This window comes from Xanthomonas sp. NCPPB 3218, assembly GCF_056725185.1.
This window is the reverse complement of the sequence record NZ_CM161516.1, coordinates 2,454,478-2,569,820: the sequence shown is the minus strand read 5'-3', so window position 1 is coordinate 2,569,820 and position 115,343 is coordinate 2,454,478. Positions and strand designations below refer to the sequence as shown.

Annotated in this window: 27 protein-coding genes (2 of these 27 only partly in view); 3 read left to right on the top strand and 24 right to left on the bottom strand. The window is 67.9% G+C overall.

Annotated elements, in window-relative coordinates:
- The 16 genes from AC1PLS_RS10850 to fabD all read right to left on the bottom strand — a co-directional run.
- Positions 1 to 10,675: the 5' portion of an amino acid adenylation domain-containing protein gene (locus AC1PLS_RS10850; protein ID WP_481103663.1), read on the bottom strand. It extends 5,621 nt beyond the left edge of the window; the window shows 10,675 of its 16,296 coding nt (coding positions 1–10,675); it begins with the start codon at positions 10,673 to 10,675; the stop codon falls past the left edge of the window.
- Positions 10,665 to 29,402 (bottom strand): amino acid adenylation domain-containing protein, encoded by an 18,738-nt coding sequence (locus AC1PLS_RS10845; protein WP_481103662.1) that lies wholly within the window; start codon positions 29,400 to 29,402, stop codon positions 10,665 to 10,667. The genes AC1PLS_RS10850 and AC1PLS_RS10845 overlap by 11 nt, the downstream gene beginning before the upstream one ends.
- Complete coding sequence (locus AC1PLS_RS10840) at positions 29,399 to 52,669, bottom strand: SDR family NAD(P)-dependent oxidoreductase (protein WP_481104468.1); 23,271 nt, start codon at positions 52,667 to 52,669, stop codon at positions 29,399 to 29,401. The genes AC1PLS_RS10845 and AC1PLS_RS10840 overlap by 4 nt, the downstream gene beginning before the upstream one ends.
- Before the next feature lie 85 nt (positions 52,670 to 52,754).
- The gene (locus tag AC1PLS_RS10835; RefSeq protein ID WP_481104467.1) at positions 52,755 to 53,951 is read right to left on the bottom strand and encodes an ABC transporter permease; all 1,197 of its coding nucleotides are present in this window, start codon (positions 53,949 to 53,951) and stop codon (positions 52,755 to 52,757) included.
- Between the two features lie 33 nt (positions 53,952 to 53,984).
- Positions 53,985 to 55,136 carry an ABC transporter permease gene (locus tag AC1PLS_RS10830; protein WP_184435046.1) on the bottom strand — a complete coding sequence of 384 codons (1,152 nt, stop codon included), beginning with the start codon at positions 55,134 to 55,136 and terminating at the stop codon, positions 53,985 to 53,987.
- Positions 55,133 to 55,840: an ABC transporter ATP-binding protein gene (locus AC1PLS_RS10825; protein ID WP_184435048.1), complete on the bottom strand. Its 708-nt coding sequence runs from the start codon at positions 55,838 to 55,840 to the stop codon at positions 55,133 to 55,135. The genes AC1PLS_RS10830 and AC1PLS_RS10825 overlap by 4 nt, the downstream gene beginning before the upstream one ends.
- Positions 55,841 to 55,882: 42 nt before the next feature.
- Complete coding sequence (locus AC1PLS_RS10820) at positions 55,883 to 56,629, bottom strand: polyketide synthase (RefSeq protein WP_184435087.1); 747 nt, start codon at positions 56,627 to 56,629, stop codon at positions 55,883 to 55,885.
- Between the two features lie 10 nt (positions 56,630 to 56,639).
- Positions 56,640 to 57,440 (bottom strand): ABC transporter permease, encoded by an 801-nt coding sequence (locus AC1PLS_RS10815; protein WP_184435050.1) that lies wholly within the window; start codon positions 57,438 to 57,440, stop codon positions 56,640 to 56,642.
- Positions 57,437 to 58,339 carry an ABC transporter ATP-binding protein gene (locus tag AC1PLS_RS10810; RefSeq protein WP_184435052.1) on the bottom strand — a complete coding sequence of 301 codons (903 nt, stop codon included), beginning with the start codon at positions 58,337 to 58,339 and terminating at the stop codon, positions 57,437 to 57,439. Before AC1PLS_RS10810 ends, AC1PLS_RS10815 begins: the two co-directional genes overlap by 4 nt.
- A gap of 52 nt (positions 58,340 to 58,391) precedes the next feature.
- Entirely contained in the window at positions 58,392 to 63,788 is a 5,397-nt protein-coding gene (locus AC1PLS_RS10805) for a non-ribosomal peptide synthetase (protein ID WP_184435054.1), read from the bottom strand.
- A 28-nt stretch (positions 63,789 to 63,816) separates the two neighbouring features.
- Positions 63,817 to 64,581 carry an enoyl-CoA hydratase/isomerase gene (locus tag AC1PLS_RS10800; protein ID WP_184435057.1) on the bottom strand — a complete coding sequence of 255 codons (765 nt, stop codon included), beginning with the start codon at positions 64,579 to 64,581 and terminating at the stop codon, positions 63,817 to 63,819.
- Positions 64,578 to 65,837: a hydroxymethylglutaryl-CoA synthase family protein gene (locus tag AC1PLS_RS10795; RefSeq protein ID WP_184435060.1), complete on the bottom strand. Its 1,260-nt coding sequence runs from the start codon at positions 65,835 to 65,837 to the stop codon at positions 64,578 to 64,580. The genes AC1PLS_RS10800 and AC1PLS_RS10795 overlap by 4 nt, the downstream gene beginning before the upstream one ends.
- 53 nt (positions 65,838 to 65,890) lie before the next feature.
- Entirely contained in the window at positions 65,891 to 66,139 is a 249-nt protein-coding gene (locus AC1PLS_RS10790; protein ID WP_184435061.1) for an acyl carrier protein, read from the bottom strand.
- 7 nt (positions 66,140 to 66,146) lie between these two features.
- Positions 66,147 to 67,568, bottom strand: a complete 1,422-nt coding sequence (locus AC1PLS_RS10785) for a PfaD family polyunsaturated fatty acid/polyketide biosynthesis protein (RefSeq protein WP_184435063.1) — start codon at positions 67,566 to 67,568, stop codon at positions 66,147 to 66,149.
- Positions 67,569 to 67,605: 37 nt separating this feature from the next.
- Entirely contained in the window at positions 67,606 to 68,082 is a 477-nt protein-coding gene (locus AC1PLS_RS10780) for a PspC domain-containing protein (protein ID WP_481104466.1), read from the bottom strand.
- A 12-nt stretch (positions 68,083 to 68,094) separates the two neighbouring features.
- On the bottom strand, positions 68,095 to 68,967 hold the full coding sequence (gene fabD, locus AC1PLS_RS10775) for an ACP S-malonyltransferase (protein ID WP_184435067.1): 873 nt from the start codon (positions 68,965 to 68,967) through the stop codon (positions 68,095 to 68,097).
- A 333-nt stretch (positions 68,968 to 69,300) separates the two neighbouring features.
- On the opposite strand from fabD, the gene AC1PLS_RS10770 reads away from it, so the two are divergent.
- Complete coding sequence (locus AC1PLS_RS10770) at positions 69,301 to 70,032, top strand: metallophosphoesterase (protein ID WP_221237874.1); 732 nt, start codon at positions 69,301 to 69,303, stop codon at positions 70,030 to 70,032.
- 2 nt (positions 70,033 to 70,034) lie between these two features.
- Complete coding sequence (locus AC1PLS_RS10765) at positions 70,035 to 70,829, top strand: 4'-phosphopantetheinyl transferase family protein (protein ID WP_184435071.1); 795 nt, start codon at positions 70,035 to 70,037, stop codon at positions 70,827 to 70,829.
- Here the strand turns inward: AC1PLS_RS10765 and AC1PLS_RS10760 are convergent.
- The 6 genes from AC1PLS_RS10760 to AC1PLS_RS10735 are packed head-to-tail and all read right to left on the bottom strand — an operon-like array spanning position 70,816 to position 112,698.
- Complete coding sequence (locus tag AC1PLS_RS10760) at positions 70,816 to 71,763, bottom strand: acyltransferase domain-containing protein (protein WP_184435073.1); 948 nt, start codon at positions 71,761 to 71,763, stop codon at positions 70,816 to 70,818. The genes AC1PLS_RS10765 and AC1PLS_RS10760 overlap by 14 nt on opposite strands.
- A 6-nt stretch (positions 71,764 to 71,769) precedes the next feature.
- Complete coding sequence (locus AC1PLS_RS10755) at positions 71,770 to 72,420, bottom strand: glutathione S-transferase family protein (RefSeq protein ID WP_184435075.1); 651 nt, start codon at positions 72,418 to 72,420, stop codon at positions 71,770 to 71,772.
- A 3-nt stretch (positions 72,421 to 72,423) separates the two neighbouring features.
- Entirely contained in the window at positions 72,424 to 75,057 is a 2,634-nt protein-coding gene (locus AC1PLS_RS10750) for a 50S ribosomal protein L11 methyltransferase (protein ID WP_184435077.1), read from the bottom strand.
- A 30-nt stretch (positions 75,058 to 75,087) separates the two neighbouring features.
- The gene (locus tag AC1PLS_RS10745; RefSeq protein WP_184435079.1) at positions 75,088 to 79,644 is read right to left on the bottom strand and encodes a non-ribosomal peptide synthetase; all 4,557 of its coding nucleotides are present in this window, start codon (positions 79,642 to 79,644) and stop codon (positions 75,088 to 75,090) included.
- Positions 79,645 to 79,655: 11 nt separating this feature from the next.
- Positions 79,656 to 88,544, bottom strand: coding sequence for an SDR family NAD(P)-dependent oxidoreductase (locus AC1PLS_RS10740; protein WP_481104465.1), 8,889 nt, complete (start codon positions 88,542 to 88,544; stop codon positions 79,656 to 79,658).
- A gap of 34 nt (positions 88,545 to 88,578) precedes the next feature.
- The gene (locus tag AC1PLS_RS10735; protein WP_481104464.1) at positions 88,579 to 112,698 is read right to left on the bottom strand and encodes an SDR family NAD(P)-dependent oxidoreductase; all 24,120 of its coding nucleotides are present in this window, start codon (positions 112,696 to 112,698) and stop codon (positions 88,579 to 88,581) included.
- Between AC1PLS_RS10735 and AC1PLS_RS10730 the strand changes: the two genes are divergently transcribed.
- Positions 112,669 to 113,367 (top strand): acyl carrier protein, encoded by a 699-nt coding sequence (locus tag AC1PLS_RS10730; protein WP_481104463.1) that lies wholly within the window; start codon positions 112,669 to 112,671, stop codon positions 113,365 to 113,367. The genes AC1PLS_RS10735 and AC1PLS_RS10730 overlap by 30 nt on opposite strands.
- 4 nt (positions 113,368 to 113,371) lie before the next feature.
- Here the strand turns inward: AC1PLS_RS10730 and AC1PLS_RS10725 are convergent, their stop codons facing one another.
- Together AC1PLS_RS10725 and AC1PLS_RS10720 are read right to left on the bottom strand one after the other, a co-directional pair.
- Positions 113,372 to 114,307, bottom strand: coding sequence for a hypothetical protein (locus AC1PLS_RS10725; protein ID WP_184434449.1), 936 nt, complete (start codon positions 114,305 to 114,307; stop codon positions 113,372 to 113,374).
- Positions 114,304 to 115,343: the final stretch of a non-ribosomal peptide synthetase gene (locus AC1PLS_RS10720; RefSeq protein ID WP_481104462.1), read on the bottom strand. 6,190 nt of this gene lie beyond the right edge of the window; only the last 1,040 of its 7,230 coding nucleotides appear in the window; its start codon lies beyond the right edge, outside the window — the gene reads right to left on this strand; it ends in the stop codon at positions 114,304 to 114,306. Before AC1PLS_RS10720 ends, AC1PLS_RS10725 begins: the two co-directional genes overlap by 4 nt.

The window sequence follows — 115,343 nt, the reverse complement described above, 5'->3', positions numbered from 1 at the left end:
CGTCGGGCACGCGCATGCCGCCATCGGCCCATAACGGCCATCCGATGGAAAGTGTCCGACCATGACGTTCACCACGGTTCACGCGCTCGTGTCGCCACGTTGCGTAGGCGTCGAGGCCGGCGTTCGCCGCGGCGTAATCGGCCTGCCCCACGTTGCCGTAAAGCCCGCTGGTGGATGAGAAGAACACGAAGAGGTCCAGCGGCATGTCGCCCAGGGCCTCGTCGAGGTGAACCGCCGCAGCCAGCTTCGCGCCCATGACGGCGGCGTGGTCGCCACGCGTTTTCTTTGCGAGGAATTCGTCGCGGATCACGCCCGCCGCATGGATCACGCCGTCGACGCGACCGTGCCGCTGAAGCACCTTGGCGACGAGTTCCGCGGTCGCTGCGCGGTCGGTGAGATCCGCGCGGAAATACTCAACCTTGCCCCCACGCTCGCGCCAGACCGCCAGCGCTGCCTCGTCCACGATGGAGCGGCCTACCAGCAGTACGCGCGCGGAGGGCTGGCGTAGCAGAATCTCGTTCGCGAATATCCTGCCGAGCCCGCCCATACCCCCTGCGATGACATAGACACCGTCCGGCTTCCAGGGCGCGGTGCCCGATGGTGTGTCCAGCACGGCGACATGTTCCACGCGACGAACGCCCCCCTCATGCCGCACGATGTCGTGACGATCCGCGGCATCCCGCTCGAGCAGGGCTACGGCCGCCTCGGGAGACAGGTCCGGTTCCATCTGTACGACCTGCCCGCGCAGCAGCGGCTGTTCCAAGTGCGCCGTGCGAAGCAAGCCGGCAAGTCCGCCGGCCATCGCGTCGTCGACCGGCGCGACGACCTGCACCAGCGTCGGAGCGTCGATACCCGCGCGAAAGATGCCCTGCAGGTAGTCGGTCACTCGCCAAGCGAGGTCCTCGTATCGTTCGGCGACGCGCGTGCCGTCCGGATTCAGCCAGGCGCATGCGACGCCTTCATGCGTCAGCGCGCGTTCCGTGGCGTCCGCGCCGGATGGCCGCGCGGGCCACAGTACATGGCGGCGCTCGTCCGAAGGCGACGAGGTATCGGCATCGGCCTCTCGCCATGCGAACCCCAGGTAGGTGGTGGTGGCCGGTTGCGTCGCCGGTCGCGCGCTCAGCCGGTCAAGTACCACGCAGACGTTGCCGGCGTCGTCACAGATGCGTACCTGCAAGGTCGGAAGTTCGGGCGTGTTTCCCGGCGCCTCGCGCAGCAAGGCGTAGGCGAACTCGCCGGGTTCGCGGTGGATCGATACGCTTTCCAGGGCGTAAGGCACCCATGCGTGGCCGGCCGTTCGGGCGTCGGACCACAGCGCGACGGAGGCATGCAAGGCGCCGTCCAGCAGCGAGGGATGCAAGCGCCACGACGAGGCGCCTTCACGTGCTTCCTCGGGCAACGCGAGACGGGCAAGCACGCAACGCGCACCGCTCTCGTCCACGCCTGTCGCCGCCCACGCCAGGGCACGCAGCGCGGGACCGTAATCCAGTCCCGCCGACGCGAGCCGCCGATATGCCTCGGTGCCGTCGATCCGTGCGCCGGTGGAGGCTTCGATCGCCAGCAGATCCACGGCGGCGGGCGACGCGCCGTTCGTCCAGCGTCCCGTGCCGCGCGCGTGTATCTGTCGAACTCCCTGTCCGGAGATTCCGTACAGGTCGAAGCCGACGTCTTCGTCGGTTACCCTGGTCAGATCGAGCCGCAAGGTGGCTGGCGTATCGAGCACGGCCAGCGGCTGCACCCACGCCACGTGCTTCAGGCACCATGCCATGCCGCGCGACGGTGGCGCGCCGCCGCCGTCGCGCAACGCGGCGAGCGCCATCTCCAGATAAGCCACGCCGGGAAACACCGGCGTGCCATGCACGCGATGATCGCGGAGAAAGAACTCTCTCCCACTGAACGTGGCGGCATAGCGCTGTCCGTCCACGTCGGACTCTTTGGCGTGCAGCAACGGGTGGGCCTGCGTCTCCCTTGCGGCGGTCACGCCCTCCGGTTGCGTGGCTTCGATCCAGTAATGCTCGCGGGCGAAGGGATAGGTTGGCAACGCCATGCGCCGGGGCGCGGAGGTACCGAACAACGTCGGCCAGGTCAATGCATATCCCTGGCAGAACAGGTCGGCCAGCGCGTGCAATGCCTCGTCCGCGTCTTCGCGCGGCGGCGGCACCATGGCAGCCAATGTGCCAAGCAACTGGCGGCCCAGCGTCGACACCGCCTTCTGGCCCACGAATTCGTGGGGTACCACGCCACGGAAGACGCGCGGCGCGCGTTCCCCTTTGGCGGCGCGTTCGAGCAGACCGATCGCATGGTCCGCATCCTGCGCGACCACCACGCAGCGGTGGGCGAACGGTTGCCGCCCGCACAGCAGCGTGTAGCCCAACGAACGCACTGCCGCCGCGCTCCACGTGCGTTCCCGCAGAGTCCTCGCCAGGGCCGCCAAGCGCTCGCGCAGTGCCTCCTCGCTTTTCGCCGACACCGCCAGCAGCCAGTAGGCCGGACCGCCCTCGTCCGCCAACGCCGGCGCCTCGTATTCGCGTACCAGCATGTGCGCGTTCGTGCCGCTCATCCCAAACGCGCTCACCGCCGCCACCCGCGGCGTCGCCGATACCCACTCCCGCCGTTCGCGATTGACCTCGAACGCGCTGCGCGACCAGTCGATGTAATCGCTGCGCTCCTCGCAATACAGGCTCGGCGGGATCGTCCGCTGCGTCAGCGCCTGCACCGCGCACACCAGGTTCACCAGACCCGCCGCCGCGAACGTGTGGCCCACCGCGCCCTTTACCGAGGTCAGTGCGCAGAACCCCGTCGCCGGCGTTTTCGCTCCGAACACCTCGTCCAGCGCATTGATCTCCACCGGGTCGCCCAGCCGCGTGCCCGTGCCGTGCGTCACCACGTAACCGATCTGGTGCGGATCGACCTTCGCCCGTGCCTGCACCTCGCCGATCAGTTCGGCCTGCGCCGCCCCATTCGGCGCCGTGATGCCGTTGGTCCGGCCGTCGTAGTTGATCCCGCTGCCCACGATCACCGCGTGGATCGGGTCGCCATCGGCCTGCGCCCGCGACAACCGCTTGAGTACCACCGCCACCACCGCCTCGCCCGGCACCAGGCCGTTCGCCCGCCGGTCGAACGCGCGGCAGCGGCCATCCTCGGACAGCATCCCCGCCTGGCTCATGCCCCACCACGCGTGCGGGGTCAGCATCAGGTTCACCGCCGCGGCGATCGCCGTGTCGCAATCGCCCGCGCGCAGGCTCTGGCACGCCTGGTGCGCCGCCACGAGGCCCGACGAGCACGACGTGTTGATCGCCATCGCCGGCCCGCGCAGGTTGAGGAAATACGACAGGCGCGACGCGAGGATCGCATCGTGATTGCTCGTCAGCGTGCCCTGGCTTCCCGCGATCTGCTGGTATTCGCCCTGCTCCACGCCGACGAACACGCCGATCTTCTGCGTGGCCGCGAGGGATTCGCCGACAGCCGCGTTCTCTAGTGCGTTCCATGCTTCCTGCATGAGCAGGCGCTGCCGCGGGTCCATGCCCAGCGCCTCGCGCGGCGAGATGTCGAAGAACAGCGGATCGAACTCCGCCACGCCGGGTAACGCGCCGAGCCACTTACCGAGGATGGCCCGGTTCGCGTACGGCTCCCGCCAGTCGAACCGCTCCAGGGGGATCTCCTCGATGGCACTGCGCCCCTCGACGAGCAGGCTCCAGAAGGCTCCGATGTCGCGTGCCTGCGGAAAGCGTCCGCTCATGCCGATGATCGCGATGGGCTCGGCGACGTCTTCCACCAGTTCGCGCAGAAGAACGGGCTTCGCGTCGACGTTAGCCGTCGAGGTGGCGATGGGTACCGTGTCTGCGCGCGACGCGGTGTCCGGGCGATAGAACGCGTTCATGCGTGGCGCATGCACGGCCAGGAGATGGGTGGCGATCTTATCGATCGTCGAATACGTGAAGAACAACGCGGGCGTGAAGGCGATGCCGAAATGGCGACCCAAGTGGCGCGACCACTGTGCCAGGGTGATGGAATCAAAACCGAAGTCGGTGATGTTGTCGTGCAGCGTGACCTTGTCGTCGGCGAGCCTGAGCAGTTCCGCCACCTGCCGCCTGAGATCGTCGTGCAGCGATTCCTTCACAGTCAGGCCGTGCCACGACGGATCTTCACTCGGGAGCGTGAGGACCGGGGCGCGCATTTTAGCGGCAGGCATGTCGCGCAAGCCCAGTGTTCGCTCGATACGCGACCGGTCACCCGCCATTACCACATAATGCGCGGAAGGATCGGCCAGGCAACGCTCGAGGATGTCGAGCCCCTCGTTCGCCTCGAGCGCATGCAATCCGCTTGATCGTAGGTACGTGCGCCGGCCGTCCTCGTCACCGCCGCGCATGCCCTCGGCCCAGGCAGGCCAGTCGATCGCCACGCGGCGTATGCCGTCGGCGGACGACATGCGGTCGGCCCACGCCATCTGGAAGCGGTTGCCGATGGCGTAGTCGCCGCCGCCAAAGTCGCCCAGCACGGCGGACGTCGAACTGAAGTAACAGATGAACGCCGGCGCGTGCTTGCGCAGCACCGCGTCGAGCACCTCGGTGCCACGCATCTTCGGCGCCAGCACCCGCGCGAACGCCTGCGCCGTTTTCTCCAGGATCGAGCCCTCGCCGATCACGCCCGCCACGTGGAATACGCCGTCGATCGAACCGAAACGTTCGACCGCCGTCGCTGCGCAGGCGTGCATCGCCACCTCGTCGGTGACGTCTGCCGCCACGTAAATCAAGCGGTCTTCGCTGCCTTCGAGCAGGCCCGCCCGCTGCGCGTCGGCCAGCACGCGCCGGCCGCTGAGCACCACCCGTGCCGCGTGGCGTTCGATGAGGTAACGCGCCACCCGCGCGCCCAACCCACCTGCGCCGCCCGTGATCCAGTACACCCCTCCCTGGCGGATGACCGACGGACCGGTCGGCAGCGACCGTTCCTCGATCCGTAGCTCGTACCGTCCGTCACGCCCGTGGCGCACGCTGCGCAGCGTCGCCGTGCCCAGTTCCGCACGCACCCGCCCGACCCACGACCGGACCGACGCCTCGTCCCCGAGGTGTCCTTCATTCAACAGCACCCCTAGCGAACGCTCCGGTGCCAGCACCCGAAGGGAACGCTCCAGGCCGATCCACGACTCGGCATGTGCCTGCGAGCGCGCGTCGTCGTACGCCACGCACAGCAAAAGCTGATCGCATGTAATGCCGGCGGCGGCGAATGCCTGGGCGAAACGCAGCGCGTTCATCGTGGCGACCTCGTCCGCGGCCCGCGACATCCCCCCCGCATACACGATCGCATTGAACGCACCATGCCGCGTGGCAGCCTCGACGAGCGCGCGCCGCCAGCCGTCCGCGTCGGTATCGCCCAGGCCGATCACGACCACGCCGTCATCGGCGTCGTGTGTTCGCCAGGCCTGCGTGCAGAGGTTGGTCAGCGAAGCGTCGGGTGCCACCAGCAGCACGCGACGAACGACCGTCGACACCGGTGTCGCATCGACAGGAATCCAGGCCTCGCGCGCCGTCACGATGTCCACCGCCGCGTCGGTCGTCACGGCGAGCGACGCGGGCGGCGTCGCGCCGCCGATCCAGTAATCCTGCCGATCGAAAGGATACGTGGGCAACGATATGCGTCGAGGCGGCCGCTCGCGATGGAGTCGCTTCCAGTCGAATGCCACGCCGCTCACCCACGCTTCGGGCAAGAGCCTCGTCGCACCGCCACCCAGCCACGCATCCAGCGCCCGCCCGGCACGTTCTTCGCTCGCCGCCTTCGTTCCGTTCCCTTGCTCCGGGTCGCCGAGGTACACGCCGTCGACCGCCGTTTCGCCGGCGATGTGGCGCTGCAACCTGTCGCGTGCCTCGTCGAGGGAGGTCGCAACCACGGCCAGGCGATACCTCATCTCTTCGCGACCGTTCTGCAGGGTGAATGCGATGCGGTCCAGTGTCGCCTGGCCGTTCGCGTCTTCGTCGATACCGTCCAAAAACGAAAGCATCGCCCGCGCATACGCATCCCGCTGCGGTTCGCCGCGCGCGGAAAGGGGCAGCAATCGTGGCGCCGCGTCGGCGGGTTGCGCCGCATCGGGCGGCTCGATCCATTCCTCGAAGATCGCGTGCGCATTGGTACCGCCGATGCCGAACGAGCTCAATGCCGCGCGACGCGGCGTGGTCCCCGCCGGCCAGTCGGCCAGTCGGTCGACCACGTGGAACGGCGAGCCCGCCAGATCGATACGCACATTGGCCGCCTTGAAGTGGAGGGTCGGCGGGATGCGCGCGTGAACGAGGCTCAGTATGACCTTCAGGCAGCCGGCGAGCCCGGCGGCCGTGTCCAGATGGCCCATATTGCTCTTGATCGAACCGAGCCCGCAGAAGCCCACGCGGTCAGTATGCCGCCGGTACGCCTCGCACAGAGCGCCGAACTCGACGGGATCGCCCAGCGGCGTGCCGGTGCCGTGGGCCTCGACATAACCGATGCTTTCCACATCAATGCCCGTTGTGCGCAGCAGCGAGTCGATGACCGCCGCCTGTCCCGCCGCCCCTGGCGCATAGAAACCCGCCTTGTCCGCGCCGTCGTTGTTCAGCGCGATACCACGCAGCAACGCGTAGATGTGATCGCCGTCGGCGATCGCCTCGTCGGCGCGCTTGAGCAGGAGCACGGCAACACCCTCCCCGGACACCATCCCGTCGGCGTCGCGGTCGAATGCCTTGAGATGGCCATCGCTGGAGAAATGCAGCCCCGGTTGATGCAGGTAACCCAGCGGCGCGTAAGGCAGGATCGTGGCGGCGCCGACCAGGGCGCGCGTCGATTCGCCGCTGACGATGCTGCGATAGGCGCACGACAGCGCGGTGAGCGACGATGAGCAGTTCGAATGCACGAAGAGACTGGGTCCCGTAAGCCCCAGCTTGTGCGACACCAGGGTGGGCAATGTGCCCGGCTGGGCCCATATCCAGCTTACGTATTCATCCGAGCGCTCCAGTACCGCCTTCGCCTGCGTGAACGCGGCCGCGTGGTAGAAGGTCGAACTGGCCGACATGAACACGGCGGTATCGGAGATGTCCGACGCACGATAACCGGCATCCTCGACCGCGCGCCACGCGTGCTCCAGAAGGTGTCGCGCCTGCGGATCCATGAGTTCCGCGTCGCGTGCCGTTACGCGAAAGAATGCGGCATCGAACGATGCCTTGCCCTCGATGGTGGCACGGGCGCCGACGTAGCCGGGATCGGCCAGCAGATCGTCGGGCACGCCGGCGTGCCGCGCCTGGGCCGGCGACAGGAATTCGATGGTCTCCCGTCCATTGCGCAGGTTGTCCCATAGCGCCGCGATGTCTTCGGCGCCAGGCACGTGCGCGGACGCGCCGATGATGGCGACGCAGTCGGCGTAGGACGGTACGGACGGCGACCGTTTGGTCGCCGTATCCACGGGCACTGTGGCGGGTTCGTCGCTCGTTCTGACCACCTGGCGAAGCCAGGCAGCCATGCTCCGTAACGTTGGATGACGGAAGAGGTCGGTGACGCGAAACGACGGGGCGAGCGACTCCGCCACCCGGCGCGCCACGGCGACCGCGAGTATGGAATCGCCACCGGCATCGAAGAAGCCGGTGCGTGGATCGATGTCGGCACGACCAAGGACGTCTTCCCATATGCGCGAAAGTTGGGTTTCCAGATCGCCGGACGGTGCGCCGCCGGCATGCCCGGATGCCCGCGTGGTCGCGCCATCCATGAGCGCGCGTCGATCAAGCTTGCCGTTGGGGGTGAGCGGCAGACGATCCCAGGCTTCGATCATTGTCGGCACCAGGTGGTCTGGCAAGACCTCACGCAGGGCGGCGCGCATCCTTTGCGCATCGAGCATGACGCCATGGGGAGCACGTACGCAGGCGACAAGGTTCCTGCGTCCGTCACGTTCGCGGACCACCACCGCGCATTCACGCGCCCACGGGGTGGCGAGCACGGCCGATTCGATCTCGCCCGGCTCGATGCGCACGCCGCGGATCTTCACCTGGTGATCGATCCGCCCGAGGTACTCGATCCGCCCGTCCTCATCGCGACGGGCGAGGTCGCCGGTGCGGTAGAGGCGTGCCCCGGGGGCTGCGCCGAAGGGATCGGGCACGAAGGCCGCTGCCGTCAGGGCGGCGCGGTGCCGGTACCCTCGTGCGAGACCGATGCCGCCCAGGTAAAGCTCACCCGTGGCGCCCGGCGCGACCGGGCGCAACCGCTCGTCGAGGATGTGCGTCTGCGTGTTCCAGATCGGCGCACCGATCGGCACGCAGGGCGACGCATGGTCGGCGCGGCACTCGAAAGACGTGACGTCGATCGCCGCTTCCGTGGGGCCGTACAGGTTGTGCAGGCGGATGTCCGGGTAAGCATCGAAGCATCGTGTCACCAGCGACGAGGTCAGTGCCTCGCCGCTGCAGATCACGTGACGCAGCGACGGGCATCCCCTGCCGTCCGGGGACTGGGCCAGGAACGCTTCGAGCATCGACGGGACGAAATGCAGCACGGTGATCGCCCGCTCGCGGATCGTCTCGCGCAAGTAGTGCGCGTCGCGATGGCCGTCTGGGCGGGCCAGTACCAGGGTGGCGCCCCTCATCAGCGGCCAGAGGAATTCCCACACCGATACATCGAACGTGTAAGGGGTCTTCTGAAGCACGCGATCGTCCGCGCCGATGCGGTAGGTCTCCTGCATCCAGAGCAGCCGGTTCAGCAGCGCCGCGTGCGAAGTTTCCACGCCTTTGGGCTTGCCGGTCGAGCCGGAGGTGTAAATGACGTACGCCAGGTCAGCCACCGACGCACGCGGTAGCGGATCGGACGAGGGTCGCGTGCCAAAGGCGTTGGGCTCAACCAGGCATAACGGGGTCGAGCCCGCGGCACCGGCCAGCGCGAGCTCCATCGATGGCGCCGTCGCCACGATGGTGACGCGGGCGTCCGCGATCAGTTCGCGCAAGCGCGCTTCCGGTGCACTCACGTCGAGGGGGAGATAGGCCGCACCGGCCTTCAGCGTCCCCACCAGGGCGACGGCAAGCTCCAGCGAACGTTCGAAGAAGAGACCCACGACCGCGCCGGGACCCACGCCCCGGGCGATCAGTTCGTGCGCGAAACGGTTGGCGCGCTCGTTGAGCCCGGCATACGACATCGACATGTCGCCCAGCGATGCCGCGACGGCCCCCGGCGTCTGGCGGACCTGTTCCTCGAAGAACTCGTGTACTAGGCGCCGCGTGTCGATCGGTACGTCGGGACCCGACGCGACGTTCACGACGTCGTCGTCGGTAAGCGCGCGGTCCGGATCGTCCGTGATCTGCCCGGCGAGCGCGACGAGGTCGCGGCCCAGGCGTTCGATGGTGGCAGCACGGAACACGTCCGCGGCATATTCCCAGCGGACGGCCAGCCCGCCTTCGTGCTCGAAGAATTCGAGCGACAGGTCGAATTTCGCGCCGTGACGGCCGATCGCAACGGGGGACAACGTCACATCGGGGAAAGCCGGCAGCGTCGCTTCGGCCTGCTGCAGCACGACCATCGCCTGGAACAGCGATGACCGCGCGAGGTCTCCCTGCACGTGGGTTTCCGCCACTACGCGTTCGAAGGGAACGTCCTGGTTCGCGTACGCATCGAGCGCCGTTTGCCGGACCGCCCGCAGGAGTTCCCGGAACGTCGGCACCCCGTCCAGGCGCGTGCGCAGCAGCACGGTATTGGCGAAATAACCCACCAGGTCTTCTGTCTGCCGCGCGGTGCGGCTGGCGACCGGCGTGCCGACGGTCACCTCGCGCTGCCCGCTCCAGCGGGACAGCACTCGTTGCACCATCGCGACCAGCAACATGAACAGCGTGGCGCCTTCGGCGCGCGCGAGTTCGCGCAGGCCCGCGGCGACCGTGGGCGACAGCGCGGTGAACAACTGTTCGCCCGCGAAACCAGACTGTTCGGGACGAGGGTTGTCCGCGGGCAGCGGCGTACGGGGTAGCCCGGCGAGCCGGGCTTTCCAGAATGCCAGTTGGTCGGCCGTCGACGCATCGCCCAACCGTGCACGCTGCCATAGCGCGAAGTCGGCGTACTGGATATCGAGGTCGGACAACTCGGGCGGTTCGTTCGCGATGGCGGCACGGTAGAACGCAGCGAGGTCCCTCATCAGCACCGCGACGGAGTGGGTGTCGCAGATGATGTGATGAAGAGTGATCGACAACGACCATGCGAGAGCCGACCGACGGAACAACGTGATCCGCCATGCGTGGTCGCGTGCGAGATCGAACGGCTTGGCAGCCTCGTCTTCCATGGCCTTCCGCAAGGCCTCTTGGCCTTTCGGGGCGTCGACCACCCGAAGCGTCGGCGCAATAACGGCCGGGTCCACCATCTGTATCGGACGCCCGTTGTGCATGTCGAAGCGCGTGCGCAGGGTTTCGTGGCGCATGGCGAGTTCGGCCACTGCCACAGACAGCGCGCGAGGATCCAGCGGTCCATCGATTCGGAATGCCAGAGGCACGTGGTAGGCGGGGCTGTCCGGATTCAGTTCGGCTAGAAACCACAGCGATTCCTGACCAAAGGAAAGCGGGCCGCTGGCATGGGACGGATAACGGCGGGGAATGCGTTGCGGATCGCGGTCGCGTCCGAGCAGCAACGCCACCAGTTCGGCGCGCGTGGCGTCCAGCGATGCCAAGGGCGCCGACGCGCTCCCTTTATTATGCTTCATGCAGTGATTGCCTCAGCCGGTTCAGTTCGCTGGCGACTTCCTCGTCGGACATGGCGAGTACCCGGGCAAGGACGGCGGCCGATGCCGGGTCGTGGACATCTTCCGTTTCCCGGGCCTCGTCGCGCAGGGCGCCGATTCGCTCGCACCAGTGGCCCAGCACGGGGGCGTCGAAAAGGCTCTGCAAAGGCACGTCGATGGCCAGCCGCTCGCGCACGCGCGCGAGCATCCGCATGGCGGACAACGAATGGCCGCCCAGGCTGAAAAAGTTGTCGCCCATGCCCACGCGATCGACGCGGAGGATCTCCGCCCATAACGCCGCCAGCCATCGCTCGTCGAGATTGCGCGGCGCTACGTACGCGTGCAGGTTCTGGTTGAAATCTGGCGCGGGCAAAGCCTTGTAATCGACCTTGCCGTTGGGCGTGAGCGGCAACGCATCGAGCCGGACGAGCGCCGAGGGAATCATGTATTCGGGCAGCACGCCGGCCAGCGCGGCACGCAGGACTTCCGTATCCACGACATGGTCCTGCTCCTCCCGCGTGACGATGTACGCCGTAATGTAGCGCTCGCCGTCGTCGCTTGTGAAGGTCGAAGCGGCCGCCTGCGCGATGCCGTCGATGCCGCGCAGGGCCGCCTCGATCTCGCCGAGTTCGATGCGGAAGCCGCGCAGCTTCACCTGGGCGTCGATGCGGCCCAGGTACTGCACGCGGCCGTCGACCAGGTATCGCACCAGGTCGCCGGTGCGATACATCCGCGTGCCCGCCGGGCCGAACGGATCGGGCACGAAGCGTTCCGCGCTCAGTCCCGGACGCCCCAGGTAGCCCTGCGCCAGGCCGTCGCCGGCGATGTACAGCTCGCCGCGCAAGCCCCGGGCGACCGGCGCCAACGCCGCGTCCAGCACGTACAGCCGCGTGTTCGCGATCGGCCGGCCGATGCTCACCGCACGGTTCCCATCCAGCGCCTCCACCGTCGACCACACCGTCGTCTCGGTCGGGCCAAACAAGTTCCACACCGGCCCGCCCAGCGCGCACAGCGCGTCTTTCAGCTGCTCCCCTAGCGCCTCGCCCCCGCACAGCACACGCATCCCTGTCCGGTTGCGCCACCCCGACTGCAGCAGCATCTGCCAGGTCGCCGGCGTTGCCTGCATCGCCGACGCCTCGCTCGACGCGATCAGCGCGCCCAACCGCTGCGCGTCCCGCGCCTGCGCCGAGGTCGCGATCACGCTGCATCCGCCCACCATTAGCGGCAGGTACAGCTCCAGCCCGGCGATGTCGAAGCTGTACGTCGTCACCGCCAGCAGCCGTTCGCCCTCGCACAGCCCCGGTTCCCGCGCCATCGACTGCAGGAACTGGCCCAGCGCGCCGTGGCCGATCATCACGCCCTTGGGCTGTCCCGTACTGCCGGAGGTATAGATCACATACGCCAGGTCGTCCGCGCGCGTCTCCGGCGCCGCCGGCACCTCGCCTTCGTGCACCGGCCACGGCGCGTCCAGCGCCAGGGCCGGCACCTCGCCCAGCCATGCCTGCGCCGCCGCCTGCTCGCGCGACTGCGTCAGCACACAGGCCACCGCGCTGTCGCGCACCATGTACCCCAACCGCGCCGCCGGGTACTCCGGCGCCAACGGCACGTACGCCGCCCCCGCCTTCCATACCCCCAGCAGCGCCACCACCAGGTCCACCGAGCGCTCCATCCACACGCCCACCCGCGCCCCCCGGCCGATACCGCCAGCCCGCAGGTACGCCCCCAGCGCATCGCTGCGCGCCACCAGTTGCGCGTAGTCCAGCGTTTCGCCCTCGCACGCCACCGCCGTCGCCTCCGGTCGCCGCGCTGCCTGCGCGTCGATCAGCGCATGCACCCCGCCGTTCGCGTACGCCACCGCCGTCGCGTTCCACCTGCCCAGCAGCCGCTCCCGCTCGGCCGCGTCCATCAGCGGCACCGCCCCCAGCGGTCGATCCGGATCGGCCACCAGACCCGCCAGCACCTGCCGGTAATGGCCCAGCAGGTCCTCCATCCCCGCCGCGTCGTACAGCCGCTCGTCGTACTTCACCTTCAGCACGTACGCCCCGGCCACCTCCACCACCTCCAGCACGATCTCGTATTCGCCTTCCTGGTGCACCTGCCCCATGAACGAGCCGCCCAGCACCGCCGCCAGCCGGTCGGCCACGTCCGCGTGACGCAGCACCGTGGCGTTCTGGAACTCGAACGCGGCCTGGAACACCGGCGTGCGACCCGGCGTCCGTGTCGCCCCCAACTCGCGCAGCAGCCGCGCGAACGGGTACGCCGCGTGATCCAGCGCGTCCACCAGCCGCTCCTGCACCCCCGCCAGCCATGCCGCCACCGGCCGCCCCGCCACCGGCCGGCTGCGCAACGCCACCATGTTGACGAAATACCCCACCAGCCCGGCGAAGCGCTCGTCCCATCGGCCTCGCGTGGACACCCCCACCACCACCTCGTCCTGCCCGGCCGTGCGCGAGAGCAGCCACTCATACGCCCCCAGGAACAGCGCCGCCGCGTTCACCCCCTGCGCCGCGCAAAACGCGCGCAACCGCTCGCCCTGCGCCGCCGGTACCGTCGCCTGCACCGTGCGCCCGCACACCGGCCCCGACACCGGCCGCGGCCGGTCCGTCGGCAACTCCAGCACCGGCAGCGGACCGGCCAGCACCTCACGCCAGTACGCCCGGTCCGCCGCCGCCGACCCGCCGGCCAGGTACGCCCGCTCGGCCCGCACCACCTCCGCGTCTGTCGCCGGCAACGCCGGCGGCGTCCACCGCCGACCCGCCCGATGTGCTTCGTAGGCCTCCAACCAACGCTCCAGCAACAACGGCACCGACGCCCCGTCGAACACCAGGTGATGGATCACCAGCAGCAACCGCTCGCCCTCGGCCGACCCGGTCAGCCAGTACAGCGTCGCCAGCGGGCCCTGCGCCAGATCGATCGGCGCCTTCGCATAACCGCGCATCGCCGCGTCCAGCGCCTCGGCCGACCAGCCCCGTGCATCCACCACGACCGGCGCCGCTACCGCCTCGCCCGGCCGCCAGCGCGGCTCGCCCTCCACCACGGCCACCACCGCGCCCAGCCGCGGCGTCGAGGCCACCACCGCCGCCCATGACGCCGACAGCGCCTCCCCGTCCACCGCGCCCGCCAAACGGATCGCCAGCGGCACGTTGTACGCCGACGATGCCGGCTGCAGTTGCTGGTGTGTCCACAGGCCAAGCTGGCCTTCCGTCAGCGCGACGTCGTCCGGTACCGATGCGTATTCGGCAGCTGCCGCCTCGTCGGGCTCCATGCTGGCGACAGGACGGGAAGCGATGCGGTCCCGCACCAACGTCGCCAGTCGGCGAAGCGTGCGTGCGGTCAGCAGGTCGCGCCCCATGAGGCGGATGCCGAAGGCGTCATTCAACTCGCGCAGCAGGCGCATGCCCACGATCGAATCCACGCCGTATGTATGCCAAGGCCCGTCCCACGGCAGTTCGTCCGGGGTCAGGCCGAGCAAGCGGTGCAAGAAGCGTTCGATCGTCCCGGCGACGTCGGTGGTTGCCGGCGTGCCGTCGGCGCGCCCGTCGGGCATTGCGTCAGTGATCCAGCAACGCCGGCGTTCGAATGGATACGTGGGCAGGGCCAGGCGCCGGAACGGGCCGGTGCCGCGCGAGGCCGACCAGTCCACCGGCCGGTGCCGCACCCAGGCCCAGGCCAGACGCTCGGCCGCGTCGCCCTCGCCCGGCGCCGCGTCCGTCGACGATGCCGTTTGCCGATCGCCCTCGTGCCGCCCCGTCGCGCCGTCGTCGGCCGACGCCAGGTAACGGCGCAACATCCCCACCAGTCCCGTCACGTCGCTCGCCACCATCGCCAGCCGCCAGTCCATCGCTTCGCGATGCTCCTGCAGCGTGTACGCCAGGTCGACCAGGTCGGTCCCCGCATCGGTCTGCAGCCAGTCGGCCAGCCGCGCCGCCACCGCACGCCGTCCCGACGCGGTGCGGCCGGACAGCACGATCACCTGTGGGCCTGGTGCCCCCTCGCGACGCGGCGGCGCCACCGACGCCACCGCGCGGTATTCCTCCACCAGCAGGCTCGCGTTGGAGCCGCCGGCACCGAACGAATTGATCAGGGCAAGGCGCGGCATCTCGCGCCCTTGCCGGCGCGTGCGCGTCCACGACTCGCGATGCCGCTGCAGATGCAGCCCCGTGTCCTCCAGTGACAGGTTCGGATTCGGCGGCTCGCTGCCGATCGTCGGCACCCGTTCGCCGTGCCTGAGCTGCAACAGCACCTTCGCCAGTTGCGAGAAACCCGAGGCCGCCTCCGCGTGACCCATGTTCGACTTCACCGATCCGATCGCACAGGGCTGGCCTTCCATGGCCCGGGCGATGGATGCGACCTCAACGACGTCGCCCAGTGCCGAGCCGCTCGCCGCCGCCTCCACGTAGCCGACCTCGCCGGGCGCCACCGCCGCGTGCCGCATCGCCTCGCGCATGACCTCCACCTGCGCATGCAGGTTGGGAACGCTGTAGGCCTGCATGCCGCCGGCATGATTGACGGCCGAGCCGCGAACGACACCCCAGATGGCGTCGCCGTCGCGTTCGGCCGTCCGCAAGGGCTTCAACAGTACCGCGCCCACGGTTTCCGCCGGCAGGTAGCCGTCGCCATCGCCAAAAGCACGCCGCTCCGCGCGGCTGCCCAGCAATTGCGACTGGCTCAACGCCACGAACTTGTGCCCATCGAGCGACAGGTTCACCGCGCCGGCGATGGCCATCGCCACGTCGCCACGGCGCAGGTCGGCGCAGGCCTGGTGCAGCGCCACCGCGAACGACGAGCACATCGTGTCTACCGCCACGCTCGGCCCGTTCAAACCGAAGTAATGCGACACCCGGTTGGCCACGGCGCTTTGCAGCGACTGCGATACCGCGCCGGCTTCCTGGCGCAATCCGTCGTAGCGGTTGTACATCGAACCGACATAGACGCCCACCTTGCCGCCGAACCGCGCGGCAAGGCCATCACGCGTATATCCACATCCCTCGAGCAGATTCCAGACGGTTTCCAGGAACAGGCGCTGCTGCGGATCGGTCAGCTCCGCCTCGCGCGGCGACATGCCGAAAAACAACGGATCGAACGCATCCACACCCTCGATGAAGCCACCCCACTTGCCGTAGGTCTTGCCAGGCTCACCTTTGCGCGGATCGAAATACCGCGCGACGTCCCAGCGTTCGGCCGGTACCTCCTCTACGCAGTCGGCACCCGCGCGCAGTTTTTCCCAGAATTCTTCAACGTTCGCCGCCTGCGGGAAGCGGCCTTCAAGGCCAACGATGACGATACGGCTGCCGGGATCGGATCCTTCCTCGACCGGCGCACGCGCGGCCGCTGGCGCGAAGCCGCTCGCCCGAGGAACGGCGAGGGAAGGCTCCGGTACATCTTCCCGGACAACCCAGCGATGCAGCGCGTCGGAGTGGGTCTCGACGAAGTAGGTATGCAAAGCGTCCAGGGTCGGATATTCGAAGAACAGCGTCTTCGGCAAGGGGCCAAAGATTTTTTCCAGTTCCGCGGTCAACTGCATGACAAGGATGGAGTCGACGCCATAGCGCGAGAACGGCGCTCGTGCGTCGATCTGCGCGGGCGCGATCTTGAGTTGGGTGGCCACCGCCTCTCGCAACCGATCCACGGCCGGGTGCCGCGACGCGTCGCGAGAGGTCATCGCGACAGGTGGCGGAAGCGCCGTGGTCACGAGCGCGGCGGGGGACGTCGACGCATCCAGCCCTTGTCTGCGGCGCACGTGCACGTGCGCCGCATCGCAAGCGAGAGCCGCGCGGAATGCCGCCAGGCCATCCGGGGTTGTCAAGGCGAGCCGTCCGCTCGCGCGCAGCATTTCGCCGACCAGCGGCGGCAGGCGCATGCCACCCTCTTCCCACTGAGGCCAACCGATAGATACGGTGCGACCATGACGCTCACCCCTGCTCACGCGCGCCTGCCGGTCCGCCGCATAGGCGTCGAGGAATCCGTTCGCCGCCGCGTAATCACCCTGACCGACGTTGCCGGACGTGCCGCTCACCGAGGAAAACATCACGAAAAAGTCGAGCGCCCGTGCTCCGATTGCCCGATCCAGCTGGACGACGCCATGCACCTTGGCCCGAAGCACGGCAAGATAATCGTCCCTGCTCTTCGCCAGCAGGAACCCATCCCGCAGCACGCCGGCTGCGTGAATCACACCGTCCAGCGCGCCATGTGACCGTTCGATCTCGTTTACCAGCCGCGTGACGTCGTCCGGATCCGCACAATCGGCCCGATGGTGATCGACGATATGCCCCGCGTTCGTCCATGCGAGCAACTGGGCCGCGGTTTCGCCATCGGGTTCGCCGCGTGCGGCCAGTATCACGTGCGCGCGCGGAGCATGGTCGAGAATGTCGCGGGCGAACAGCATCCCGAGGCGGCCGAGTCCGCCCGTGACGAGGTACACCCCCCCGGCCTTGTAGGGCGACGCGCCGGTCAGCGCTGGCAATTCCGCCAGCGACGCGCTTTCTCGCGACGCGCCCCGGTATCGGATCTCCTCGTCGGAAGTCGTGGCCGTTTCCCGCAGGGCCTCCAGCCACCGCTCGACGCCGGCCGACGTGTCGAGCGAGATGAGTTGTCCGCGCAGCAGTGGGTTCTCCAGTTGCGCAGAACGAAGCAGCCCGACGATGCCCGACGACAAGGCGTCTTCCGGCGCGTCGCCAATGACAACCTGCACGAGCGCGCGTTCGCGCACGCGTCCTTCCAGCAGCCCTCGCACGTGTTCGATGACGTGCCAGCCAAGGTGTTCGTAACGGTTCGCTGCGTCGCAGCCCTCCGGTTCGGCCACCCTTGCGGACTCGCAACGCGTGCGTGGGTCATCCGGCAGACGCCGCGCGAGCTCTTCCCATGCCGCCTTGTCGTCGGCATGGCTGCACAGCAACACGAGACGGATCTCTCCGTCATGGCTCTGGGAAAGCACCGGTGCGTCGCGCCAGCGACGCGTTGAAAGGACCGTTGTCGGCACGCTGTTCCCCAGTCCCGCGCCTGGTGGCAACCGCCGGGCGCTCAGGCCCGAAAGCCGAACGCGCACTCGTCCCCGGGCATCGCACAGCCGCACGTCCAGCCGTCGAAGGTTCGCATCGCTTTCCGTCGCCTGGGTGAGCACCGCAAAGGCGATGTCTTCCGCCGCCGTATCGATGCTCACGCCTGCGAGAGCATGGGGCACCCAGGGCGTGCCGTCGCCCGTGGACGGATCAAGCATCGCCGCGGCATGCAGCGCGCTGTCGAGCAGCGCCGGATGCAGCACGTGGGCCCCCGATGTCGCCGCGATCGCCGGCAGGGCGAGGTGAGCGACCACGTAGCGGTCGCCGTTCGCGTCCACCCCGGAGAACGCGGCACGAAGGCCACGGTAATAGGGGCCGTACTCGATGCCGTCGCGGGCCAGCCGCGCATGGCAGGCTGCTACGTCGACGAGGCGATCCCGACCGACCTCCCATTCGACCATGTCCAGCTGTTCCGCCGGCACGGCGCCGTCCCAGCGGCCGTAGCCGTGTGCGTGTACGCGGCGCTGGCCGGGTGATGGCTCGGTGTAGATCTCGAAGCCGATGTCGTCGCCTGCCGGCGGATGGACGTCCACGTGCAAGGTGACCGGGTCGTCGGCCACCAGCGGCAAAACCCACGCAACATGGCGCAGCGATACGCGCTCCGCGGCACTCCCGTCGCCCGCACCCCATGCGATGGCCGCGCAGGCCACGTCGAGATACGCCATGGCGGGCATCAGGGCACGTCCATGCACCCGGTGGTCGGCCAGTACGTGCTCATCGCCGCTGAAGCGCGTGGTGAAGCGAAGGCCCGCGTGGGTGGACGTGTTCTCGTGCAACCACGGATGCAGACGCGAAGCGCCCGTCGCCGGAGTCGCCGCGCCGGAGAGGAAACTGGAAGCATCGATCCAGCATCGCATCCTGGCGAACGGATAGGTCGGCAACGGGATGCGCGGCGGCCGCGCACTGTCGTACAGGCCGCTCCAGTCCACCGCCACGCCCTTCACCCACAGCGCCAGCAGCTTGTCGTACTTGCCGCGCGCCATCCATCGGGCGATGGCGTCGCGCATGTCGTCGTCGAACGCAAGCAGTTCGTCGAGGCCCTGTGTTCCCGTGGACTCGCCGGCATGGATCTCTTCGTCGCGCGTGTCGCCATCGACGAACGCGGCCAGTTTGCGGGCCATCTCGTCGATCGTGGTCGCGGTGAAGGCGAGCCGGCATGCCATCGCTTCGCGTCCCACCTGCAACGTGTAGGCGATCGATGCGAGTTGCGTGTCGCGGTACCGCTTCGCCACGATCGCTGCACGCAGCAGGCGCGCGCGGTCGCGCAAGGCGTCGGAGGTTTTCGCCGAGAGCACCACAAGCACGGGAAGGCTACCCGCGATGGCGGTCGACGCCGTCGCGTCGTCAGCCATGTACTCCTGCACGACAAGATGCGCGTTCGCACCACCGGCGCCGAACGACGAGATGCCGGCGATACGCGGATACCCGCGACGTTCGCCGTCGACGTCCACCTCGGGCCGCAGCCAGGGACCCAGGCGATGCTGCACGACGAACGGGCCCGTGGCGAAATCGATCTGCGGATTCGCCGGTTCGGCGTGCAGCGTCGGCGCGAGCTGTGCGTGGCGCATCTGCAGCAGTACCTTGGTGAGCGCCGCGATCCCCGCCGCGCTCTCGGTGTGCCCGATGTTGCTCTTCACCGAGCCGATCGCGCAGTACTGCCGGTCGTCGGTGCCCTCGCGGAACGCGGATGTCAGCGCTGCCACCTCGATCGGATCACCCAGTTGCGTGCCGGTGCCGTGTGCCTCGATATAACTGACCGTGCGCGGATGCACCCCCGCGCGACGCAGCGCATCAGATACCACGGCGGCCTGAGCCACGGGGTTGGGCACGGTGTAGCCATGCGTGCGTCCACCCGCGTTCAGGCTGCTCGCCCGGATGATCCCGTGGATGTGGTCACCGTCGCAAACGGCTTCTTCCAGAAGCTTGAGAACCACCGCCCCCACGCCCTCCCCGTCGACGAAACCGTCCGCGCCGTCGCCGAACGCACGCACGCGATCGCCACCGGTGAGCATGGTCATCGCCGAGAGGGCCTGCAGGTGCACGGGCTCGACGATCAGGTTCACTCCGCCGGCGATCGCCCGATCGCACGAGCCGTTGCGCAGCGCTTCCACAGCGAGGTGGATCGCGGTCAGCGACGACGAGCACGCCGTGTCCACCGCCATGGAGGGACCATGGAAGTCGAACAGGTAAGACACGCGGTTCGCCACGGACCAGTCGTTGGCGACCCGAAGATACGTGCTGTTCATCACGCCCACGTACACGCCGACCTTCTTTGTCGAGCTGAGGTTGCCGGGCGTATAACCGGCGTCCTCGATGCTCGCATAGGCCTGTTCGAGGAACAGGCGCTGTTGCGGATCCATGTGCTCGGCCTGGCGGGGCGACAGGTCAAAGAACAATGGATCGAACAGGTCGATTCCGTCGAGGAAGCCACCCCATTTCGTGTAGATAGAGCCCATCACGCCCTTGCGTTCGTCGTAATAGGCGTTCCAGTCCCAACGTTCGGCGGGAATCTCGCCGATGCCGCTCCGTCCCGTCGCCAGTTGCTCCCAGAACGCGTCGACGTCGGCTGCGCCGGGATAACGACCGCTCAGACCGATGATTGCCACGTCGGCGGGCACGGCCATCGAGCCACGCGTCGGGCGCCGGCCACGCATGCCGACCCGGACCGGTGGCGCCGCGTGCGCGTGAAACGCGACCGGCCGCGGCGTCGCGTCCATGGCGGCCGGCGACCCGTCATCGCCGACCCAGCGCAAGACCTTCTCGTGCCGCTCCCGCAACAGGTGATCGACCAGCGTGGCGACGGTGCGGTGCTCGAAGAACAGCGTGGTGCGCAGATCGACGAAGACCTCGTTCATCGCAGCGCAGATGCGTACGACGAGGATGGAATCGATGCCGTATTTCTCCATCGGTTCGCTGGCCGAGACGCGGGACAAGGGCATCTCCAACGTCGTGGCGACGAGCTTGCGCAAGGCTAGGATGGCGCGATCGCGCAGGAGCGACGGACTGCCTGGCGTGGCTGGCGTCGAGGGGAATGCATCGCCCGGGTCGGCTGCCACGGGCAGCGGCGGCACTCGGCGGACGGCCTCGCGCACCAGGCCGTCGCTGCGCGCCAGCACCACCTGCTGGCCCAGCGCGTGCCATGGCGAAGCGGGAAACCGGATCGCTTCGAAACCCTCGTCTTCCAGCACGCGGGTCCAGCCCGACGGAGACAGGCCGGGCGAATCAGGGAGGCGTACGGCCGGATCCTCATAGCGCCACCAGCCTTCGAGCAGCCCGAAGCCTAGATGGCCGAACAGGCTCGCGGTGCTCACCTCGTTCAGCAGCAGTGCGCCGCCCTCTCGCAGCGTCGCCTTCGCATGACGGATCGTGCGGCGTATGTCGCTGGTGGCATGCAGCACGTTGGCCGCGATCACGATGTCGAAGCTACCCGTCGGCACACCCTGTTCCGCCGGGGGGCGTTCGACGTCGAACAGCCGGCGCGTCAGGTACGGCGCCGCGTCTTCATATTGTCGGGCGTACAGGAGGAAGGCATGGGACACGTCGGTATAGCAGTATTCGGCGACGTGCCGCGCATGGGGCGCCAGGGCGGCGAACACGCCTGCGCTGGTACCGCCGGTACCCGCGCCGATCTCTAGGATGCGCAGCCGGGCTTCCGGATCGGTCCGTCGACGCGCCTCGACCAGCGACAGCAGCGACGCGACGAGGATCGCGTTGAAATGATCCGCCACCGGATGATTTCGGTAGATGCCGGCGACGAGATCGAGGGAGGACTGCGGAAAGAGCACCTCGGTGGCGGATCGTTCGCCCGCGAACACCTCCGGTAACGCGACGAGGATCGTCTCGGCCAACCTCGCATGCGCCCGCGTGTGCGAATCTGCCAGCCACCCCGGCAGGCTCGATCGCCATGCCCGTTCGACATCGTCGGCGACGAGGCCGGCGACGGCACGCGGTTCGCCGGACGTGATCTCGAGCAGCCCGCGTTCGAGCAGCATGCGCGTCGTGGCGTCGAGCCACCGGCGCAGCGTCGGACCGTCGGCCTTGCCGCCTCCGGCGATCGACAGGCCGGGCACCAGGCCGACCTGGACCGCCAGCCGACCGGCGATGCGGTCTTCCATGTCGCGTAGCGCGTCGGTGACCTCGTCCCAGCCTTCCGGCACCGCAGGGGGCGCAATCGCCGGTTCGCCGCCCGTGTCGAAGACGCTCCCTGGCGATGCCGCGACGAGCCGGTCCGCATCGCGCAAAGAGGCGTCGCGCAGGGACGCATGCGCCCTGACGTAAGCCACCCGCGGCACCGACGAACGCAGGATGGCATCAAGCGCCGCCATGCCGTCTTCGGGTTCGATCGAGGCAATGCCCTGGTCCGCCAGGCGTTCACGGTAAGCGGCGGAGGCGACGACGCCGACGCTGCCCCAGTAGCCCCAGTCGACGATCCTGACGGGCGTGCCGGTGCGTGCGCCGAGGTTCGCGGCGAAGGCGTCGGCGAACGCGCAGGCTGCGGCGTAGTTGCCCTGCCCCGGACTGCGCGAGAACGCTTGCACCGAAGAGAAGAACGCGATGAAGCCAGGCCGCTGCCATTCGCATGCCATGGCCAGCGCGAGGCAGCTGTCGGCCTTGGCGCGAAATACGTCGAGGAAGGTAGATTCGTCCATCTCGGCCAGGCTGCGGTCCGAGAGCACGACGGCGGCGTGGATGACGCCATCGATGCGGCCGTGCGTGCGGCCGATGTCCTGCCATGCCGCGACCAGGGCATCGGCGTCGCCCGCGTCGGCCTGCACGTAGTCGGGTTTGGGCCCGAACTTCGCCAACGCGTTGCGACGGGCTTCGATGGCCGCGTCCGGTGCACGCCGACCGATCCACACCACGCGGGCGCGGTGGCCCGACACCAGGTGCCTCGTGAGTACCTCGCCCAGGCCGCCCGCACCGCCGATGATCACGTAGATGCCGCCCTCGCGCCACGGTGCGGGGCCCTTCGCCGGGATCTCGGAATGCAGCAGCGAGAGACGGTGCCATTCGCCTGTGCGGTAGGCCCATGCGTCGCCGGAAGGCATCGGCGGCAAGCGCAGGATGTCGTCCAGCGGCGCGTCGCCATCCGACGGCAGGTCTACCAGCCGCACACGCCAGTGCGGATATTCCTTGGCCATCGAGCCGACGAGTCCATGCAGCGCGGCGTGGACGGGCACCGCGGCTTCGCCGGCCCGTACGGCCTGCGCACCGGCGGTGACGATCGTCCACGTCAACGGTCGGCCGCCCAGGCCCTTCGCAAGTACCGCCTTGATGAGCCGAAAGGCTCCTAGCATTGACGATGCCGGCACCTCATCCTCGACGGGAGGCGGCGCGACCCAAACGATGTGCTCCACCCCGGTGGCCGCGAGGGCGTCGCCCCAGCGCCCGTCCCTTATGGCGTCGCCGGGGAGCAATACCGCGGAGGGAAAGCGATTCGCGACGTCGCGTCCCCGCACCGATTCCGCACCCACCACCATCACGCCGTCGTCCGGAGCCGGTAACGGATCGGCGAGCCAATCGGGCACCGCGGTGTCCCAGCGCGGCACCAGCATGAGCCCTGCCTCGGCGTCGTCCGCCGTCGTTTCCACGGCGACGGACGGCTCCGGCCGGCCCTCGAACACACGACTGGCGAAGCCGCGCAGTCGCACGTGCACCCTTCCCGTGTCGTCACAGATGTCGAGGTCGTACTTGCGCAGTTCGCTGGCCGCCGTGCCCTGCTGCACGTGGACATGCGCCCAGGCTTCGGCTGGCAATGGCGCAAACATCTCCATGTCGTCGATGGCGAACGGCAGGTGCGGCCGTGTGTCGACAGGCTCGTCGGGCGACGCCATCGCGTCCAAGACCAGGCCCAGCGTCGACTGCAGCGCGCCGTCGAACAGGCTCGGGTGCAGGTCGTAAACCGGCGCGGTATCCGCGAACGCCTGCGGCAACCGAAGACGGGCGAGCACATAGCGATCGGCGTTTGGGCTGGTGCCCGCGTGCAGCTCGGCAACGACGCGATGCGAGGGACCGTAGTGGATGCCCATCGCGGCGAACTGGCCGTAGAGATCCGATACGTCGACGCGCCGATCGCAGCGCCGATGAAGCTCCATCAGATCGAGCACCGGGGCCGCACGACCGTCCGTTCCGGCCGTAGGCACGACGCGGCCGGTGCCGTGCAGGGTCTTTACGCCCGCCGCCTCCGACTGGAATACCTCGTAGTCGCACCCGCCGTCGTCGAGCGGATCGAGCGTGACGTGCACCGTTGCCGCCGCCGTCACGGCAAGGGGCCGCAGCCAGACCACGTTGCGCAAGGCCAGCGCGGCGGGCACGTCCGCCTCCACGTCGCGCGATTCGCGTAGCGCCACGCGTACCATTTCCAGGTAAGCCACGCCCGGCAACACCGGTGTGCCGCCCACAACGTGGTCGCGAAGGAAGTGCTCGCTGCCGGTGAACCGCGATGTGAAACGCTGGCCGCCGAGGGTGGACGTGTTGCGCTGGACCAGCGGATGCAATGCCGGCGGCGCGTTCTCGACGTCGGGACCGGTGGTCGTCGCCTGGGACGTCTCGGGCCAGAACCGGTCTTCCCGGAAGGGATAGGACGGCAAGGACACGCGCCGCGACCGGCCACCCGGCAGCGACGCGCGCCAGTCCACCGCCTCGCCGCGGACCCAGCGCGAGGCGAGCGCGGCGCGCTCCTCCCGGGTTGGCGCGACATTGGCGGCGACCGTACCGGCGCGGGACGCCGGCGTGTGGTCGGCGACCTCGCCTTCCCACGCATTTCCTGGAGGCAGCGTACCGCCGACGTAGAGGGCGAGCGCGGCTTCCAGCGAGGCGAGGTCGTCGACCACCGTCGCGAAGCGGCATGACATCGCCACGCGCCCCACCTGCAGCGTGAAGGCAATGTCTGCGAGGGACACGTGCACATCGTCGCGCTTACGGCGGCGCAACCACTGCAGCAGCCGTGTGGCCGCGCTGCGCACCTGCGCGCGCTCCCTGGCGGAAAAAATCACCACGTAGGGGCCGGCCTTCGCCGACACGGCGGGTATGGTGTCGTATGCCTCGAAGACGGCATGTGCGTTCGTGCCGCCGATCCCGAGTGAATTCAGCGCGGCGCGGCGCGGCGTGCTCCCCGCCGGCCAGGCTCGATGGCTGTCGACCACGTGGAACGGCGAGTCGTCGAGGTTGAGACGTGGATTGGGTTCGCGATAGTTGAGGCTGGCGGGCAGTTGCCCGCGGCTGAGGCTGAGCGCCACCTTGATGCAGCCGGCCAGTCCTGCGGCGGCATCTAGGTGACCGACGTTGGTCTTCACCGAGCCGATGCCGCAGAACCCCACCTTGGGGGTGAAGCGGCGATAGGCCGACGTCAGCGCGGCCACTTCGACCGGGTCGCCCAGCGTGGTCCCGGTGCCGTGAGCCTCGACGTAGCCGATACTTTCCGGGTGTATGCCGGTCGACGTCAGCAATCCGTGGATCAGCTTTTCCTGGCCATCGACGCTCGGCGCATAGAACCCGGCCTTCTGCGCCCCGTCGTTGTTGATGGCGATGCCGCGCAGCAGCGCGTAGATGTGATCGCCGTCCGCGATGGCCAGATCTGCGCGCTTGAGCAACAGCGCGGCTACGCCCTCGCCTCCCACCATGCCGTCTGCCGTGGCGTCGAACGTGCGCACGCGGCCGTCGCGGGAGAAGTTCAAGCCCTCCTGGTGCATGTAACCCCGGATCGTCGTGCCACCCACCGTCGCGGCGCCGACCAGCGCGTGCCTTGCATCGCCGGCCAGGAGGCTGCGGAACGCGGTGTGCATCGCCACCAGCGACGATGAGCAGTTCGAATGCACCGCCAGGCTCGGACCGGTCAGGCCGAGCCGGTGGGAAATCATGGTCGGAATGGTGCCGCTCTGCGACATCAGCCAGGACACGTACTGCGCGGCATCGCTCACGATGCCGTCGGGAGCGGGCATCCCCGCGGCCAGAAGCCCCGCGTAGTCGCTATGGCTGCTGGCCGTGAAGACACCCGTATCGGGAATATCGGCGGGCACGTAACCGGCGTCTTCGACCGCGCTCCACGCGTGCTGGAGAAGCAGGCGCAACTGCGGATCCATGCGGTACGCATCGTGCGGGGCGACGCGGAAGAACTCGGCGTCGAAGCGATCCTTGCCTTCGATGTTGCCCCATGCCGCAACGTATCCCCGTGCCGTACGCGTATCGGCAGCGTCCGTCGCCGGCACCGCATCCAGGCTCTCCACGCCGCCAAGCAGGTTTTCCCAGAACGCTTCGTGGTCCGTGGCGCCGGGAAAACGACACGACATGCCAATGATCGCGACGCAGTCGGCGACGTCGGACTGCGTCGGCGGCAATGTGGCGGGAGCCGGCGCCCCGACGACGGGCACGTCATTGGGGCGCCGCACAGGAGGCACGGCGGCGGTCGGCTGCGGCGCACGCGTGGCCTTCGCCGATACGTCCCCGGCCAGGCGACGGATCGAGCCCAGGCGGAACACGTCGATCACCGGCACTTCGCAACCGAAGCGAACGGCGATCTGTTCCACGAGCATCATCGCCGAGACCGAGTCGCCGCCCACGTCGAAGAATCCGTCGTCGTCGCCGAACTGAGAGGTGCCCAGCACGTCGCGCCACGCCTCACGGATCGACGCCATGGCATCCTCGATGCCGACCTCGCCCAGAATGGGCGAACCCGGCGAGCGTTCGTCCGCCGCCGATCGTTCGGCCATCTGCGTCAGTCGTTTACGGTCGACCTTGCGATTGGGCGTGAGCGGCAACGCGTCAACGTCGATGAACCGCGACGGCACCATGTACGACGCGAGCATCTGCCGCAGGTGATCGCGCAACGATGTCGCATCGGCCGGGGGAGCACCCGCCACCGGCACGTGGAACGCGACGAGTTGCCGCATCCCGCGATGGGCCGCGACGAGTACCGCGCACTCTGCTATCCCGGGATGGGCCGCGAGCACGGCTTCGATCTCTCCCAGTTCGATGCGATAGCCGCGTACCTTGGTCTGCGTATCGCGACGGCCGAGGTACTCCAGCCACCCGTCCGCGCGCCAGCGCGCGAGGTCGCCGGTACGGTAGACGAAGCCACCCGGTGCCAGCGGATGGGCCACGAACTTCTCCGCCGACAGCGCCGCCTGATTCAGGTACCCCCGCGCCAGACCGTCGCCCCCGATACACAGCTCGCCGGGAACCAGGGCCGGAACCGGTTTCATCTCCTCGTCGAGCACGAAAAGCTGCGTATTGGCGATGCCCGCGCCGATCGAGCCCTTGCGCCGGGCATCGACCTTTTCCACAGTGGACCACACAGTGGTCTCCGTGGGTCCGTACAGGTTCCACGCGTCCCAGCCGTTGACGGTGAACGTCTCCCACAACGCATCCGGCAGGGCTTCGCCGCCGCACAGGATTTTCATTCCCGACGGATTGCGCCAGCCCGCCTGCAGGAGCATTTGCCACGTCACCGGTGTGGCCTGCATGACGGTCGGCGCCATTTCGTCGATCCGGCGCAAAAGCGCCGCGCCGTCGTGCACGTCCGTGGCCGGGCAGATCTCGCAGCGCGCACCGACGACGAGCGGCAGGAACAGTTCCAGTGCGGCGATATCGAAGCTGCATGTCGTCACCGCGAGCATCCGGTCGTCGGCGCGTATGCCCGGTTTCTCGCGCATCGACCAGAGGAAATTGACCAGCGAACGGTGGGAAACGGCAACGCCCTTGGGGCGCCCCGTGCTGCCGGAGGTGTAGATCACGTAGGCCAGGTGGTCCGGCGAGAACTCCGGCGTGACGGCGGGCCCTCTCGCGGCTTCGGCCGCGCGCGACCCAGTGTCGAGACAGATGACCGTCGCATCGGTGGGAATCAGGTCCGATGCCAGTGCCAGCAGGCGAGTCTGGGTCACCACCAGGCGCGTTCCGCAGTCCTCCACGATGTAGCGCAGGCGCTCGGGAGGATACGCCGGGTCCAGCGGCACGTAGGCCGCGCCTGTGCGAAGCACCGCGAGGAGTGCGACGGTGGTGTCGAGCGACCGCTCCACGCAGACACCGACGAGGCTTCCCACCTGCGCCCCGTGCGCGGCGAGCTGCCGGGTGAGCGCATCGACGCGGTCTTCGAGTTGCGCGTAGCTCAGCGTTGCGCCGTCATATCCCAGCGCGACGGCGTCAGGCGTCCGCCGGGCCTGTGCCGCGACCAGCGTGTCGACCCGCTCCGCGCGGGGATAATCGGCGGAGGTGTCGTTCCAGTCATGCAGCAGGCGTCGTTGCTCGGTCGCGGGAAGCACCGAATAGTTGCCGAGCACCGCGTCCGGATAGTCGACCACCTGCTCGAGCAGGTGCATGTAGGCGGCGACCAACCGTTCGGCGGTCGAGTCGTCGAAGAGGTTGCCGTCGTACTTGAGGTTGACGTGAAACTGGCCACCACTTTCCAGGATCTCGCAGACCAGTTCGTAGTACCCCTCCTGGTGCGGTCCCTGCACCGGTTCGATGTGGAGCGTGCGTTCGAAACGGCGGGTCAGGCGCTGCACATTCGCCATGCCGCCGCTCTCGTATTCGTAGGCGACCTGGAACACGGGCGTGCGCTCAAGGTCGCGCGAAAGGTCGAGGTCGCGCACCAGACGCGCGAAGGGATAGGCTGCATGGCGGGAACCTTCGAGCAGCGATTCCTGGATCTGCCGCGCCAAGCCGGTGAAGCCCTGGGCCGGGTCAATCCGCGAGCGCAGCGCAATCGGATTGGTGAACAGTCCGACGACGGACTCGAAGCGCGGCTCCGGCCGTCCGAACGTCGGCACGCCTACGATCAGGTCCACTTCGCCCGTGTAGCGGTGCAGCAGGAGCTTGTAGACGGCCAGGAAGATCACGCTGGGGTTCACTTTCAGCGTGCCGCTCACCCTGTGGACGCGGCTGGCCAGGGCCTCGGACACTGCCTGTGCGTGCGTCCGTCCCGCCATGCTCGTGCGCGTGGCGCGGCTGCGGTCGGCAGGCACCTCCAGCCGAGGCAACGGTCCGTCCAGCCGGCGCAACCAGTACGCCTTGTCGGCGGCAGCCCGGTCGCTGGCGAGGTAGGCCTGCTCCCAGGCAACGAAATCGGCGAACGAACCGTCCGGCGCCTGCGCCATGGGCACGCCGCGGCACAGCGCATCATAGGTATCGAGCAGGTGGCCGACCAGCGGCTCGACCGATCCTCCATCGAAGACGATGTGGTGGGCGACCAGCAGTACGACGTGGTCGCGGCTGTCGCGCGACAGCAGGTGCAGCGATGCGAGTGATCCGTCCTGAAGGGAGATGGTCCGTTTCGCCACCGCGAGCAGGTGCTGCTCAATGTGCGATTCGGTCCATGCGGATACATCGAGGCGTTCGAACGGCAGCTCCCTCGGCGGCACGATGCGCTGGACCAGCGTTCCGTCGTGCATGCGCATCGTCGCGCGCAACAGAGGGTGATCCTGGAGCGTCAACGTCCACGCGACGCGGAACATCTCCACGTCGAGGGGATCGCGGATGCGGAAAGCCAGCGGCACGTTGTATCCGCCGTTGGCGCTTCGCTCGAGCATCCACAGGCCACGTTGTCCCTCCGCCAGGGGCAGCGTGGTCACCGCGTTCAGCGCGGCGATTCGCTGGAGCAGCGTTTCGGTGCCGAACGCGCCGCGTTTGTAGGCGAGCAACAGTTCTCGTCGGCTCATCGCGGCATTCCTTCGTCGAGCAGCGCTTCGATGGCATCCATGTCCAGTTGGCCACCGCGGAAGTGTTCAAGGGCTTCCTCGATCGGCACCGCCGCAAGGTCGTTTCGCGTCGCGACCAGGTGGGACACGTGCGCGGCAAGCGCGCGGACGCTGTTATGTTCGAGCAACACACCCGCAGCGAGCGACACCGGAAAGGCACGTTCCATCTCCTGCACCAGGCGTCGCGAGACGATGGAATCGACGCCGTACTCGCCCAGCGGTGCATCGGGATCGATGTCCCCCGCGGCCACGCCGGTGAGGCGCGACAGCACGGCCAGGGCGGCCTCTTCGAAGGCATCGGCCGACGCAGGCAATGGAGCCGGAGGGATATCCGCTGCCGGCGAAGCCTGTCCGCCTTCCGGCGAATGGCGCAGCCAGCCGTCGCTCAAAGCGGAAATGACCTGCTGGCGGTGTCCCGGCGACGCATCCACGTGGACGTCGGTGAAACCTTCCGCCTGCAGCACGCCTGCCCAGCGATCGGCGGAGAGCGCCGGAGTACCGGACGGACGCACTCCATCGTCGGCATGGCGCCACCACCCTTCGAGCAGTCCGAAGGTCAGTTGCTCGAACAGCCCCGCGTCGCCGATCTCGTTCAGCAGCAGCAGGCCGTGGCGCCCGAGCAAGGCCTTCGCGTGGCGCACCGCGCGGCGCACGTCCGACGTGGCGTGCATCACGTTCGCGGCGATGACGACGTCGTAGGCGCCGAGGGCCACGCCCTGGATCACCGGCGGGCGCTCAACGTCGAAACGCAGGAAACGCATGTACGAACGGTCCGAGCCATGGTGATCGCGACCGTGCTGCAGGAACGCGCCCGAGAGGTCGGTGTAATCGTATGTTTCCACGGCCGGCGCATGCCGGTCGATCAGCTCGAGCACGGCGCCGCTGGTGCCGCCGGTACCGGCACCGATCTCGAGCAAGCGCAGGCGGGCATCCGGATCCGCCTCCCGCCTCGCCTCGATCCAGTCAGCCAGCCGCGCGACGAGCAACGCATTGAAATGGTCCGCGACCGCGTTCCGCGCGTAGACGGGCGCTACGCGCGACATGGATCCGTTGGGGAACAGGAGGTCGGTGGCAGCGCGGCGTCCCAACAGCACATCGGGCAAGCCGCGCAGCGTGTATTCCGCGAGCTCGGCCTGCACGCTCGCGGAGGGCAGTTCACGCCATGCCTGCCGTTCCGCGTGCCAGCGCGCCCATACCACGGCGGCGTCCTCACGCGCCGTTTCCGACAGGGCGTACCCGTCCGCCTCCGCGCGGAGCACCTCGTGCCGCGCCAGCAGGTCGAGGCTGCGTGCGAGCCAGCGCGCATGGTGCGGTGCCCAGACGTGTTCCGCCTGCCAACGGTGGATCGCGGCGCTTTCGAGGCGCTCGTCTTCCATTTTCCATAGGCCCGCCTCGCGCAACTGCACACCGAGCAGCACCGCCTGCGATCGCTCCAGCCCCACGGGATCGGCAGGCGGTGGCGTGGCGGCCTCGGCGCGCGCAGTCGTCGGCGGAAGCGACGGCAGGCCAGGCGGCAGGCGCTCGATCCGGTCGTCGCCAACGAGGTCGCCCAGCGCACCCGGACGCGTCGTTCGTACGAAAGCGAGCTGCCTCGCATCGTCGGCCATCGCCGCCTCGAGCGCGGCCATGCCCTCGATCGGTTCGATGGAGCCGATGCCCAGCGCGGCCATCGCGTCACGGTAAGCCGGTTCGGCGACGACACCGACGCTGCCCCAGTACCCCCAGTTGATCAACTTCACCGCGGCGCCACGCATGGCCAGACGCTGGGCGAACGCGTCCTTGAATGCGCAACCGGCGGCGTAGTTGCCCTGCCCCGCGCTGCGCGAATGGCTCTGCATCGAGGAGAAGAACAGCATGAAGTCCTGGCAGCGCGGCAGGAACACCTCTGCCGTACGCACGCTTGCGTCCACCTTGGCGCGGAGCGCGGCACGCAACGATGACTCGGTCATGCGCTCCACGCTAGCATCATCGAGCACGATGGCCGAATGCACTACCCCGTGGATGGTCGGATGCAGGGCTTCGATCCGACGGCAGACCTCCTCCAGCGCGCTGCGGTCGGCCGCGTCCGCGCGGCAGTAGATCGGTGCGGGCCCCAGGCGGGACAATGCGTCGAGCTTGCTCCGGATGGCGTCGTCGTCTTCCGCGCGGCGACCGATCCACCACACCCTGGCCTTGTAGTGCCGGACGAGGTGTTCGGTGAGCACGGTGCCGATACCGCCCGCACCACCGACGACGACGTACACGCCGCCCTGCCGGAACGCTGGCGCCTCACGCCTGGCCACGTACGGGAGCAATCGTTGCCGGTGCCAGACTCCGTGGCGCCATGCCAACGTTGCGCCGCGAGCCTCGTCCGGCATCGCGGCGAGCGCGCGCAGCGCGTCGTTACCGCCATGTGGCAGGTCGACGCCCCTCACGTGCCAGCGCGGGTACTCCCGCGCGAAGGATCCGACCAGCCCCTGGACGCCAGCGTGCGCGGGGTCCACGTCGGCGGCGGCGGAAACCGCCTGCGTCCGCCAGGTGACGACGGTCCAGTGCAGGTCAGTGTCGCCGTAACCCTCGGCGAGTAACGCCTTGGCCAGGCGGAAGCACGCGATCACCCCGGTCTCCTGTGCATCGACCAGGCCATCGGCGTCGTCGATGCCGGCGTCGTCCCGTGCAGGAGCGAACCAGACCACACGCGCCACTCGAGACGCGCCGCGAAGGACGATGGCGATGTCCTCTACCGATGCCGTGGGCGGCAGGGACAGCCGTTCGGCGGCGCCGCCTTGCGCGCCCTCGAGCGCGGCGGCGTGTTCGGCGGACGCGCCAATGACAATCGTGCGGCCGGAGGGCGCCGCCGAGGTGGCCCTGGCGGAACGAGGCAACGGCTCCCACGCCGGCACGAGCATGAGCGCGCCATCGTCGTCGACTGACGACGGGACCGCTGCCGTGACCGGTGTCGCCACCGCCGCCGGCGCGGAAACGACCGGCTCGTCGGGCCAGTAACGTTGACGCGCGAACGGATAGGTTGGCAGGGATATCCGGCGCGGCTTCGAGGCGCCGTAGAGACGCGTCCAGTCGACAGCGAGTCCGACCACCCACAAGTCGAGCAGCTTGGCGTATCGGCCCTTTGCAAGCCATGCCTCCGTCGCCCGCTGCATGTCCTCGTCGGGCGACAGGAGCGACTGGGCGAAGCGATCGTGGCGGACCGCGCCCACGTGCATGCCATCGGCCTCGCGATCGCCGTCGAGGTAGCGGCGCAGCGCCTCCTTCAGCCTCCCGTGCGAATCGGCGACCACGGCAAAGCGATGGTCCATCGACTCGCGCCCCACCTGGAGCGTATAGGCAACGTCGTGCAGGTCGATCGCCTCGTCGGGCGTGCGTTCGAGCATCGCCAGCAGCTGTTGCACGCGAACGCGAAGCCGCTCTTCGTTGCGCGCGGAGAGCAGCACGACAGGCGTCGGCCACGACGAAGGGTCGACGCGCGCGACGTCATCGGCGCGATGCTCCTGCACGATCATGTGGGCGTTCGAACCGCCCGCGCCGAACGACGAGATGCCGGCGACGCGCGGGTACTCCCGGATGCCCCCCGCCTCGACCACCATCGGCCGCGGCCAGGGCGCGCGCTCGCGTTGCACGGTAAACGGCGAATCGTCGAAGTCGATGTGCGGGTTCAGCGTGCGCGCATGCAGGCTCGGCGCCAGCTCCCCATGCCGCAGCTGCAGGAGCACCTTGGTGAGGCCCGCGATGCCCGCCGCGCTCTCGGCGTGGCCAATGTTGGACTTGACCGAACCGATCGCGCACAAACCCCGCGCATCGATATCGCGCGAGAAGGCCTGCTGGAGGCCTGCCACCTCGATGGGATCGCCCAACGCGGTGCCGGTACCATGTGCCTCCAGGTAGCTGATGGCCCGCGGCGGTACGCCGGAGCGTTCGATGACCCGTCCGATCAATTCGGCCTGGGCCTTCGGGCTGGGCACCGTGTAGGCATTCGTGCGGCCGCCGTGATTTACCTCGATGGCCTTGATCACGCCGTAGATCTGGTCTCGATCGGCCAGTGCGGCTGCCAGCGGCCGTAACAACACCGCTCCAACCGCCTCCGCGGGCACGTACCCGTCGCCGCCGGCGGCGAAAGCCGTGCACCGGCCGGTGCTCGACGCGAACTGCGCATGGGAGAGCATCAGGTACTTGTTGGGATGCACCGACACGTTCACGCCACCGGCGATGGCCACCTCGCAGTCGCCGGTGCGTAGGCTCTGGCAGGCGAGATGGAGCGCGGTGAGCGACGACGAGCACATGGTGTCCACCGAAAGGCTCGGCCCGTGGAAATCGCAGAAATAGGAGATGCGGTTGGCGATCGATCCCAGGCTCGCGCCCACCACTAGCGCCTCGCCACGCGCCTGCGCCTGCGCCGCGTACAACTGGTACTCCTGATACATCGCACCGACGAATACCCCGACGCGGCCTGCGCGTCGCAGGCTTTCGCGCGTTTGGCCAGCATCTTCCAGGGTCTGGTAGACGCATTGGAGGAAAAGGCGCTCCTGGGGATCGGTCTGGCGCGCTTCCAGCGGCGACATGTTGAAAAACAGCGGATCGAACTCGTCCACGCCGGAGATGAATCCGCCCCACTTGCTGTAACTCTTGCCGGGCTTGCCCACCTCGGCGTCGAAATAGCGGTGGTGGTCCCAGCGCGTGGCCGGGATTTCGGTGACGGCGTCACGGCCGTCGCGCAGGTTGTTCCAGAACTCCTCCAGCGTATCGGCCTGGGGATAGCGCCCACCCAGGCCTACGATGGCAATGTCCAGCGGTCCGTCGCTCGGCGGCGGCGCCTGCCGAGGCTGGGTCGCGCGCATGGGCACAGTCGCGCGCGCAGCCACCGCCAGCTCCGGCACCGGCGGCGGTGCGGTCGGCGCGACCGATGCCTTCGTCTCGGCGACGCCCAGGAGGGTGCGCAGCCGCGCCAGGTGCGATTGGAGAAAGTAATCGCACAGTTCACCGAGGTTCTGGTGCTCGAAGAACAGCGTCTTGGAAAGCGGGCCGAAGCTCTCTTCAAGGCGCGCGGTCATCTGCATGACCAGCGTGGAATCGATGCCATAGGACTCGAACGGCTCCGTCGCATCGATGCGGTCGCGTGGGAAGCGCACTTCCTCAGACAGCATGCGCGCGAGGAAATCGAGGGTCTTTGCCGAGACGTCGGGGGCGTCGCCCAGGGAGATCGCCAAGGCATCGCTCGCAGGGGCAGGAGCATCGGTGACGGGCGCCACTGGCGTTGGCGCCGGTGCAGGGTCGGCGAGCCGCCAGTCCGCGCCCGCGCGCACCACCGCCACGCCGGCATGCGGCGTGGCCCATGCGCGCTCCAGCGCAGCGATGCCTTCAGCGGTGGCCAGCGCTCGGAACCCCTGTCGCTCCATGCGTTCGCGTGCGGGAGCCGACATGCGCAGGCCGCCTTCTTCCCACAGCGGCCAGGCGATCGCCAGGCTGCGGCCCTGCCGCTCGCCGCGCACGACGCGTGCCTGGCGCCCCTGCGCGAAGCCATCCATGTAGGCGTTGGCCGCGGCGTAGTCTGCCTGGCCGAGATTGCCCCACGCGCCCGCCGCGGCGGAGAACACGATGAAGAAATCGAGCGCCCGCTCGCCGATGGCGTCGTCGAGCCGCGTGGCGACGTGCACCTTCGATCGCCAGACCGCGGCGAATTCCTCGGCGGTCTTGCGCGCGAGCAGGCTGTCGCGGACGACCGCCGCGGCGTGGAGCACGCCATGCAACGCGCCATAGCGACGGAGCACGTAGTCGACGAGATCCCGCGCGGCGTCCTCCCCGGCCAAGTCCGCCTGCCGGTATTCGATGGCGTAACCCAGGGCGAGCCAAGCCTGCAGGCGCCGGCGACGTTCGTTGTCGAGCTCCGAGCGACCGACGAGCACCACGTGGGCGTTCTTCACGTTGCGTCCAAGGTACTCGGCGAACGACATGCCCAGGCCGCCCATGCCTCCGGTGATGACGTAGACGCCGCCTTCGCGCCATGGAAGCGATCCGGTCGAGGCGGGAGCGGTTTCCGTCCACGTGGCGACTTCGCGGATGCCGGCTCTATAGCGGATCTCGCCGACGCCACGGCCGGCATCGGCGCGCAGGTGCTTCACCCAGGCATCCGAGGCGTCCGCCAGATCGGCCTCGATGGTCTGCCAGCGCAGCCCCGGATGTTCGATACGCGCCGTTTTCAGCAGGCCGGACAGACCGCGCAGCAGCACCTCGTCACCGCCGACCACCTGGATGAGCACGTCTTGCCGCGACGATTCCGCCGAAAGCGCGCGTACCGCTTCGAGCAGCCGCCAGCCGTAGCGTTCGCATCGTTCGGCCGTCCCCGCATACGGCAGGTCCCAATGTTCGGCACGCCATCCGTCAAGCGCATCGAGCGATGCAGCGACACGCGAGTGGGTTCCGCCGTCGTCTTCGATCCCCGTGCAGAGAACGGCATGGCGAAGACCTTCCCCGGCCGCCGCTATGGGAGAGGCGTCGCTCCGCCAGTCGCGCGCGAGCAGAACCGTCCGCTCGCCTATCCGGCGCATCGTGCAGCCATCGATGCGCACGCGCTCGAGCCCATCCGCATCGTGCAGGCGGATGTCGAACTTCGGCAGGTGTGCCTGCGTCGATGCCGAACGCGTCAGCACGGCGTAGGCCCGGCCGTTCAAGGGTCCGAGGACCTCGACGCGATCCAGCGCATAGGGAACCCATGCCCCGCCCGCGTCCAGCAAGGCGTCCGTCGCGTCATCGTCGAGGGACCATCCGATGATGGCCTGCAATGCACCATCCATCAGTCCCGGATCGAGGAAGAAGGTCGCGTCGCCGCCGCGTGGCGCGTCGGGCGCTTCCAGCGTCGCCATCACGTACGGATGGCCGGCGGCGTCACAGCCCATGGCCACCCGCCGCAACGTGCGATGCGTGGGGCCGTAGTCGATGCCACGCGCAGCGAACGCCTGGTAGCACGCCGTTGTGTCGAGGCTCCGTTCGCAGCGGCGGTCGAGTTCGGCCGGGTCCACGCATGTGGCGGGTTCACCGACCACCCACTCGGCGGTGCCACGCGCGTGCAGCCGCGACTCGTCAACCTGCCCGCCCGACTGGCTGCGCACTTCGTAGGAAAAGCCGCCCGTGTCATGCGGATCCAGCGAAATCCGCACGTCCACCGGCGTTTCGCCGACCACCAGCGGCTGCGACCAGCCCATGTGGCTCAGGCGCAACACACGGGCTGTCTGATCGGCGAGCGCATGCGCTCGCGACAGGCCCTCACGCATCAATTCCACGTAGCCCACGGCCGGCATGACGCGTGCGCCGTTTACTACGTGGTCGCGCAGGAACACTTCGTTTCCGTCCATACGACCGCCGAACGCCGACTCGTCCGCGCCTGGCATGGAGATGCTCAGCATCGAGCGATGTACCGGTGCTTCCGGCGTGACGGTTGCCCTGGGAACGGTGGGGTCGGCATGCCCCACCCAGTAGTGCTCGCGCGCGAAAGGATACGTTGGCAACGGTATCCGGCACCCGCCGCCGGTACCGAACAACGCCGTGACGTCGGGTACGTAGCCACGCAGGTAACTTTCCGCCAGCGCCGCCAGGCCGGGCCGCCACGCGTCCGTTCCGGCGCTGGCGCGGCAGTGCGCCAGAACCGCCGCGCCGTCGGCGAGCACATCGTCGCGGACGCGCTTGCCGGCAAGGTGCGCGCTGCGCACGTCGCCCTCCGGCATCTCCCGAAGCCAGCGTTCGAGCCGATCGACGAGGTCGCGGGTGTCGGCGACGACGCATGCCAGGCGATGTTCGAAATGCTTGCGGCCGGCCAGCAGTGTGAAGGCGACGTCCGCGATGTGCACGGCGTCGCGCGCCAAGTGCGCAGCTAGCCGCCTCGCCTGTTCGACGAGTTGGGCCCGCGTCTTCGCCGACAGCACCACGAGCCACGCGGGCGCATCCTCGCGTTCCACGACGGCCGGCTCGGGCGCCTCGGCGAGCACCATGTGGGCGTTGGTGCCGCTGAGTCCGAACGAACTGACAGCCGCCAGCCGCCGCTGACCGTCCGCGACGTGCCAGTCGCGGAGGGTCGTGTTGACGTAGAACGGCCCGTCGGACAGATCGATGTGCGACGAGGCCCGCCCGAAGTTGACGGCGGGCGGAATCCGCCGGTGCCTGAGCGACAGCAGCGCGCGCATCACGCCCGCCGCGCCGGCCGCGGCGATGGCATGGCCGAGGTTCGCCTTGATCGAGCCCAGCGCGCAGTGGCCGCGCGGAACGGCGGCTGTGGTGTAGGTGCGTTTCAGCGCCTGGTATTCGATCGGATCACCCAGTTTCGTCCCCGTGCCGTGCGCCTCCACCATCTGGATTTGCCGGGGATGGATGCCGAACGCCTTGTAGGTGGTGGCGAGAAGCCGCTGCTGCGAAGCGCCGCTGGGGGCGGTGATGCCGTTGGACGCGCCGTCCTGGTTGATCGCGCTCGCCACGACCAGCGCATGGATGTGGTCGCCGGCGCTCACCGCGTCGGCAAGCCGCTTCAGCACGAATGCGGCGACGCCCTCGCTGGGGACGAAGCCGTCCGCGCGTTCGTCGAACGTGTGGCAGCGGCCAGTCGGCGACAGCAAGTTCGCGCGCGCGGAAGCCAGATAGAAATAGGGCGTGCAGCGCACGTAGACGCCACCGGCCAGCGCCATGTCGATTTCACCGCCCCACAGGCCCTGACAGGCCAGGTGCATCGCCACCATCGAACTGGAGCATGCGGTATCGACCGCGATCGCCGGCCCCTGCAGATCGAGGTGATAGGAAATCCTGGCGGGCAGCAGCGACACCGCCTGGCCCCACAAGGCCTGCGCCGGCTCTACGTGATCGAGCAGGCGCGAATAGTCCTCGGCGTTGCAGCCGACGTACACGCCGCAACGGCTGCCCTGGACTGCGGCACCGGCATAGCCCGCGTTTTCCAACGCCTTCCAGGATTCCTCTAGGAACAATCGCTGCTGCGGATCCATATAGGTGGCTTCGATGCCAGAGATGTTGAAGAAGAACGGATCGAATTCGTCGATGCCTTCCAGCAGACCGCCGCGCCACTCGCGCAACGGCTGCGTTCCGCCCTTGGCGACGTCCGCCGGGGGCATCGGCCAGCGATCGACCCGCGTCACGAGCTCGCGGCCGTTCGCGAGGTTGTCCCACAGGGTGTCGGCGTCGGGCGAGCCCGGAAAACGTGCGCTGAGGCCTACGATCGCGATCGCGTCGCGCCCCTCGATCTCGGACTGGGTCGCGACCGGCGCCGCCCGCTGCTCCCGCGCTGCCGTACGCGGCAGCGCATCGCCATGGACCTGGCCGATGTAGTCCGTGAGGCGATCCACGCTTCCGTGGTCGAACAGGTCGGTGGTGACCAGCGGGAGGCCGAGCGCCGAGTTGATCCGCTGGATCAGATGCCCGGCACTGATCGAATCCATGCCGTAGTGCACGAGCGCCACGTCGGGATCGAGGTCGGCAGCCGGTAGGCGCAGCACGCCGCATACGCATGCGGCGACGGTGTCGCGCACATGCACGAGCGGATCGTCCACGGATGGCATGCCGGTCGTCGCGACCGGATCGGCGAGCGGCCCGAGGGCCGGTGCGGAAAGGTCACCGGGCTGCTCCATCGACGCGCGCGGCCGTCGCACCAGTCCGTCGCCATGCGCCGCGATAACCTGCTGTGCGTAAGGATGGCCGGTGGTTGCGATGAGCGACGGCGCGTCGAAGCCCGCCTCGGCCAATACACGCTTCCATCCGTCGAACGACAACGCCGGACAACCCGGCAGGCGCAAGGCGGGGTCCTTGACGAGCCACCAGCCGTCGAGGAGGCCGAAGGTGAGGTGGGAGGTCGGCGAGTTGGCCGACATCTCCTGTATCAGCAGCAGGCCATGGCGTCGCAGCAGGGCTTTGACGTGACGCATCGTGCGACGGATATCGGCTGTCGCGTGGAGCACGTTCGCCGCCACCACCACGTCGTAACCACCATGGACGAAGCCCTGGGCGCCCGGCTCCGCGGCGATGTCGAGCGGCTTGGTGGAAAGAAAAGGATAGCGGTCGGCGAAACGATCACGTGCCCTGAGGAGAAAAGCCGCCGACAGGTCGGTGAAGGCGTATTCGCTGATGTTCGCCGCATGGCGCTCCAGCGAGGCCAGCATCGCGCCAGTGCTTCCGCCGGTGCCGGCACCGATTTCCAGGACGCGGATGCGGGCGGCCGGATCTTCCAGCACCCGCCGTTCGACGTATGCATCCAGTGCCGCCGCCATCGCGCCGTTGGCATGGTCGGCCAAGGCGTGGTCGCGATAAATCGTTTCCACCACGGCGTCCATGCCGTCGGCGAACATGACGTCGGTGGCCGCGCATTCGCCGCGCAGTATCCCGGGCAAGGCACGAAGCATGGTCTCGAGCAATACCACCTGACCGCGCAGCACGGGCAACGCTCTCCACCAGGTGGCGTGCGCGTGCCATGCCGGCCACGTGTCACCGGCCGGTGCGTCGTCGCCCGCGCCCACGCGACCGTCCCGCCACGCGAGCAGGCCGTGCCTGCACAGCAACGCCACGGTTTCATCGAACCAAGCATGATGGCGTGCAACGATGCCCGCGTGGCGCCGGCATGCGTCGACCGTCGTCCCTTCTGCGCCGAACAGGCCCATGTCGCGCAGTTGCCCGAACAGCACGGCGAGCAGGTGTCGGTCGAGTCCCTTGACCAAGTCGCCCGACGCGTCACGGAACGGCGACGCGTCATGTTCGCGGTCGATGCTGCCGGCGCCGCGCGTACCGGCTGGCGGTGCCGTCTCTATCACGTCTTGCGCATCGATGTAGCCGGACTGTCCGTGCTCCAGTCCCAGCGATCCGGTGATCGCTACCTGGAAGGGCGCGCCCGCCATCATGCCGTCCAGCGCGCGCATGGCCTCGGCCGGATCGAGCGACACGGTGCCCTGGCGCGCGAAACGCTCGGCGTACTCCGCCAGCGCCACGCATCCGACAGTTCCCCAGTAACCCCAGTTCACCACTTTCACCCGCTGGGCCCGGTGGTGACCCAACCAATCGGCGAACGCATCCTCGAAGGCCGAGCCCGCCGCGTAGTTGCCCTGCCCCGGAAGCCGCGCAAAGCTCTGCAACGACGAAAAGAACAGGACGAAATCGAGCGAATCCGCGGAGAACACCTGGGCCAGCCGGACGCAGACGTCGGTCTTGGCCGAAAGCGCCGCGCGGAATCGCGCTCCGTCCATGCCGCCGATGCCCTGGTCGAGCAGCACGATGGCCGAATGCACCACGCCGTGGATGGCGCCGTACCGATTCAGTATCTCGCTGCGTGCGGCTTCCATTGCGTCGCGGTCGCGCGCGTCGGCGCGGATATACAGCGGCGCCGGCCCCAGTGCGCCCAATCGCCTGATACGCGAGGCGATGACGTCATCCTTGGCGCGGCGGCCTATCCAGACGACGTGTGCGTGATGGTGGCGGATGAGGTGTTCGCTGAGCACTTCGCCTAGCCCGCCTGCGCCTCCGACGATGACGTAGATGCCGCCCTCGCGATACGCCGTCCGCTCCTCTTCGCCTCCCTGGAACGCGACGAGCCGGCGGCGGAACCATTCGCCTTGCCTGCGCGCGTGGACGTCGGCTCCGCCGGGTAGCTGAGCGAGCTCGGCCAGCGGAAGGTCGCCTTCGTGGTCGAGATCGGCGCAGCGGACGTTCCACAGAAGGTATTCCTTGGCGACTGAACCCATCAGGCCGTGCAGGCCGGCATGGCCCGGATAGATGGGGTCGTCCACGATCACCCGTTGCGTCCGCCAGGTCACCACCGTCAGGCCGAGGCGGCGCGAGCCATAACCGAGGTCGGCGAGCGCGCGCAGCATGCGGAAGCATGGCAGCAGCCCGCTCTCCTGGGCGGCGAGCATCGCCTCCTCGTCGTATTCGTCGTGATCGCCCATGCGCTCGCGGGCGATCCACACCACGTGTTCAACGCTCTCGTCGCGCAACGTCTCGACGAGTGTCGCCACGTCGGCGCAGGTCGCGGTGCCGACGAACCGCGCGTTGGCGTAACGTTCGCGGATCGCGCGTTCGTCGGTCTCGTTCGCGCCGAAGACCAGCGTGCGCGCCGCCGTGGAGATCACCTGTTCCGCGGACGACAACGATACCGCGTCCCAGCGCGGCACGAACGTCATCGGCGATGCCGTGCGATCGTCTCGCCGCGCGGGCGGCGGCGGATCGGGAGTGGTCGGCGACGATGCGTCGCCGCCGACCCAGAAGCGCTGCTTGCGGAACGGGTACGGCGGCAACGATAGCTTTCGCGGCTTTACACCCTTACGCAGCGTTTTCCAGTCGACGTCCAGCCCCTTCACCCACAGGTCGAGCAGCTTGTCGTACTTGCCCTTGGCGATCCATGCATCGATCGCGCCGTGCAGATCGTCGTCTGCGGTGAAGGCTGCCAGTGCCTCGCGATGGCGGCGGACCTCGCCCTGATGCAGGCCCTCGACATGGCGCTCGCCGGCGACGAACGCGTGCAACGTGGCACGCAACGCGCTTACGCTTTCGAATGCGCACGCGATCCGATGTTCCATCGCCTCGCGGCCGGCCTGCAGCGTGTGCGTGAACGCATCCACGTCCAGCGTCTCGTGGGCGTCCATCCAGTCGAGCATGCGAGCGGCCTGCACGCGCAGGCGCTCTTCGCTGCGCGCCGACAACACGAACAGCGAGGACGCTCCGCGCGGCGCCTGACCGTGCATCGCCGGGCGACGGGTGTCGACGTATTCCTCGATCACGAGATGCGCGTTGGTGCCGCTGTAGCCGAACGAACTGACCGCCGCGCGACGCGGCGCACCGTCGATGCGCGCCCAGGCTTCCCGCGCGGTGCCCACCCGGAACGGCGAGGTGGCGAAATCGAAGTGCTCGTTCGGCGTCGTGAAGTGCAGGCTCGGCACCAGTTCGCCATGTCGCAGGCCCAGCAGCACCTTGTGCACGCCCGCCACACCCGCCGCCGCCGAGGTGTGGCCGATGTTGCTCTTGACCGAACCCAGCACGCAGCGTTGCCGACCCACGCCGGCCGCCTCGTACACGCTGCGCAATGCTTCCAGCTCGATCGGGTCGCCCAGCTTCGTTCCCGTGCCGTGCATCTCCACGTAGCCGATCGTCGCCGGATCGATCCCATGCCGCGCGTAGACCTCACGCTGCAGCTCCGCCTGCCGCACCGCGCTCGGCGCGGTGATCCCGTTGGTCTTGCCGTCCTGGTTGATTCCCGAACCCAGGATCACCCCGTGGATCGGATCGCCCGCCGCTTCCGCGTCCGACAGCCGCTTGAGCACCAGCGCGCCCACGCCCTCCCCCGGCACGAATCCGTTAGCCCCGTCGTCCATCGTCTTGCAGCGACCGTCGCTGGACAGCATGCCCGCCGCGTTCATGGTCACGTAGAGCTCGGGCGCGAGATAAAGCGTTACGCCGCCAGCCAGCGCCATGTCCACTTCGCCGTGGCGCAATGCCTGGCAGGCCAGGTGCGTCGCCACCAGCGACGACGAGCACGCCGTGTCGATGGCGATCGCCGGGCCCTTGAGGTCGAGCAGGTACGCAATGCGCGCGGCAGCGATGGCGCCGCTGTTGCCGGTGCTGTCGGCCGTTACGCCGTGACGCAGGATGATCTGCCCGTATTCGTTACCCATGATGCCGAGGTACACGCCACAGCGGGCGCCCCCGAGGTCGGCCGGTCGGCATCCCGCGTCGTCGAACGCGCGTGCCGCCTCCTGGAGGAAGAGGCGGTGCTGCGGATCCATCAGCTCCGCCTCTGCCGGAGAGATGCCGAAATACAAAGGATCGAATGCGTCGATGTCGTCCACGACGCCAAGCCATCGGCAGGCCACGTCGTAGCGATCGGTGGCCCAACGATCCGGCGGGACCTCGGTTACGCAGTCGACGCCGTCGGCGAGACGATTCCAGAACGCGTCGAGGTCTTCGGCTCCGGGATAACGCCCCGACATACCGACGATCGCGATCGCCTCCGACGCGAAGGTCTTCGGAACGACAGCGTCATCGTGCAGGGACGACGTACGCGTAGGTGCCGTCGGCATATCGACGCAGGATGCGACGTCCTCGCGCATCACCTCGTCCTCCAGAGGCGCGGGGATCTCCACGGCCGTCGTTTCGGCCGGCCGCTCGAGCACATGGACCACGTGCGAGGCCATCTGCGCCAACGTGGGGCAGTCATAGATCTTGGCGGTGGGAAGGCGCAGGTGGAAATGCGCATTGACCGCGCGCAACCACTCGACGCCGATGATGGAGTCCAGCCCCAGTTCCGCGAATGGTTTGCGCGGATCGATGTCTTCCGCTTCCATGTACAGCGCGCGACCCAGCATCCGGCCGAGTTCCGCCTCGACTGCGCGCGGATCGCGACGACGCGCGAGGGACGTGGCGGGCGCCATGGCCACCGCCATCGCGGGTGACGCGACGGCGGCACTTTCGGCGGCCGCAGAGCGGACGGTGGGCGACGTGGGACGTTCCGTCCTGATCGCCGTGGGCGCCGCAAGCGAGCGCAGCGCGATCGCGGTGGGCTTGCCCGTCGCCGCGTCGCGGGCCGTTGACACAAGGGGCTTATCGACGGCCGGCATGGCTTCCATGGCACGCTGCGCGATCCAATAACGCGTCCGCTCGAACGGGTAGGTCGGCAGCGAACGGCGACGGGCGATGGCGCTCTCCGGCACCACGTGCCAATCGATAGCCAGGCCGCTCACCCATAGCTCGCAGACCTTGCGATAGTCGCCGTTCTCAAGCCATGCCGAGGCGAGGCGCGTCACGTCCGCGGCGTCGACCAGCGCGGCGAGCCCCTCGGGGACGGCCGTCCCGTCGCTCAGGTACACGCCCTCCACCGACTCGCCGTCGGCAATGGCACGCAAGCGCTGGCTTAGCACGTCCATCGAATCGACGACGAACGCCAGCCGGTGCGACATCGCCTCGCGGCCCACCTGCAAGGTATGGGCGACGTCATGCAGGTCGCCGTCGCCGAGCCGGTCGGCCTCGATGGCGTGTAGCAGGCGAGCGGCCACCGCCCGGCGCGCGGCGATGCTTTTCGCCGAAAGCACGATGATCGCCGGACGCGGGGCGGACGATGCGGCCGGTTCGCCGGTCGGCGCCACGTATTCCTCCACGATGACGTGCGCATTGGCACCACCGGCGCCGAACGACGACACACCCGCGCGACGTGGTCGTTCGCGTTCGACGCGGTCGATCTCCACGCGCTGCCGGGGCCATGGCGCCAGCCGCGATTGCACGAAGAACGGCGTCGCCGTGAAGTCGATGTGCGGGTTGGTCTCCTCCGCGTGCAGGCTGGGTGCGAGCGCACCGTGCTTCATCTGCAGGAGTATCCGGGTAAGACCGGCGATGCCCGCGGCGCTTTCCGCGTGCCCGATCATCGTCTTCACCGAACCGATGGCGCAGAACTGGCGGTCCGAGGTGCTGCGTTCAAACGCCTGCGTGAGACCGGCGATCTCGATCGGATCGCCCAGTTCAGTGCCGGTGCCGTGGGCCTCGACGTAAGCGATGGAACTGGCGTCCACTCCGGCACGGGTCAGCGCGGCGGACACCAGGTCGCGCTGCGCGAGGGGGTTCGGCACGGTATAGCCGTGCGTCCTGCCACCGTGATTGATGCTCGTGCCGAGGATCACGCCATGGATGGGATCGCGATCGGCGAGCGCCCTCGACAGGCGCTTGAGCAGCACCACCCCGCTGCCCTCGCCCGGCACCATGCCGTCGGCGCCTGCACCGAAGGTACGGCAGCGGCCGCTGGGCGATAGCATGCGCGTCGCGCACATGTAGACGTAGCTCGATGGGTGCAGGTAAAGGTTCACGCCGCCGGCGAGCGCGAGCTCGCATTCGTCGCGCAACAAGTGCTCGCAGGCTTCGTGGATGGCGGTGAGCGACGCGGAACACATCGTGTCCACGGGCATGCTCGGGCCTTGCAGGTTCATCACGAACGACACGCGGTTGGCGATTGAGGCGAACGACGTATGCAGGGTCAGCGCCTCACCCCGACGCCAGAGCGCGGGGCCGTACAGGTCGAAGCCCGTCTTGGTCACGCCTGCGAAAACGCCCACCGACCGGTCATGCCGCGCGTCGAGGGATTCACGCGTATAGCCGGCGTCTTCCACCGCCTCCCAGCACGTCTGCAGGAAGAGGCGCTCCTGTGGGTCCATCATGTCGGCATCGCGAGGAGCGATACCGAAGAAAAGCGCATCGAACTCGTCAAATCCTTCGATGAAACCGCCCCATTTGCCGTAGCTGCGCCCGCGCGAGCTGGCCTGGAGTTCGTCGGGGTCGTAGAAGTCCTCCAGCGACCAGCGCTCGGGCGGAATCTCACTGATGCAGTCACGCCCCTCGCTCAGGTTTTCCCAGAACGTACGCAGGTCGCGTGCCCCGGGATATCGCCCGGCCATGCCGATGACCGCGATGGGTTCCCGCGCCGCGCCCCGTGGCGTGGGCATCGCGTTGTCGGACGTGGCCGGAACGGCGACGGGTGCCGCCTGCTCGACGTCACACCAGTGCGAGCATGCCTCGGGATACTGCGACAGCAGGTAGTCGCGCAGGGAACGCAAGGTGGCGTGTTCGTACAGCACCGTCTTCGACAGCCGCTCGAACACGGCGCCGAGGCGCTTGTTCAACTGCAGCACCATCATCGAATCGATGCCGTAGCGTTCCAGCGGCGCCATGGGATCGATCCGCTCGGGCGACTGCCCGCTGACCTCGGCGAGGAGATGCTTCAGTCGTTGCGCGAGGGCCTCCGCGAGGGCCAGCGCATCCATCGTCTGTGCCGAAGGCTGCGGAAACGCCACGAACGGCGCAGGCGGCGCGACCGTCGCGGTGGACGGCGCGGCGATCGCGACCGCCGCCGCACGGCTGCCGAGCGCCAGGTAGAACGCGGCGATGCCGTCGTCCGTGCCGAGCGGCGCCACCCCTTGCGAGCGCAGTTCCTCGGCCGTGGCATCCGGTATGCACATGCCGCCGACGGACCACCACGGCCACGCGATGGAAAGCGTCTGGCCGTGGCGTTCGCCGTCAGCCACGCGGCGGGCGCGCTGCCGGGCGAAGGCGTCCAGCGCAGCGTTGGCCGCAGCATAGTCGCCCTGCCCCGCGTTGCCATCGGTGCCGGCCACCGAGGAAAACAGCACGAAGAAGTCGAGCGGACGCGTGCCGATCGCGACGTCGAGGTTGAATGCACCGTGGAGCTTCGGCGCCATCACCTGTGCGTATTCCTCCGGCGTCTTCCGCAACAGGTAACTGTCACGGATCACGCCTGCGGCGTGCAGCACGCCGTGGAGCACGCCACGCGCGCCCTCGATGTCGCGAAGCAGAGCGATCACCTGGTCTCTCCGCGCCACGTCCACCTGGCGATAGTCGACCGCGCAGCCCGACGCCTGCCACGCGGCAACGCGCGAGGCGGCCTCGCCGCGCAACGGCGAGCGGCCAACCAAGAACACGTGGGCCGCCGGCGTGCGCGCGAACAGTTCCTCGACGAAGGCCAGGCCGAGACCACCCGCTCCACCGGTGACCAGATACGTGCCGTCGGGGCGCCACGGCATCCGCGTGACGCTCCCTTCGAGCACGGTCGTCCGCCGCATCTCAAGTACGCCACTGGCATGCCGCAGTTCGACCGCCGCCATGCGCGAGCTGGTGTCGATGGCATCGACCCAAGCCCGCGCATCGTCGTTCGCATCGCCTTCGATCAGCTGCACGCCGAAGCGCGGGTTCTCCCGCTGCGCGGTCTTCAACAATCCGCCCAGGCCGCGCAGCAGCGTCCCCGGCGAGTTTACATAGGCCACCTGGATGAGGATGTCGCCGCGTGGCGAGGTCGCGAGAAGACGCTTGAGGTATTCCAGCAGGCGCCAGCCTGACCGTTCGTACGACTCGGCCGGATCGTGCGCGACGATGACCCATCGATCGCAGATGACCCCGTCACGGCTCTGGAAGGCCGCGGCGACCTGGTCGAACGGCGTGACGCCATCGGCTCCCTGGAGCAGCAGCACATGGCGTTCGCCCACGTCGCCGCGCGTGTTCACCTGTGCACGCGTCCAATGGGCGCACGTGAGGATGGGGGCCGGATGCGAAGCAGCGGCACCGTGGTCTATCCAGTAGCGCGTGCGTGCGAACGGATAGCTGGACAACTCGATACGCCGACCGGGAAACGCGTCGGGGTGCGTGCTCCAGTCCACCTCTCCGCCTGCTAGCCAGTGGTCCAGCAGCGCATCGGTGCTGGTGCTTTCCGTCGAGGCGGCCATCGCATCGTCGGCGGCGAGAACAGCATCAAGCTGTTGCCGCGCGTCGGCAAGTGATGTCACCGTCACCACCAGGCGTTTGTCCATCGGATCACGACCGTGCTGGAGCGTCCAGGCGACGTCGCCCAGTCGCGCTTCGTCGTCGATCCGATCGAGGTCGCCGCGCAGCGCGGCGACCCTGCCACGCAACTGCGCTTCGTTGCGCGCCGACAGCACCAGATGGTGCACCGCGGCGGTGCAGACCGGTTCCCGACGCGCCGGCAGGGGCGCCTCGGCGAGGATGGCATGCGCATTGACGCCGCCGAAACCGAAGGAACTCACTCCTGCAATGCGCGGCGCTCCGCGACCGTCGGCAAACATGCGACGCGGCCACGGCGACGTAGCCTCGACGACGCGCAGCGGACCGTCGCCGAGGCCCAGTCCCGGATTGGCGGTCCCGAAACCCAGGCTGGCGGGCAAGGTACCGCGATCCATCGACAAAAGGACCTTGACCACACCGGCAAGGCCGGCGGCGCCTTCCAGGTGTCCGATGTTCGTCTTCACCGAGCCGATGGCGCAGCTCGGCGCCATCTCGCCCGGCACCCGCTTCAGGGCCTCGCGCAATCCAGCGATCTCGACGACGTCGCCGAGCGGCGTGCCGGTGCCGTGCGCTTCGATGTACTGCAGGTCGTCGGCGCGCACGCCCGCGTCGTGCATTGCCCGCTCGATCACGGATGCCTGCGACGCGGGCTTGGGCGCCGTCAGCGACGCTGCGCGGCCGCCATGGCCGACTGCCGTTCCCAGGATGGTGCCGCGGATGATGTCACCATCCGCCACGGCCCGCAGCAACGGTTTCAGCACCAGCATCACGGCGCCTTCGCCGCGCACGAAACCATCGGCCGCCGTGTCGAAGGCGCGCACGCGGCCCGTCTTCGAGAGCATGCCCGACTCGTAATAGGCCACGCTATTGACAGGGCTGCACAGCAGATTCACCGCACCCAGCAACGCGGTATCGCATTCCCCCCCGCGCAAGGACTGCACAGCGCGGTCCATGGCCACCAAGGCGCTGGAGCATGCGGTATCGATGCATATGCTGGGACCATTGAAGTCGTAGACGTACGACAGGCGGTTGGCCAGCATCGACGGTGCGCTTCCGGTACCGACGTAGGCATCGCCGGCGCCCGGCGCGCGGGCGAGCACGTCGCGGTAGTCGTTGTGACAGGCACCGACGAAAACGCCGGTACGATGGGCGGCGAGCTGCGACGGCCGATAGCCGCTGCGCTCCATTGCCTCCCAGCCCAGCTCCAGGAGCAGACGCTGCTGCGGATCGAGCCGTTCGGCTTCGTGCGGCGAGATGTGGAAGAAGTCGGCGTCGAAGGCATCGATCCGGTCAAGCAGCCCCGCGCGGTCGATGCCCGCATGTTCGCCCACGAGGTCCACGCCTTCTGGCCAACGCCACCGCCGCTCGAGTGAGGCGATGGCGTGCCGGCCGTCGCGCAGTAGCTGCCAGAACGCCTCGGCGCTGTTCGCTCCAGGCAGGCGGCAGGCGATGCCGATGACGGCGATAGCCCGCCCTTCGCCGGGCAGCGGCGCCTGCTCGGGCTCGGCCGGCGCTCGCGACACGGCCGGCCGTTGCATCGTCACCATGTCGGCAAGGGCGGCGGCCACCTTGGCGGCGGTTTCGTTTTCGAACAGGAACGCGGGCGCCAGCTTGATGCCAACCGAACGACCGATCGCTCCTTTGAGTTCGACCAGTTCGACCGAATCGAGCCCCAGTTGCATCAACGGCCGGTGCGCGTCGAAGGCCGCTGCGCGGCGTTCGCCGAGGATCTCCACCACCTGGTCGCGGACCAGGGACTCGAAGGCCGGATCGACGGCGGAAGGATCGGTATCGGGTGATGCCATGGACTGCGTATCCTCGTGATCCGGAGCGCCACGCGCGAGGGCCGGTGCGTGCGGGGCGCTGTTCGGCGCCGCTCCGTCTGGCGCGCGGCAGGCGAAGACGGTATGCCCGGAGGCGTCGATGGAGGTCGCCGAAGGCAATCCGAACGCCGACACGTCGACGAAACCGGCCGCAGCCAGTTCGCTCCGCCACCGCGGCACGCCGAGCAGGCAGAAATCGTCCAGTCGTTTCTCGCCGTCTTCGAACTGCCACGTGCCATGCAACAGACCGCCACTGAATAGCAGCCACGTCTTGGCTTCGGTGTACTCCGCCAGGAGCAAGATGCCGCCCGGCGCGAGCAGCGCGCGCACCTGGCTGAGCGTGAAGGCGATGTCGCGCGTGTTGTGCAGCACGTTGGCCGCAATCACGACATCGTAGGTGCCAGCGGCGAAGTCCTGCGCCGCGAGATCGCCTTCGATGTCGAGCACCTGGAAGCCGACGTACGGATAACGATTTACCAGAAAAGTCTTCGCGCGCCGCAGGAAGGCCGGCGAGAGATCGGTAAACACATAGGACACCTGGGCCAATTCGCCGAGCGTGCGCAGCACCGGTATCGTCGTTCCCCCGGTTCCGGCACCGATTTCAAGGATGCGCATTGGCGCGGTGGCGCAAGCGTCGCGTTGCGCGCCCACGGCTGCGGCGATCAGGTCGTTGATGTAATCCGACAGCGGCTCGCCATGGAAGATGCCACCGAACGGCTGCATGTCGCCGTCGGGGAACATGGCCGACGCGGCGCCGACCCGACCGTCCAGCACGTCGACGAATTGCCGGAGCGGACCCTGGATGAACCGCAGATGGGCCGACGCATGCGGGTAGCGCGTCACGAAGTCACGCTCGAACGCATCGACATCGACATCGACATCGGCGGCGTCTTGCGACGGGGCGGTGAGGGCAATGGCGTCGCCGTCGATGCGCAGCAGGCCGTGCGCGTGCAGCCTCGACAGCAGTGCGTCCACGTAGCGATGGTACTTGGGCAGCACCCCCAGGTTCGCCACCACGTCGGCCTTGAGGCGCGCAACGCCCCGTGCCAGGCCGACGTCACCATGCAGCCACGCCACAACGCATCGCAGCGCGACGTCCGTCAGCTCGGCTTCCCAGTCGCGGGGATCCAGCCCCGGTGCGAGGGCCCGTCGAGCCGCGGCGGTTCCCATGGCCGCGATGGTCTCGGCCCATGCGTCACGCGATGCGTCACGCCACTCAGCGAGAGCGGAACGGCAGGCGTCGACGTTTTCCAGTGCCTCGAAGGTCTTGTCGACCAGGAGGTAATGCGCGGCGAACGCCAGCAACGGGGCGAGGTCGTCGCCGCGGCCTCCCCCGGCAGACAGGACCCACGCGCCTTGCAGGCTGATACGACGGCGCGGCCCGTCCTCCCGCCATGCGACCGCGACGCGGACACGTCCGTCCCTCACCAGGACGAGCGTGGTGTCCGCGAGCGCCGCCCAGTCGGGCATGTCGCCCGGCGCCCGCCAGACCGGAGCCGCCGCCAGCCAGTCGAGGTCTTCATCGAGGTGCAGGTGACGCACCGCGTAGGGATGGCGACGGAAATGATTGACCGTGATACGCGTGAAGCCCATCCGCTGCGGATAGCTCTGCCAGTCGCCGTCGTCGCAGAACAGGCCTGCCTCCGCGGCGGCGAGCACGAAGCTGCGCGCGTCGAGCAGGAATTGCCTCGACATGCTGTGGTAAGCATCAAAATGCAGGCTCTCGGCTTCGTCGATGAACGCCGCGCCGATCGCGGTGGGCAGTGAATGCACTTCCAGCAGCAGTAGCCCGTCGCCACCAACGACGTCGCCCCAGCGACGAAGGTGCTCGACCGTGCTCTGCATCACGTCGCGCGCAGGTATGCGTCCGCCCGCATGATCGATGAAGACGCCGTCCACCCCGACGACGCGGCGGGTGGCCGCCTCCGTTGCGTCGACAGGTGGATGGTAGGGGCGATCGTGGTCGAGGAACGAACGCACGTGCAGCACGTCGTCACGCGTGCCGATGCCCAGACGGCCGAGGTCGGCGACGATGGTCGCCGGATCGCCGATGTCTCCTTTGAGTGTTGTGTGCGGCGTCCCCGCAAGCGTCAGCGCCGACTGCCGCAACGCCTTGGTGTTCCAGTCGATCGCCGCCAGCCTCAACGGATGTCGGTCGATCGCCGTGCCACGCTTCGTTTCGGCGAGCACCTTGTCGTAGAGCGTCCGCAGCAGCGTACCGTCGCCGCATCCGGTATCGGCCAGGCATGCCGGCTGCGTGGCGATGTCGTCGGTATCGAAACAGCGCAGCACGAATCCGGCGAGCGCAGCGAAATATCGCCGGTGCTGGAAACCGCTGCCTACCACGTTCAACGTCCGGTCCAGGTGCTTCTCGTGGCCCTTCCCGTCGAGCGACAACACGTCGTCCGGCACGCCGCTCAGCAATGTCGCGGTCTGCGCTAACATCGGCCGGTAAGATGCCAGAGCCGCCGTGGTGCGGATCCGATCCAGCATCGACTGACCCGAGGGAAGCAGGCACAACCCTTCGGGGTCGCGCCGTGTCCAGCGCTTTGCCAGCAGCCACGCCTCGATCTCGCGTCGCGGTCCGTCGGCCAGTTCGAGGTCGAGCGCGATGCGTCCCTCCGTATCCGCCGTCCCCCGGCGCACCCGTCCGTGGTGTTCGAGCGCGAGCAGGAGGGGAATCGCGAACACGCCGTCGAGGTAATCACGCAGGCGTTCGTCGGCTGTCTCCCAGCCGTCGGCGGAGCGTTCGAGCCAGCGACGCAGGGAGCGTTTCGCGCTCCCCCTGGCGTAGCCGTCAAACGGAAACCGATACAGCTCCATGATGCGGTCGGGAATCGCCGCATGGGCGGCGAACGCCTTGGTAACCTGCCAATGGCCGTCACCCGCCGCCTCGATCCAGCCCAACGTGTGGAACATGCGCAGCGCGACCGCCACGTATCCTTCGTTGCACGAGAAACGTCCGCACAGGGACGCGGCGGAAAATCGGCCGGCCGACGCCATGTACGCAAGGCATCCCTGCCTGCGCATGGCATCCACGAACGGCACCAGCACCATGCCGTGCGAGTATCGGTTCAGGACCTCAAGCATCCGGATCGGCCCCCTTCGTTGAAGCTTCCAACCCCGTCGCCGGCGCCCCCTCGAAGGCCGACTGGGTCACCCTGAATTGCTTTGCTCAAATCTCTCGCAACGCGACCGTGACCGGCACCCGCGCAGCGCTCAACGCCGGGAACAGGCTACCGGCCACGCCGATGACCACCGCAACCGCCACGCCGATGACTGCGGTGCCCACCGTCATCCTCACGTCGAAAACCAGTTGTGTGTTGAGTCCTCCGAATCCCGTGCCCAGTTCCTTGCCGTTGAGCAGCAGCCAGGAAAGGCCCAGGCCCAGCAAGCTGCCCACGACGGTCAGCGCCAGGGCTTCGAGCAGCACGGACAATACGATCACCCCTTCCCCGTAGCCCAGCGCACGGAGGATCGCGATCTCCGACGCGCGGACGCTCACCGACGCATACATCGTATTAAGTGCAGCGAACATGGCGCCGATCGCCATGATCGCGCCCAGCACGTAGGCGGCCACAAAGACCAGCTTGCCGATGTCTTTCGACTGCTGGCTGAAGAACTCCGATTCGCGCATCACGTCGATGTTGAGTCCCGGATTGGCGCGTAACGACGCCTTCAGGGTATCGAATGCCGTCGGCGACTCCAGTCGCATCAGCACCGAGTTGTAATGGCTCCAGCGCAGCGCATTCGCGAGCGTGTCACGGTCGGTCACCAGTTCGGATTCGTGCGCATCCCCCGCGCTGCTGAACACGCCCACCACGTCCCACCGCGCACCTCGCAGCGTGAGGGTGTCGCCCACCTTGAGTCCCTGGAACCGTCGCGCGGCCGTCTGGCCGACGATCAGTTCGTACTTGCCGGGCCGGAACATGCGCCCCTGCACCAGCTTCATTTCCGGACGAACGGCCATGACCTGCGGCCCCACGCCGCGCAAGGCGATGGTCACGTTCTGGGCATCTCGTCCCGTGCCTCGGATGACAGACGCGGGCGCGAGCAGTTCCGCGGAGGCGACAGCTTGCCCAGAGCCGTCGTGGGCGATTCCCGCGCTGGCGAGGATGGTCAGCACGTCGTTGCGCAGGAGCACGCTGGTAGCGTCGGTCGAAGCACCTCCTCTCAGGACGATGGCGCGATCCGGCCGGCCTGTCTGTGCCACTGATCGGGTCAATCCGGTGGCCATGGCGAGAATGGCAGCCAGCACCGCGACCACGGCGGTCACCCCCACGACTATCACCAGTGAGGAACCCGCGCGACGTGGCAGCGTGAAGAAGCTGGCGGTCATGACGGCGGCTATCTGGCGAAAGGGCTTGGACATGCGGGCGGTATCTCGTGAAAGGAAGCCGGAGCCTCAGCGGCGAAGCGCGAGGGATTCGACGATGCTCAGGCGCCCCGCCTTCCAGGCCGGCATGCCGCCACTGACCAGTGCCATCGCCACGGCGATGCCGAACGAAGCCAGCCAGAGTACCCAGGGGATGCCCGCCCTGGCGAACAGGTCACCGGCCAAAGCGAAGACGGCGCGGGCGACCAGCAACCCGAGAGCGGCCGCGAAAATGCACAGGAGGAAGGCCTCGGCGATGACCAGCGCGACCACGCCCGCCCGGGTGAAGCCTACCGTCTTGAGCACGGCAAATTCGGGCCGGCGCTCGCGCACGGATTGCGTCATCGTGCTGGCGGTGACGAACAGCAGCGAGAAGAACGCCGCACCCACGATCGCGTTCACCAACACGTTGAGGTCGGCGATCGTGGTCATCTGGCTCTGCAACAGCGCCTGCTCGGTCATCGTCCGCGTCTCGGCGGGCGAATTGGCGAAACGCGCGTCGATCGCGTCGATGATGCCTTGCGCTGCCTTCGGATCGGCGATCTCGGCGATGAAGAACTGGACGGTGTCAGGCAGGAATGCGCGCGACTCGTTCAGGTAGTCGTAGTTCATGAAGAACGCGCCGGCCAGGCCCTGCGTGGCGCCGTCGGTGCTCTCAAATATGCCAACGATCTCGAAGGGATAACTCGCCGTGCCGTCCTTCTTCGTCCAGATGGAGCTGCCCAGTGTCACGCTGTCGCCGATCTTCCAGCCGAAGCGGTTGGCCAGCGACTTGGCGACGATGGCGCCGGAACGATGCGTGCGCATGGCCTCAAGCTGATCGGCCGGCACCTTGAATAGCGAGTGATACACGTCGAACATGCTCTTGACGTCGGTGGCGTAAACCGGCACCGGGTTGCGCCGATCCTGGAAATAGCCGCCAAAAAAGGTCATGTGCGACACCTCCACGACCCCGGGCGTTTCGGCGATGCGGCCCTCATGGCCGAGCGGCAATTGCTCCTGGGCGTACTTGCTCGAAACGAACAGGCGATCGTTGAGGTTGGAGAGCGCCGAGTTGAGCACCACGTTGAATCCGATCAGCACGGCGAAGAGCAGGAACGCGACGGCGACGGATATGATGGTGAACCAGGTGCGTTTCGGCCGGCGCCATAACTGCGCCCATACGAGTTGGATGTACTTCAAGCGACGCTCCTGCGGCCTTCGGACGCTTCGCGCGTCCTCGCCTTGCCCACGGGAATGACGCGCGTGGTGTGCCGGGCGGCCTCGGGATCGTGCGTGGCCATGACGATCGTCTTGCCCTGTTCGCGGTTGAGCCAGGCCAGCAGTTCGAGCACTAGGTCGGCGTTTTCGCGATCCAGGTCGCCTGTGGGCTCGTCGCAGACGATCAGCGCCGGATCGGTGACCAATGCCCTGGCGATGGCGATGCGCTGTTGCTGGCCGCCGGAGAGTTCCTCGGGCCGTCGATGCAGGTAATCGGCCATGCCCAGCACTTCGAGCACGTCGCGGACACGCTTGCGGCACTGCGGCGATGGCATACCTGTCAGCAGCAACGGCAGCATCACGTTTCGCTCCACCGACATCACCTGGAGCAGGTGGTAGAACTGGAACACCAGCCCGACGTGACGGGCGCGCCACTGCGAAAGCTGCCGGTTGGAAAAAGTGTGGAGTTCGCCGCCGGCCACCGAAACCGAACCGCGTTCGACCGTGTCGAGGCCCCCGATGATGTTGAGCAACGTCGTCTTGCCGGAACCGGACGGCCCCATCAGCGCAACGAATTCGCCTTGCTCGATGGTGAGGTCTTTCTCGTAGAGCACCTCGATCATGGTGCCGCCGAGCTTGTAGCGTTTGGTCACCTTACGCAACGCGATGAAGCTGGTGCTGGTCATCCTATCCCCCTGCCCGTCCCGGCCTGCGCCAGACGCGAATGGTCAGTTTCCGAAAAGCCGCTCGATCCGCTCCCTTACCTCGGGTTGCGAGAATGTCACGTCGTGCATCGCCAACTCCTGCTCGATCACAGCCGGCAATTCACGGCGCATGCCGCCCACGAGGTGATCTTTCAGCGTGACCAGCGCCCCCCGGGGCTTGTCCGCCAGATCCACCGCCAACTCTTTGGCGTACCCTAGCACATCGGCGCGGGGCATCACGGGGAACGGGACGCCGCGCTTGGCGAGGTCGTCGCCGCGGTAGACGCGGGCGCTCATCAGCATTTCGTGGCCGAGCGGAATGCCGAGCTTGCGCGCCAGAATATAGGTGGCGCCCATGCCGGGCGTGAAGCCGTATTTCATGAAGTTCGTGGTGTAGACGCTCTCGCGGCTGAGCACCACGAAGTCGGCGAACAGCCCGAAAACGAACCCGCCGCCGATCCCGTGGCCCTGCATGGCCGAAATGACTGGAATCCTGCACTCCAGCGCCAAGCTGTAGAGATTCACGTCAGAGAATTTGCTGCGCCCCTGCTGGATGCTGTGCAGCCCCTCCTTGGTGCCTCCGGAGGCGAAATAGGTGTCGTAGCCTGTAAGGATCACCGCCCGGTAGCCAGGGTTCGCCTCGATGTGGGCAAAGGCCTCGACGAGCCCGTGCATGAGCTCCGGTGAAAACGTGTTCTTGTTCTGGCGGTCCTGCATGGTGACCTGCAGGACGCCCGGCGCCACCTCGCTCAAATCGACGACCGATGTCATGGGCATGCCTCTATCCGTGGCGCGTCATCTTCTTTACGGTCAGCAACGTGAGCCCGACGGTAAGCACCGCCAGGAAAAGCACGTGGAACCATGCCCCTACGATGTAGATGTGCTTGGCACCACCCACTCCCAGCACTAGCTGGTTCAGGTAGAACGGCGGCATGAACAGCGCGATCCAGCCAATGGCGGCGGGCAGCGGGAAGAATAGGCCGGAAAAATACAGCTGTGGCATGTAGACGATGGTTGTGATGCCGTTGGCCACGTGCGCGCTGGCGCGGGCGCCAATGAAAAAACCGATAGCGCAGAACGGCAGCACGCCCAACCACAGCACTAGGCCCACCATGACCGCCTGGGTCGCGTTCAGCGAGATGCGGCCCATGGCCAATCCCACTGCGATCATCACCAGAATCACCATGGCCGCATAGGCCATCGCGCAGACGAACTTGCCGATGAGATGTGCTGCAGCCGGCATCGCAATTGCCCGCTTGAACTCGAGCAGCTTGAATTGACGCTCGCCGGCGAGAATGGCGCCGAAACCGAACATCGCCGGTCCCATGATGCCGAGGATCGCCATGCCGCTGAACAATCCGAGCCGGAGATCAGGATCGGCCTTCTGCGGCGAACCCAGGGCACTGAACACGAGGAACAGCACCACCGGCATCACCAGGAAGGGAAAGCCGAAGCCGGGATTGCGCAACGAGCGGATGAACTCGTACTTGGCTTCCAGGTAATAGATGCGCAACACCTTCAGGCGCGACATCCGCTTGCGCTGCATCTTCGCGGTGTCCAATCCGGAAACAGTCGAGTTCACAGGCGGTTCTCCTGGGTGATCTTCACGAAGGCGTCAGCCAACCCCGCCTGGCTAACGGACAAGTCGCTGAGCGTACTGTCCCTTTCCAGCAGGCGGCTCACCGTGGCCTCCAATTCGGCATGGTCCACGGTCAGCTTAAGGGATCCGTTCTCGACCACCGCGATCGCCACGCCGGGCCACGTGCCGACTTCTTCGGCGGTGAGATGGCTGGTACAGGTGATCCGGCGGGTGGAAATCGACTGGGTAACTTCCTTGACGGTTCCTGATTTGACAACGCGTCCTTTGGCCAGCACCAGGATTCGGTCGGCGAGCGCCTCGGCTTCTTCCAGGTAATGGGTGGTCAGGAGGATGGAACACCCGGCATCGACCTGCTTGCGCACGATATCCCACAGGCTCTGCCGGGCCTGCACGTCGAGACCTACCGTCGGTTCGTCGAGGAACAGCAGCTCGGGCCTGCCGCACAACGCGATGGCAAACTGCACCTGGCGCTTCTGGCCACCCGAGAGCAAGCCGTAGCGGCGATCGCGCAGCGAGTCGGTGTTGGTCATCCGCAGGATCTCGTCGGGATCGTAACCGTCCGGATAGTAGCTGGCGAACAGCGTCACCAGTTCGCGCACCTTCAACTCCGGTGCCATGAAGACTTCCTGCAGCATGACGCCGAGGCGTCGCCTCGCCTCCATATCGCCCGGCGGCAGGCCGAACATGCGGATCTGCCCGGCATCGGGCTTCTGCAGCCCCAGCATCAGAGAGATGGCGGTAGTCTTGCCCGCGCCGTTCTCGCCGAGTAGCGCGACCAACTCGCCACGATGCACGCGAAGGTCGAAACCGTCGAGCGCGGTGGTGTCTCCGAAGCGCTTGTACACGCCTTCCATGTTAGCCAGATCGACGCTTGCCATCATGTTTCCCTGATTTCTTGGGTTGACTGGATGTAGCCAAAGCGGCGAGGGATCGTCAATGCGACGCCCCTCGTCCGGTGAGGCTCGATAGCGACGCATCGAACGAATCCGCGATCCCCTGCAATGTATCGCGAGAATACCTGCTGCTGACGATATTTATACACAGGCAGCCATCCGTCACGTTGCTTAGCAGTGCCATTTTCCACGGCAACGATACCTGCTCCAGGACACCGGCGTACTCGCGGTTGTCGAAGTGCATGGTGAACAGGCCACCCGGCGCCTCGCCTCCCAGTACGCCCTGGTGATTCAGCAGTACGTCGATGGGCGCGTGCGGCAGACGTTGCCCCTTTTCGGCCAGATGGCGTGAAATGCCGTAGCCGAGACCTTCGTGCGGCAGCTCGCGCAGCCTATGCCGCACGCCGGCCAGCGTCGTGTCCATCGTCGTGTCGGCCGCCAGTTCGAGCAGGCACGGCACCGGCGTGGAGAACCAGCCGAGCGTGCGTGATACATCGAGGCCATCGAAGCCGGCTACCCGGCCATGGTGATAGACGCCGAGCGCGAAGCTCGTCAGCCCCGACCATTGCCAGAGGGCACGTACCAGCGCGGCCAGCAACAGCTCGCCCGTCTGTGCCGCATGGTCGCGGGCGGCCCGGGCGAGCAGTCCGGAGGTCCGTCGGGCATCGATGCACAGCGTGACGCATTCGGAACGTTCCGCATCGCCGCCGTCTTCGATCTCCACGGGCAGCGGCTTGTGCGTGTTCCACGGCAACGCCTGCCAGAACTTCCGTTCCGCCGCGGCGCCCGAAGACCTGGCGTAATCCTCCAGGCCGAGGGCCCATTGCCGCACGGACGCCCCTTTCACGGGCAGGCGCACCGGCAGGCACGCCTCGAGTTGTTCGTACACGGTCTGCAGGTCTTGCAGCAGGATGCCCCACGAAAGCGGGTCGATCGCGAAGTGATGGACCGCCAGCAGCAAGATCTGGGTCGACGCATCGGCAGCTTCGACAAGGCTGGCTTGCAACAGCAAGCCGTCACCGGCATCCACGCGTTCGCGCGTTCGCGAAAGGATCGCCGAGACAGCTTCGCCGACATCCGCGCCGGCATCCAGCCGTTCGACGGCCAGCAACTCGCGGCCGGCCATCGTAGCGATGGGCGCGATCGTCTGCGCCCATTCGCCGTCCGGCGTGGTGGTCACGCCCAGCCGGAGGACGTCGTGATAGATCGCCAGCTTGCGCAGCGCGGCGCCAAGCAACGTCGGCGACAGCGGTCGGCGGCATGCCAACACCTGGGAGGAAACGAGGTGCCGGATCGCCTGTTCACCCTGCGCCAGCGCCCCGTGCTGGATGGGCGTGAACGGCACGTTGCCGGTCACGCCGCCGCGCTCGGGAGCTTGCGTCGCATCCGCGCGCCCGACATGCGGCAGCGCGTCCGGCCCGGACAAGGCGTCCGCCAGCGTTGCCGCAAGGCGGGCCACGGTGGGTTGCTCGAAGATCGCATGAAGGGTCAGGCGCAAGCCCGCGCGGCTTGCGCGCCCGATGACTTCGATCGCGCTGATGGAGCTGCCGCCCAGTTCGAAAAAATCGTCGTCGCGTCCCACGCGATCCACGCGCAGCGCCTCGCGCCACGCGTCCGCCAGCGCTGTCTCGACCGGTCCACAGGGAGGCTCGAAGGACCGCTCGCGTCCCCGCGGCGGTAGCGGCAATGCGCGCCGGTCCACCTTGCCCTGGAGGTTCATCGGCAACGCGTCCAGGACGACGAACGCGGCAGGCATCATATAGGCAGGAAGCGACTCGCCGAGCCGACGGCGCAAGACCTCCACGATGGTCGCGCGGTCGGCGTCTGCGCAGCTCACCCACGCCACCAGCATCGGTTCGCCGGCCGACGATCGGTCGACGCCCACGACCGCCTCGCGCACCTGCGTGACCGCGCGCAAGCATGCCTCTATCTCCCCGGGCTCGATACGGAACCCGCGCAGCTTCACCTGATCGTCGTTGCGGCCCACGTAAGCCAGGTCGCCGCCGGGAAGCCAACGGGCGAGATCCCCGGTGCGATAGATGCGCGCGCCCTCGACGAAGGGATCCGCGACGAAGCGGGCAGCGGTGAGGTCGTCACGATGCAGGTAACCGCGCGCGACGCCGGCGCCACCGATGCACAGTTCACCTACCACCCCCATCGGCACGGGATGCCCCTGCGCATCGAGCACATAGACGCGTGCACCGTCGATCGGGCGTCCGATGGGTAGGTCTTCGAGCGAAGTCGTGTCGGCAGGCACGCGATACGAGGTACTGGTCACAGTACCCTCGGTGGGACCGTACGTATTGAGCCATGCGATGCGCGTTCCGGCGAGCGCGTGCCAGCGACGCAGCGACGCCAGCGACACCCGTTCGCCCCCGACGATCACCAGCCGCAGCGGACCGGTATCGATCGATTCTCCGGCCAATGCCTCGACGAACGCGTGCCAGTAGGCGGTGGGCAGGTTGAGCACTGTCACCCGCCGCGTGACGATGCGGCACAGCAGTTCAGCCGCTGTCGGCACGCCCGCCTCGCGCAGGACGATCGCCGCGCCGGCCGCGAGGGTGGGAAAGATTTCTTCGACGGATGCGTCGAAACTGATCGAAGCGAACTGCAATGCGCGGTCGGCATCGGTCAGCGCGAACGCCCCGCACGCCCAGCGGGCATGTCCGGCCACGCTCCCATGTTCGACCACCACGCCCTTCGGTTCTCCCGTGGAACCCGAGGTGTAGATGACGTAGGCGGCATCGCTCGCCCCGCGGGAGACGGCATGCGGCGCGGGATTCGTGGACGGCTGGGCCGCCGCCGGGCAAGCGTCGCCGTCCATCGTGACCAGCGGGACGGCGACGTCCGGCAGGCTCGCGATCAACGCCGATTGCGTGAGGACCGCCACGGGTCGCGTCTGGGCAAGGATGTGGCCGAGACGCGCGTCCGATGTCGCGGGATCGACCGGCACGTATGCCGCACCCGCTTTGAGCGTTGCCAGCAGCGCCACGATCAGCGAGGGGCTTCGCTCGACGTACACCACCACCCGGCTCTCCGGACCGGCACCCAGCGAACGCAGGTGATGGGCCAGCCGGTTGGCTCGGGCGTTGAGTTCGGCGTAATCGATATCGACGACGCCGTCGGATACCGCGATCGCGTGGGGGCGTCGCTCCGCTTGAGCCTCGAAAAGCGCGTGCACCGTCGCGGCAGGCGCCGCTGTTTCTCCGCCTCGCGAGAAGCGCAACGATTCGTCGCGGGCGTCGCCGTCCGCCAGCGGAATGCAGGCCAGCGGCCCGGCCAGCGCGGCAGGATCGGTCAGCCGCGCGAGCAGGTCGAGCAGGCCGCGCGCATGGACCTGGATCTCCCAGGCCTCGAAGTGCCGTACGTCGGCACTCCATTCCAGTCGGAGCTCTCCGTTCAGGTGCGCGCGAATGCGAAGTTCCACGTCGGCGTCGTTGGCGCCGCCGGCCACGTCGAGCACCGTGCGCCAAGCGGGCGATGCCTTGCCCGGAATGCGGTCGCGACCGGCCGCGACCACGCGGGCTGCGCAATCGCGGATGAAGTCCGACGCAGAAACGGATGGCTGCGCGAGGTACGTAACGGGAACGGGCCTGCCGCCGGCGGACGACACGAGTGCCACACGCACCTGCTCCGTACGCAGGGCCTTGCAGAGATAGAGTACGGCGGCGGCGGCGAACACGTCGGCGGCCGCCACATTGCACGCCTCGGAGGCCGCGTGCAACGTGCGGAGCACGCTCGCCGGCGCGATGACCTCATGGCGCAGGCGTCCCGCTTCGGCGTGCGGATGCATCGCCACGCACAGGCTCGCCGACGCACCATCGCTCGCCGAGGCATCGGCTGGCGCGTCGAGTCGGCGGGCGGAGAACCGTTCGTCACGATCCGGCGACGCGCCCAAAGCCAGGTCGAGGTCGTCGAGCGCGACGTCCGGAGACGCCCCGACCTGTCGCGTCAGCGCGACGAAGCGTTGGGCCAGATCCTCGATGGTCGATGCGTCGAAGAGGTCCGTGGCGTACTCGAAAGCCCCATAGAAGACACCGGACGCCTCCTGGATGCTCAGCGTCAATTCGTTCTTCGCCGTCGTCCAGGGAAGGATGACCGGCTCCATGCGTGCATCGCCCAGGGTCGCCTCGCGTGCCGAGTCACCATGCATCGCGAACGCGATTGTACCCAGTGCCGGCGGTACGCCACCGGATTTCGCGCGCAGCGCCGCCACCAGCTCCTCGAAGGGCAGGTCCTGGTGCGCATAGGCGTCGATCACCACGTCGCGCACGTGGACCAACCATCGGCGAAAGGTCATGCCTTCGACGGCCGCAGCGCGCAGCACGAGATTGTTCACGCACAGACCGACGATGGCCTCGGTACCCGGGTGGTTACGGCCGGCAACCGGCGTGGAAACGACGAGATCGCGCTGCCCAATCCACCGCGAAAGCAGCACGTGGAACATGGCGAACATCGCCATGAACGGCGACGCGCCCGTGGAGACGGCCAGGGTGCGCAGCGCCGCGCCGTCGTCCGCGGGAATCGCGAAACCGTGTACGGCGCCGCGAAAGCTAGGCATCGCCGGACGCTCGCGATCCACTGGCGGCACCGGTGCGCGGAACCCGTCGAGCCGTTCCATCCCTTCGGCGAGCAGTGCGTCCAGGACCGGGCCACGCAACCATTCCCGCTGCCATCGCGCGTAATCCGAATAGCGCAGCCGCACCGGCGGCAAGGGATCGGGTGCGCCGAAACGGAACGCCTCGTAGAGCGCCACCAGTTCGCTCCAGAGCAATTGCGACGCCCAGCCATCGCACGCGACGTGGTGCAGGGTGACGAAGAGGACGTGATCCTCGGGCCCCATCCGGATCAGTGTGCCGCGCACGAGCGGCCCGACGGCGAGATCGAATGGAGAATGCAGTTCCTCCCCAAGCACCTCGCGGAGGCGCTCGTCCGCCGCTTCGACGCCGGCAGTGGCCAGGTCAACCTGATGCAAGGAAAACCCGCGGGGATCACCCACGTGCTGCATCGGCGCGCCGTCAACCAGCGACAGCGTCGTGCGAAGGACCTCGTGCCGTTCGACCAGGCTATCCAGGGCTCGCCGCAACGATGCGGTATCGAGCGCACCGATCAGGCGCACGGCCGATGGCACGTGGTAACGCGCCGCGCCCCGTGGGCCGGCCAACTGGTCGACGATCCACAGGCGTTGCTGTGCGAGCGAAAGCGGGGCCGGCCCGTTTCCGGGTGCCGGTACCAGCGGCGGCGGATCCACGCGATGCCCCAGGCCACTGAGGAAAGCGAGAATCTCCGCCTTGTGCGCGCGCAACCGGGATACGTCTTCCTCGCGCAACGCACCGCGCGGCGCGTCCACCGCCAGTTCGCCGTTCTCCACCCAGAGGCGAACGTCCCTGGCGCGAAGGTCATGCACAAGCCGGTCGATGTAGGGCTCGGCGCTCACGGAGGCCGATGCCCGTTCGGCGTGGCGGTCAGGCCTCCCACGGAAACACCCCGCGTTCCACGTAGCGGACGATGCCCTCGACGTTGCGGGGATCGGAAAACACTTCCGCGTTCACGTCGATCGCCGCCTGCCGTTGCGCCCGGAGCCCGCCCGCGAGCTGGTCGGCATAGCGCTTGTAGCGGCCTATCGCGACGGGGGACAGCCGGCGCAGGCGCAACAGGTGCTTGCGCAGCAAGGCGTCGGATTGGGGTTCGAGCGCATCGACGAGTCCCCAGGAGAGCGCTTGCGACGCCTCGACTGGATGGGTCATCAGGGTGAGGTAATGCGCTCTCTGGAAACCGATTCGCCGGATGAGGAACGGCAGCACGCAGGCGGGTATGAGACCGAACAGCAACTCGGAAAGGCTGAAGCGCGCCGTTTCATCGGCCAGCACGATGTCGCTCGCCGCCACGAAGCCCATGCCGCCGGCGTTGACTTTGCCGCGAACGTGCGACACGCACAGGTAGGGTCCGGTCGCCATGCGCAGCCACAGGTCGTACAGGCGGTCGGGGCCGGCCTCGGGGGCTTCGGCACCCACGGAACGATCGCGGATGTCCGAGAAATCGGCACCGAAGCAGAACGTCTCCGCGTTGCCGCTGAACACGATGGCGTTCGCGCTACCCTCGCATTCGTCGAGGACGCGGTGGCATTCCTCCACCAGTCTGGCATTGATGGTGTTGTTGGCCTCGGGACGATCGAACTGCAGGAAGCAGATGGAATCCTGCATGCGCACCTGCAACGTTTCGTAGTTCACGCGGTCCACTCGTACTCGCGATGGAATTCACGAATCTGGCGAAGGTACATGCGCGGACGTCCTGAGTGATTCATGCGCGCCGCCCTCTCCCACTGCTCGTGCAGCACGACGTTGCGCGTGCCGAACTTCACGATGGCGCTTTCCCTCAACAGTTCGTCGTATTCGCCCATCGAGAGCGAATGGCGCGCATCCAGGCCACCCTTGATGTCGAAGAGGCTTTGCCGCTTCTGCCCCTCGGCGGTCACCACGCCGCTGTAGAACTCCGAGCAGCAGCCTGAGCCATAGGAAAAGCATCCTATGCGCTTGGGATGCTCATATTTGCCGGTGTCGATGGTTCCCGCCAGCGACATGAAGACCGTACCGCCCATGATGTTGCCAACCCGCTGGCAGTACGACATGCCCGGGACGACGCGGCGCTGGAAATCCTCGTCGATCTCGTTCGGCCGAGCCTGCGCCACCTTCCGCATCATTGTGCGGTGGGCGCCTTTGACCATGCCGCCGAACGGCGTGTGAAACGTCAGGTACTGGAAAGAGTCCCGGTAATCCACACCGTCGACGCGCCGCTGATACTCGCGGAACGCATTCTCGCAGCAGTCCAGATACGAGAGCAGGGACAGATCCGCGTCGCCCGCTTCGCTGTCGGCCACTGGTCGACAGGTGTCCATCACTTCGTAACCGTAATAGCCGTTCGCGCCGATGTCGACCTGGAATACTTCCGGGTTTTCGCCGATCAGCATCGCGACCGCACCTGCGCCCGAACTCGGCTCGGCGAACGACCAATCCTGGGTAAGGGCCTCGCCGGCGTCGACGGCCATGAAGCGTGAGATGTCGGTCGCCACCACGAGAGCCTTCGCCCCGGGCGAGGCCTGTGAAAGGATGAAGTTAATGGCCATCTGGAAACCGGCGGTGCCCGAATAGCACGCCTGCTTGATCTCGAACAGCCGACAATTCCGGTTGAGTTTGAGATGATGATGGATGTAAGTGCTCATCGACTTGCCGAAGTCGATGCCCGATTCCGTACACGTAATGAGCAGTTCGATCCGGTCCCGTTCCGATTCGTCGAGGCTGTCGACGATCGGCTTGGCCGCGTTTACTGCGAAAGTGATCGGGTCTTCGCATGGCAGCGCGACTGCCTTTTCCTTCATCAGAAGGTTTTCAAAACGCGCGGTGTCCAGTCGCCGGTGCTCGGCTAGCCTGCCGACATCCAGGCACGCGGTGCCTCCGAACACGTTCAACGCCTCGATTCCAACCAGCATTCCCTCACCCCCTTTCAACAGGCCGCGCCCGTGATCCTTAACAGACCGCCATGTCAGGCGGATGGCAGCTTGCCCAGCAGCAGGTCGGCAAGTTCGCCGATGTTGCGCGGGCCGAACAGTTCCACGCGAGGGATCGCCAGGTTCAATTCCGACAGAACCTCCGCAAGTATCTCGGCGCGATCGATGGAATTGGCGCCCAGATTTTTCAGGCTGTCCTCGGCAACAAAACGATGGTCTTCCAGCGCGGGAAGAACCTCCGAAGCCTTGGCACCGATGATTGCGACGATGTCGTTCTTGTCCATCAATGCCTCACGATGGCAGTCCACCGACCGCCTTCAACGATTTCGATTCAGACGCTTGGCTGGCGCGTTGCATCGACGCCAGTTCTGCGTAACGTTGGCTCAGCAGTTGCGCCGCACCTTCCATCAGGCGCACGCCGAGATCTGCGACACGCCGGTTGCGCCACGGCACGAGCGGCGTATCCCTTACCCACTGGTTGAACGCGCCCAGGGCGGGACCGCAGTGAATCTGGTAGTCGACCTTGCCCTCCGCGACGCCCTGCATGGCGAGCCGCGTCGTGTGCACGAAATACCACTTGAAGATGAGCGCCATCTTGTGCCGCGGATTGCGCTCAATCTCGCCGATCTTGTCCGGCATGACGCGCGCGTAATACGCCATCGTCTCTTCCCACACCGCCTCGAACGATCGCTGGAAATACTTGTCCTGGATCTGCTGGCGCGTCTGCGCATCGATGTCCTCGATGGAACCGAACCGCTGATACAGCTCATAGAGCTTGTTGGCGCGCGCGGGGAAGAACAATCCGCGCCGGGCCACCTGAACCCTGGCGCCCAGTTCGAACATGTCGCCGGCCGGGGCATAGCACGTGTCCTGCACGTTCAGCTCCTGCAGGATGTCCTTTACCGCATCGCTGGTGCCCGCCTCGACCGTGCACTGGTTGATCGAGCCGGTCATGACGAAGGCGGCGCCCATGATGAACGCCGCGGCGACCGCATGAGGCGTGCCGATGCCGCCCGCAGCGCCCACCCGGATGCGTCGGCGGTAACCGTGCTCCTTCATCGCCGCGTCGCGCAGCGCGAACATCGCCGGCAACAGCGCGAACGCCACGCCCTGGTCGGTGTGTCCTCCCGAATCGGATTCTACGCAGATGTCCTCGGACATCGGGATGCCTGCGCCGATTTCCGCTTCCTCCGCGGTGAGGCGACCGGCAGCGACCAGAGCGCGCACGATCTCTTCCGGAGGCGGACGCATGAAGGCCGAGGCCACCTCCGGACGCGATACCTTGGCCAGGATGCGGCGCGGGGATACGGCATGGCCATGCGCGTCGCGCCGGATGCCGTGCAGGCGAAACCGAACCAGGCTCGGCGTGATGCGTATGAACGCGGCGGCCTCGACGAAACGCACGCCGTGGTGCAGGTACATGTCGACCGTGTGATCTTCGATGTCCGGTCGGTCGAGACTGCACAGCAGGTTCATGCCGTACGCCTCGCCGCCCGGAAGCCGCTCACGTATGCGAACCAGCGCCGCCTCGAGTGCATCGAAGGTCATGCCGCCGGCGCCGAGGTAGCCGAGCATCCCGGCCCGACCCATCGCGATCACGAGATCGGCGGAAGAAATGCCCTTGTACATCGCACCGGCGAGATACGCGTAGCGCAAGCCGTGATCGGCCCTGAACCCCTCGTCACCCAGCGAATCGGCGCCGATGGTCAGCATGGAAAGCTCCGCCCGGATCGTCGCCGCATCATCTGGCTCACCCGGCGTCCCGCGACCGCGTGGCAGCATGCGCATCGTCGGCCACCGGCACGACGAATATCGCGATCAGGTAGAGCACGGCCAGTGCGCCACCGCTGAACACGCCGAGGATGATGAAAATGGAGCGCATCCAGGCCACGTCCACTTTCGAGTACACCGCCAGTCCATTGCACAGCCCGGCCAGCCACTGGCCCTCGCGGATGCGGTAGAGCCTGCGCCCTTCTTCCCGGGCTGTCGGCGCCGCCAAAGAGGATGGCGTGCCAGCGACGTCGCGGAGGATCGCATCGATCTCGGGGGCGGTGACCACCGTCTTGGTCGCATCCACGCACGCAGCCAGCCTCCCGGCCAGCACGCGCTCGGCGTCATCCCTCTCGGCAGGCGCGAGCAATTCCAGATACTCGCGCAGCTTCCGATAGCCGTCCTGCTCAACCTGGAATGCCCTGCCGCGCACGCTCAGTGTGACTACTGTTTTCACGGAATGCGTTCCTCAGCCGGCGATGGCTCGCGCAGCATCCTGGATCTGTTTGACAAGCCGGGTCAATACGTTGCCCGGACCCACTTCGCGGAAGTCCGTGACGCCCTGCGACAGGAGGTACTCGACGCTTTCGGTCCAGCGCACCGGCTGCGTGATCTGTTTCACCAGCAGTTCGCGGATGCTCGCTGCGTCGCCCGGATAAGGCTTCGCCGTGACGTTCGCCACCACGGGTATCCGCGGCGGCGCGAACGTGAACGAGGCCAGATACCCTTCGAACTGACGGGCATAGGGCTCCATGTAGCGCGAATGGAACGCCGCGCTCACCGGCAACGGAACAAACAGGGAAGCCCCGGAGGATTCAAAGAGCGGGCCAAGCCGCGCGATGTCGGCCGTGGGACCGCTGATCACCGTCTGCGACGGCGAGTTGTAGTTGGCGACGTCGATGCTCTGAAAGCCATGGTCGTCGATCACCGCGCGGACTCGCTCCGGCGCCAGGCCGATGACCGCGCCCATGCCACCGTCGCGCGCCTGGCCCATGAGCTCGCCGCGCTTGTGCACGATGCGCAGCCCGGTCATGAAATCGATGACTCCCGCGGCCACGAGCGCGCTGTACTCTCCCAGGCTGTGGCCGGCCGCGTAGCGCGGCACATGGCCGTCCTTCACCGCCTTCAGCATGTGCAACGAGCAGACCACATAGAGGGCCGGCTGCGTGTATCGGGTGTCCTTCAGCAAACCGTCGGCGTCGTCGACGCAGAGCCTGCGCATCGAATAGCCGACGAGATCGTCGATGTCTTTTTCGACGGCACGATATTCGGGCAGATCGAACAGCTCATGGCCCATGCCCTTCTGCTGCGACCCCTGCCCGGGAAAAACGAATGCAGTCATCAACGTCCTCCGCTTGCTCCCTGAACGTCGAGAATGCTTCGACGTAGCGATCCTCACGATGGTCACCGGCATCGTGAAGATCCCGGACGGCCGGTTATGCACGTGCTTTCGTAACTGAACCCGCATGCGAGCGATGGACGGCGCGAATTCCGTTGCGCACCCAGGAAAATCCAAACCCCGGAGCGATGATTGCAGATTCCCCCTGGGGGCCGCAACCCTGATCCAGGCCGTCGGCTGCGGCGTGGCGGGCACATGCTAGAGTGCTTCTGGCGGCGGTTTGCCGTGCCTCCAGACCGCCTTGCCATGCGAGTGTTTGCATTGTCGGATATCCACGTGGATTACGAGGTCAACGCGCACTGGGTCCAACGCCTCTCCATCGTCGATTACCGCCACGACCTGCTCATCCTGGCCGGCGATGTCACCGATCGGCTCGACCTGCTCTCGTGGTGCATCGCCGAGTTCGCGCGGCGTTTCCGGCAGGTGTTATTCGTGCCCGGCAACCACGATCTCTGGGTGATGCGCGACGCGCCGGGCAAGACATCCTGGGAGAAGTTCGACGACGTGACCGCCTGTGTGAACGATGCTGGCGCAAGCATGCGGCCCTTCGAGCACGCAGGCCTCCACGTCATCCCCCTGCTGAGCTGGTACGACTACTCCTTCGGCGAGCCCGACGAGGCCCTGCAATCCACCTGGATGGATTTCGCGGCATGCCGCTGGCCCGAGGGCATCCGGGCGAACGACGTCAGCGAGCGCTTCGCGGCCATGAACCCGAGCGAGCCGCCGTCCGGCGCGAAACGCGTCGTGACGTTCTCGCACTTCCTGCCACGCATCGACCTCATGCCGGCCTCCGTCCCCGGCCCGGTGCGCATGCTCTTTCCCGTGCTCGGGTCGATCCATCTCGACGCCCAGCTCCGTCGCCTGGGCGCCGACACGCACGTCTACGGCCACAGCCATCTCAACAGGGCGAAAAGCATCGACGGGGTGACTTACGTCAATAACGCCTTCGGCTATCCTTACGAAGATCACATCGCCGCTAAACTCCTGGTCCAGATCGTCGCGGAGTGACCATGGAGCCGCTCCTGCCCGGCGAAGTGCACCTGTGGATGGCTCGCTATCCACAATTCGGCGATCCCTTGTCCAGCGCCAAGTGCGAAGCCGTCATGACCGACGAGGAAAAGGCGAGGACGGAACGTTTCCACTTCGAGGACGATCGTCTGCGCCACCGAGTCACCCGCGCCCTGCTGCGCAACAGCCTGTCACGGTACGCACCGGTGAATCCGGGCGCGTGGCGCTTCGTGTCCAACGCCTACGGACGCCCCGCGATCGACCCGCATCACGGCGAGGCCTGCACGTTGTCATTCAACCTGTCGCACACGCGGGGCCTCATCGTCCTCGCCATTGCGCGGGACGTCGACCTCGGCGTCGACGTGGAGAACGTTCGCCATCGCGCCGCGCCGCTGGACGTCGCCGACCGCTTCTTCTCGATCGAAGAGGTCGGCGCGCTCGCCAAGATCGATGCCGCGGCGCGTCCGCGCCGCTTCTACGAGTACTGGACGTTGAAGGAGTCGTACATCAAGGCGAGGGGGATGGGTCTTTCCCTGCCCCTCGACGCTTTCGCCTTCTCGTATCCCACCGACGATGCCATTGCACTGGCGATCGACCCGGCCCTGTCCGACGACCCGGCCCGATGGGAATTCTGGCAATGGCACCCGATCGACGACTGCCTCGTCGCACTTTGCCTCCAGCGGCGCGGCGACGCCGTCACGCGCATCCATGCGCGCCTCGCGTTGCCGGGCGGTGAGGCAACGCTGTCGCTCGTGCCGCTGCGCCGCTCCCGCGATGCTTCACTCAACCCGCGGTAACAAAGCCGAAGCTCTTCAGTTCGCCTCCCAGGGGCGAAAGCACCTTGCCGATGCGCGACGCCGAGCCGGCTGGCAGCAGGTAGTTCAGGAACGTGGCGAGCGTGCCGGAGGGACCGACGTCGAGGTAATGGAAGGACTCGCGTGCCTCCAGTCGCTGGACGGCGGCCGCAAAGGCGATGGGATCGCGAACAACGTGCCAGAAGAAATCTTCCGGCAGCGTTTCGTAGTTGATGGCCTTGGCGCAGCATACGACCGGCATGCGGGCCGGCCCCATGGGTAGCCCATCGAAACACCACCGTAGCGGCTGGCGGGCCGCGTCGATCCAGCGCGAATGAAACGCGTGTGTCACCGGTAACCGCTGGTAGGGCACCGTGCGTGCGTCGAGGAAACGCTCGACCTCGTCCAGCGCAGCGTCCAGTCCGGCCACCACGAAATGCGAGGAAAAGTTCACCGCCGCCAGCTCGGCGCGCGTGGCGATCTCCGGCGTGTCGTACAGTGTCGGGTCGGCGACGATGGCGAGCATGCCGCCCGGCGGGCAATGCTGTTCCATGATCCGAGACTGGCGCAGGATCGCCGCCAGCGCGTCCTCCGGTGTGATCGCGCCGGCCACGGCCGCTGCCGCGTAACTGCCCAGGCTGGCGCCCAGGGTGAGGTCGGCGTGTACGTGAGCGGCCTCCAGGGCCTTCGCCATCGCGTACTCGACCATGAAGATCGCCAGGCCGCTGAGGGGCGTGCGCGCGAACGGGTCCGATCGCGAACGGGCCGGATCGTAGATCATGCGAACGATCGAGGTACCGCACAGCGCAAGGGCATGCGCGTCGAGGCGGTCCATCCAGTGCCGGAACACCTCGTTGCCCTGGTAGAGCGGTTCGCCCATGCGGTAGTACTGCGAGCCCTGCCCGGAGAACATGAAGATCGTCTTGAGTGGTTGCATAGAGACTCAGCCGGAGGATGGATGCGACATGCCCGGGGGCGACGCGGCCGCTTCGGGAGGCGCGGTGAAAAATCGGCTCGGCCAGGGGCGACCGATGCATTGCGCCAGCCAGCGGCGTACATCCGGGAACGCCGCCAGGTCGATCGATGTGGCGTGGACCGAACTGAGGATACCGGCCACGTTCACGTCCGCCGCGGTGAACGCAGGGCCGAGCAGGAAGCGGGAGCGCGCGAGCGCACGATCGAGCACGCTCAGCGGCGTGGCGAGACGCTTGTCATGCTCTGCGGCTAGCCCCGTGCTATCCGCAAGCGCCGCGACTACATGGGGCTCGACGTCGCTCACGGCCCATAAGCTCCATTGCAGAACGCTCGCCTGCTGCGCCAACGCCGTCGGCCAAAGCGGGCCACCGTTCTTCATCGCCAGGTAGAGATTGATCGCGATCGACTCCCATACCACCACCGCGCCATCGCGCAATACGGGCATCCGTCCATTCGGATTCAGCGCCAGGTACGCGTCGGATTTCATGTCGTCCGCGCTGGCGCCTACCCACTCGTACGCCAAACCCAGCTCTTCGAGCATCCACAGGCAGCGGAACGTGCGCGATGGCAACGAACCGTAGAGGATGGGCACCGTCGGCCCGGCGTCCGCCTCGGCCATTGCTCAATCGCTGGAGGGCAGAAATTTCGCGACGAACCGTTCCGCGATGCGCGGATCGATGCCATGTGCAGCCGGGTCGACCGCGAAGCGTTGCGCGAGCTCCGCCACCCGTCGGTATTCGGCCGGATCGGACCTGCAGTGTTGGAAAAGATCGGCGGTCTGGGCCTGCAGCTCGCTCGCCTGCTGGAACACGCGCGGATCGAAGCGGGGTAGCGCCGAGAACGCGTCAGGCGGCACGGCGTCCTGCCGCCAGCGGAACATCAGCGAACTTCCGTTGTGACGCGCGATGAGCGGCAACGCGTCGTCCTTCGCCACTCGCACCTCGGGAAGGAACTGCAACCCCTGCTTCCAGTGATAGCCCGGACTCTGACCGGGTTCGTTCGAGAGCCACCGTCCGGGCGTCATTTCCAAGTCGAACCAGAATAGCACCGCGCCTGCGATGCCGTCGGCCTTCGCGACGAGGTCTAGCTCCTGCTCCTGAGGGGACGGCTCGGCCCGGGCGAAATCGAAGGCGAACACGTCGAACGGTTCGCTCAGCGGCCGGTAGTCGATCTCGCGGTCATCGACGTTGGCGAACTCGGCCGTGAAACGGTAGGGATTGAGGAGGTTGACGTCGATGTCCAGTATGCGATCGAGCCGATACTCGACGAGCATCGCGCGCAGGCGTCCCGCCATCGGGAGATAGTTGGCGCCGTCCGTGAGCAGGTGCTCCCGCGCATGCGCCAGGAAATGCAGTACTCCCTCGCCGATAAGGCTGCAATCAAACAGTTCGAACAGCGCCAGTTCGGCCCGTTCCGGCAAGGATGCCGGCACGGACAGCGCGCGACAGTCCATGGCGAGCACATCGACCCGCTCGTCCACCCCGTTGGCGGCGGCCACCTCGCCGGCGATCCGCGCCAGACGCGTATCCACTTCGCAGGCATGCACGCGCGCGCCCATCTGCGCCGCCAGAACCGACAGCAGACCGCAGCCGGCTCCGATGTCCAGCACGCGCGTGCCTTCGGCGCCTGAAAGGCGCAAGGCGAGCGCGTCGTGATAGGCCTGGTTGCGGGCGCCGTCGAGCACCATCGGCACGTACCACGACGGCAGCATGGCCGTGCGCGGCATTCGTGCCGGCGGCACCGTGGCAATCGACAGGCGCGTGGCCTCGATGCGTGCGCGGATCGTGAATGACTCGGCCGCTGCCACGTCGACGGGATCGATGTAGTGAGCCGCGGGCCGCAGGCAGCGCAGCCCGCCGTCAATGCCGGTATCTATCCGCGCATCGGCCAGTTGGATCGAGAACCAGAAGAGGATCGCCTCGACCGTGCCGTCGGCGGTCACCGTGAGCTCGCGCGTCCGCACATCGGGCGCGAAGTCGTTCAGGTCGATGTCGCCCAGGTCGGTCGCCGCAGTGAGCGCCCTCCAGCCGTCCGCGGACGACGAAACCGCGAGGGGATAGGGACTCCAGCGAAGGGATGACAGGGGACGGATGTCGACGCCGGCCCCCGGATAGTTCCACTGTACCGCCATCGCGAAAAGACGGGCGCGACCAGGCAGCACGCGCAGGTCGGGCGCTCCGCGACGGCGATAGCGTTCGGCGATGCGCACGATGCCCGTTCCCAGCAACGTATGGTCGATGTCGGGTATCACGAGCCAGTCGTAAGTCGCCGGCTGAAGGGACGCGTCGTCCTCGGGCAGCACGTCCACGTGCGCGGCGAAGGTTTCGAACGATGCGCGCCGCTGCTCGTCGTTCCAGCCAGCGATCTCGCCGACGTGCGAGGCATGCCAGGCCGCCAGCAGGTGCTTCTGCACCACACCGGAAGCGATCCGCGCGTCGATAGCGGAAGGCTCTACGATGGTGACGTGCGCTGCGCCGTGCGCCAGGGCACGCAGGGCCAGCACACCGAGTTCGCTGCCATGCATGAGCACGCGCTTGCCGGCCGTCGATCGCAGCGCCTGATCCCAGGCTCCGAGCCAGCCGTCGTCGTCCAGCCTTGCGAGGGTGTTGCGCGACGTCTGGTGCGCGCCATAACGGACGAGGTGCTGGCGAAGCCCACCCACCATGGCGGCGTTCATCGATTCGGGAATTGTCGGATCGACCAGCAGGACGGGATCGAACGGAACCGAAGGAAGCGGTTCGGGCTCGCCGGGCGGCGCTGCCGATTCCGGGTCGAGCGCCTGTTGCAGGATGTCGTCCTTGCGTAGTTGTTCCTGAAGCCACCCGATGCGTTCGGCGACGTCGGTGTCGTCGGGATCGAGCGCTTGCACGCGTAGATAGGCGGCCAGTGCGGCGGCACGGTCGCGCTCGTTGTGGTACGTATCGGCCAGCAGGCGGTGTCCCACAACGGAGTCGGGATCGATCGCGACGATGCGCGAAGCGTCCTCGATCACCGCGCCGGGTTCGTCGAGGCGCACGTTGACCCGTGCGCGTTCTGCACGCCAGCGCACTTCGTCGGGTTCGATCACGACGAGCTGGTCGAGGTAGATAAGCGCCTGCTCAAGGTCGTTATTGCCGAGCGCGTCTTCGGCCATGCGTGAGAACACCGGGATACCCTCGCGCAGCACGTCGTGCGGCACGCGTTCCAGCGCTGTCTTCATCCCGGTCGGATCGCCGCGCCCGAGGGCGCGCGCGAGCTCATCCTGCCAATCCACCATGACTGCGACGTTCCCCTGCTTCGTCGCGAGTTATAGTACGAACCGCTCCCGTTCTTTGGCAATCTCGGACCCGGCGGACGACGCCGCGTCGCGCGACCAGCGGATCGTTTCGATCCGCCGCGCGAGTTCGCTCAGGTCCCGGCATTCGAAAAGGGTCCCGAAGGGGAGATCGACGCCGAACTCCGCGTGCACTCGCGCGAGCACCCGTATGCCGAGCAGCGAATGCCCGCCCAACTCGAAGAAGTTGTCGCGACGACCGACGGCACGCACAGCGAGTACGTCTTCCCAGATGCGGGCCAGTGCTTCTTCCTGTTCGCCCGTGGGAACGCCTCCGGTCGGCTCGCCATCGTCCCGTCCTTCAGGCAACGGCAACGCGTCGCGATCGAGCTTGCCGTTCGCCGAGAACGGCAACGACGAGAGGCACACCACCGCCGTCGGCACCATGTGCGGCGGCAGGTGGGCCTTGAGGTGGTCGCGCAAGGCATCGATCGCGATCGTTTCCCCATCCACCCCTGTGACGTAGGCGACCAGGCGCCGATCGCCCGCGTATTCCTTCACCACGACCACCGCGTCGCGCACCGACGGATGGGCGGCCAGCGTGGCCTCGATCTCGCCGGGTTCGATCCTCACGCCGCGCAATTTCACCTGGTGGTCGCGGCGGCCCAGGTATTCGATCGTACCGTCGACGCTGCATCTCGCTAGGTCGCCGGTGCGATACATGCGCTGACCGGGTTCGGCCGCATGGGGATCGGGGATGAACCGGTCGGCGGTGAGATCCGGACGATAGCGATATCCGCGGGCCAGGCCGATACCCGCGATGTAGAGCTCTCCCGGCACACCGGGAGGCGTCGGATCGAGCCGGTCGTCGAGCACGAGCATGCGCGTGTTCCAGATCGCCCGACCGATGGGCACCCGGTCGGGCACGTGGCCACGTTCGCATTCGAACGCGGTGACGTCGATCGCCGCCTCCGTGGGGCCATACAGGTTGTGCAGCCGCGCGGTGGCATGCGCGGCCAGCAGGCGACGGGCGAGATCGGCGGACAATGCTTCGCCGCTGCAGATGAGATGACGCAGCGCTGGAGCCTCGACGATAGGCACGCGAGCGAGGAACGCGGCCAGCATCGACGGCACGAAATGCGTCACCGTAATGCCCTCGTCGCGCAGCATCCGATGGAGATGGTCGACGTCACGGTGGCCGTCGGGACGCGCGAGCACCAAGCACCCGCCGCACATGAGCGGCAGCAGGAACTCCCACACCGATACGTCGAAGGTGTAGGGCGTCTTTTGCAGAACGCGGTCGTGCCGCCCGATCTCGTAGGCATCCTCCATCCAGCGAAGCCGGTTGAGCAACGCGGCGTGCGGGATATCCACGCACTTGGGCAAGCCCGTCGATCCGGACGTGTACATGGCGTAGGCCTGCGACGCGCCATCTATTGCGACCGCCGGGTCGGTGGACGGACGGTCCGCGAACGCCGTTGCGTCGACCACGCATGTCGGCGTGTCACCGCGCAGCGCTTCCAGCTTCGCCTGGAAGCGGGCCTCCGTTGCGACGAGGCGGGGTCGTGACTGGCCCAGGAAGTACTCGAGCCGTGCGTCGGGCGAACCGGTGTCTAGCGGAAGATAGGCAGCGCCGGCCTTGAGGATGCCGAGCATGGCGACCACCAGCGCACTGCAGCGCTCGAAGAACAGGCCGACGAGCGCACCGGCGTTCACCTCGATGAGGTAATGGGCGAACCGATTGGCGCGCTCGTTGAGTTCGCGATAGCTCAGCGTCTCGCCATCTGAGCGTAGTGCGACGGCATCGGGAGTCAGCCGCGCATGCTCGGCGAAACGCTGGTGAACGGGGACCAGGCACGCGGCGTTGGTGATGTCGCCGGTGCAGCGCTCCAGCAGTCGCGCACGGGCCGCGTAGCCGAGTAACGACAGGGCAAGCGGCGAGTCCGTCGGTCGCTGTTGTGCAGCGCCGTCGAGGAAATGCACGAAGGCTTCCAGCAGCGCCTCGCGGTCCCACGACGACGCGGATGCACCGCCCATGTCGAACCGCACTACCGGACCATCGCCGGAACCGCGCCACACGATGCGGATGATCGATGGCCCACGTACGGATGATACGGCGCTGCCGGCGGGCGGCGAGTCGTGCACATCCACGACGACGCGAAAACCGGGGCCCTGCTCCTCCGGCAGCCGAGCCTGCATCGAAGCGACCGCCGCCAGCTCGGCGAATGCGATAGACCGATTCGCGACGATGCGCCGGACCGCGTTTGCCATGTCCTCCGTTTCGTCCCTGCGGGACACCACCGGTACGAGCGCCTCGCGCGGCAATCGGTTCGACGGTGCATCCGCTTCACCCTGGCGCAGCACCACACCCACGCGCAGCAGCGGCACGTCGGTGATCCGGTGCAGAAACAACACGGTCCATGCGAAGAGCACGTCGTGGGGGTGATGTCCAAGGCTCGAGGCGCAGGCGTCGATGCATGCCGCGAGGCGCGGCGAAAGCTGGCGCTCCAGAGTGGATCGCTCCCGTTCGTCGTGGTCTCTGGCGAAGCCCTGTTGCGCGGGCAACGGGTCCACCGGGATGGCTTCCAGGACGTCGGCATGCCATTGCTGCGGAACCTCCGCGATACGGGGTGCATAGGCCGCCTCGCGCGACGCATGCAGATCTGCGACGAGCATCGCCTCGTCGGACACGGCATCCACGTCCGGCGCACCTTCGGGCTCCCGGCTCGCCGCCAGGCAACGTCGCACGATCGCCACGGCCTGCGCTTCGTCCACCGCCAGGGGGTGAAATCGAATATGCAACTCGGACGCGTGGCCCGGCCGGAGCACGAGCAGGCAGTCAATCGCCGGCATGGCCAAGCCGTCGGACGCGAGGTCGGTGACGTCGCTATCGCTCACCCGCACTTCGACGCGCTCCACCGGCAGGACCTTTTGCCAGGCGCCGTCACGCGCATTGCCGCCGAAGGCCAAGCGCAAGGCGGCCGTGGTTTCCGCGACGGCATTCACGGCCCGCTCCAGCGATGAGGGATCGACATCGGCCGGCACTGGCGCAACGACCCGGAGCGGATCGAGTCCCTGCCCTCCCTGCCGTCGGTAATCCATCCAGCGAAGGCGCTGGATGGCGGTCAGCGGATAGCGCCTCCCGGAGGCGCCGGACGACAGGCGCATGTCGATGCGGTCCAGCGGTGCGTCCGGCGCCTCGGCCACGAAGCGGGCGACCCGAAGGAAACGCTCCGCAAAGGCCTGGATGACTTCGGCGTCGAACAGCCGGGTGGCGTAGACGAATTCGCAATCGAGGCCGCCTGTCGTCGGCTGCGCGATCAGGGTGAGATCGTTGATCGCGCCGGATGGCGTGCCCTGCACAGGGCCGATCTTCAGCCCCGCTACGCTATCGCCCTCGCGCTGCGCGTCCCGTAATACGAAATCGACCTGCGCGATGGGTTCGTGGGACAGATCGCGCCGGCCCACGCGCTCGGCGACCAGCCATTCGTAGGGAAAATCCTGGTGACTGAACGCTGCGAGCGCGCGTTCGCGCACGCGGTCTAGGTGGGCATTGAACGACGATCCCGCCTCGACCCTCGTGCGCAGGGCGAGCAGGTTGACGAACAGACCGATGACGCCGCCGATCCGGGGATGCGTTCGCCCGGAGGATGGTGTACGGATCACGACGTCCGGCGTGTCGCACAGGCGCGCGAGAAACACCTGGAACACGCCGAGCAGGGTCATGTACGGCGTAGCGCCCGCCGCGCGCCCCAGGGCGTTCAATCGGCCCAGCGTCAGCGAAGGGACCTGGAATCGGTAGGTGGCGCCGCGGAAATCGCGCCGTGCCGGCCGTTCGCACTCGAGGGGGAGGCGCAGCAGCGCTGGCGCACCGTCCAGGTAATTTCGCCAGAACGCGCGTTGCGCCTGCAACGCCTCGGCGGTGAGGCGACCGCGCTGCCACACTGCGAACTCGGCATAGCTCATCGACGCCTCGCGAGATGGTGGCGGCGAACGTCCGGCCCGGAACGCCGCATACGCCTCCATGAGGCCGGCGACGAAGATCTGCGACGACCAGCCGTCCCAGACGATGTGGTGCACCACCCAAACGAAGACGTGGGACGCCGTGGCCCGCCGCAATAGCGACGCGCGAAACAGCGGGGCGACGCGCAGGTCGAACATAAGCTCGGCCCGCTGCCGTATGGCCTGCAGGCAGGCCTCGTCGTCGGCATTTTCGAGGTCGACCCATTCGACGAACACCGGAAGCGTCGCTTCCGAGACCTGCGAGGCGGTGCCGTCCGCAGCGGTCACGATGCGCATGCGCAGCGCATCGTGCCGCTCCACCGTCCACGCCAGCGCCCGCTGCAACGCGTCGGCATCGAGCGGACCGTCGATGCGCAGCGCCACGGTCTCGTTGTACGCCGCGACCTGCGTGCCGAGCCGTTCGACCAGCCACAAGGCTTCCTGCGCGTAGGTCAAGGGCCCGGGCACGCCCGGCGCGCGGGCAGGCTCGGGAGCAGCCGCACCACGTCGCTGGCTAAGCAGGCGATCCGCCAGCGCCTGCAACTGTTCGGGCGACAAGGCGGAGACGTTATCGGGTTCGGAAGACATACGGGTTTCCTTCATCCTTCGCTTTCGGCGGCGACCTGCCTTGCCAGTTCCATCACCAGCAGCTCGCTGAGCCGGGCGATCGTCCCTTCCGGCCGCAGAAGGGCCGGCACCTCAATGGTCACGCGGTAATGCTCGTCGATCATCGCAACGACCCGGGCGGCGAGAAGCGAGCTGCCGCCGAGATCAAGGAAGGAATCGAAGATGCCGATAGACGAAAAGCCGAGAACCTCGCGCCAGATGTCAAGCAAGGTCGTCTCCAGTTCGTTGCGCGGCGCCACTACCGCGCGGTGCGACAGGGCTAGCAGCGACGTGCCCCCGATCTCGTATCCCTCGGTCGCGCTCCCGTCGGGCTCCGCGTCGCGGCATGATGCGAAGGCGGCGTCGCGAACGCCGACGCATCGCCCGACCCGGATGCCTGCGGCATCGACCAGGTCGATATCCACCACGATGGCCCGATCGTCGCCCATGTCGCCACGACGTATCCACGCAGTTCGGGCCTCGGCGACGCGGCCCCCCATCCAAAGTTCCCGGCAGGCAAGCGCGGCGGGCAGCACGACGGTGCGCTCGTCGTCGCCGTGGCGTGCGATCTGCAGGGCTGCCGCCTGCAAAGCGATGTTCACCAGCGCGGGCGGCAAGCCAAAGCCGGCATCCATCTCGGTGGCGGCCGGAGACGCGTCGATGTCCACCACGGTAAAGGGCTGGCCTTCCTCGTCGGCGCCGCGCGCCACTTCGCCATTTCGCCGGTAAGGCGCGCCGAATTCAAGGCCTATGCGCCGCATCACCCCGATCCATTGCGGCGCCGGCATGCGGTTCGCGGCGACAACGCGCCGGGGACCGAGGTCGCCGCCCTCGTCGGATGAGTTTTCCGCCGGCACCGCCGTGCCACGCAGGTGCGTCCGCCGGGGTCCGTCGCCATCATCCGCTACCAGCGAATACACCTCGACATCGAGTCGTCCCGCTGCGGCTAGACGCATGCCGACGTGCACGGTCACCGGCCCGGACGCGATCTCTACCGGCCCGTTCCAGCGCAGGTCCAGCAGGCGCACTGCATCGCCGGGACGGCCCGCTACACGCTCCACCGCGGCGCGGAGCATTTCCAGGCACAGCACGTCGGGCAGTAGCCGCAGACCGCGCACCTCGTCTCGAACCGCCCAGGGTTCGTCGCCGGAGAACGTGCTACTGAAGCGGTACTCGCCGATGTCGGAGCTGTTCATCTGCAACAGGGGATGGAGCACCGGCACGCCCAGGCGTCCGTCGTACCCGATCGTTTCCACCCGGCGTGGCGCATCCGGTAGCGTAATGGCGGGCGGAGCGATTGCCTGCGGCGCCGATGGCAACCAAAGACGCTCCCTGGCGAATGGATAACCCGGTAGCGCGACGATGCTGCGCCGACGCGGATGCAGCCGCGCCCAGGGCACCTTGCCGCCACGCGCCCAGAACATGGCCAGTTTCTCCGCGTCCGCTTCGCGCAGGAACGTCTCCAGCAGCGCGTCTCCCGCGCTGCCGCTGGTGAACGAATGGAAGTCCGCGGCCTCTGCCGGACCGCAACTGAAGACGGTCGTACCGGGCACCGGCCGTTTGTCGCCGGCGAGCCAGGCATCGAATGCGGCACGCAAGGCGACGCGATCGCCCACCACCAGTGCGAGCCGGTGGGGCATCGCCTCACGGCCGCATTGCAGCGTGTAGGCGAGGTCGCCCATCCTCATGCGTGGATCCGCGTCGACCGCCTCCGCCAGGGCGCGTACCAGGGCATGCAGCCGATCCACGCCGCGCGCCGAGACGATCACCACGTAACGATCGGCGAACGGTTCGGCCGGAACGGCGTCCGCCGAGACCTGCTCATACTCCGACACGACCACGCAGGCATTCGAACCGCCCGCGCCAAACGAATTGATCAGGGCGGTCCGCGTGCGTTCACGCGGCCACGGCTCCACGGCCCGCGGCAGGCGGAACGGCGAGCCCTCCAGGACGATCGCGGGATTGGGTGGTTCTGTCTGGATCGTCGGCACCCTTTCGCCATGGCGCATCTGCAGCAGCACCTTGGCCAGCTGGGCCATGCCCGACGCCGCCTCGGCATGGCCGATGTTCGATTTCACCGCGCCTATCGCGCATGCGTGCTCAGACAGCCCGGAGAAGACCGTGCGCAGCGCGGCCACTTCGATCGCATCGCCCAAGGGCGAGCCGTTCGCCGCCGCTTCCACGTAACCGATCGACGACGCCGACATGCGCGCCTGCCTCAGGGCTTCCCGCATGACGGCCGCCTGCGCGTCCGGATTGGGCACCGAATAGCCATTGCTTCGGCCGCCATGGTTCAACGCCGATCCATTGATCACGCCAAGGATCGTGTCCGCGTCCTCGATGGCGGCGGACAGTGGCTTGAGCAGCACGGCACCGACGGCCTCGGACGGCAGATAACCGTCCGTCTTTCCGAAACTACGGCCGATGGCCTGGCTGGCGAGCATCTGCGCCTGCCCGAGCGTGATGTATTTCTTCGGATGGAGCGACAGGTTCACGCCCCCGGCGATGGCCAGTGTGCACACGCCCGCACGCAGGTCCGTGCACGCCATGTGGATGGCGGCGAACGCCGACGAGCACATGGTGTCCACGGCAATGCTGGGACCGTGCAGGCCGAAGAAGTAAGACACGCGGTTGGCGATGGCGGCCTGCGGAGAGGTGCCGAGGGCGTCGACGCCTTCGTCGTCGCTCGTTGCGCCGTACTGGTTGTACATCGAGCCGACGTAGACGCCCACATTGCCGGCATGTTCATCGCGCAACGCGTCGCGCGTGTAGCCGTTTTCCTCCAGCAGGTTCCACACCGTTTCCAGGTAGAGGCGCTGCTGGGGATCGGTGAACCGCGCCTCCACTGGAGTCATGTTGAAGAACAGCGGATCGAAGGCATCCACGTCGTCCAGGAAACCGCCCCATCGACAATAGGTCTTGCCGAAAAAGGCCTTGCGCGCGTCGAAACGGGCGTCGTGATCCCAGCGTTCGGGCGGTATCCCGGTGATGCTGTCGGTACCTGAACGCAGGTTGCGCCAGAACGCATCGAGGTCCGCGGCCTGGGGAAACCGTCCGTTGAACCCGACGATGGCTATGTCGTCTTCGATCGCGCCACACCTGGGCGCGGCATGGCCACCCAGGATCGACGGCGCCGACCGTGGCGGGCGCGCCGGCGCCGCGGCGGCCGCCACGTGCGCATCGGGCATGTCCGCCACGCCGAGCAGCCGGGCCACGGCCGGACGATGTTCGCGCAGCAGGTAGCCGTTGAGCGATACGAGGTCGTGGTGCTCGAAGAACAGCGTCTTCGGCAACGAGCCGAACGACTTCTCCAGCTCGTTGGTCATCTGCATTGCGAGGATCGAATCGAAGCCGTAATCGTCCAGCGGTGTTTCCGCCGAAACGCGATCCAGCGGCAGCTTCACCGCGTTGCCGAGCAACGCGCAAAGCGAGCGCAGCATGCGGGACGCGAGCGGATCGGTCGATGGCGTTGGCTGCGCCTCCGTGGCCGGGCGCACCGAAGGGGTTTCCACCGCTACGCCCGTCGACGCCAGCAAGCGGCGCAGGGAGCTCTCGGCGCCGGCCAGCACCAGTTGCACGCCATGCGCTTCGCCCAGAAGTCGCTCGAGCAGGTCGATGCCCTCCTCGGTGTCCAGAGCACGCTGGCCGCTCGACGCGAGGTACGACGCGGTCGCTTCGGCATCGCCCATGCCGAGCCCGCCGTCGCGCCACAGGGGCCACTGGATCGCGATACGCCGTACGCCCGCCGGCGCGGCGGCAACGCATGCGGCCTGAAAGCGGTTGGCCACCGCATAGGCGCATGCGCCAAAATCTCCCAATACCGCCGACGACGAAGAAAAGTGGCAGATGAAATCGAGCGGATGCCCGGCGAACGCTTCTTCCAGCGCCAGGGTTCCCGCGACCTTCGGGGCGAGCACGCGTGCGATATCCTCCGGCGCGCTGTCGAACAGGCTTCCGGCAGCGGCGATGCCAGCGGCGTGGAAGATGCCGTCGATGCGCCTGCCGTTTTCCTGCGCGACATCCATGGCCGCGCGCAACGACGCGATGTCGGCGACGTCGGCACGCGCGTGGATGATCCTCGCGCCGTGCGCTTCCCATTTGCGCATGCGTGCCTGCGCGGCCGCGTCGGGCGCCGATCGTCCGATCAGCAGTAACGTAGCCCGGTAGCGTCGCGCGAGATGTGCGGCGAGGTGTCCACCCAGGCCACCGAGCCCGCCGGTAATGAGATATGTGCCGCCATCGCGCAGCACGGGTCGCGTATCCGTTCGGGGCGTCGGCACCATTCGCCGCACGCGGCGCTCGCCATCCTCGTGGAACGCGCTCGCCGCCGCCGGGTCGGCCAGGTCGCGCAACGCATTGTCGAGCGCGCTGCGCATGGCGACGTGCGTGTCGGCGTGCGCGTCCACCACGGTGCCGACGATCTGAAGCGCATAGGGAGCGATCCGCCGGAGCGAAGGCACCAGGGCGATCCAGGCATCCACGCACGCGCGCTCCATCGGAGTGCGGCACAAGGCGGCCAGTACGATCCGTGACGGGGGCTGATCGGCCAACGCCGCGGCGCGCAGAAACGCAATGAGAGCGGGTATGTCCGACGGGGCGGGCGCCCGCTCCACCGCCCAGAGGACCACGAGAGCGTCCGCTGCGCCCAGGTCCTGCGGGGCTGGCGCCGTTTCCGCGGGGAGGAGGCGGAAGTCCACGGTGGTGGCGGCGTTATCGAACACCTCGCGCGATGTCGCCACCGCATGCACGCACTCGATGCGGCCGGGCGTCGTCGCACCGTCCGGGATCGGCGCTTCGTACCAGCGCTCATGGAACGTGACCGGCTCAGCCGGCGCCACGGCGGGATCGCCGCCTTCCATCCGGCGCGCGGCGAAACCACGCATCCGCACGAGCACGTTGCCCGCGTCGTCGCACAGCGCTACCTCGAGCTTGCGCAGGGCGGCGCTGCTCCCGACGCCGTTTCGGATCACCGCGTAAGCGGCGCCATGACACGCAGCGAAGACCTCGAGCATGTCGAGGGCATAAGGTACGTAAGGCGTCATCCGTGCAGGCGCGGCGGAAACGTCTCCGGGCACGCGCATCAGGCCGAGAGAGGCCTGCAACGCGCCATCGAGGATCGACGGATGCAGGCCGAACCGGTTCGCTTCCGGGCGCGCGACGTCGGGCAGGTCGAGGCGGACGAGCACGATGGGCGCCTGCTCGGCATCCTTCCCTACCCATACCCCCCGCATGCTGCGGAACGATTCGCCGTAGCGCAGGCCGCCCGCCTCCAGGAGTTCGTAGCACTCCGCCACCGGCAGTTCGTCGTCGCAGCCTGCGCGAACCGCATCCAGGTCGATTCGCGGCGGCGCGTCCTCGCAAGGGGTGGCGACGCACTGGAAGTGGATCGTCCGCTCCGTGCTCTCGCCGGCGAATATCTCGCAACCGAGTTCGCCCGATGGCATGCGATGCAGCCCGACATGCACCGAAGCGACGGTGCCCGTGGCGACGATCGGCTGTACCCAGATCGCGTTGCGCAGACGCCAGTGTCCCGGCGACGCGTCGCCCATGGCGCGAGCGAGCGCGGCGTGGGCCATCTCCAGGTAGGCAACGCCCGGCAGCACGGGCGCACCGTTCACAACGTGGTCGCGAAAGAAAAACTCCGTGCCGTCGAAGCGCGAGGTGAAGCGTTGCTCGTCGAGGCTGGACGTATTCTCGTGCACGACCGGATGAAGCACCGGTCGTGCGCCGGCCGTGGAAGACGCGCGCCGCTCGGCCGGTGCGCTTTCCTCGACCCAGTAGCGCTCGCCGGCGAACGGATAGGTCGGCAGCGGGAGTCGGCGGGGCGCGGGATCGGCGTAAATGGCACTCCAGTCCAACAGGTCGCCTGCCACCCACGCGCGTGCCACGTCGGCGTAACGGTTTTCCGCGAGCGCGGAACGGATGCCCACGGGCGATGACATCACCCCGCCGATACCGCGCCTGGAAGGCGATACCGCTCCCTCGAACACGTCGTGTTTTTCGGTCGCCTCCGCGAGAAAGGCGCGCAGCGCGCGCTGGAGCGAATCGAGATCCCCGGCGACGAAGGCGACGCGATGGGCGTGCGACTCCCTGCCCCGCTGCAAGGTGTGCGCGAGCCGATGCAGGCGGTCGCCTGTCGCCACGGCGTCACCGTCGGCCAGGTAGGCCAGCAGGCGCTGCGCGCTCTCGCGCACCTGCGCCGGCGTCTGCGCCGAGAGCGGCACGATGGCGGGCGTGGACGGCGGTGCGCGGAACGGGTCGTCGCGCTCGACGTATTCTTCGAGGATCGCGTGGGCGTTCGACCCGGCGGCACCGAACGAACTGACCGCCGCGCGCCGGGGGTGGACCGTCTCCTCGCCATTCACGACCACGCGCGGTCGGTTCCAGGGCGCGGTGCACGTTTGCACGACAAACGGGGTGGTCGCCCAGTCGATGTGCGGATTGGGGCGCTCGCCGTGCAGGGACGGCACGAGTGTCGCGTGTTGGAGCTGCAGCGCGACCTTGATGATGCCTGCGATGCCCGCCGCCGATTCCGTATGCCCCATGTTCGATTTGATCGAACCGATGGCGCAGTAGCCGACCGCGTCGGTACCGGTGCGGAACGCCCTGCCCAGCCCCTCGATCTCGATCGGATCGCCGAGCGCGGTACCGGTACCGTGGGCCTCGACATAGCTGATGCTGCGTGGATCGACACCTGCCTTCGTCATGCAGTCGGCGATCAGGTCGGCCTGGGCCACCGGGCTCGGCACTGAGATGCCGCTCACCGCGCCTACGTGGTTGACCGAACAGCCGCGTATCACGGCGTAGACGTGATCGTTGTCTTCGATGGCTCGCGCCAGGGGCTTGAGCACCACGACACCTACGCCTTCGCCGGCCACGTAACCGTCGCCGCCCTCGCCGAAGGTGCGGCAACGGCCGTCGCTGGAATGCATCCCGAGCAAGGCGAAGGTGAGGTATTTGCCTGGATGCAGCGAGAGGTTCACGCCACCGGCCAGCGCAACCTGGCATTCGCCCTGGCGAAGACTCTCCGTGGCCATGTGCACCGCCGTCAGCGACGAGGAGCACAACGTGTCGACGACGACACTGGGGCCGTGGAAATTGCAGAAATACGAAACCCGGTTGGCGATCGGGGCGTTGGACATGGCCAGCGATTGCAATTGCCCGTCGAACAGGCGCTGCGCCTGCCAAAGCAGGTAATCCTTGTGCATGACCCCGGCGAACACGCCGACCGGCCGGCGCTGGCCCGCGCCGTGCGGGGGCACGAGGTTGCGCGGGGTGTAGCCCGCGTCCTCGACCGCTTCCCAGGACACTTCGAGGAACAGGCGCTCCTGTGGGTCGATCGCTTCTGCAGCACGAGGCGTGACGCGGAAGAACCGGGCGTCGAACCGATCGACATCGGCGACGAATCCACCCCAGCGTGACACCTCCCTTCCGGCGATCGCTTCGATACCGTCGAAAAGATGCCAATCCCATCGCTCCGCAGGCACCTCGGCGATGCAGTCCTTGCCGGCTTTCAGGTTTCGCCAGAGTTCGCCGATGTTCTTCGCCAGCGGGAAGCGGCCTGCCATGCCGATGATGGCGATGGGCTCGTCAAGCGCCGGTTCCCGCGCTGACACACGCGATTCGATCTCCGCCCCCGTGACCGGGACCGGCGTCGACGCCTGGGCCGGAACGGACGCGAGCACGTCGCCGTAGCGCTCCACAAGATGATCGGTGAGTTCGTCGATCGTGGTGTATTCGAACAGCAGCGTCGGGGACAACGACATCCCGAAGCGCTCCTCGAGGAGCTTCACAATGTGAAGTAGGCCAACCGAATCCAGGCCCATCTCGTAGTAGCCGACGGATGGATCGATGTCGGCTGGCGACACCCCTAGACGGTCGGCGATGCCGCCCGCGATCAGCGCGCGCAGCGATGTCGGCGCGTCGTTGGCCATGTCGGCCGCCGCCGGCGATTTCGCCGCGGGAGCCGGCGGCTTCGGAACGCGGGTGCCACTGGCCAGGCTGACGATGGGAGTGTCCTTTCCGGTGGACCGACCGGATGCCTCGCTGATGGCGTCCTGGCGACGCAAGGCCTTCAGAGCCAGGTTGCGCAGTTCGGCGACCTTGCGACCACCCTCGTCGAGGAAATCGACGGTGACCAGGAACAGGTCGTTTCGCCGCCGCAATGTCGAATGACCGATGCGCGCGATGCAGCGTCCGCGGACCAGCGACGTGGCCCGGAAGCCGTCATAGGAAAGGGGAATGTACAGGCCGCCACCCGGCGAACCATCGTCGATGTCTGAGCCGGGCAACATGCCCGACGCGCAGGTGACGCCACCGTCGAGCAGGGCCGGATGGAACATGTACTGCGTGTTGCTGTCTTTCGCCTCCTCGCTCAAGCCGACATCGGCGAACGCATGGGTCGGCGTCGAGAATCCTACGCCACGCACCTGCATGAAACCGCTGTGGACCAGCCCACGCGGGCGGAACGTGGCGTAGATGTCGTCCGAATCCAGCCGTCCCTGCGGCACGGGCGGTTCGGTCTGGTGTTCACTTGGGTCGAAACGCACCTTGCAGCGATGCATCTCCGCCATTGCGTAGCACGCCTTTTCCGCAACCGGCCGGCCGTCCTGCTGTCGCGTGCCCTCGATCAGCACCCGCCATACGCCGGGACGGATCTCCGGGGCCTGGATCTCGACGAGGATGTCGTCGTTTCCCGGCAACACCATGGGCTGGTGGATGGCCAGGTGGTGCAGCTCGAGTTCAGCGAAATGATGGCCGCTGCGCCTGAAGAACTGATAGATCAGGTCGATGTAGGTCAGGCCCGGCAGCACCTTGAAGCCGTGCACCTGGTGGCTGGCCACGACCGGGTTGGAGTTTCGTACCAGGAACGTCACGCCCATGCCGATGCCACCCGTCGTTGCGTTGTGCGGTACGTCATTCCCATGCTCCTTCCACTACGTCTGCCGCGGCGTCCTCCGGATCCGTCGCCTCCGCCGCCGGTGTTCGCGCATCGCCGTCCGCCAGGTCGATCCTGCGGAACACCGGCGGATCCAGCGGCATGCGCGCAGTGTCGTCCTCTGCCGGCGCGACCTCCACCAGCACGTGCGCGTTCGTGCCGCCGTCGGCGAACGCGTTGATCGCCGCCACGCGCGGTGCGTCGTCCCACGCCCGCGCCTGACGCGTGAAACGGAACGGCGATTGGGCGAAGTCGTAGTGCTCCATCGCCTCCTGCGCCGACAGGAACGGCACCCGTTCGCCGTGATGCAACATCAACACCACCTTGATCAGGCTGGCTATCCCCTCCGCGCACAACGGGTGCCCGATGTTCGGCTTCATTGATCCCAGCTCACACCACCCCTCGCCCTCCGGACGGTACACCGACTCGATCGCCCGCAGCTCCAGCAGGTCCGTCACCTCCGATCCCGAGCCGTTCACCTCCACGTGGCTCACCTGCCCCGCCGACAGGCCCGAGCGCTCCAGTGCATGGCGCATCACCGCCTTCTGCGCCTGCACGTTCGGCGCCGTCGGACCCGCCGTGCGTCCGTCGTTGTTCACCGCCACCGCGCGGATCAGCCCGTAGATCCGGTCACCGTCCGCCCGCGCCTGCGCCTGCGTCTTCACCACCACCATCCCCACCCCTTCGCCCAGGATCGCCCCCTGCGCGCGGCGGTCGAACAGGTGGAAATGGCCGCGCTGCAGAATCCCCCGCCGCTCGAACATCCGCAGGGCCTCAGGCCCGCCCAGCAGGCTCACCCCGCCCACCAGCGCCGCGGTGATCTCGCCTGCGTGCAACGCCTGCGACGCCATCTGCAACGCCACCAGCGCCGACGAGCACGCCGTATCCACCACCAGGCTCGGACCGCGCAGGTCGAAAAACCGCGACACGTTCGACGCCAGGTAGTTCTGTCCCGTCGCCAGGATCGGGTTCGGCGCCTCCGCCAACCGCGCCGCGTCCGCCTGCACCTGCCCCCGCGCCCCCAGGTACACCCCCGTCGCCGTGCCCTTCAACTGCGCCGCCTCGTAGCCGGCGTGGTGCCACGCCTTCACGCTCTCCTCCAGCACCATCAGCCCCTGCCGGTCCATCGCCCGCGCATCCGCCAGCGACAGGTGGAAATACTCCGGGTCGAAATGCTCCACGTCCCCCAGCAGCCCCGCCCAATCGTCCTCCCGCGCCTGCGACCAGCGCGAGCTCGGCACCGGCGCGATCGCGCTGCGACCCTCCCGCAGCAACCGCCAGTAACCGTCCAGATCCTCCGCGCCGGCGAATCGGCACGCCATCCCCACCACCGCCAGCAGCGCCGACCGATCGGCCGACCGATCGGCCGACGGCTCGACCGAGGCCACGGCCGGCACCTCGACTGGCACCTGCACCTGCACCTCGACCGACGTCGCCGACAGCGCCGCCCCGTGATGCGACACCAGCCACCCCGCGAACGCTTCGATCGTCGTGTGCTCGAACAGCAGCGACGGATCCAGCCTTGCGCCGACCCGACTGCCTATCGTCGCCATCGCCTGCATCAGCAACACCGAATCCACCCCGTAATCGGTCAGCGGTACGCTTGCGTCGAGGGCGTCGACCTCCATCTGCAAGGCTTCCGCGAACAACCCGCGGAGCCATTGGTGGAGGGCCTGGCGATCGTCGCCTCGGGAAGCGCGAAGCGGCTGCGGCGCCACGACACGCGACGACGGCGCCGGCCTGGACATCGGGCGCAGCAGCGCATCGGCATCGAAACGGTGGCCGTTCACCCGCAACGGCGCGACGACGCCACGCACGTCCGCCGCGATCAGGCGATCAAGCATCGCCAGCCCCTGTGCATCGTCGTGACTGAGCAGGCCCAGCTCGCCGTAAGCGCGGCTGCGCACTTCGCCCATCCCGCTTTCCTTCCAACTGCCCCACTGCACGCTCAGCAACGGCACCCCTGCCACCTCGCCATCCTCCGCCACCGCGTCCATGTACGCGTTCGCCATCGCGTAATCCAACTGCCCCGCCGCCAGCGCCGGGGCGAGCGCGCTGATCGAGGAGAACAGCACGCAGAACGCCGGCGGCGTCGCGCGCAGGCATGCCAGCAACGCATCGAGGCCGCCGATTTTCGGTGCCAGCACCGCCCGCACGGCTTCCGGCGGCTTGCGCATGAACGCGGGTGTGCCCGGGTCGGTCGCTCCCGCGCAATGCAGCACGCCGTGGATCGGTCCCATGCCTTCGCGCACGCTCCGCATTTCCCGGGCCAGGGCGTCGCCGTCACAAAGGTCGACGGCCGACACGCGCACCTGCGCGCCAAGCGACTCGAGCATCAGCACGGCGCGCACCTTGTCACCCACCGATCCCGGCGCATCGGCATGCGCATCCCAGGTAGAACGGTCCGGAAGCGACTGGCGACCGGTGAGCACGACGCGCCTTACGCCGTGATCGGCGACGAAGTGGCGCGCGCAGGCATACCCGAGGCCACGGGTTCCGCCCGTGATCCACAGCACGCCGTCCTCGGGCCATGCGATCGCTGCCGTGGCCGGCGACGTGGAAGGCATCTCGACCAGTCGGCCGCGATGGCGCTCGCCGTGGACGTACCGCACTTCGCCATCCTCGCCGTAGTCGGCGAATTCGCTCAGGCAGGGTTCCAGCCATGCGCCCGGGTCGGAAGTGTCCATCCGCACGTGGCGCACCTGGATACGTGCATATTCGCCCTTCAACAACCGATACAGCGCGGCGCGGCCCTCCACATTCGCCGTGACGCAGAGTGCCCGCCCGCCTTTGGACGCGCGTGCGCGCAACCAGGCCTGGAGTGGCGCGAGGTCCGCTTCGGGCCAAGCGCCCCCTCTGCCGGCGACGTCGATCCAGCCGTCATACGCCGCCCAGTTGAGATCGGCATGCCCTGCGGGTTCGTCCAACCGTACGATGCGCGAGTCCGGCCAGCGCGCCAAGAGCGCTTCGGCAAGTCTCACGGTCTCTGCCCCGGCAATCACCAGCACGCGACGTGGATCGGGCGCCGTCGACGGTTCGGACATCAGGGGGGCCGGCTCCCACCGCTTGACGAGAACGCATTCCGTGGGATCGGGCGCGCAAGGCACCTGTCGCGCGGCATCGTCATGCACCATGCCGACCCAGTGCCGTTCGCGCTCGAAGGGATAGCCCGGCAAGGGGATGTGGCGCGGTGGCGGCGTGCCGAACAGGCGCGCCCAGGGCAGCGTGTAGCCCTGGCAATGCAGGTCGGCCAGGGCGTGCAGGATCTCGCGCTCGTCGGCGGCTGGCAGGTCGGTCTCGAGGCGCTCGAACAGCGCCAGCGCGTGACGTTGCTGGGCCGGCTGGCCGACGAACTCGCGCGGCGCCTCGCCGCGGAAGACGTCGGCCAGCCGCTCGCCGCCAGCCAGGCGGTCCAGCCGGTCCAGGGCGTGTTCGCGGTCGTCCACCGCCACCGCGCAGCGGTGTTCGAAGTGATGCCGGCCGCAGGCCAGTGTGTGGCTCATCGCGGTCAGCGCCGCTGCGTCCCAGTCGCCCGCGGCCAGCGTGTCCCGCAGCGCCGTGCAACGCCGCCGCAGCGCCGCGGCGCTGCGCGCGGACAGCAGCAGCGGCACGCTGCGCCGCGCCCACACCGGCGGATCGGCCAGGACGGCGTCCTCCAGCAGCACGTGCGCGTTGGTGCCGCTCATCCCGAACGCGCTCACCCCCACCCGCCGCGGCCGTCCCGGCACCGCCGGCCATGGCCGCGGCGACGTGTTCACCGCCAGCCCGCTGTCCTGCCAGGCCACGTAGTCGCTGGGCTGCTCGGCGTTCACACTGGCCGGAATCTGCTCATGGCGCAGCGCCATCACCGCGCCGACCAGACTGACCAGCCCCGAGGCCGCGAAGCTGTGCCCGAAGTTGCCCTTGGTCGAGGTCAGCGCGCAGGGCGAGCGGTCCGCCGGCCGCCCACCGAACACCGCGCGCAGCGCTTCGATCTCTACCGGGTCGCCCAGCCGCGTGCCGGTGCCGTGGGTGACCACGTAGTCGATGTCCGCCGCCACCACCCCGGCCTGCCGATACACCTGCGCGATCAGCTGCGCCTGTCGCGCCCCGTTGGGCGCGGTGATCCCGTTGGTCTTGCCGTCGTAGTTGGTCCCGCTGGCCCGGATCACCGCGTACACCGGGTCGCCATCGGCCCGCGCCCGCTCCAGCCGGCGCAGCACCACCGCCACCACCGCCTCCCCCGGCACCATCCCGTTGGCCCGCTGGTCGAACGCGTAGCAGCGCCCGTCCGGCGAGAGCATCCCCGCCTGGCTCATCCCCACGTAGGCCTGCGCGGTCAGCGACAGGCTTGCCGCCGCCGCGATCGCCGTGTCGCATTCCCCCGCGCGCAGGCTCAGGCACGCCTGGTGCAACGCCACCAGACCCGACGAGCACGAGGTGTTCAGCGCCATCGACGGGCCTTGCAGGTTCAGTACGTAGGCCAGCCGCGCCGCCAGGACCGCGTCGTGCGTGCCGGTCAGCGTGCCCTGCGCGCCGACCAGCGACTGGTACTCGCCCTGCTCTACCCCCACGAACGTCCCCACCGAGCGCGTGGCCAATTGCAACGGGCCGTGGCCGGCGTCCTCCAGCGCGTTCCACGCCTCCTGCAGCAGCAGCCGCTGGCGTGGGTCCATGCCCTGCGCCTCGCGCGGGGAGATCTCGAAGAACGCCGGGTCGAACTCCTCCACCCCCGGCATCGCCCCCAGCCACTTGCTCGCTAGCAGCCCCTGGGCGAAGCCTTCCCGCCAGTCGAAGCGCTCCAGTGCGATCTCTTCCACCACCTCGCGGCCCTCGGCCAGCACCCGCCACATCGCCGCCACGTCGCGCGCCTGCGGAAAACGCCCGCTCAGGCCCACGATCGCGATCGCCGCCGGCGCCAGCTCGGCCGTCTCGGCCGACGCCGATGCCGGGGACGCCGGGACCATGGACGCGGTCGCCACCGTGTCCGTCTCAATCGGCTCAACGGCCTCGACCGTCGCGTAGCGTGCTTCCACCGCCGCGCGGTGCTCGCGCCACAGATAACCGCCCACCTGCTCCAGCGTGGCGTGGCTGAAGAACAGCGCCGGGGTCAGCGTCACCCCGTAGTGCGCCGATAGTTGCCTTGCCCATTGCGCCAGGCTGATCGAATCGAAACCGAAATCGGCCAGGTTGTCCTGCACCCGGATCTGCGCGCGCGGCAGCTTCAGCAACTCGCTGACCTGTTGCTTGAGCTCCCAGTGCAGGCACCCTTCCACCGTCAGCCCGCGCAACTCCGGCCGCCGTGCCGACGCGGCCGACGCCGCACCCCCCGTCGGCGGAGCTGCGGCCCTGCTGCCGGCCCCGCGCCCGCGCAGGATCGCCTCGATCCGCGCCCGCTGGCCGTGCATCAGCAGGTACGCCCCCGATGGCTGGCCCAGCGCCTGCTCGAAGAACGCCAGCCCCGCCGCCACCGGCAACGCCACCTGGCCGCTGCTGCGCAGGTACAGCCGCGTGTGCTCGGCCGCGCCCGCGCGCATCCCGCCCTCGGCCCACAACGGCCAGTTGATCGCTACCCGCCGCGCCGCGCCCGGCGCCTCCACCCACTGCGCCCAGGCCATCTGGAAGCGGTTGCCCATCGCGTAGTCGCCACCGCCGAAGTCCCCCAACACCGCCGCGCTGGAACTGAAATAGCACACAAACGCCAGCGGCTGCCCGGCCATCACCGTGTCCAGGACCGCGCTGCCGTCCACCTTCGCGGCCAGCACCCCGGCCAGCGCCGAGGCCGTCTTCGCTGTCAACGGCGCCGGATCCAGCACCCCGGCCGCGTGCACCACTCCCTCGATCGCGCCCCATCGCGCCACCGCCTCGGCCACCCCGGCGCCCATCGCCGACGCGTCGCTCACATCCGCGGCCACGTAGAGCCAGTCGGTCTGGCCCAGCGCCGCCACCAGCGTCGCCCGCGTCGCCTCGTCCAGCGCACGTCGGCCGCTGAGCACCAGCTTCGCCGCGTAGCGCTCGCGCAGGCGGCGCGCCACGTGCAGGCCCAGTCCGCCCGCGCCGCCAGTGATCCAGTACACCCCGCCCTGACGTAACGTCGGTACCGGGGCCGACAGCGCATGGGCCACCATCCGCAAGCACTCGCGCACCGCGCCGGCGCGATGCACCGCCCCGCCGTCCCCACCGGCCAGCTCGGTCCATACCCGCGCCGCCCAGTCGGAGGCGGACGCCGCCGCCGTGCCCTCGCCGACCAGCACCGTCACCGTCCAGTCGGGCACCAGCACGCCCAGCGACCGTTCCAGCCCGATCCACGACTCCGCGTGCGCCCGCGAGGGACCGTCTGCATAGGCCCCGCACAGCACCAGGTGGCCCGGCGCGACACCGCTGGCCGCCAGCGCCTGCACCGCCGCGTACATGGCCGTCCCCTGCGCCGCATCCGCCGGCCCGGCCCAGGCCCCGGCGTAGACGATGCCCTCCCAGGGCACCGCGGTCTCGATCGCCGCGGCCACGGCCTCGCCGGCCACCGCCTCGATCCGCGCGTCCGCCTGTGCCGCGCCCAGCGCCGTGGCCGCTGCCGTCGCCACCGCCGCGTCCGTGCCGATCACCAGCAGCCGTCGCGGCGTCGCCGTGGCCGTCGGTGCCGCCGCCGGCTCCCAGCGTTCCTGGAAGCTCAGCGCCTCCGGCGCCTCGGCTTCCTCGGCCTCCTCGGCCTCCTCGGCCTTCGCCGCCAATGGCGGCGTACCCGGTGCCTCTACCCAGTACGGCGTCGGTGCGAACGGGTATGTCGGCAGCGACAGGCGACCATGGGGCTGGGAGGTGAATCCGCTCGCGTAATCCAGCTCATAGCCCTGGCCAAACAGTTCGGCGATCGCGGCCAGGCGGTCGAGATAGTCGTTCGCCGCCAGGGATTCGCCGAGCTCGCGCAGGCACTGGTTGCCGTATCCCTTCAACGCGGCCTGGCCGCCGTCCTCGAGCGGCGTGCAGGACGACGTCCGCACCTGCGGCGCGCGACCGTGCTCCAGCCACGTGCGGAAGCGCTGGACGAACTCGTCGCGATGACGGGCGACGCAGGTAAGTCGGCATGCGAAATGTCGGCGTCCCAACAACAACGTATAGGCGACGTTACCGCAGTCGATGGCGGGTTCGGCATCGAGGTGGGCGAGCAGGCGTTCGACCTGCTGGCGGAGTTGCGCCTCGCTGCGCGCGGAGAGCACCCACAGGTAGCCGGGCCGCGGCGCCGTGGTACGGGCGTACGCCGGGGCCTGCTCGATCACCATGTGCGCGTTGGTGCCGCTGAGACCGAACGAGCTAACCGCCGCGCGGCGGGTCTGCCCGGGGGCGACGTGCCAGGTACAAAGGCGCGTCGCTACCTGGAAGGGACTCCCGGCCAGGTCGATATGCCGGTTGGGCTGGCCGTAGTGCAGCGACGGGGCGATCTGTGCGTGGCGCAGGCACAGCAGTACCTTGAGCACGCTCGCCACACCCGCCGCAGCGGTCGTGTGTCCCAGGTTCGACTTGATCGAACCGATCGCGCAATAGCTCTCGCGTGCAGTATCGCGACGGAAGGCGCGGGTCAGCGCATGCACCTCCACCGGATCGCCGAGCTTGGTCCCGGTGCCATGCGCCTCGACCAGTTGGATGCCGTCGGCGTCGATGCCGAAGCGCTCATAGACCTCGCGCTCCAGGCGCTCCTGGGAGACTGCGCTGGGCGCGGTGATGCCGTTGGTCGCGCCGTCCTGGTTGATCCCGCTGCCGCGGATCACCCCGTGCAGGTGGTCGCCGTCGGCCAGGGCGTCGTCCAGCCGCTTGAGCACCACCACGCCCACGCCCTCGCCGGGCACGAAGCCGTCGGCACGGTCGTCGAAGGTGTAGCAGCGGCCGCTGGCCGAGAGCATGCCGGCGCGCTCGCCGCCCAGGTACAACGACGGCGTGCACTGGACGAAGACGCCGCCGGCCAGGGCCAGGTCGACCTCGCCGGCGCGCAGCGCCTGGCAGGCCAGGTGCATGGCCACCAGCGAGCTGGAACAGGCGGTGTCGACGGTGATCGCCGGGCCCTGCAGGTCCAGGTGATAGGCGATGCGCGCGGAGACCAGCGACGTGGCTGTGCCCCAAATCGCCTGGGGTGGGGCGCCTTCCATGGAAGCGGGCACCAGGTGGTAGTCACCGCCGTTGTAGCCGGCGTAGACGCCGCAGCGCTGGCCGGCGATCGAGGCGCCGACGTGGCCGGCTTCCTCCAGTGCTTTCCAGGCCTCCTCCAGGAACAACCGCTGCTGCGGGTCCATGTGGGTGGCTTCCGTACCGGAGATACTGAAGAACTGCGCATCGAAACATTCGATGCCGTCGAGGAAGCCGCCGCGCGGGCAGTACGGGGTGTCGCCCAGGATCGCCGGCATGTCCCAGCGGGTGACCGGCTCGGTCAGGTCGTCGCCGGCGGCCAGGTGGGTCCACAGGGTCGCTACGTCCGGCGAGCGCGGATAGCGCCCGCTCAGGCCGACGATCGCGATCGGAGCGAGCGCTGCGGGCAGCGCGGGCGGCGTTGTCGGTGCCGGTGCCGGCGCGTCGTCGCCACACGACGGCGTATCCACCGGCATGTTGGCGGACGTCATCGTAGCGACCGGGGCGGCATCGACCGTCACCCCGACCAGTGCCGGCGCGTGCGCGTCGACGATGTGCGCGACCAGCCGGTTGACCGAATTGAAATCGAACATGCTCGTGCTGGTGAGACGCGTGCCGAGCGCGGCATTGATGGCGTCCACCGTGGCAACAGCCTGCAACGAATCCAGGCCGTACTCCGCGAAGGACGCATGGGGCTGGATATCCGACAGCTCGATCAGCAGCAATCCGGAAAGCTTCTCCAGCACGACCTGGCGCACGTGTTCGCGCAACCACGGCGTGCCCGTCGTCGCGGCGGGTGCATCGACGATCCGTGGCTGCGCCGGCATGGCGGTGGCGGAACGCGGTACGCCGTCGGCGACCAGTGTCACCCCCTGCAACGCCCCCGCACGATGCGTCTTAAGGTATGCCACCCGGGCCGCGTCACTGCCGAGCAGGCGCTCCAATGCGTCGAACCCCTCCGCGGGATCGATCGAGCCCATTCCCGCGTCGGCGAGCCAGTGCTGGAAGCTGGCCAGCTCGCGCGCGATGCCGGTGTTTCCCCAATACCCCCAGTCGATGACCTTCACTGCGCAGCCCATACTGTCGCGCAACTGATGCGCGTAGGCATCGACGAACGTGCTCGCCGTGGCGTAATTGGACTGCCGACGCGTCTTCTCGAGCGCCTGGATCGACGAGAAGAAAACGAGGAAGTCGCGCACTTGACCGGCGAAGACATGGGCGGTGAGCACGGCCGTGTCGATCTTCGCCGAGGTGACGGCGACGAAACGCTCTCGCGTCATTCCCGCCAGATCGCTTCCGCTCATCACCAACGTGGCGTGCACCACGCCGTCGATCGCGCCATGGCGCGAGAGGATCGCATCGCGCGCCGCGCGGAGGGCGTCGACATCGCGCGCATCCGCCGACAGATAGGTCGGCGGCTCGCCCCATGTCGCCAATCGTGCGCGGCTCGCCTCGATCGCCTCGTCGGCTGCGCGGCGGCCCAGCCAGACCACGCGGGCGTCGTGCTCACGTATCAGCCGTTCCGTGAGCGCCTCACCGATGCCGCCGGCTCCACCAACGATCACATAGACCCCTCTGCGGCGATACACGGGAGCCGCGGGCGGCGGCAACTCGCACGGCGGGCAGACCTCGCGGAACCAGGTGCCGTCTCGCCAGGCCACGCCATTGCCGTCGGGGTCGGCGGGTAGCGCCACGTGCGCGCCAACGACGGCCAGCCGCGCGGCCTCGTCCTCCACGTCGATGAGGCGCACCCGCCACCGTGGATATTCCTTCGCCGCGCTGCCGACAAGACCCCAGACCCCCGCATGGGTAGCATCCACGATGTCGTCATCGCTTACCGCCTGGCATTGCCGCGTTATCGCGGTGAGGTCGAGTGTGCGGTCACCATATCCGAGGTCGAGCAGTGCCCGGATCAGGGCGAGGCCGCGCAGGATGCCGCCGTTCTGCGCCTCGATCAGCGACGCGGGCGACACGTCGCCCGGCGTCTCCGGCAATAGCCAGACGAGCCGGTCGAATGGCCCCAGCGCGTCCAGCCGCGGAGCGAGCGAAGCATCGCCCACGTCCATGCCACCGAGAATGCGAGCGCCGGGATACCGAAGGCGCAGCGAATCGTGACGACCGGCGTCGTCATCCACGATGATCCATCCGTCGCCTGACACCGTCGACGCTTCGTCCACGGAAGCCGCCGGCAACGGCTCCCATCGCGGGATGAGCATGAGCGTGCCCACCGGGTCGTCGGCTCGCGACGAGGCGGACGCGATCGACTCCTCGCCAGTGGAAGCCGGGCGGGTACCGGGCGGGGGTGATCCTTCCGCCGAAGGTGGTGGCTGCACCCAGTAGCGCTGCCGCGCAAACGGGTACGTCGGCAGGGGCACCCGCCCCTGTTCGCCGGGCACGAACAGCGAGCCGTAATCGAGCGCGTAGCCCTGCGTATAGAGATCGGCGACGACGGCGAGGTTTTCGAGGTGATCGCCGGCCTGGCCGCCTGCGCACGCGGCGACGCACGCGTCCCCATGACTGCGCAACGCCGCGCTCTGGCGCACGCTCTGTTCGGTCAGTTCGCCCGCGTGCACCTCGTCGCCGGCGGTTCCTGCGAGCCAGCGGTCGAGGAGACCGAGCAATCGTTCGCGATCGGTCGCGACGCAGGCCAGGCGATGCGCAAGATGCTTGCGTCCCATCAATAGCGTGAAGCTCACGTCGCCCAGGTGCATGTCGTCATGCGCAGACAGGTGCGAACGCAGGCGCACCGCCTGCGCGCGGAGCTGCTCCGCGGTACGCGCGGAGAGCACGACGAGGAACGCCGGACGGCGAACGACCGTCGGCGCGCGCGCGGGCGCCTCCTCGAACACCAGGTGCGCATTGGTGCCGCTGAATCCGAACGAACTCACCGTGGCCAGCCGGGGCTGCCCGGCGGGAACGGTCCACTGGCGATATGAGGTGTTCACGTAGAACGGGCTGTTTTCGAAATCGATGTGGCTGTTGCCGGATTCGAAATGCAGCGACGCCGGGATGGCCCGGTGCTTCAGCGACAGCAGTACCTTCACCACACCCGCCACGCCCGCCGCCGCGGCGGCATGCCCGAGGTTGGTCTTGATCGAACCGATAGCGCAGTAGCGGCGCTGGTCCGTGTAGTGGCGGAAGGCGCGAGTAAGAGCCTGGAATTCGATGGGATCGCCGAGCTTCGTGCCCGTCCCGTGAGCCTCGACCATTGTGATGCGTGCCGGGTCGACGCCGAAGGCGTCGTACACCTGGCGCTCGAGCTGTTCCTGCGCGAGCGCGCTCGGCGCGGTGATCCCGTTCGTCGCACCGTCTTGGTTGATGCCGCTGCCGCGAACCACACCGTGGATGTGGTCGCGGTCGCGCAGCGCGTCCTCAAGCCGTTTCATCACCAGCACGGCGACACCTTCGCTCGACACGAAACCGTCGGCGCGATCGTCGAAGGTATGACAGCGGCCGGTCGGCGAGAGCATGCCCGCGTGGCCCGCCGACATCTGGAAACGCTCGCCGGTCTGAATGAACACGCCACCGCTCAGGGCGATGTCGACCTCGCCCGTACGCAGTGCCTGGCAACCCATGTGCATGGCCACCAGCGAACTCGAGCAGGCGGTGTCGATCGCCACGGCCGGGCCGTGCAGGTTGAGAAAATACGAGATGCGTGCCGGCGTCACCGAGGCGGTGTTGCCCCAGAAGGCCTGCGGCGGGGCGTAGCCGCCGAACAGCGAACTGTAGTCGCCGCCGGTGCCGCCCAGGTAAACGCCGCACGTGCTCCCCTCGATCGCCGCCCCCACGTAGCCGGCGTCCTCCAGGGCCTTCCAGGCCTCTTCGAGAAAGAGCCGCTGCTGCGGATCCATGTAGGTGGCTTCGATACCAGAGATGTTGAAGAACGGTGCGTCGAACAGGTCGATGCCATCCACCCTGCCGCGCCGCATGCCTACCGCCGTGCCGAGCAGGTCGTCGCCGCGGGCGAGGTGATCCCATAGCGCGTCCACGTCCGCCGACTGCGGATATCGCGCGCTCATGCCGATCACGGCGATGGCGCCGCGGGTCGCGGCGACGGCGGTCGTTGGCGTACTTTCCGCGCCGGGCCGCAGCGCCGTCTGCCGGGAAGGTGCGCGGAACACCGACGCGGCGGCCGGGCGTGACGGCGCGGGCGGGGATGCGGGCGATCCGGTGACGGTCGAGCTTCCAGGCTGGGCCGCCAGCGCGACGCCGTGCTCGGAGACGATGTGCGCGGCCAACCGGTTCACCGTGACGTGATCGAACAGGCTCGTGCTCGCCAGTTGGATACCGAGCCGTTGGCCGATCACCTGTACCGCCTGCACGCCGAGTATCGAATCCAGACCGTAGTCGGCAAACGATTCTTCGAACTGCACCTGTTCCACGGACACCATCAGGGCATCGGCGATGACCGCGGCGATAACGCCCCTGATGCGGTCCTCGTCGCTCGAGCCCGTCGGCGCGAGCGCGGCGGGAGCCGATCGCGGCGGGCGCGCGGGCGTGACCGGCTTCGGCACGTCGTCGGTCGCATCCCGCTCGTCACGCTGGCGAACGATGCCGTCGCTATGGGCCTCGATGACCTGCTGTCCCAGCGCCTGTTGCGCCTCCTCCGGAAAACGGATCGCCTGGAAGCCCTCCGCTTCGAGCACCCTTGCCCAGGCGTCGGCGCGCAGCGCGGGCGAACCCGGCAGGCGCAGCGCGGTGTCCGTGAAACGCCACCAGCCCTCGGTGAGCCCGAACGTGAGATGCGCGACGAGGCTGAAGCAGTTGATCTCGTTGATGAGGATGAGGCCGCCACCACGAAGTGCCGCCTTCGCATTGCGTAGGGTCTCGCGGATGTCGCGGGTGGCGTGCAGCACGTTCGTGGCGATCACCACGTCGTACGCGCCTTCCTCCACCGATTGGGGCGCGAGTGGCCGTTCCACGTCGAAGATCAGGTAGCGAAGATAAGGATTGTCGGACCCGTACCGTTGCTCGGCATGCTTGAGGAACGCGCGCGAGACATCGGTATAGGCATACTCGTCGACGGAGCCGGCCCAGGGTCGCAGTGCCTCGAACACGCCCGCGCTTGTACCACCGGTGCCGGCCCCGATTTCGAGCAGGCGCAGGCGGCGGCCGGGCGCCTCCCTCATCCATCGGCCAACCGTATCGGTCAGGCGGGCAACCAGCACGCCGTTGAAATGGTCCGACAGCGGATTGGACTGGTACATCCCCTCGACGGCGTCCATCGACGAGCGTGGGAACAGCACGTCGGTGGCGCGCATGTCGCCGGCGAGTATCGACGGCAGCGCGCGGAGCATCTCTTCCAGCAGCTTGCCGTGCGCGCCGGCGCCGTCCGCCTGCGCACGCTTTTCCGCCTCCCACGCATCCCATGGCGCCACGTCGTCGGGATCGTCCGTCGACAGGTTTTCCCTGCCGTCGTCCCGCAGCCATCCGTGCGCCACGAGAAGGTGCACAGTGTGATCGAACCAGCGGTCGTAAACCGCCGGCAGGCCGACGCGCCGTTTCCACGCGGCGATATCGTCGGGCGACCAAGGCGATGCCTCTATGGTGAACAGGCCCATGGATTGCAACTGCGCGCCGACCAGGCGGATCAACGAACGATCCGCGGCCGAAGGCAGGGCGTCCGCATACACGGACGGCACCGGCTCGATGCCGGTGCCGTCGCACCACCGCGTCAGGTCGCGGGGCACCGGCAAGGCGCTCATTCGCTCGTTGCCGATCGATGCGTTGAGCACGCCCCACGCCGTAGTCTTGACGAAGGCGAGGCGATCGAAGCTGCCGGCAAGCAGCCGGTCGAGGGCGGCCATGGCTTCGGCCGGTTGCAGCGATCCCACGCCGATCTGCGCCATACGTTCACGATGGAACGGCGTGGCCACGGAGCCGATGTCGCCGAAATATCCCCAGTTCATCACCTTCACTGGACAGGCCCACATCGGCGCCGACGCCTGCGCGAACGCGTCCTTGAACGCGCAGCCCGCCGCGTAGTTGCTCTGGCCGGCGGACTTGCTGAAGGTCTGGAACGAGGAGAAGAACGCGACGAAGTCCAGCGGCAGATCGGCGAACACCTGCGCCACGCGCACGCTGACGTCGACCTTCGCGGCGAGGCTCGCGATGAAGTCGGCTTCGTCCATGCCCAGGAGGCTTCGGTCGCGCAACACCAGCGCCGCGTGCACCACGCCGTCGATGCGTCCGAACTGTTCGAGCACATCGTCACGTGCGCGTTCGAGCGCCACCCGATCGGTGGCGTCGGCCTGGATGTACAGGGGTCGAGGCCCCATCAGCGCGAGTCGGTCTATACGCCGTTCGATGTCGCCGTCGAGCGCGCGCCGGCCTATCCATGCCACCCGCGCACTGTGGCGTTCGATTACGTGTTCGCTGAATATCTCACCCAGTCCGCCCGCGCCGCCGATCACGACGTAGACGCCGCCGTCTCGGTACAGCGGCTCGTCGGTCGCGATGGCTGTGACCCGCAGAAGTCCAGGGCGAAACCATTCCCCGTCGCGGTAGGCCCACGCGTTGCCCTGCGCGTCGGCGGGCAGCGCAAGGATGTCGTCAAGGGGTAACGCCTCTCCCACCTGCAGGTCGACAAGTCTGATCGACCAACCCGGATATTCCTTGGCCAGCGACCCGACGAAGCCGTGCACGCTCGCATGCGCCGGATGCAGCGCATCGCCGGGCTCGACCGCCTGCGCCTGCCGGGTCAGCACGGTCAGGGAGAGGTCACCGCCGTCACGTCCCAGCGCGATCAGTGCCTTGACAAGGCGAAAACCCAGGAGCACACCGTCCCGCTGTGCATCGATCAGCTCGTCCCCTCGCCATGCGGCAGCGGAAGACGGCACGATCCAGACCACGTGTCCGAACGGACCCGCATCGGCGAGCATGCTCGCGATTGTCGGTGCGTCGTCGTCGCGCCCCGGCGACAGCGCACGGGCGCCGGGATAGCGGTCGGCAAGCCGTGCCCGTTCGGCGGCCTTGCCGCCAATGATCACCACCGGTACCTCGGGAACGCCGGCCGAGGCATCGGCCGATGGCGGGGCGACCGTGCTCCAGCGGGACGCGAGCAACCATGCACGCTGGTCGTCCGCGCCGTGGCGGGAAACCGTAAGCGCCGTACCGCCCTGCGCGCGGTCCAGCGAGCGCGCCATGAAACCGCGCAGGACCACGCGCACGACGCCGCCCTCGTCGCAGACGGCCAGATCGAACCGCGATGCGCCGGTGTATTCCGTTCGACCGGAGCGGGTGACATGGACGAAACCCCGCTCGGGTGTGGGACCGTAGGCGATCAACTCATCCAGCGCAAACGGCAGTTGCGCACCCTGTCCGCCCGGCGCGTCCAGCGCGAAGCCGGTCGTCGCCTGCAGCGCGCCGTCCAGGACTCCAGGGTCGAGTTCGAACGCCGTGTCACCGCGCGTGTCGGGCAGGGAAAGCGCCGCCACGACGAACGGATCCTCCGCGTCGATGCCCGTACCGATCCATTCCAGCGTGCGATACGTCGGTCCGTAGGCCAGGCCGGCGGCGCCGAACATCGCATAGCAGGCGTCGGCCGGCACACGGCGATCGCACGCGTCGCGCAACTGCTGCGGGTCGAGCCGCTCCACGCGCGTGCCCTCGACGAGGGTCGCCATGCCGTGCGAATGCAATACAGGCGCGGCGTCGCGCACGCTCGCGTAGACCGCGAAGCTGGCTTCGCCCAGGTCGTTCCAGGCCAGTTCGTAATGAACCTGAGTCGGCTCGTCGACCACGAGCGGCCGCAGCCACGTCACGTCACGGATGGCAATACACGAAAACGCGTCTTCGGCAGAGGCTCCCGCCGTGCGCCGGATCGCCTCGCGGATACCCTCGAGATAGGCCACGGCCGGCAATACCCGCGACGTTCCCACGCGGTGATCGGAAAGGAACGGCTCGTCGCCCGAAAATATGCTCCGAAAGCGAAGTCCCGTCATGTCCGACACGTTTTCGTGCAACAACGGGTGCAGCACGCCGACCGCCGATAGCGCATTCGTCGCCGCGGCGGGCACAACAGCGGGAAGCCAGTGCCGTTCCCGTGCGAACGGATAGGTGGGCAACGGACGGATGCGTGGCGAGACATCGCCATGCAGCCGGGTCCAGTCGAAGGCCAGGCCCTTCGCCCACCACTCCAGCACCTTGTCGATGCGGCCGCGTTCGAGCCAGGTCGCGACGACGTCGCCAAGATCCTTTTCCTCGGCGAATAGCGAGAGCGCCTCGCGATGCTGTTTGACGTGGCCGCGGTGCAGCGCCTCGCCGTCCGCGTGGGATTCGGCCTCGCCGGCCAGAAAACGTTCCAGCGTCGCGCGCAGCGCGGCCATCGAGGCGGCGGTGAAGCCCAGCCGGTGTTCCATCGCCTCGCGGCCCACCTGCAGGGTGTACGCCACCTCGGCCAGGTCCGCGTCCGTCCAACCCTCGCGATCGCACGCCGCCAGTAGCTGCGCCGCCCGCTCGCGCAGCGCCTGGTCGGTGCGTGCCGACAGCAGCACCACCGCCGGCCGCGATGGCGTCACTGCGGTCGGCGCGACCGCCGCCGCCACGTATTCCTCGACGATCACGTGCGCGTTCGCGCCCCCGGCGCCGAACGAGGAGATTCCCGCCACTCGTGGGTATTCCCGCTCCTGCCCGTCCACCGTCAGCCGCGGACGCGGCCAATCGGCCAGCGTGCGCTGCACCCGGAACGGCGTGGCCGCGAAGTCGATGTTCGGGTTCGTCGTCGCCGCATGCAGGCTCGGCACCAGCTGCCCGTGACGCATCTGCAGCAGCACCTTGGTCAGCCCGGCGATCCCCGCCGCGCTCTCGCAGTGGCCGATGTTCGACTTGGCCGAACCGATCGCGCAGAACTGCCGGTCGTCCGTGGCGAAAGCCTGGGTCAGCCCGGTGATCTCGATCGGATCGCCCAGCTGCGTGCCCGTGCCGTGCGCCTCCACGTAGCTCACCGCCCGCGCCGGTATCCCGGCCCGGGCCAATGCCGTGGCGATCAGGTCGCGCTGGGCCAGCGGGTTGGGCACCGTGTAGCCGTTGGTCTTGCCGTCGTGGTTGATCGCCGTGGCGCGGATCACCCCATGGATCGTGTCGCCGTCGGCCTCGGCCCGGGCCAGCGGCTTGAGCAGCGCCACGCCCACCCCCTCGCCCGGGACGAAGCCGTCGCCATCGGCGCCGAAGCTGTGACAGCGGCCGCTGGAGGAGAGCATGCGATGGCACGACATCAGCAAGTAATTCGACGGATGCAGGTACAGGTTCACCCCACCGGCGAAGGCCATCTCGCAGTCGTCGCGCAGCAGGTGCTCGCACGCCTCGTGGATCGCGGTCAGCGACGAGGAGCACATCGTGTCCACCGGCATGCTCGGGCCCTGCAGGTTCAGCGCGTAGGACACCCGGTTGGCCAGTGAACCGAAGGAGGTATGCGGCATGACCGGTTCGCCGCGCTCCCACAGCGCCGGGCCATGGAGTTCGAATCCCGTCCGGGTGATCCCGGCGAACACGCCGACCCGGCGCCCGTGGGCGCGGGCGAAGCGCTCGCGCGTGTAGCCGGCGTGCTCCATCGCCGTCCAGCAGGCCTGCAGGAAGATCCGCTCCTGTGGGTCGAGATTCATCGCCTCGCGTGGCGAGATGTTGAAGAACAGCGAATCGAACTCGGCGAAGCCGTCGAGGAAGCCGCCCCACTTGCTGTAGCTGCGGCCGGTGGCGATCGCTCGCTCCCTGTCCGGCTCGTGGAAACCTTCCAGCGACCAGCGCTCGGCGGGGATTTCGGTGATGCTGTCGCGGCCGGCGGCCAGGTTGTCCCAGAACGCGTCCAGGTCCGCCGCCCCCGCGTAGCGTCCGCTCAGGCCGACGATGGCGATCGCCCGTTCGGTGGGCGCGGTACGCGGCACAGGCGAGGCGGACGGCGCCTGCGCGATCGGCGGTGGCGCCTCCACTGCCTGATGTCCGGTTTCGACAGCAGGAGCGACCGGCGCCGATTCGCCAGTCCAGCGTGCGCACGCGTCGAAATGATCGCGCACGAGGAACGACGCCACGTCGCCGAGCGACGCGTATTCGTAGAAGAGCGTCGCGGAAAGCTTGCCGAACACGCCGGAGAGCCGCGCATTGAGCTGCGTGATGACCAGCGAGTCGACGCCGTAGCTCTCCAAGGGTTCGGTGGCGTCAATCTGCCCCGGTGGCTGCTGTGTCACCTCGGAAAATACCGCCGTCAACGCGCGCAGCGTTTGCGTGGCGATCCGATGCGGATCCAGGTCGGACAGGATGGTATCGGAACGCGGTTCGCCGACGCGGGGCGCGCTCCCTGACAACAAGCGCAACACGGTCACACAGGATTCGCTCTGCCCCCATGCGCGATACAGGGTTGCCATGCCATCGGCCGTTTCCAGCGGTACCAAGCCTTGCTCCTCGCGCAAGCGTTGCCGTTGCTCCGCGGAGATGCGCATGCCACCTTCCGACCAGAGCGGCCAGCCCACGGATAACGTACGGCCGTGCCGTTCGCCACGATCCACGCGTCGCTGCCGCCACCGCGCGAAGCATTCCACGAATCCGTTCGCGGCCGCGTAGTCGGCCTGCCCGGCGTTGCCGAACGCGGCCGAGGTGGACGAGAACACGAGGAAAGCGTCCAGCTCGCGCGCGCCGAGCACCTCGTCCAGGTGCATGAGGCCGTGCGCTTTCGCCGCCATCACCGCGGCGAGATCGTCGCGCCCCTTCGTCGCGATGAACCCGTCGCGCAGTACACCAGCGGCGTGGATCACGCCGTCGAGGGCACCGTGGCGATCCAGGATGTGCCCGACCAGGACTTCCACGTCTTCACGACGGGACACGTCGGCCGCCACATAGTCCACCTGATGACCTTCGGCGACCCAGTCGCGAAGCAGGGCCGAATGCACTTCGTCCAATGCGGACCGGCCGGCGAGAACGACACGCGCGCCGGGCGCGCGCGTAAATATCTCCGATGCGAAGAGCTGGCCCAGTCCCCCCAGGCCCCCGGTCACGAGATAGACGCCGCCAGGCTTCCACAGCATCGCCTCCCGCGTGGCCTCGACCGGCTCGAGTTGTCGTATCTCGCGCACGCCGTGCCGGTGGCGCACGTGGAGATCGCCGCTGGCGGCATCCCGCCGAAGGCGTGCAACCAGCGCTTCGCCGTCGTCGACAGCTTCCTCCACCGCGACCCATTGGACACGCAGATTCGGGATCTCTTGGCACGCCGTCGCCATCAGCGGCAGGAGGCCTTCCAGCCAGCCGCCCGCGTCCTGTCCTGCCAGCACCTGCACGAGCACCGGTCGGGACGGACGCTCCTCGCGAACGGCATCGAGGTAGCGCAGGAGGTACCAAGCGGCCTCTTCGTACACGGCGGCCACGTCTGTCATGTCGCCGACCCAGCGATCGCAACGTACGTCGTGCGACCGCAGGGCCGTCTCGCAGGCCTGTTGCAGGCCTGCGTCGGCACCGTCGCCCAGCATCAGCACGCGATGCCCGGCCGCCACGGCATCGTCGCCCGCGGCCCTAGGCCGCCACGTGGGCGCCATGAGCAGGCTGTAGCTCGCGGAGGATTTGGTCGCGGGAAGCGAACGTTGCGCGGGCGGCGGTATCGCCTGACCACCCGACGGCACCCAGTAGCGGTCGTCGGAAAAGGCATAGGTCGGCAACGGCACCCGGCCGTAGCCGCCTCCGGCGAAAAGGTCCGCGTAATCGAGGGCGTAACCCTGGAGAAAAAGGTCAGCCACCGTGGACAGGTGCTCCACGACGCTTTCCCGCGCCGGCCCATCCCTGCTCGCACGGATGCACTCGTTGCCGTGGCGGCGGATCGACGCCTGTTCGCGAAGTTCGCTCGGACGGATGGAACCGACCACGACCTGGGCGCTGCGTCCTCTCTCCAGCCACCGCGACAGCGAGCCGACGAGCTCCTCGCGGCTGGCCGCGACACAGGCGATGCGGTGCCGAAGGTGACGTCGCCCCATCATCAGGGTGAAGCTGATGTCGCCGATATCGGCGGCATGTTCGCCATCGCGGCAATAGGTCAGCAGGCGCTCCACCTGTGTGCGCAACTGTTCGCTCGTCCGCGCTGACAACACGATGAGGTAGGCAGGACGCTCCGCGTGACGGCGCGTCGACGGCGGTGCCTCGGCGATCACCGCATGCGCGTTCGTGCCGCTGATGCCGAACGAACTGACCGCTGCGCAGCGGCGTTCGCCCGGCTCGACCGTCCATTCGCGCAGCACAGTACTGACATGGAACGGGCTGTTCTCGAAATCGATGTGCGGGTTGCCCTCGCGAAAGTGCAACGAAGGCGGAAGCTGGCGGTGGCGTAACGCCAGCAGGATCTTCAGCACGCCGGCAACGCCCGCTGCCGATGCGGTGTGGCCGATGGAAGTCTTAATCGAGCCGATCGCGCAATAACCCCGCTTTGTGGTGTCCTTGCGGAAGGCCTCGGTGAGCGCCTGGAACTCGATCGGATCCCCCAGGCGCGTGCCGGTGCCATGGGCTTCGACATACTGGATGCGCGCCGGATCGATACGGAAGTCGTCGTACACCTGCCTTTCGAGGCGTTGCTGCGACACCATGCTCGGCGCCGTGATGCCCTGCGTGCTGCCGTCCTGGTTGATGCCGATGCCGAGGATGACGCCGTGGATGGTATCGCCGTCGGCCCGCGCGTCGTCCAGACGCTTCAGGGCGACCACGCCCACGCCTTCGCCCGGCACGAAGCCGTCCGCGCGGCTGTCGAAAGCATGGCACGCGCCCGTTAGCGAAAGCATGCCGGCACCGCGCGCCTGCAGGTAAAATGCGGCGGTGGACTGCACGAAGACGCCGCCAGCGAGCGCCATCGTGGTTTCCCGCCGCCACAGGCCCTGACAGGCGAGATGGATCGCGACGAGCGAACTCGAGCACGCGGTGTCCACCGCGATCGCCGGCCCCTGGAGATTGAGGTAGTAGGCGATACGCGCGGGAATCACCGACGTGGCGTTGCCCCAGAACGACTGCGGCGGCGGCCGGTCGACGAAGAGGCCCGTGTAATCGCCCTGTGCACAGCCCACGTAGACACCGCAGCGCGAGCCATCCATGCCCTCCCCCACGTAGCCGGCATGCTCGAGCGCCTGCCATGCGTGCGTCATCAGCAGCCGTTGCTGCGGATCCATGTAGGTGGCTTCGGCGGCGTTGATGTTGAAGAACAGCGCATCGAAGCGATCGATGTCCTGGAGGAATCCGCCATGTCGGCAGAATTGCGCGGGATCGGCGTCCGCCGGCAGGTAGCGGTCGAGGTCCCAGCGCGACACCTCCTCGACCAGGTCGCGCCCGTTCGCCAGGTGATCCCAGAGTTCGTCGAGATCGCTCGACCGCGGAAACGCGCCGCTCATGCCGATGACGGCGATCGTGTCGCCGTCGACGGCCGTGGCAGCCGAAGCCGGTGCGCCAGGCAGCGTGAAACGATGCGCCTCTCCGACTGCGATCACCACCTTGCCGATGTTCTCGCGTCGCTCCAGCCGGCGATAGGCGTCGACGAGCCGGTCGAATGGGAACACCTCATTCACCGTGGCACGGATCACCCCCTCGCGGACCCAGCGATCGAGGTCGGCGAGGTCGCCGCGCAACCGCTCGGGGTCGTGCAATCCGAGGCGGCCCAGGTCCACGCTGTAGAAAGTTTGGTTGCTGTCCAGCACGGAGAGGTCGATCGACTTAGCCGACTTCAAGCCGGTCATGGCGATCTCGACGTAGCGGCCGCCCGGTGCCAGGCTGCGAAGCCCCTTCTGCAATGCATCGCCGGATAGCGTGTTAATGACCACGTCGACGCCGCGCGACCCGGTGAGCCGTGAGATCTCAGCCTCGAAATCCTGTTCGAGGTAGTTGATCGCGTGCGGCACGCCAAGCCCCGCGAGGTAATCCAGCTTCGCTTGCGAACCTGCCGTGGCGTAGATTTCGGCACCGAGGTGCTGCGCGAGCTGCACCGCGACCAGGCCCGTGCCGCCCGTCGCCGTCTGGATCAGCACGCTCTCCCCGCGCCGAAGCCCCACTCTCCGGAAGACGTCGATCATCGTAATCGCGACCGCCGGCAATGCACATGCCTCCTCGTGGCTAAGGCCCGGTGGTTTGCGCCATAGCTGGGACGCATGGCAGACCAGCATCGTCGCGTGCGCGCCAAAGGCGAGCCCGGTCATGGCCACCACCTCGTCGCCTGCGCGTACGTCGTGGACGTCGCTCGCCACCTCGACCACGACGCCGGACGCTTCGACGCCGGGTGTGAACGGAAACGACGGCATCGTCGGATACAGGCCCCTTGCGCAGAGCAGGTCCCCGAAATTGAGCGAAAGGGCCAGAGTCGCCACGCGCACCTCGCCGGGCATCAACGGAGCGATCGGCGCTTCGACGACGCGCAGGTCGTCGACCGTACCCGGGCGGCTCACCAGCGCGCGCAGGTAATGCCCCGGTGTCGCATGGGGCACGGACGCCGTCGCCGTGACGGGCGCCACGGTGCGAGGCGGCGCTTTCCTGGGCAACGGGGTCTCCGATGGCCTGTTCCGGGACACGGCGGCCGGAACGGGGACGGGGACGGCCTGCGGCTCGCTGATCGCGCCGCCATGCCAGGCCAGCACCGCATCGCGATGGCTGTTCAGGAGGTAACGGCCCAGTTCACTTACGTTGCTGTGATCGAAAACGATCGTAGCCGGCAAGGTGACACCGAAGCGTGTGCCGATCTTGTTGATAAGACTGATGGCGATGATCGAATCGACGCCATAGGCGGGAAAATCGCGCTGGTCCTCGATCTGCCGCTCCTCGATCTTCACGGCCTCTGCAAGGCACTCGCGAACCACGTCGCGAAGGCTGTCGAGAAGCACGTCATCACTTGGCGCATGGCCGGCGGCCACTCGCGCTGCGGACGGACCCGGTTCGGACGGCACGGGCCGCTTCACCTGTTCCGCTTCAAGGGCGACGGAGGGCGTCGCTCGCCGGGGAACCTTTTCCCGTCGAAGTACGCCATCGCTTTCCGCAAGAATGATCTGCGGTCCTAGCGCCTGCGCGTCCGCCGCGGGGTACAGCACGTGGCGAAATCCTTCGGCACGCAGCGCCTGCTGCCACGCCGACGGCGTCAGCAGCGGCGAACCGGGAATGCGGAGCGCATCGTCCTCGAACAGCCACCAGCCGTCGAGCAGGCCGAAGGTCAGGTGCATCGAAAGGCTGCCCTGGCACAGCTCATTGAGGAACAACCATCCGTTCCGACGCAAGGCGGCTTTGGCATGCCGCAGCGTGCGCCGCACGTTTCGCGTGGCGTGCAGCACGTTCGCCGCGATCACGACATCGAACAGCCCCTCGTCGATGTTCGCCGCCCGCAGCGGCTTCTCGACATCGAATATCCGGTAGGTGACGAAGGGATGGGACGCCGACCAGCGTTCCCTGGCCTCGATCAGGAACGCCGCAGAGATGTCAGTGAAACAGTATTCAGCGATCGCTTCCCCGTGCGCCGCAATCGCATCGAGCACGGCCCCGGTCGTACCGCCTGTGCCGGCGCCGATTTCCAGGATGCGCAGCGAGACGCCCGGATCCAGCCGGCGCCTTTCGCCGACGTACGCGGCCACGCTGTCGGCCAGCACGCGATGGAAATGGTCGGCGACCGGATGGCTCGCATAGACGCCCGAGACCTGTGCCGTGGAAGCGCCGGAAAACAGTACTTCCGTGGGCCGCCGGCGTTGTGCCAGCAGATCCGGCAGGGCGCGCAGGGCGCCGTCGAGAAGCTGGAACTGCGCCGCGCTGCCCGCGTCGAGCGGTTCGTCGCGAACCGTCGCCCAAGCGCCCCACGCGCGATCGGTATCGGCGAGCGACCATTCGCGTTCGACGCGCCACCCCTGCGGCAGGCGCTTCAGGTGTCCTGCGAGCGTGAGTTGGCGCAGCGATTCATCGATCCAGCGCGACTGCGCCGACGTAACGTTGCATGCCTGCTTCCATCGCGTGATGTCCGCGGCGTCTAGCGTTGCCCCCACGAACAGATCGAGGCCTTGCAACTGCGCTCGCAGCAGATCCGCCAACAGTCGATCAAGGTGTTCCGCTTGCGTCGCGCTTACATCCATTTCGCCAATCCTTGGTCCTGGCGTCAAGAATCAAGTGTGACACGATGCCGGGCCAAGCCTATTCGCGCAGAGCCCGTACACACGGATAAGGTTCCCCGTGTACCGCCGGAAACGGCGGCCGTCGTGCGACATGCAGAGATCGATGTGCGCCGGCCGCCCCATTCCGCGCGCGCCCCCGTGCGCGTGATGCTCATGGTGCCGACCGCCGGCGATGATGCACTGGGAGCATACATGCGGCGAACGCCGGGCCGCAATGCGGTTGTGCCGCCCCCTTCGGGCGGGCTAGTATCGAAGCGGATGGCGCGGCAGCCAGCGGCCGCACGACGAGGTCCTTCGATACAAGGGGAGCATGACGTGCCGGGCCATACAGAATCGATCGAAGCACTCATCATCGACATTCTCACCCGCACTTTCGACCCGCCCGCCCCCGTCACGAAGAGCACGGTATTGCTCGACCTCTTGAACTCCATCGGCATGGTGATCGCGATGGCCGAGATCCAAGATGCATTGCAGGTGACGCTCGAGCCGTGCTCCCTCATCGAGGCATTCCAGTGTGCTACCGTCGCCGATCTCGCGGTGATCTTCGAGATGTCCGCCCACTCGTCGTCGGCGCCGACAGAAAAGTGATGGCCTAGACCATCGTCGTCGGCCGCCGCTCAAGCAGCATTACGCCGAAATGTCCGTGCGCGCTCGAACCCAGTACCGAACGCTGCATGTTTTCGTTGTCGCCTCGGGCGTAGAAATCGAACAGGTTGATGAACGGATCGGCACCCGCGCAGTGGCCGTACGGTGCAATGTTGCCGCGTTCATGGACAACACCGTTTATCGGCATCACGGATCGTTCGAGGTCCTGGATCGGCAGGAACACGTTACTGCCGAAGAAGACGCTTCCCTCGTAGGGAAATTCGCCCTTCTCCGAGCCCAGTCGCTCGAACACGGACTGGATCAGCATGCATTTCTGCGCGATGTCCTGCCCGGACCCATTGAGGGACGGCAGCGACGAGGCCACGGCAACGCCTGCGACGGTGAAGTCGGTGGGACCTTCGCCGCGAACGATGAAGCTGCAGGCGCTGTCGCTGAAGACGCCGTAGCGCTGAAAACGCGCCGCCTCGTTGTCCACCTTGTCCACGCTAACCACCAGCACATTCCGAAACGTGTCGGCCATGACGAGCGAGCGTGCGACGCGCACCGCGGAAAACAGCGAAGCGCATCCGGCGCCGCCGATCCACGTCACGAACTCGCAATCCAGGCCGAGGCGCTTCGACAGTTCGCTGACGAACAAGTTCTGAGCGTAGTAATTGAGTCCATCGCCACAGCAGACGACGAGCGCGTCGACTTGGCCCGGGGCCACCCCACCGCGGACCACGGTGCCCGCTGCGCTTTCAGCGGCGAGATCCGCGCGGCTTCGCTCGGTGCGGCGATAGCGATCCCATCCCCACAGCGCCTGGCGATCAGGCATCCGGTATTCGCGCATCACCTCCGCTCGACCGTCGATCTCCGCCACCGGCAGCGACTGTTCGCCCAGCACATAGCCAAGGCCGAGAATGCCTACCGAGGTGGGCCTCACTCCCTGGCCCCCGCACGCATCGACGACAGGACCCTCGCCTGCTCCGCTACGGTGCTGCAGGACAGGATGCGGGTGATGTTTCCTCGAAGATCCAGGCGCTCGCGGATACGGTTCAACAACAGCACAAGCAACATCGAGTGTCCTCCGAGTTCGAAGAAATCGTCGTCGACGCCGACGCGGTCCAGGCCCAGGATGTCCGCCCATATCGAGGCGATCACGTCTTCCATCTCGCCACGCGGAGCGGCGGCAACCGTCGCGGGCCCCCAGGACGGCTCAGGCAAGGCACGCGCGTCGAGCTTTCCGTTAGGCGTCAGCGGCAACGCGCTCATCGCCACGATGGACGACGGCAGCATGTAGGCGGGCAGCATTCGCCGAAGGTGATCCAGCAGGCGTGCACGCCACGATCCGTGGTCGTCCGGCGGGCTCTCGGTGACAACGTAGGCGACGAGTGCCTTTTCGCCGCCGGGGCCATCCGACGACCGAACCACCGCATCCTTCACCCCGTCCAGCGAACGGAGCGTGGCCTCGATTTCGCCAGGCTCGATGCGGAAGCCCCTTATCTTTACCTGCCCGTCCTTGCGCCCGAGTATGCGGACCGTGCCGTCGGGCTGCCGATAACCGATGTCGCCGGTGCGATAGCGGCCACGCCCGCCCGGCAGTGTCGTGAAGGCCGCCGTCGTCAAGGCCGGATCGTTGAGATAACCGCGCGAGAGTGCCTCGCTTTCGACGAAAACGTCACCCGTTTCGCCCAGCCCACATGCCGTTCCCAACGCGTTGAGCACGCGGATGGCCGTATCGGGCGCCGTCTCGCTTACCGGGACGATTCCGCCAGCCGCCCGCGAGCCGGACATCTCGAAATACGTGGTGGCGCGTTGCGTTTCGGTCGTGCCGTACGAATTGAGCACGCGCATCGCCTTGTTGTGCGACAGCAGCCTGGACACCGTCGCACCGCCCAGCTTGTCGCCCGTGACGAACGCGATGCGCAAGGAGGGAAAACCGACGATATCGGTGGCGCACAGCACCTCGGCCATGGCCG

What these genes read in the sequence shown, in the direction of transcription:
- AC1PLS_RS10845 (WP_481103662.1), bottom strand. Translation starts at nt 29,402, where the DNA reads ATGAGCCGACGAGAACTGTTGCTCGCCTACAAACGCGGCGCGTTCGGC.
- AC1PLS_RS10840 (WP_481104468.1), bottom strand. Translation starts at nt 52,669, where the DNA reads ATGCTTGAGGTCCTGAACCGATACTCGCACGGCATGGTGCTGGTGCCG.
- AC1PLS_RS10835 (WP_481104467.1), bottom strand. Translation starts at nt 53,951, where the DNA reads ATGTCCAAGCCCTTTCGCCAGATAGCCGCCGTCATGACCGCCAGCTTC.
- AC1PLS_RS10825 (WP_184435048.1), bottom strand. Translation starts at nt 55,840, where the DNA reads ATGACCAGCACCAGCTTCATCGCGTTGCGTAAGGTGACCAAACGCTAC.
- AC1PLS_RS10820 (WP_184435087.1), bottom strand. Translation starts at nt 56,629, where the DNA reads ATGACATCGGTCGTCGATTTGAGCGAGGTGGCGCCGGGCGTCCTGCAG.
- AC1PLS_RS10810 (WP_184435052.1), bottom strand. Translation starts at nt 58,339, where the DNA reads ATGATGGCAAGCGTCGATCTGGCTAACATGGAAGGCGTGTACAAGCGC.
- AC1PLS_RS10795 (WP_184435060.1), bottom strand. Translation starts at nt 65,837, where the DNA reads ATGCTGGTTGGAATCGAGGCGTTGAACGTGTTCGGAGGCACCGCGTGC.
- AC1PLS_RS10790 (WP_184435061.1), bottom strand. Translation starts at nt 66,139, where the DNA reads ATGGACAAGAACGACATCGTCGCAATCATCGGTGCCAAGGCTTCGGAG.
- AC1PLS_RS10785 (WP_184435063.1), bottom strand. Translation starts at nt 67,568, where the DNA reads ATGCTGACCATCGGCGCCGATTCGCTGGGTGACGAGGGGTTCAGGGCC.
- fabD (WP_184435067.1), bottom strand. Translation starts at nt 68,967, where the DNA reads ATGACTGCATTCGTTTTTCCCGGGCAGGGGTCGCAGCAGAAGGGCATG.
- AC1PLS_RS10765 (WP_184435071.1), top strand. Translation starts at nt 70,035, where the DNA reads ATGGAGCCGCTCCTGCCCGGCGAAGTGCACCTGTGGATGGCTCGCTAT.
- AC1PLS_RS10760 (WP_184435073.1), bottom strand. Translation starts at nt 71,763, where the DNA reads ATGCAACCACTCAAGACGATCTTCATGTTCTCCGGGCAGGGCTCGCAG.
- AC1PLS_RS10755 (WP_184435075.1), bottom strand. Translation starts at nt 72,420, where the DNA reads ATGGCCGAGGCGGACGCCGGGCCGACGGTGCCCATCCTCTACGGTTCG.
- AC1PLS_RS10750 (WP_184435077.1), bottom strand. Translation starts at nt 75,057, where the DNA reads ATGGTGGATTGGCAGGATGAGCTCGCGCGCGCCCTCGGGCGCGGCGAT.
- AC1PLS_RS10745 (WP_184435079.1), bottom strand. Translation starts at nt 79,644, where the DNA reads ATGTCTTCCGAACCCGATAACGTCTCCGCCTTGTCGCCCGAACAGTTG.
- AC1PLS_RS10740 (WP_481104465.1), bottom strand. Translation starts at nt 88,544, where the DNA reads ATGGGCGTGACGTTCCTGGTACGAAACTCCAACCCGGTCGTGGCCAGC.